This is a genomic window from Diaminobutyricimonas sp. LJ205 (genome assembly GCF_009755725.1).
Classification (GTDB): Bacteria; Actinomycetota; Actinomycetes; order Actinomycetales; family Microbacteriaceae; genus Ruicaihuangia.
Genome location: NZ_CP046619.1, coordinates 3,073,249 through 3,186,734 on the forward strand (window position 1 = coordinate 3,073,249; position 113,486 = coordinate 3,186,734).

At 64.4% G+C, this 113,486-nt stretch carries 111 protein-coding genes and 1 tRNA gene (2 of these 112 only partly in view); 51 read left to right on the forward strand and 61 right to left on the reverse strand.

Annotation, left to right across the window (positions count from 1 at the left end):
* Positions 1-54, forward strand: the final stretch of a protein-coding gene (locus tag GO591_RS14970) for an LLM class F420-dependent oxidoreductase (protein ID WP_157157552.1). 939 nt of this gene lie to the left of the window's left edge; the window shows 54 of its 993 coding nt (coding positions 940-993); its start codon lies beyond the left edge, outside the window; it ends in the stop codon at positions 52-54.
* Positions 55-58: 4 nt separating this feature from the next.
* On the opposite strand, the gene GO591_RS14975 is transcribed toward GO591_RS14970, so the two are convergent.
* The 7 genes from GO591_RS14975 to dnaK form a co-directional block, all read right to left on the reverse strand.
* Positions 59-1,207: a class I SAM-dependent methyltransferase gene (locus GO591_RS14975; RefSeq protein ID WP_157157553.1), complete on the reverse strand. Its 1,149-nt coding sequence runs from the start codon at positions 1,205-1,207 to the stop codon at positions 59-61.
* On the reverse strand, positions 1,204-2,202 hold the full coding sequence (locus GO591_RS14980; RefSeq protein WP_157157554.1) for an MBL fold metallo-hydrolase: 999 nt from the start codon (positions 2,200-2,202) through the stop codon (positions 1,204-1,206). Before GO591_RS14980 ends, GO591_RS14975 begins: the two co-directional genes overlap by 4 nt.
* Positions 2,203-2,319: 117 nt before the next feature.
* Positions 2,320-3,324 carry a LacI family DNA-binding transcriptional regulator gene (locus tag GO591_RS14985; RefSeq protein WP_157157555.1) on the reverse strand — a complete coding sequence of 335 codons (1,005 nt, stop codon included), beginning with the start codon at positions 3,322-3,324 and terminating at the stop codon, positions 2,320-2,322.
* Positions 3,325-3,390: 66 nt separating this feature from the next.
* On the reverse strand, positions 3,391-3,807 hold the full coding sequence (locus tag GO591_RS14990; protein ID WP_157157556.1) for a heat shock protein transcriptional repressor HspR: 417 nt from the start codon (positions 3,805-3,807) through the stop codon (positions 3,391-3,393).
* Positions 3,808-3,815: 8 nt separating this feature from the next.
* Positions 3,816-4,790 carry a DnaJ C-terminal domain-containing protein gene (locus tag GO591_RS14995; protein ID WP_157157557.1) on the reverse strand — a complete coding sequence of 325 codons (975 nt, stop codon included), beginning with the start codon at positions 4,788-4,790 and terminating at the stop codon, positions 3,816-3,818.
* 91 nt (positions 4,791-4,881) lie between these two features.
* A complete protein-coding gene (locus tag GO591_RS15000) occupies positions 4,882-5,460 on the reverse strand; it encodes a nucleotide exchange factor GrpE (protein WP_232466205.1) in 579 nt (192 codons plus the stop codon).
* Positions 5,460-7,316 (reverse strand): molecular chaperone DnaK, encoded by a 1,857-nt coding sequence (gene dnaK / locus GO591_RS15005; RefSeq protein WP_157157558.1) that lies wholly within the window; start codon positions 7,314-7,316, stop codon positions 5,460-5,462. Before dnaK ends, GO591_RS15000 begins: the two co-directional genes overlap by 1 nt.
* A gap of 218 nt (positions 7,317-7,534) precedes the next feature.
* On the opposite strand from dnaK, the gene GO591_RS15010 reads away from it, so the two are divergent.
* The 5 genes from GO591_RS15010 to GO591_RS15030 all read left to right on the forward strand — a co-directional run bounded on the left by GO591_RS15010 (position 7,535) and on the right by GO591_RS15030 (position 12,401).
* A complete protein-coding gene (locus GO591_RS15010; RefSeq protein WP_157157559.1) occupies positions 7,535-8,254 on the forward strand; it encodes a hypothetical protein in 720 nt (239 codons plus the stop codon).
* A gap of 106 nt (positions 8,255-8,360) precedes the next feature.
* Positions 8,361-9,770 carry an MFS transporter gene (locus GO591_RS15015; protein ID WP_157157560.1) on the forward strand — a complete coding sequence of 470 codons (1,410 nt, stop codon included), beginning with the start codon at positions 8,361-8,363 and terminating at the stop codon, positions 9,768-9,770.
* 46 nt (positions 9,771-9,816) lie between these two features.
* Positions 9,817-10,293 carry a MarR family winged helix-turn-helix transcriptional regulator gene (locus GO591_RS15020; RefSeq protein WP_157157561.1) on the forward strand — a complete coding sequence of 159 codons (477 nt, stop codon included), beginning with the start codon at positions 9,817-9,819 and terminating at the stop codon, positions 10,291-10,293.
* 10 nt (positions 10,294-10,303) lie between these two features.
* On the forward strand, positions 10,304-11,719 hold the full coding sequence (locus GO591_RS15025; RefSeq protein ID WP_157157562.1) for an amidase: 1,416 nt from the start codon (positions 10,304-10,306) through the stop codon (positions 11,717-11,719).
* Positions 11,720-11,858: 139 nt separating this feature from the next.
* Positions 11,859-12,401, forward strand: a complete 543-nt coding sequence (locus tag GO591_RS15030) for a PQ-loop repeat-containing protein (RefSeq protein WP_157157563.1) — start codon at positions 11,859-11,861, stop codon at positions 12,399-12,401.
* 56 nt (positions 12,402-12,457) lie between these two features.
* Here the strand turns inward: GO591_RS15030 and GO591_RS15035 are convergent, their stop codons facing one another.
* Positions 12,458-13,102: a TetR/AcrR family transcriptional regulator gene (locus GO591_RS15035; RefSeq protein WP_157157564.1), complete on the reverse strand. Its 645-nt coding sequence runs from the start codon at positions 13,100-13,102 to the stop codon at positions 12,458-12,460.
* A gap of 77 nt (positions 13,103-13,179) precedes the next feature.
* Between GO591_RS15035 and GO591_RS15040 the strand changes: the two genes are divergently transcribed.
* Complete coding sequence (locus GO591_RS15040; RefSeq protein WP_157157565.1) at positions 13,180-14,040, forward strand: alpha/beta fold hydrolase; 861 nt, start codon at positions 13,180-13,182, stop codon at positions 14,038-14,040.
* A gap of 51 nt (positions 14,041-14,091) precedes the next feature.
* Here GO591_RS15040 and GO591_RS15045 read toward each other — a convergent pair whose 3' ends face one another.
* The 3 genes from GO591_RS15045 to GO591_RS15055 all read right to left on the reverse strand — a co-directional run bounded on the left by GO591_RS15045 (position 14,092) and on the right by GO591_RS15055 (position 16,007).
* Positions 14,092-14,565 (reverse strand): succinate dehydrogenase/fumarate reductase transmembrane subunit, encoded by a 474-nt coding sequence (locus GO591_RS15045; RefSeq protein WP_157157566.1) that lies wholly within the window; start codon positions 14,563-14,565, stop codon positions 14,092-14,094.
* Positions 14,566-14,578: 13 nt separating this feature from the next.
* Entirely contained in the window at positions 14,579-15,184 is a 606-nt protein-coding gene (gene dcd / locus GO591_RS15050) for a dCTP deaminase (protein WP_157157567.1), read from the reverse strand.
* A 67-nt stretch (positions 15,185-15,251) separates the two neighbouring features.
* Positions 15,252-16,007 carry an SDR family NAD(P)-dependent oxidoreductase gene (locus GO591_RS15055; protein ID WP_157157568.1) on the reverse strand — a complete coding sequence of 252 codons (756 nt, stop codon included), beginning with the start codon at positions 16,005-16,007 and terminating at the stop codon, positions 15,252-15,254.
* Positions 16,008-16,193: 186 nt separating this feature from the next.
* On the opposite strand from GO591_RS15055, the gene GO591_RS15060 reads away from it, so the two are divergent.
* Positions 16,194-16,267 (forward strand) — tRNA-Gly (locus GO591_RS15060).
* A gap of 483 nt (positions 16,268-16,750) precedes the next feature.
* Entirely contained in the window at positions 16,751-17,620 is an 870-nt protein-coding gene (locus GO591_RS15065; protein ID WP_157157569.1) for a DUF6602 domain-containing protein, read from the forward strand.
* On the opposite strand, the gene GO591_RS15070 is transcribed toward GO591_RS15065, so the two are convergent.
* The 4 genes from GO591_RS15070 to GO591_RS15085 form a co-directional block, all read right to left on the reverse strand.
* Positions 17,598-18,047: a hypothetical protein gene (locus GO591_RS15070; protein WP_157157570.1), complete on the reverse strand. Its 450-nt coding sequence runs from the start codon at positions 18,045-18,047 to the stop codon at positions 17,598-17,600. The two genes, GO591_RS15065 and GO591_RS15070, sit on opposite strands and share 23 nt — an antisense overlap.
* A gap of 31 nt (positions 18,048-18,078) precedes the next feature.
* Positions 18,079-19,209, reverse strand: a complete 1,131-nt coding sequence (locus GO591_RS15075; protein WP_157157571.1) for an XRE family transcriptional regulator — start codon at positions 19,207-19,209, stop codon at positions 18,079-18,081.
* A 122-nt stretch (positions 19,210-19,331) separates the two neighbouring features.
* Positions 19,332-20,087 carry a caspase family protein gene (locus GO591_RS15080; RefSeq protein WP_157157572.1) on the reverse strand — a complete coding sequence of 252 codons (756 nt, stop codon included), beginning with the start codon at positions 20,085-20,087 and terminating at the stop codon, positions 19,332-19,334.
* A 26-nt stretch (positions 20,088-20,113) separates the two neighbouring features.
* Complete coding sequence (locus tag GO591_RS15085; RefSeq protein ID WP_157157573.1) at positions 20,114-21,037, reverse strand: hypothetical protein; 924 nt, start codon at positions 21,035-21,037, stop codon at positions 20,114-20,116.
* A 630-nt stretch (positions 21,038-21,667) separates the two neighbouring features.
* Here GO591_RS15085 and GO591_RS15090 point away from each other — a divergent pair.
* A complete protein-coding gene (locus tag GO591_RS15090; RefSeq protein ID WP_157157574.1) occupies positions 21,668-21,967 on the forward strand; it encodes a hypothetical protein in 300 nt (99 codons plus the stop codon).
* A gap of 670 nt (positions 21,968-22,637) precedes the next feature.
* Here GO591_RS15090 and GO591_RS15095 read toward each other — a convergent pair.
* The 3 genes from GO591_RS15095 to GO591_RS15105 form a co-directional block, all read right to left on the reverse strand.
* On the reverse strand, positions 22,638-23,357 hold the full coding sequence (locus tag GO591_RS15095; RefSeq protein WP_232466422.1) for an SGNH/GDSL hydrolase family protein: 720 nt from the start codon (positions 23,355-23,357) through the stop codon (positions 22,638-22,640).
* A gap of 128 nt (positions 23,358-23,485) precedes the next feature.
* Positions 23,486-24,508 carry a COG1361 family protein gene (locus GO591_RS15100; protein ID WP_157157576.1) on the reverse strand — a complete coding sequence of 341 codons (1,023 nt, stop codon included), beginning with the start codon at positions 24,506-24,508 and terminating at the stop codon, positions 23,486-23,488.
* Between the two features lie 103 nt (positions 24,509-24,611).
* Complete coding sequence (locus tag GO591_RS15105; protein WP_157157577.1) at positions 24,612-25,145, reverse strand: hypothetical protein; 534 nt, start codon at positions 25,143-25,145, stop codon at positions 24,612-24,614.
* A gap of 2,454 nt (positions 25,146-27,599) precedes the next feature.
* Here GO591_RS15105 and GO591_RS15115 point away from each other — a divergent pair.
* Positions 27,600-27,986, forward strand: a complete 387-nt coding sequence (locus GO591_RS15115; protein WP_157157578.1) for a hypothetical protein — start codon at positions 27,600-27,602, stop codon at positions 27,984-27,986.
* Between the two features lie 267 nt (positions 27,987-28,253).
* Here GO591_RS15115 and GO591_RS15120 read toward each other — a convergent pair whose 3' ends face one another.
* Entirely contained in the window at positions 28,254-28,487 is a 234-nt protein-coding gene (locus GO591_RS15120) for a hypothetical protein (protein ID WP_157157579.1), read from the reverse strand.
* Positions 28,484-29,398, reverse strand: coding sequence for a GAF domain-containing protein (locus tag GO591_RS15125; RefSeq protein ID WP_157157580.1), 915 nt, complete (start codon positions 29,396-29,398; stop codon positions 28,484-28,486). The genes GO591_RS15120 and GO591_RS15125 overlap by 4 nt, the downstream gene beginning before the upstream one ends.
* A gap of 384 nt (positions 29,399-29,782) precedes the next feature.
* Between GO591_RS15125 and GO591_RS15130 the strand changes: the two genes are divergently transcribed.
* Entirely contained in the window at positions 29,783-30,376 is a 594-nt protein-coding gene (locus GO591_RS15130; protein WP_157157581.1) for a hypothetical protein, read from the forward strand.
* 81 nt (positions 30,377-30,457) lie between these two features.
* Here the strand turns inward: GO591_RS15130 and GO591_RS15135 are convergent, their stop codons facing one another.
* Entirely contained in the window at positions 30,458-31,219 is a 762-nt protein-coding gene (locus GO591_RS15135; RefSeq protein WP_157157582.1) for a hypothetical protein, read from the reverse strand.
* Positions 31,220-31,510: 291 nt separating this feature from the next.
* Between GO591_RS15135 and GO591_RS15140 the strand changes: the two genes are divergently transcribed.
* Positions 31,511-36,331: a DEAD/DEAH box helicase gene (locus GO591_RS15140; protein WP_232466206.1), complete on the forward strand. Its 4,821-nt coding sequence runs from the start codon at positions 31,511-31,513 to the stop codon at positions 36,329-36,331.
* 603 nt (positions 36,332-36,934) lie between these two features.
* Here the strand turns inward: GO591_RS15140 and GO591_RS15145 are convergent.
* The 3 genes from GO591_RS15145 to GO591_RS15155 are packed head-to-tail and all read right to left on the reverse strand — an operon-like array spanning position 36,935 to position 40,141.
* The gene (locus GO591_RS15145; RefSeq protein ID WP_157157584.1) at positions 36,935-37,798 is read right to left on the reverse strand and encodes an isocitrate lyase/PEP mutase family protein; all 864 of its coding nucleotides are present in this window, start codon (positions 37,796-37,798) and stop codon (positions 36,935-36,937) included.
* The gene (locus GO591_RS15150; protein ID WP_157157585.1) at positions 37,798-38,856 is read right to left on the reverse strand and encodes a zinc-dependent alcohol dehydrogenase; all 1,059 of its coding nucleotides are present in this window, start codon (positions 38,854-38,856) and stop codon (positions 37,798-37,800) included. The genes GO591_RS15145 and GO591_RS15150 overlap by 1 nt, the downstream gene beginning before the upstream one ends.
* Complete coding sequence (locus GO591_RS15155) at positions 38,849-40,141, reverse strand: MFS transporter (RefSeq protein ID WP_157157586.1); 1,293 nt, start codon at positions 40,139-40,141, stop codon at positions 38,849-38,851. The genes GO591_RS15150 and GO591_RS15155 overlap by 8 nt, the downstream gene beginning before the upstream one ends.
* A gap of 219 nt (positions 40,142-40,360) precedes the next feature.
* Here GO591_RS15155 and GO591_RS15160 point away from each other — a divergent pair, with 219 nt between their 5' ends.
* Positions 40,361-40,966, forward strand: coding sequence for a TetR/AcrR family transcriptional regulator (locus GO591_RS15160; protein WP_198295494.1), 606 nt, complete (start codon positions 40,361-40,363; stop codon positions 40,964-40,966).
* Positions 40,967-41,372: 406 nt separating this feature from the next.
* On the opposite strand, the gene GO591_RS15165 is transcribed toward GO591_RS15160, so the two are convergent.
* On the reverse strand, positions 41,373-42,038 hold the full coding sequence (locus tag GO591_RS15165; protein ID WP_157157588.1) for a hypothetical protein: 666 nt from the start codon (positions 42,036-42,038) through the stop codon (positions 41,373-41,375).
* A gap of 407 nt (positions 42,039-42,445) precedes the next feature.
* Between GO591_RS15165 and GO591_RS15170 the strand changes: the two genes are divergently transcribed.
* Entirely contained in the window at positions 42,446-43,267 is an 822-nt protein-coding gene (locus GO591_RS15170; RefSeq protein WP_157157589.1) for a hypothetical protein, read from the forward strand.
* On the opposite strand, the gene GO591_RS15175 is transcribed toward GO591_RS15170, so the two are convergent.
* From GO591_RS15175 to GO591_RS15190, 4 genes are all read right to left on the reverse strand, one after another.
* On the reverse strand, positions 43,264-43,698 hold the full coding sequence (locus GO591_RS15175) for a DUF488 domain-containing protein (protein WP_198295495.1): 435 nt from the start codon (positions 43,696-43,698) through the stop codon (positions 43,264-43,266). The two genes, GO591_RS15170 and GO591_RS15175, sit on opposite strands and share 4 nt — an antisense overlap.
* A 270-nt stretch (positions 43,699-43,968) precedes the next feature.
* Positions 43,969-45,363, reverse strand: a complete 1,395-nt coding sequence (locus GO591_RS15180) for an MFS transporter (protein ID WP_157157591.1) — start codon at positions 45,361-45,363, stop codon at positions 43,969-43,971.
* Positions 45,364-45,397: 34 nt separating this feature from the next.
* Positions 45,398-46,306, reverse strand: a complete 909-nt coding sequence (locus GO591_RS15185) for an SDR family NAD(P)-dependent oxidoreductase (protein ID WP_157157592.1) — start codon at positions 46,304-46,306, stop codon at positions 45,398-45,400.
* A gap of 23 nt (positions 46,307-46,329) precedes the next feature.
* On the reverse strand, positions 46,330-47,280 hold the full coding sequence (locus GO591_RS15190; protein WP_157157593.1) for an isocitrate lyase/PEP mutase family protein: 951 nt from the start codon (positions 47,278-47,280) through the stop codon (positions 46,330-46,332).
* Positions 47,281-47,349: 69 nt separating this feature from the next.
* Between GO591_RS15190 and GO591_RS15195 the strand changes: the two genes are divergently transcribed.
* On the forward strand, positions 47,350-48,297 hold the full coding sequence (locus GO591_RS15195; RefSeq protein WP_157157594.1) for a LysR family transcriptional regulator: 948 nt from the start codon (positions 47,350-47,352) through the stop codon (positions 48,295-48,297).
* A gap of 264 nt (positions 48,298-48,561) precedes the next feature.
* Here GO591_RS15195 and GO591_RS15200 read toward each other — a convergent pair whose 3' ends face one another.
* The 3 genes from GO591_RS15200 to GO591_RS15210 form a co-directional block, all read right to left on the reverse strand.
* Entirely contained in the window at positions 48,562-48,939 is a 378-nt protein-coding gene (locus tag GO591_RS15200) for a hypothetical protein (protein WP_157157595.1), read from the reverse strand.
* Complete coding sequence (locus GO591_RS15205) at positions 48,939-49,838, reverse strand: metallophosphoesterase family protein (protein ID WP_157157596.1); 900 nt, start codon at positions 49,836-49,838, stop codon at positions 48,939-48,941. The genes GO591_RS15200 and GO591_RS15205 overlap by 1 nt, the downstream gene beginning before the upstream one ends.
* Before the next feature lie 228 nt (positions 49,839-50,066).
* A complete protein-coding gene (locus GO591_RS15210) occupies positions 50,067-50,669 on the reverse strand; it encodes a helicase associated domain-containing protein (RefSeq protein WP_157157597.1) in 603 nt (200 codons plus the stop codon).
* Between the two features lie 160 nt (positions 50,670-50,829).
* On the opposite strand from GO591_RS15210, the gene GO591_RS15825 reads away from it, so the two are divergent.
* Positions 50,830-51,147 (forward strand): hypothetical protein, encoded by a 318-nt coding sequence (locus GO591_RS15825; protein WP_198295496.1) that lies wholly within the window; start codon positions 50,830-50,832, stop codon positions 51,145-51,147.
* Positions 51,140-51,772 carry a hypothetical protein gene (locus GO591_RS15220; protein ID WP_157157599.1) on the forward strand — a complete coding sequence of 211 codons (633 nt, stop codon included), beginning with the start codon at positions 51,140-51,142 and terminating at the stop codon, positions 51,770-51,772. Before GO591_RS15825 ends, GO591_RS15220 begins: the two co-directional genes overlap by 8 nt.
* A gap of 52 nt (positions 51,773-51,824) precedes the next feature.
* Here GO591_RS15220 and GO591_RS15225 read toward each other — a convergent pair whose 3' ends face one another.
* Positions 51,825-52,220, reverse strand: coding sequence for a hypothetical protein (locus GO591_RS15225; RefSeq protein WP_157157600.1), 396 nt, complete (start codon positions 52,218-52,220; stop codon positions 51,825-51,827).
* 100 nt (positions 52,221-52,320) lie between these two features.
* Here GO591_RS15225 and GO591_RS15230 point away from each other — a divergent pair, with 100 nt between their 5' ends.
* From GO591_RS15230 to GO591_RS15245, 4 genes are read left to right on the forward strand one after another with little or no spacing between them, the layout of a single operon-like run.
* Positions 52,321-53,076 carry a TnsA-like heteromeric transposase endonuclease subunit gene (locus tag GO591_RS15230; protein WP_157157601.1) on the forward strand — a complete coding sequence of 252 codons (756 nt, stop codon included), beginning with the start codon at positions 52,321-52,323 and terminating at the stop codon, positions 53,074-53,076.
* Positions 53,063-54,982: a DDE-type integrase/transposase/recombinase gene (locus GO591_RS15235; RefSeq protein ID WP_157157602.1), complete on the forward strand. Its 1,920-nt coding sequence runs from the start codon at positions 53,063-53,065 to the stop codon at positions 54,980-54,982. The genes GO591_RS15230 and GO591_RS15235 overlap by 14 nt, the downstream gene beginning before the upstream one ends.
* A complete protein-coding gene (locus GO591_RS15240; protein ID WP_157157603.1) occupies positions 54,972-56,069 on the forward strand; it encodes an ATP-binding protein in 1,098 nt (365 codons plus the stop codon). The genes GO591_RS15235 and GO591_RS15240 overlap by 11 nt, the downstream gene beginning before the upstream one ends.
* Entirely contained in the window at positions 56,066-58,027 is a 1,962-nt protein-coding gene (locus GO591_RS15245) for a zinc-ribbon domain-containing protein (RefSeq protein WP_157157604.1), read from the forward strand. Before GO591_RS15240 ends, GO591_RS15245 begins: the two co-directional genes overlap by 4 nt.
* A gap of 613 nt (positions 58,028-58,640) precedes the next feature.
* Here the strand turns inward: GO591_RS15245 and GO591_RS15250 are convergent.
* From GO591_RS15250 to GO591_RS15280, 7 genes are all read right to left on the reverse strand, one after another.
* Positions 58,641-58,988, reverse strand: coding sequence for a hypothetical protein (locus GO591_RS15250; protein WP_157157605.1), 348 nt, complete (start codon positions 58,986-58,988; stop codon positions 58,641-58,643).
* Positions 58,989-59,258: 270 nt separating this feature from the next.
* Positions 59,259-59,957: an ABC transporter ATP-binding protein gene (locus tag GO591_RS15255; RefSeq protein WP_157157606.1), complete on the reverse strand. Its 699-nt coding sequence runs from the start codon at positions 59,955-59,957 to the stop codon at positions 59,259-59,261.
* Positions 59,954-62,875: an FtsX-like permease family protein gene (locus GO591_RS15260; RefSeq protein WP_157157607.1), complete on the reverse strand. Its 2,922-nt coding sequence runs from the start codon at positions 62,873-62,875 to the stop codon at positions 59,954-59,956. The genes GO591_RS15255 and GO591_RS15260 overlap by 4 nt, the downstream gene beginning before the upstream one ends.
* A 399-nt stretch (positions 62,876-63,274) precedes the next feature.
* Positions 63,275-63,790, reverse strand: a complete 516-nt coding sequence (locus tag GO591_RS15265; RefSeq protein ID WP_157157608.1) for an RNA polymerase sigma factor — start codon at positions 63,788-63,790, stop codon at positions 63,275-63,277.
* Positions 63,790-64,389, reverse strand: a complete 600-nt coding sequence (locus GO591_RS15270) for a hypothetical protein (RefSeq protein ID WP_157157609.1) — start codon at positions 64,387-64,389, stop codon at positions 63,790-63,792. The genes GO591_RS15265 and GO591_RS15270 overlap by 1 nt, the downstream gene beginning before the upstream one ends.
* Positions 64,390-65,630: 1,241 nt before the next feature.
* Entirely contained in the window at positions 65,631-66,449 is an 819-nt protein-coding gene (locus GO591_RS15275; RefSeq protein WP_157157610.1) for a DUF1206 domain-containing protein, read from the reverse strand.
* 187 nt (positions 66,450-66,636) lie between these two features.
* Positions 66,637-67,056 carry a hypothetical protein gene (locus tag GO591_RS15280; protein ID WP_157157611.1) on the reverse strand — a complete coding sequence of 140 codons (420 nt, stop codon included), beginning with the start codon at positions 67,054-67,056 and terminating at the stop codon, positions 66,637-66,639.
* A gap of 484 nt (positions 67,057-67,540) precedes the next feature.
* On the opposite strand from GO591_RS15280, the gene GO591_RS15285 reads away from it, so the two are divergent.
* The 6 genes from GO591_RS15285 to GO591_RS15310 all read left to right on the forward strand — a co-directional run bounded on the left by GO591_RS15285 (position 67,541) and on the right by GO591_RS15310 (position 75,123).
* Entirely contained in the window at positions 67,541-67,990 is a 450-nt protein-coding gene (locus GO591_RS15285) for a hypothetical protein (protein ID WP_157157612.1), read from the forward strand.
* Positions 67,991-68,024: 34 nt separating this feature from the next.
* On the forward strand, positions 68,025-68,702 hold the full coding sequence (locus tag GO591_RS15290) for a DUF2306 domain-containing protein (protein WP_157157613.1): 678 nt from the start codon (positions 68,025-68,027) through the stop codon (positions 68,700-68,702).
* A 157-nt stretch (positions 68,703-68,859) separates the two neighbouring features.
* Positions 68,860-69,432, forward strand: a complete 573-nt coding sequence (locus GO591_RS15295; RefSeq protein WP_157157614.1) for a hypothetical protein — start codon at positions 68,860-68,862, stop codon at positions 69,430-69,432.
* 1,607 nt (positions 69,433-71,039) lie between these two features.
* Positions 71,040-73,130 carry a hypothetical protein gene (locus tag GO591_RS15300; RefSeq protein ID WP_157157615.1) on the forward strand — a complete coding sequence of 697 codons (2,091 nt, stop codon included), beginning with the start codon at positions 71,040-71,042 and terminating at the stop codon, positions 73,128-73,130.
* Between the two features lie 211 nt (positions 73,131-73,341).
* Positions 73,342-74,160 (forward strand): alpha/beta hydrolase, encoded by an 819-nt coding sequence (locus tag GO591_RS15305; protein WP_157157616.1) that lies wholly within the window; start codon positions 73,342-73,344, stop codon positions 74,158-74,160.
* Positions 74,161-74,199: 39 nt separating this feature from the next.
* Complete coding sequence (locus GO591_RS15310) at positions 74,200-75,123, forward strand: TIR domain-containing protein (RefSeq protein ID WP_157157617.1); 924 nt, start codon at positions 74,200-74,202, stop codon at positions 75,121-75,123.
* A 210-nt stretch (positions 75,124-75,333) separates the two neighbouring features.
* Here GO591_RS15310 and GO591_RS15315 read toward each other — a convergent pair whose 3' ends face one another.
* Positions 75,334-76,269 carry a zinc-binding dehydrogenase gene (locus GO591_RS15315; protein WP_157157618.1) on the reverse strand — a complete coding sequence of 312 codons (936 nt, stop codon included), beginning with the start codon at positions 76,267-76,269 and terminating at the stop codon, positions 75,334-75,336.
* A gap of 151 nt (positions 76,270-76,420) precedes the next feature.
* Here GO591_RS15315 and GO591_RS16170 point away from each other — a divergent pair, with 151 nt between their 5' ends.
* Entirely contained in the window at positions 76,421-77,149 is a 729-nt protein-coding gene (locus GO591_RS16170; protein WP_370455305.1) for an SRPBCC family protein, read from the forward strand.
* Here GO591_RS16170 and GO591_RS15325 read toward each other — a convergent pair.
* The gene (locus GO591_RS15325; protein WP_157157620.1) at positions 77,061-77,300 is read right to left on the reverse strand and encodes a ferrous iron transport protein A; all 240 of its coding nucleotides are present in this window, start codon (positions 77,298-77,300) and stop codon (positions 77,061-77,063) included. The two genes, GO591_RS16170 and GO591_RS15325, sit on opposite strands and share 89 nt — an antisense overlap.
* Positions 77,301-78,030: 730 nt before the next feature.
* Here GO591_RS15325 and GO591_RS15330 point away from each other — a divergent pair.
* A complete protein-coding gene (locus GO591_RS15330; RefSeq protein WP_157157621.1) occupies positions 78,031-78,390 on the forward strand; it encodes a PRC-barrel domain-containing protein in 360 nt (119 codons plus the stop codon).
* A 176-nt stretch (positions 78,391-78,566) separates the two neighbouring features.
* On the opposite strand, the gene GO591_RS15335 is transcribed toward GO591_RS15330, so the two are convergent.
* Positions 78,567-79,736: a PucR family transcriptional regulator gene (locus GO591_RS15335; RefSeq protein ID WP_157157622.1), complete on the reverse strand. Its 1,170-nt coding sequence runs from the start codon at positions 79,734-79,736 to the stop codon at positions 78,567-78,569.
* A gap of 291 nt (positions 79,737-80,027) precedes the next feature.
* Here GO591_RS15335 and GO591_RS15340 point away from each other — a divergent pair, with 291 nt between their 5' ends.
* The 3 genes from GO591_RS15340 to GO591_RS15350 all read left to right on the forward strand — a co-directional run bounded on the left by GO591_RS15340 (position 80,028) and on the right by GO591_RS15350 (position 82,585).
* On the forward strand, positions 80,028-80,633 hold the full coding sequence (locus GO591_RS15340; RefSeq protein ID WP_157157623.1) for a DUF1269 domain-containing protein: 606 nt from the start codon (positions 80,028-80,030) through the stop codon (positions 80,631-80,633).
* Positions 80,634-80,768: 135 nt separating this feature from the next.
* A complete protein-coding gene (locus GO591_RS15345; RefSeq protein WP_157157624.1) occupies positions 80,769-81,338 on the forward strand; it encodes a hypothetical protein in 570 nt (189 codons plus the stop codon).
* Between the two features lie 29 nt (positions 81,339-81,367).
* A complete protein-coding gene (locus tag GO591_RS15350) occupies positions 81,368-82,585 on the forward strand; it encodes an AI-2E family transporter (protein ID WP_157157625.1) in 1,218 nt (405 codons plus the stop codon).
* A 115-nt stretch (positions 82,586-82,700) separates the two neighbouring features.
* Here the strand turns inward: GO591_RS15350 and GO591_RS15355 are convergent, their stop codons facing one another.
* A complete protein-coding gene (locus GO591_RS15355; protein WP_370455307.1) occupies positions 82,701-83,351 on the reverse strand; it encodes a GNAT family N-acetyltransferase in 651 nt (216 codons plus the stop codon).
* On the opposite strand from GO591_RS15355, the gene GO591_RS15360 reads away from it, so the two are divergent.
* The gene (locus GO591_RS15360; protein ID WP_157157626.1) at positions 83,350-84,045 is read left to right on the forward strand and encodes a hypothetical protein; all 696 of its coding nucleotides are present in this window, start codon (positions 83,350-83,352) and stop codon (positions 84,043-84,045) included. The two genes, GO591_RS15355 and GO591_RS15360, sit on opposite strands and share 2 nt — an antisense overlap.
* A gap of 40 nt (positions 84,046-84,085) precedes the next feature.
* Here the strand turns inward: GO591_RS15360 and GO591_RS15365 are convergent, their stop codons facing one another.
* Together GO591_RS15365 and GO591_RS15370 are read right to left on the reverse strand one after the other, a co-directional pair.
* Positions 84,086-84,580: an SRPBCC family protein gene (locus tag GO591_RS15365; protein ID WP_157157627.1), complete on the reverse strand. Its 495-nt coding sequence runs from the start codon at positions 84,578-84,580 to the stop codon at positions 84,086-84,088.
* Position 84,581: 1 nt separating this feature from the next.
* Positions 84,582-84,926 (reverse strand): ArsR/SmtB family transcription factor, encoded by a 345-nt coding sequence (locus GO591_RS15370; protein ID WP_157157628.1) that lies wholly within the window; start codon positions 84,924-84,926, stop codon positions 84,582-84,584.
* Positions 84,927-85,068: 142 nt separating this feature from the next.
* On the opposite strand from GO591_RS15370, the gene GO591_RS15375 reads away from it, so the two are divergent.
* The 3 genes from GO591_RS15375 (at position 85,069) to GO591_RS15385 (ending at position 89,066) form a co-directional block, all read left to right on the forward strand.
* Positions 85,069-87,672, forward strand: coding sequence for an AMP-binding protein (locus tag GO591_RS15375; RefSeq protein ID WP_157157629.1), 2,604 nt, complete (start codon positions 85,069-85,071; stop codon positions 87,670-87,672).
* Between the two features lie 80 nt (positions 87,673-87,752).
* On the forward strand, positions 87,753-88,022 hold the full coding sequence (locus GO591_RS15380) for a hypothetical protein (protein WP_157157630.1): 270 nt from the start codon (positions 87,753-87,755) through the stop codon (positions 88,020-88,022).
* A 99-nt stretch (positions 88,023-88,121) separates the two neighbouring features.
* Positions 88,122-89,066, forward strand: coding sequence for an agmatinase family protein (locus GO591_RS15385; protein ID WP_157157970.1), 945 nt, complete (start codon positions 88,122-88,124; stop codon positions 89,064-89,066).
* Here the strand turns inward: GO591_RS15385 and hutI are convergent.
* From hutI to hutH, 3 genes are read right to left on the reverse strand one after another with little or no spacing between them, the layout of a single operon-like run.
* Positions 89,063-90,235, reverse strand: coding sequence for an imidazolonepropionase (gene hutI, locus GO591_RS15390; protein ID WP_157157631.1), 1,173 nt, complete (start codon positions 90,233-90,235; stop codon positions 89,063-89,065). The genes GO591_RS15385 and hutI overlap by 4 nt on opposite strands.
* Before the next feature lie 2 nt (positions 90,236-90,237).
* Complete coding sequence (hutU, locus tag GO591_RS15395) at positions 90,238-91,926, reverse strand: urocanate hydratase (protein WP_157157632.1); 1,689 nt, start codon at positions 91,924-91,926, stop codon at positions 90,238-90,240.
* Positions 91,913-93,496 carry a histidine ammonia-lyase gene (gene hutH, locus GO591_RS15400; protein ID WP_157157971.1) on the reverse strand — a complete coding sequence of 528 codons (1,584 nt, stop codon included), beginning with the start codon at positions 93,494-93,496 and terminating at the stop codon, positions 91,913-91,915. The genes hutU and hutH overlap by 14 nt, the downstream gene beginning before the upstream one ends.
* 131 nt (positions 93,497-93,627) lie before the next feature.
* On the opposite strand from hutH, the gene GO591_RS15405 reads away from it, so the two are divergent.
* The 3 genes from GO591_RS15405 (at position 93,628) to GO591_RS15415 (ending at position 95,662) form a co-directional block, all read left to right on the forward strand.
* Positions 93,628-94,380: an IclR family transcriptional regulator gene (locus GO591_RS15405; RefSeq protein ID WP_157157633.1), complete on the forward strand. Its 753-nt coding sequence runs from the start codon at positions 93,628-93,630 to the stop codon at positions 94,378-94,380.
* Between the two features lie 159 nt (positions 94,381-94,539).
* Complete coding sequence (locus GO591_RS15410) at positions 94,540-95,187, forward strand: hypothetical protein (RefSeq protein ID WP_157157634.1); 648 nt, start codon at positions 94,540-94,542, stop codon at positions 95,185-95,187.
* 76 nt (positions 95,188-95,263) lie between these two features.
* On the forward strand, positions 95,264-95,662 hold the full coding sequence (locus GO591_RS15415) for a VOC family protein (protein WP_157157635.1): 399 nt from the start codon (positions 95,264-95,266) through the stop codon (positions 95,660-95,662).
* 69 nt (positions 95,663-95,731) lie between these two features.
* On the opposite strand, the gene GO591_RS15420 is transcribed toward GO591_RS15415, so the two are convergent.
* Positions 95,732-96,184: a VOC family protein gene (locus GO591_RS15420; RefSeq protein ID WP_157157636.1), complete on the reverse strand. Its 453-nt coding sequence runs from the start codon at positions 96,182-96,184 to the stop codon at positions 95,732-95,734.
* A 50-nt stretch (positions 96,185-96,234) separates the two neighbouring features.
* Between GO591_RS15420 and GO591_RS15425 the strand changes: the two genes are divergently transcribed.
* The gene (locus GO591_RS15425; protein WP_157157637.1) at positions 96,235-96,816 is read left to right on the forward strand and encodes a YdeI/OmpD-associated family protein; all 582 of its coding nucleotides are present in this window, start codon (positions 96,235-96,237) and stop codon (positions 96,814-96,816) included.
* 62 nt (positions 96,817-96,878) lie between these two features.
* Positions 96,879-97,127, forward strand: a complete 249-nt coding sequence (locus GO591_RS15430; protein ID WP_157157972.1) for an SCO4226 family nickel-binding protein — start codon at positions 96,879-96,881, stop codon at positions 97,125-97,127.
* A 6-nt stretch (positions 97,128-97,133) separates the two neighbouring features.
* Here GO591_RS15430 and GO591_RS15435 read toward each other — a convergent pair whose 3' ends face one another.
* The gene (locus tag GO591_RS15435; protein ID WP_157157638.1) at positions 97,134-97,703 is read right to left on the reverse strand and encodes an HhH-GPD-type base excision DNA repair protein; all 570 of its coding nucleotides are present in this window, start codon (positions 97,701-97,703) and stop codon (positions 97,134-97,136) included.
* A 50-nt stretch (positions 97,704-97,753) separates the two neighbouring features.
* Here GO591_RS15435 and GO591_RS15440 point away from each other — a divergent pair, with 50 nt between their 5' ends.
* Genes GO591_RS15440 through GO591_RS15455 form a run of 4 tightly spaced genes read left to right on the forward strand, consistent with a single transcriptional unit; the run spans position 97,754 to position 101,429 of the window.
* Entirely contained in the window at positions 97,754-98,836 is a 1,083-nt protein-coding gene (locus tag GO591_RS15440) for a DUF4232 domain-containing protein (RefSeq protein ID WP_198295498.1), read from the forward strand.
* Between the two features lie 31 nt (positions 98,837-98,867).
* Entirely contained in the window at positions 98,868-99,638 is a 771-nt protein-coding gene (locus GO591_RS15445; RefSeq protein ID WP_232466207.1) for an alpha/beta fold hydrolase, read from the forward strand.
* 10 nt (positions 99,639-99,648) lie between these two features.
* A complete protein-coding gene (locus tag GO591_RS15450) occupies positions 99,649-100,620 on the forward strand; it encodes an ATP-binding cassette domain-containing protein (protein WP_157157640.1) in 972 nt (323 codons plus the stop codon).
* Positions 100,617-101,429 (forward strand): ABC transporter permease, encoded by an 813-nt coding sequence (locus GO591_RS15455; protein ID WP_157157641.1) that lies wholly within the window; start codon positions 100,617-100,619, stop codon positions 101,427-101,429. The genes GO591_RS15450 and GO591_RS15455 overlap by 4 nt, the downstream gene beginning before the upstream one ends.
* Before the next feature lie 19 nt (positions 101,430-101,448).
* Here the strand turns inward: GO591_RS15455 and GO591_RS15460 are convergent, their stop codons facing one another.
* Positions 101,449-101,967, reverse strand: coding sequence for a DinB family protein (locus GO591_RS15460; RefSeq protein ID WP_157157642.1), 519 nt, complete (start codon positions 101,965-101,967; stop codon positions 101,449-101,451).
* A gap of 87 nt (positions 101,968-102,054) precedes the next feature.
* Here GO591_RS15460 and GO591_RS15465 point away from each other — a divergent pair, with 87 nt between their 5' ends.
* Positions 102,055-102,465, forward strand: a complete 411-nt coding sequence (locus GO591_RS15465; RefSeq protein ID WP_157157643.1) for a DUF4383 domain-containing protein — start codon at positions 102,055-102,057, stop codon at positions 102,463-102,465.
* Between the two features lie 138 nt (positions 102,466-102,603).
* Here GO591_RS15465 and GO591_RS15470 read toward each other — a convergent pair whose 3' ends face one another.
* The gene (locus GO591_RS15470) at positions 102,604-103,107 is read right to left on the reverse strand and encodes a YbaK/EbsC family protein (RefSeq protein ID WP_157157644.1); all 504 of its coding nucleotides are present in this window, start codon (positions 103,105-103,107) and stop codon (positions 102,604-102,606) included.
* Between the two features lie 93 nt (positions 103,108-103,200).
* Positions 103,201-104,499, reverse strand: a complete 1,299-nt coding sequence (locus tag GO591_RS15475) for an ATP-dependent DNA helicase (protein WP_157157645.1) — start codon at positions 104,497-104,499, stop codon at positions 103,201-103,203.
* A gap of 60 nt (positions 104,500-104,559) precedes the next feature.
* Here GO591_RS15475 and GO591_RS15480 point away from each other — a divergent pair, with 60 nt between their 5' ends.
* Positions 104,560-105,513: a hypothetical protein gene (locus GO591_RS15480; protein ID WP_157157646.1), complete on the forward strand. Its 954-nt coding sequence runs from the start codon at positions 104,560-104,562 to the stop codon at positions 105,511-105,513.
* Here the strand turns inward: GO591_RS15480 and GO591_RS15485 are convergent.
* The 5 genes from GO591_RS15485 to rpmB all read right to left on the reverse strand — a co-directional run bounded on the left by GO591_RS15485 (position 105,500) and on the right by rpmB (position 108,772).
* Positions 105,500-107,494, reverse strand: coding sequence for a bifunctional copper resistance protein CopD/cytochrome c oxidase assembly protein (locus tag GO591_RS15485; RefSeq protein ID WP_198295499.1), 1,995 nt, complete (start codon positions 107,492-107,494; stop codon positions 105,500-105,502). The two genes, GO591_RS15480 and GO591_RS15485, sit on opposite strands and share 14 nt — an antisense overlap.
* 94 nt (positions 107,495-107,588) lie before the next feature.
* Positions 107,589-107,873: an HU family DNA-binding protein gene (locus tag GO591_RS15490; RefSeq protein WP_157157647.1), complete on the reverse strand. Its 285-nt coding sequence runs from the start codon at positions 107,871-107,873 to the stop codon at positions 107,589-107,591.
* Positions 107,874-108,059: 186 nt separating this feature from the next.
* Positions 108,060-108,365 carry a 30S ribosomal protein S14 gene (gene rpsN / locus GO591_RS15495; protein WP_157157648.1) on the reverse strand — a complete coding sequence of 102 codons (306 nt, stop codon included), beginning with the start codon at positions 108,363-108,365 and terminating at the stop codon, positions 108,060-108,062.
* Positions 108,366-108,368: 3 nt separating this feature from the next.
* A complete protein-coding gene (gene rpmG, locus GO591_RS15500; protein WP_104095703.1) occupies positions 108,369-108,536 on the reverse strand; it encodes a 50S ribosomal protein L33 in 168 nt (55 codons plus the stop codon).
* Complete coding sequence (gene rpmB / locus GO591_RS15505; protein ID WP_157157649.1) at positions 108,536-108,772, reverse strand: 50S ribosomal protein L28; 237 nt, start codon at positions 108,770-108,772, stop codon at positions 108,536-108,538. The genes rpmG and rpmB overlap by 1 nt, the downstream gene beginning before the upstream one ends.
* A gap of 174 nt (positions 108,773-108,946) precedes the next feature.
* Between rpmB and GO591_RS15510 the strand changes: the two genes are divergently transcribed.
* From GO591_RS15510 to GO591_RS15520, 3 genes are all read left to right on the forward strand, one after another.
* The gene (locus GO591_RS15510; protein ID WP_198295500.1) at positions 108,947-109,135 is read left to right on the forward strand and encodes a hypothetical protein; all 189 of its coding nucleotides are present in this window, start codon (positions 108,947-108,949) and stop codon (positions 109,133-109,135) included.
* Between the two features lie 137 nt (positions 109,136-109,272).
* Positions 109,273-111,345: an acyl-CoA dehydrogenase family protein gene (locus GO591_RS15515; RefSeq protein ID WP_157157651.1), complete on the forward strand. Its 2,073-nt coding sequence runs from the start codon at positions 109,273-109,275 to the stop codon at positions 111,343-111,345.
* A gap of 2 nt (positions 111,346-111,347) precedes the next feature.
* Positions 111,348-112,382 (forward strand): LLM class F420-dependent oxidoreductase, encoded by a 1,035-nt coding sequence (locus tag GO591_RS15520; RefSeq protein WP_157157652.1) that lies wholly within the window; start codon positions 111,348-111,350, stop codon positions 112,380-112,382.
* 69 nt (positions 112,383-112,451) lie between these two features.
* On the opposite strand, the gene GO591_RS15525 is transcribed toward GO591_RS15520, so the two are convergent.
* Complete coding sequence (locus tag GO591_RS15525; RefSeq protein WP_157157653.1) at positions 112,452-112,832, reverse strand: Fur family transcriptional regulator; 381 nt, start codon at positions 112,830-112,832, stop codon at positions 112,452-112,454.
* Positions 112,829-113,486 carry the 3' portion of a metal ABC transporter permease gene (locus tag GO591_RS15530; protein WP_157157654.1) on the reverse strand. 158 nt of this gene lie beyond the right edge of the window, so the window shows 658 of its 816 coding nt (coding positions 159-816); its start codon lies beyond the right edge, outside the window; it ends in the stop codon at positions 112,829-112,831. The genes GO591_RS15525 and GO591_RS15530 overlap by 4 nt, the downstream gene beginning before the upstream one ends.

Sequence of the window (113,486 nt, forward strand, 5' to 3'; positions counted from 1 at the left end):
GACCGCTCGGGCATCGAGCTGTTCGAGCGCGAGGTCATGCCCGCGCTGCGCTGACCCCTCAGTGCTTGGTTGAGACGGTCACCGTGAACTTCGGGTTGCGGGCCACCTCGCGGGTCGGGCCGACCAGACGTTGCAGCGCCGGCTTGTAGCGCAGGTGCGAGTTCCACACTGCCCAGAGCCAGCCGCCGGGGGCGAGCACCCGGCCGGCATCCTCGAACAGCTTGTGCGCGATGCCGGCGTGCACCGTCGACCCGATGTGGAACGGCGGATTCAGCACGATCAGCGAGGCCGAGGCATCCGGCTGCCGGCTCAGGGCGTCATCGCGCACCACGGTGACCCGGTCGGCGACGCCGTTGGCCTCGGCCGTGAGCCGCGCCGAGGCGACCGCGGCCGCCGACTGATCGGTGGCCAGCACCCGCAGGCCGCGGCGCGCCAGCCACACCGCGATCACGCCGGTGCCGCAGCCGAGGTCGATGGCGTCGGATGCCTCGAGGCTTTCTTTCTCGAGCACTTCGAGCAGGAATCGGGTGCCGACATCCACTCGGCCGCTCGCGAACGCCGCACCGTGCGCGACGACGGTGATGCCGAGGGCGGTGTCGTGGGAGCGGCGCGGCCACGAAACCAACTGATTTCGAGACGCGTCCGACTCCGTCGGGCGCTCCTCAATCAGCGGGTGTGGCGTCCTCGCTGCCAGCACCCGCGCCTTCTGCCGCGCGCGGCTGACGTCGATCCGACCGAAGTAGCGGCCGATCACCTCGTTCATGGCGAGGGTCATGTGCTTGAGCATCCCGCCGAAGAAGACCACGGCCTCCGGTGCCGCGGAGCCGGCGACCACCGCGGCGATCTCATCGAGAGCGTCCAGACTGCGCGGCAGCCGCACCAGCACGACGCGCGCGCCGGCGACGAGAGAGGCATCCAGCGGATGGTTCACGAACTGGGCATCGAGCCCGCGAGCGTTCGCCGCAAGAGCCATCTCGCCGCTGAGCGCGTCCTGGTGCACGCGCGCCGACCGGGCACCGTGCAGCTCGAGCGCACCCAGCGTCAGCGCGCCGTACTGGTCGCCGATGACGACGACGTCGACACCGCGCAGGAACACGGATGCCTCATCGAGCAGTAGCCGGTCGGCAGCGTCGACCGCGAACAGGTTGTCGGCCTCGACATCCGGCCAGCGTCGCAGCGCGTCGAGCGAGAACTCGGCTGGGGTCACCGCGCGACACGCCCCGATCGGACGAACTCGATGTGCATGGCGGTCTGCGCGAGCGCGGACTGCAGTTCGAATCCGTGCAGGTTCGGCCAGCCCGCGGTCCAGTGCACGCCCGAGGCTATCTGCCAGACGCTCAAATCCTCAGACCCGGCGAGCAGCGCGGCGACCTCACGCGAGCGCCGCAGGTGGTGCTCGGCGGTCTGCTCGCGGCGGGCACGCAGACCAGTGAACCGGTAACCGTGCCCGGGGCAGACCTCGTACTCGTCGTAGGGCGCGAGCCGCTCGAGCGCGTCCAGGTAGTCGCCGATCGGGCTGCTCTCGGTCGGCCCGCCGAGACCGACGCCGGGGAACATGTTCGGCAGCAGGTGATCGCCGGTGAACAGCAGCCGATCGCCGCTGTCGACGAAGCTGAGGTGCCCGGGCGTGTGGCCCGGGGTGTGCAGCGCGGTCAAGGCACGGCCGGGGATGCCGAGGTCGTCGCCGTCCTCGAGCAGGGTGTCGGCACGGAACGGCGCGAGGGCGGGGCGTTTCAGCTGCGCGAGTTCAGCCTGGGCTGACGCCGGGACGCCCCACTCGTCGAGCCGGCCGGTGTGGTCGGCGACATCCCGCCCGGCGAGCGCGTCGATCGCCTCCTGTTCCCTGCGGGCGAGCGCAACACGTGCTCCCGACGCCGAGCGAAGCCGATCGGCCATGCCGAGGTGGTCACTGTGAAGGTGAGAGACCGTGATGCTGGCGACATCCGCCGGCCGCTTGCCGATGGTGGCAAGCCCCTGTTCGAGACGCACCCAGTTGGCATCGTCATCCCAGCCCGGGTCCAGCACGTGGACATCGTCCGCGGAATCGACGATCAGGTAGCCGAGGGTGTACGGCGGCGCGACTGCCGGCAGCGGCATCGGCAGGGTGCGGATCCCGTCGCGGACGGCCTCCGCCTGCGGAAGCGTCCCCCCTCCGGATGCGGCGAACTCCTGAGTACTGACCGGCTCCATGATGCTCCTCATCCCCACGCCATGCCGCCCCACCCGTGAGTTGGCCGAAAATGCTAGTCCGGAGGCCCCCGGGACTAGCATTTTCGGCTAACTCACGAAGGGAGTCGCAGGTTCGAGCTTAGGCGCGGGTTAGGCCGAGTCGCGCGCGATGAGGCGGTGCTCGAGCGGCTCAGGCGCGGATCGGACGCCGCGGATCGCGTCATCCAGGGCCTGCACGAGTTGCTCGCCGTAGTCGGTCGCCTCGACGCCCACCGAGGTGATCCCCGGGCTCACGAATCCGGCCAGCGGCACGTCTTCACAGACGACGATGGCGACATCGTCGGGAACCCGCAGACCGCGAGATTCCAGCGCCTGCGCCGCGCCGAGCGCCATCGGCAGCGTGGCCACCACGAGGCCGTCGAGCGGCTTGCCGGCATCCAGGTGTCTGAGCACCGCGTGTTCCGCCTCGGCGAACTTGTACTTCCCGTCGAGCACGACCGGCTCCCTCCCGCTCGTGCTCGCGAAGCCGAGCCGTAGCTGCCGGGAGTGATAGCCCTCCTCGATCCCGACGAGCAGCGCAAGCTGGCGACATCCGCGCTCGATCAGCCGGTCGGCCGCGACCCGCGCGATGGCCTCGAAATTCGCGTGCAGGGTCACCAATTCGGGCATGTCATGCTCACCAACGGTGACCACCATCGGGACGCCCATCTCGATCGCCTCGCGCAGCGCCGCGCGGGCGGCCGGTGGCGCGAATCCGACCTCGGTGGCGATGATGATCCCGTCGATCCCCTGCCGGGGCAGCCTGCCCAGCTGCTCGACCAGGCGGCGGCCACTGCGATCGAGGTCGCTCAGCACGAGGCTCATCGCCCTCGCCTCGGCCGACAGGGCGACCGCCTTGGCCAGTCCGCCGTGGAACGGCTGCGCGATGTCACCAGAGAGCAAGGCGATAGTTCCCGACCGTCCACTGCGCAGGCTGCGCGCCGCCGTGCTCGGAATGTAGCGCAGCTCGTCGGCGGCCTCGCGGACGCGACGCAGGGTGTCCTCTGAGACACGGTCCGGGTAGTTCAGGACGCGACTGACGGTGGTCCGTGAGACTCCCGCGCGGCGGGCGACGTCGAGAATTGTGGCAGGTGAGACGGATTCGGGGTCGGGCACTTCGTCATCGTGTCATGTCCGCTCTGGGCACGAGTGCCGACAATTGCCGGGGCACTATTTCGGGTGCTAGCCCCGCTGAATCGGCCGCCAGACCACGACTTGCGTATTCCGCGGCGTGCGCGTGCCTGCCCGCAGGCTGATGACGTCGCCTTCGGTGCCGGCGGCGAACACCCGTCTGCCGGGCCGGCTGAGCAGCTCATCGGCGAGCGCGGCCTCCAGTTCGCGCACCCGGGCGGTCAGTGCGCTCACCTGATTCTCGAGGTCGAGGAAGCGCCGGATGCCTTCGAGGTTCAGTCCCTCGGCCGAGAGCCGCGACACCTCGCGCAACTGCATGATGTCGCGCATCGAATAGCGCCGCGACTGGCCGGCGGTTCGGGTTGGCGAGACGATTCCGAGCCGGTCGTACTGGCGCAGGGTCTGCGGATGCATGCCGGAGAGTTCCGCGGCGGCCGCGATCGCGAAGATCGGTGCGGACTCGTCCATCTCGCCTCCTAGTGCGCCTTCGACAGCAGGTCGAGCCGCGGGTTCTCATTCGGCATCGACGCCGCGAACGCCTCGAGCTTCTCACGGGCGTCGCCGGGCAGGTGGCTCGGCACGGCCACTTGCACGGTCGCGAGCAGATCGCCGGTGCCCTTGGCGGTGACGACGCCGCGGCCCTTGACCCGCAGCACGCGGCCGCTGGGAGTGCCGGGAGCCACCTTGAGCTTGACCGGCCCGCCGTCGAGGGTCGGCACCTCGATCGTGGCGCCGAGGGTGGCTTCAACGAAGGTGACCGGCACGTCGACGCGCAGGTTCAGCCCGTCGCGTTCGAACACCGGATGCGGCCGGACCGAGACCGCGAGCACCAGGTCGCCGGCCTCGCCGCCGTCCGGGCTGGGCTCACCCTTGCCCTTGAGCCGGATCTTCTGCCCGTCGGCGACTCCGGCGGGAATGCGCACCTTGAGCGGCTTGCCGCTGGCGGCCTGCAGTTCCACGGTGTCGCCGTGGATGGCGGTGATGAAGTCCAGCGTCGCCGAAGCCGAGACATCCCTGCCTCGCGTCGGCCCGCCGAAGCCGCGGTACCCGCCGGTCGACGTGCCGAAGGCTCCGCCGGGACCCCCGAACATGCTGCCGAAGATGTCGTCGAAGTTCCCCTGCCGAGTGCGCCCGCCACCCTGGCCGAACATTCCGCCGAAGACGTCCTCAAAGCCACCGGCCTGGCCGGCGCCGCCCGCGGTGAACCGGGCGCCGGATCCCATTGCGCGCACCTGGTCGTACTCGCGGCGCATCTCCGCGTCGGAGAGCACCGAATAGGCTTCGCTGATCTCCTTGAACTTGGCCTCGGCAGCGACATCGCCCGGGTTGGAGTCCGGATGATATTGCCGGGCCAGCTTGCGGTAGACCTTCTTCAGTTCAGCATCGGTGACATTCTTCGAGACGCCGAGAACGGCGTAGAAGTCCTTGTCGAACCAGTCCTGGCTCGCCATCGGCGTCTCCTTTCTTCTGGCCGTCGATCGAGCTTGCCGAGATCCTCAGGCGAGGTCTCGGCAAGCTCGATCCACGGATGCGTGGATGTTCTTACTCGGCGGGGACCGCGACGGCGACCTTCGCCGCCCGGATCAGCCGGTCGCCGAGCGCGTACCCGATCTCGATCACGTCGGCGACGGTCTGGCCCTCGGCTCCTGGTGTCGGCACCTGCACGAGCGCCTCGTGCCAGTTCGGGTCGAATGCCTCGCCCTGTTCACCGACCTTGCGTAGCCCGTACTTCTCAAACCCGCCGCGCAGCTTCTGCGCGATGAGCAGGAGCGGGCTGCCCTCGGTGAGGTCGCCGTGCTTCTCGGCCCGGTCGAGGTCGTCGATCACCGGCAGGAACGACCGGATCACCTCGGCGATGACCGCCTCGCGGTTCGCCTGACGGTCACGTTCGACCCGCGTGCGGAAGTTGACCAGTTCAGCCTGGGCGCGCAGCATGTCGTTGCGCATCTCGGCGACCAGGTCGCGTTCGGCCTCGTCGAGCAGTGCCTGATCCTCGTCGGACAGCCCCTCGGGCTCCTGGTCCGAGACCTCGAGGTCCGGTCCTTCGGCTTCGATCAGCTCTTCATTCGAGCTGGTGTCGCCGTCGTCGGAGTGGGGTTCTGGCGTCTTGTCGTCAACCATTACGCCTTCTTCTCATCCTCGTCGTCGACGAGCTCCGCGTCGACGATGTCCTCATCGTCGGCCTTGTTCTCCGTCGGTTCGGACTGCGGGGCGGATGCCTCGGCCTGGCTCGCGGAGTAGATGGCCTCGCCCAGCTTGGTCTGGCTCTCGTTCAGCTTGTCGAAGGCGGTCTTCACGGCCGCCTCGTCGTCGCCGGCGAGCGCCGCCTTGAGCGCGTCGACGTCCGCCTGCACGTCGGTCTTGACATCCGCGGGCAGCTTGTCCTCGTTGTCCTTGATCAGCTTGTCGATCGAGTAGGCGAGCTGCTCGGCGTTGTTGCGCACCTCGGCCGACTCACGGCGAGCCTTGTCCTCCGCGGCGTGCTCCTCGGCCTCGCGCACCATGCGCTCGATGTCCTCCTTGGGCAGCGACGAGCCACCGGTGATGGTCATCGACTGCTCCTTGCCGGTGCCCTTGTCCTTCGCCGAGACGTGCACGATTCCGTTGGCGTCGATGTCGAAGGTGACCTCGACCTGCGGGATTCCGCGGGGCGCCGGGGCGATGCCGGTCAGCTCGAAGGTGCCGAGCGGCTTGTTGTCGCGGGTGAACTCGCGCTCGCCCTGGAAGACCTGGATGGCCACCGACGGCTGGTTGTCATCGGCGGTGGTGAAGGTCTCGCTGCGCTTGGTCGGGATAGCGGTGTTGCGCTCGATCAGCTTGGTCATGATGCCGCCCTTGGTCTCGATACCGAGCGAGAGCGGGGTGACGTCGATGAGCAGAACGTCCTTGCGCTCACCCTTCAGCACACCGGCCTGCAGAGCGGCACCAACGGCGACAACCTCATCGGGGTTGACGCCCTTGTTCGGCTCCTGGCCGCCGGTCTCTTCCTTCACCAGCGCGCTGACCGCGGGCATACGGGTCGATCCGCCGACGAGCACCACGTGGGCGATGTCGGAGACCTTGATGCCGGCTTCCTTGATCACATCGACGAACGGCTTCTTGGTGCGGTCGAGCAGGTCACTGGTCATCTGCTCGAACTGGGCGCGGGTGAGCGTCTCGTCGAGGTTGGCCGGGCCGTTCTCGGTGAGCGAGAGGTAGGGCAGCTGGATGCTCGTCGACATCGAGCTGGACAGCTCCTTCTTGGCCTGCTCGGCGGCTTCCTTGAGACGCTGCTTGGCGATCTTGTCGTTCGAGACATCCACGCCGGTGCTGTCCTTGAACCGCTTGATCAGGTGGTCGACGACGCGCTGGTCCCAGTCGTCGCCGCCCAGCCGGTTGTCACCAGCGGTCGCGCGCACCTGGATGGTGGAGAAGTCCTCGTCCTTGCCCACTTCGAGCAGCGAGACGTCGAAGGTTCCGCCACCGAGGTCGAAGACCAGGATGAGCTCGTCTTCCTTGCCCTTGTCGAGGCCGTAGGCGAGCGCCGCGGCGGTCGGCTCGTTGATGATGCGCAGCACGTTGAGGCCCGCGATCTCACCGGCCTCCTTGGTGGCCTGACGCTCGGCGTCGTTGAAGTAGGCGGGGACGGTGATGACCGCGTCGGTCACCGGCTCGCCCAGGTACTGCTCGGCGTCACGCTTGAGCTTGCCGAGGATGCGCGCCGAGATCTCCTGCGCGGTGTACTTCTTGTCGTCGATCGACGTGCTCCAGTCGGTGCCCATGTGGCGCTTCACGCTGGCGATGGTGCGGTCGACGTTGGTGACGGCCTGGCGCTTCGCGGTCTCGCCGACCAGCACCTCGCCATCCTTGGTGAAGGCGACGACCGATGGGGTCGTCCGGAAACCTTCTGCGTTGGCGATGACCTTCGGCTCGCCACCCTCGAGAACCGACACAACCGAGTTGGTGGTTCCGAGGTCAATTCCTACTGCTCGCGCCATGAGGCCGATCTCCTTACATCAGAACTTGAGTCTTGAGATATCAAGTTTGGAACTCAACTTTTTCGATGTCAAGTCGAGCAGCTGAAAGTTGAGCGTGATTGGCTCAAGTTTAGGACATGTCCAGCCTGCACGTCTGGCCGATGACTGTTCGCGAATCTGTTTCGGGAGTAGGGTGCCGCCGAAGCCGACGATGCATCGAAAGGTGGTCGAGTCTTCCTATGGGCAGCACCGGAGACCGGGGACAGAAGGTAAGTGGGCGCGCCGAGACCCTCGACCGCCGGTTGGTTGCGGCGGCGAGCGCACTGGCAGGATGCCTTGGGACCGCCGCGCTCTTCGTCTCCTGGCAGGTGCTCGATCCGGGCCGGGCCGGCGCAGACCCGCAACCGCGGCTAACTCGGCGATCGCTCGGGCAGACGTTGGCTCTGACCGACGAGCCCATGCTGAACCTGAGCGGGTACGCCATGGCGGCCGCCTCGATCCTGATCCTGGTCTTCGCCATCCAATTGGCCGCGCGGCTGGGCACCCGCAGGGACGCCGCTTCCACCTGGTCCGCCTTCACCATCGGAGTCGGATCGCTGATCGCGATGCTCCTGGTTATCGAGTTCGGTCTAGCGGTCGGACTCGGTGAGAGCGCGCTCACCGCCGACCTGTACGGGACACTGCTCGCGTACTTCATGTGGGAATGGTGGGTGGCTAAGTTCCTGGGCATCGCGTTCGCCTGCCTCATGACCACCGTCGCAATTCGAGGCGTTCACGACATCGCCTTCCCAAGCACCGCGCGCTGGGCAACCATCGTGACCCTGATCGTCATCGTCTCCGTGACTGTGATGGGGTTCGGCGGCCTGACGTTACTGATCGGCGGGGTCTGGGTGGCGGGCATGTCGGTCGGGATGGCGCTCCACGCGTTGCTCCGCCGCGATGTCGCCCCCGTGAGTTAGCCGAAAATGCTAGTGCAACGCCCGGACGACTAGCATTTTCGGATAACTCACCGAATGTGGACGCGAGATCTCCTCTTGTTCACCGGTTACCACTAGCTTTGGCCTCATGAATGAAGGCCGCAGCCCCGAGGCATCCATCCCGAGCACCCCGCCCGTCATCGACGATGCGGTGCTGACCGACGACCGCCGGATCCCGCGGCGGCAGGTCACCGCGTGGGCTCTCTGGGACTGGGGCTCCGCCTCGTTCAACGCCGTGGTGACCACGTTCGTCTTCAGCACCTATCTCGCCAGCCGACTGTTCGTCGACAGCGACGTGCTGGACTCGGGCAATGATGCGGCGATCAACAGGGTCCTTGCTGACAACGCCAGCCTGGTCGGCTGGGCACTCGCTGCGGCCGGCATCCTGGTGGCGCTGCTCGCACCGGTGATGGGGCAGCGCACCGACGGATCGGGCCGACGCAAGCTGTGGCTCGGCATCAACACCGGCCTGGTCGTCGCCGCGATGTCCGCGATGTTCTTCGTCGAGGGTGCGCCCGCATATTTCGTGCTTGGTGCCACGCTGCTCGCGGTCGGCAATGTTTTCTTCGAGTTCGCCAGCGTCAACTACAACGCGATGCTGGTGCAGGTGTCGAACCGGCACAACATCGGCAAGGTTTCGGGCTTCGGCTGGGGCCTCGGTTACGTCGGCGGCATCGTGCTGCTCGTGGTGCTGTTGCTGCTGTTCATCCAGAGCTTCGGCGTCGAAGGGCAGACCGGCCTGCTCGGCATCAGCACCGACGGCGGTCTGAACATCCGCGTCGCGGTGTTCGCATCGGCGGTGTGGTTCGCGATCTTCGCGATCCCGGTGCTGGTCGCGGTGCCCGAGATCCCGGCGCGACGGCGCGCGAACCGGGTCAGCCTGTTCGCGTCGTACGGCATCCTGTTCCGCACCATTGGGCGCCTGGCCAAGAACAGCCCGCAGGTGCTGCTGTTCCTGGTGGCCAGCGCCGTCTTCCGTGACGGGCTCGCGGGTGTGTTCACCTTCGGCGCGATCATCGCCGCGCAGGCGTTCGGGTTCAGCAGCAGCGAGGTGCTCTACTTCGCCGTGGCCGCGAATGTCGTGGCCGGGATCGGCACCTTCCTAGGCGGCTGGCTCGATGACAAGGTCGGCGCGAAGAGCGTCATCGTTGGCGGGCTCGTCGGCCTGATCGTGGCGGCCACGACGGTGCTCTTCATCGGCGACGCAAAGCTCGGCTTCTGGATCGCGGCTCTGTTCCTCTGCCTCTTCGTCGGACCGGTGCAGGCCTCCAGCCGCAGCTTCCTCGCCCGGATCACCCCACCCGGACGCGAGGGCGAGATCTTCGGCCTGTACGCCACCACCGGCCGTGCGGTGAGCTTCCTTGCGCCGGTGCTGTTCGCACTGTTCGTCGGCATCTCGGGTGACACCCGGCTCGGCATCCTCGGCATCGTCCTGGTGCTGCTGGCCGGCCTGCTGCTGATGCTGCCGGTGAAGGTCAAGCAGGCGCAGATCGACTGACGCGTCGCTCTCGACCCTCTCCCCGACACGCCGGTACAGTCGGCTTATGGCAGAGCAGCCCCGCCCGATCGGATTCTGGCTCAGGCTCGTCGACCGACTCCTCGAGGAGCGGTTCGCCGAGGTGCTCGAGGAGCACGGCGTCACCCGCCGGCAGTGGCAACTGCTGAGCGTGCTGGCGGGCGGCGAGGCATCGGTCGAGCAACTGGATGCCGCGGTCGCGCCGTTCCGCAGCGAAGGCGACGAGGACTCCGCGGTCGAGCACCTGACCGAGTTGATTGAAAGCGGCTGGGTGGCCGCCACGGCCGTGGGCTACGAGCTCACTCCGCGCGGGCTTCTCGCCTTTGAGAAGCTCAGTGAAGTCGTCAGCGAGTTGCGCGGCAGCGTGGGCGCCGGGGTCAGCGGCGACGAGTACGCGCAGACGCTCGAGATTCTGGAACGGATGGCCAGGAACCTCGGCTGGCAAGAAGAGGCACAGGCGCAGGACGAGGCGGGAGACGAGGCTCAGGCGCAGGACGAGGCCTAGGCTCGGTGGGGTGAGCGACCTCCACGACCTGACCGCCCAGGAGCAGTGGACGCTGCTGCAACGCGCCGAGGTCAGCCCGACCCAGCTCGCCGAGCACTACCTCGCCCGCATCGACCGCCTCGACGCGGAGCTCGGCGCCTTCATCACGGTCACCCCGGAGCGCGCGCTCGACCGTGCCCGTGAGGTGGAGACATCGGTCGCCCACTCCGCCCCGCTCTGGGGCCTGCCGTTCGCCGACAAAGACCTCACCGCCCGCGCCGGCGTGCGCACCACGTACGGGTCGCGGTTGTTCGCCGAGTTTGTTCCGGATGTCTCGGACCCGATGGCCCTGGCGATGGACGCCGCCGGTGGGATCAGCCTCGGCAAGACCAACACCCCCGAGTTCGGCCTGACCGGCTATACCGAATCGCTGGCCGCGCCACCCGCCCGCAACCCGTACGACCTGACGCTCGGCGCCGGCGGGTCCAGTGGCGGGGCAGCCACCGCGGTTGCCGCTGGACTGCTGCCGTTCGCGCCCGCCTCCGACGGTGGCGGCTCGATCCGCATCCCGGCCGCGTCCACCGGGCTGGTCGGCATCAAGCCGACGCGCGGGCTGGTTCCCGCGGCATCCGGTGTCGACAAGGTCGCCGGCCTCGCCGTGGGTGGTCCGATCGCCCGTACCGTCGCTGACGCGGCGATGCTGCTCGACGCGATGGTTGCGGCCGGGCCGTACCCGTTCACGCTGCGCTTCCCCGCACCGGACGGGCCGCTGCTGGCGGCGGCAGTGCGCGGCGAGGGGCGGTTCCAGCTCGGCGTGATGACGACCTCACCCTGGGACGACTCGCTCGATATTCACCTCGATCCCGCCGTGCTGGAAGCAATGGCGCTGACCGCCGGTGAACTCGACGAGCTCGGTCACGGGCTGGAGAGCATCGCGCTGGAACCGGTCGACTATGCCGGGTTCTTCACGACCCTCTGGCAGGCCAGTGCCGCCAGCATCCCGGCCGATGGCGCCGAGCTCGACCTGCTCGAACCGCTCAGCCGCTGGCTGGTCGAACGCGGCCGTTCGCTGCCCGTCCGCCAGTTGCTCGAGGCGCTGAGCGCGGCGACCGCCTTCGAGCGCTCGGTGATCCGGCAGTTCGCATCCTTCGACGCGGTGCTGACGCCGACGCTGGCGCTGCTGCCGCGTCCACTCGGCTGGTTCGATCAGGCGGATGCCGAGCACAACTTCGTCCAGCAGTGTGAGGCGGCCCCGTTCACGAGCTTCGTGAACGTGTCCGGACTGCCCGCGATCACGCTTCCGGTGCACAGGACGGACAACGGTCTTCCGGTCGGCGTGCAGCTGATCGGCCGCCCCGGTGGGGAGGCAACGCTGCTCTCGATCGGCGCGCAACTGGAGCGCAGGCTGCGCTGGCAGCACCGGCATCCGCCCGCCTGGAACGCGTAACCAGCAGACCCCCACCTTCGGGTGAATTTGCACGTCACACAAAGTACGTATGATGTGCGAGGCGCCGCCGACGCCCTAGCAACAATTTGTCCATTCGGGGCTCTCCCAGGACCGTTCGAAAGTGCACTACTCCCTCTTCATGGACAGCACCTCTCTCGCCATCAACCTGCTCGGATTCGTCGCCACCGCCGGCAGCATTTTTCTATGGATCCCGCAGGCGCGGATCACCTGGCGGAACCGGAATGACGCCGCTCGGCTGGCCGGGATCTCCTCCAGCACCCAGTGGCTGGTCGTCATCTCGGGGCTGTTCTGGATCGCCTACGGCATACTGGCCGATTCGTTCTGGGTGATGGCACCGTGCTTCCTCAGCGTCCCGCTCGGACTGGCCACCGTCTTCGTGATCCGACGCGGCCGCAAGCTGCCGCCGCCGACCATCTCGGTGCCGATCATCGACTCGTCGGAGTTCCTCGACTCCGCCGTCGCCGACACCGCGTTCCTCGACACCACCGAGATCGTCGCTGAGAACACCCAGACCAGCTCGATCCCGATCGTGGTGACCGGTGAGTCCGCCGACGTCGGTGTGCCGATCATGGCCACGGCGGAGTCGGCCGACGTCGACACGAGTTCGGCGGCCCCCGACGGCGCGTACTCCTCGACCGGCTCGATCCCGGTCCTCAGCTAACTCACCCCGCGGGTCACGCCTCCCGCTGGTCGAGCTTGCCGAGACCCGAATACGGCCTAAGCCAGCCCGCCCTGCTCGAGCACGACCGGATCAGCGCCGAGCATCTGCAGTCGGGCGGCCATGGCCGCACGGGCACGGGCGTACGGGACGTCCGAATCCTGCAGCAGGGACCGCGAATTCGCCTCGGCCGCAAGGGCACGCAACTCGAAGGTCAACTGTTCCGGGTCCTTCAGGCCAGGCAACTCCCCCAGCTCAATCGCAAACCGGATCGACGCGGTCAGGTAGCCGTCCCACTCGGCGAGCGCGGCGGCCACCGCGTCACGCAGAAGCCCCGGCTTGGAGTCGTACTCGGCTGCGGCGGCCAGGAAGAAGCATCCGCCCGGGAACGTGCGCCCCGACGAGTAGTCGAGCCACAGCTGCACCAGTGCGGTCAGGCGCCGGATGCCTCGGGGTTGCACCCGTGCCGGCTCAATCACGGTTGCCATGAAGATCTCACGGGCGGCAGCCACCACGGCCAGTTGCAGTTGCTCCTTGGAGCCGAACAGCGCGGCGACTCCGCTCTTGCTGGCGCCGATCGTGCCGGCGAGGCCGCCGATGGAGAGGCCCTCAAGCCCGCTCACCGACGCCAGGTCTACCGCGCTCGCCAGCGCGACGCGGCGGGACTCGTCTCCCCGCGCTCGGCGTCCATCGACCTGTTGCATGCCACCAGTTTAGTAGTACGATCGTCCGTATTGTTAGTAGTACGACCGTTCGTATTGTTCTGAATCTGGAGACCTCGATGCCTGCCGCACTGACCACCACCCGCGCCGCGATCGCCGCGGCATCCGCGATTTCCCCGCGCCTCGGCGCAGAACTCGCCTTCCCGCTGTTCATGCGGGTCGGCCCCAGGCTGCCGGTGCATGCCCGCGACCGGGCCACGCACGAAGCCGCCCGGCGCAGCAGCATCACGGTGCACGGCAAGCGGGTCGAGGTCTACGCGTGGGGCCACGGCACCGACGTGGTGTTGCTGGTGCACGGCTGGCGCGGACGCGCATCGCAGTACGCGACCCTGGTTCGCGAACTGGTCGCCGAGGGCTTCACCGTGGTGAGCTTCGACGCGCCGGCGAACGGCGACTCCGCCGGCCGCGGTACCTACATCTTCGAGTACGTCGACGCGATGCGGCAGCTCGAGCGGCAGTACGGCGGCTTCCACACCGTGGTCGCGCACTCGTTCGGTCTGCTCGCCGCGCTCAGCGCGATCGATGACGGGATGACCGCCGGCCGACTGGTCGGCGTTGCCGGAGTCGCCGAGGCGAACAACCTGATCGAGGGCTTCGCGTCGGTCATGCGCCTGACACCGGCGACCACCGGTGCACTGCGGGAAGTGTTCCAGCGCCGGGTCTTCCCCGGCCAGCCGGATCTGTTCAAGCGGTTCTCCGGGCTGGAGCATCCGGTGGCGGTGCCGCTGCTCCTGCTGCACGACCGCGGCGACCGGATGGTGCCGGCCACCCAGTCCGAGGCGCTTGCCGGCGTGCACGAGGGTTCCCGGCTGGTCGTCACCGAGGGGCTCGGGCACAACCGCATCCTCGCTGCCGATCAGACCCTCGACGCGGTGCTCGAGTTCGTCACCGCCCGGGAGCGCGCTGGGGTGTCTCCGTAAGTCGAGCTTGTCGAGACCGGTCTCGGCCGGCTCGACCAACGGAACAGCTGATCAGGCTCGCCAGCGCCGCGCGGCGCGTACCAGCCTCAGCGCCCGCCACTGCCAGAACACCCAGAGCGACAGCCAGACGAACGGGATCGCCAAAGCCGGTGCGGTGAACTCCACCCGATCGCGGTAGAGCGTGCCGCCGTCCGATGCGGGTGAGATCGCGATCCGGTGTCGCCACGAGCGAATCAGGCTGAGCGGGCCGGACAGCGGTCGACCACTGTCGGTCATCATGCGCACCCCGTCCGGTCGCCAGGTGAAGGCAACATCGATGGTCTGTTCGCCGACCGGGATCACGCCGAATGCGCGCACGGCGACGGCGTGCGGACGTCCCGCTCCCCAGCTGGCCGGAAAGCCACCGTCCAGCGAGCTGAACGTGGTCAGCGGCGCAGACACCGAGCGGAACACTGCCGGCCGCGCGATCGCCCGCCACGCGGCATCCGGTTCACAGTCCAACCGGAGCCGCAGACCGAGCCACATCAGCGTCGCCGGATCAGGCCCCGGGCCGGCCGGCCTCGGTGACCGAGACATCCGTGCGGTGGAAGTTCTGGAACGACCGCGACGCGGTCGGCCCGCGCTGGCCGTGGTACCGCGAGCCGTAGATGTCGGAACCGTACGGATGCTCGGCCGCCGAGCTCAGCCGGAAGAAGCACAGCTGCCCGATTTTCATGCCCGGCCAGAGCTTGATCGGCAGGGTGGCGACGTTCGACAGTTCGAGCGTGACATGGCCGCTGAAGCCCGGGTCGATGAAGCCGGCCGTGGAGTGGGTGAGCAGGCCGAGCCTGCCGAGCGAGCTCTTTCCTTCGAGCCGGGCGGCGACGTCGTCGGGCAGGGTGACCTGCTCGAACGTGGCACCGAGCACGAACTCGCCCGGGTGCAGGATGAACGCCTCGTCGGGCGTCGTCTCGACCATGTGCGTGAGCTCGGGCTGATCCTCGGCAGGGTCGATGTAGGGGTACTTGTGGTTGTCGAACAACCGGAAGAAGCGGTCCAGGCGCACGTCGACGCTGGACGGCTGCACCATCGACAGCTCCAGGGGATCCAGGCCGATTCGGCCCGCGTCGAGTTCCGCCTTGATGTCTCGATCCGATAGCAGCACGGTCCTAAGCCTAGAACGACGAAGGGCACCGGATGCCGCCATCCGGTGCCCTTCGGTTCTGATGCGACTAGAGCGTGGTGTAACCGCCGTCGACCAGCACGTACGAGCCGGTCATGAAGCTCGCCTTGTCGGAGAGGAGGAAGGTCGCCACGTTGGCGATTTCCTCGGGCTGGCCCAGGCGGCCGAGCGGGTGCTTGGCCTCCAGTCCGTTCAGGACCTCCTTGGCTGCGGTCTTCAGCAGCGGGGTCTCGATGTAGCCGGGGCCGATCGCGTTGATGCGCAGGCCCTCGGCGCCATACTCGGACGCGGCGTTCTTGGTGAGGCCGACAACCGCGTGCTTGGTCGCGGTATACGCCGAGTTGCCATTGACCGCCACGGTGCCGTGGATCGATGCCATGTTGACGATGGCGCCTTCGGATGCCCCCGCCTTGAGGATCTCGGGGATCTGGTAGCGCATTCCGTAGAGCACTCCGTTGAGGTTGATGCTGACGACGCGGTCCCAGTCCTCAAGGTCGACTTCACCGGTCGGGGCGCTGGCGCCGCCAATACCGGCGTTGTTGACCGCGTAATTCAGGGCGCCGTAGGTCTCGACCGCGAACTCGACAGCCTTCTTGCTGTCCTCGGCGACTGCCGTATTGGCCTGGAACGGAGCCGCGGTGCCGCCGGCTGCCTTGATCTCGTCGGCGACGCGGGTTGCCGCGTCCAGGTTGATGTCGGTGATGACGACCTTCACACCGTTCTTCGCGAGGTCCTTGCTGATTGCCTCGCCGAGTCCGGAACCGCCGCCGGTGACCAGTGCCGTCTTGCCTTCGAAGTTGCTCATTGTGTTTCCTCCTGCGCGGGATCGTGTCCTGCAGATATCTAACGAACGACCCGGCTTCGGGTCGTTATCTATGTCCAACGATCGCCGCGGCACTTCTATTCCATAGATATGCATATAAATAGCTGCTGGCGAACGGTCGGGAGGGCCGCGCTAGGATGGGGCAGTCGCCATCTTCGGATGCCGCATGGGGATGTAGTTCAATGGCAGAACTTCAGCTTCCCAAGCTGATAGCGCGGGTTCGATTCCCGTCATCCCCTCCAGTTGTCAATTCTCACGGTATGTGACACTTCTCGCACTGAAAGTGGCACCACCGTCACATTTGGGCCTCCACCTTGGCAGAAGAAGCGGGTGTAGCTGAAGGGCAACTTCATGGCTTCCAAAGCTACAAGCGCCTCTGGGCTGCCTTCTCCGCACTCGGTCTCGTTTCTTGTTGTCGTTTCGGCGTCGCATTCCGGACTCCTCTCACCAAATCCCGGACCTTCCTGTTCGTATCTGGAATACCCAGACTCGTGTCAGCCAAATCGGAGCGGCTCGCCTGCGGAGTCGGTGTGGAGTTGCTGCCTCGCTAGTCCACGCCGCGTCGTGCGACGATTGGACTCTATTGACGCTTCGGCGGCGGCTATCTTGAACCAGCCCGTCCCGCGGCGCGTAGGGATAGTCGACCATTCGGCTCAGCCGCGCCTCTCGACCGCGAGCACACGCGCGCTAGGCGACCACTGAACAAAAGCATCGGGGCGATTCATATGGGGGCGTTGGAGCAATATTGGACCGGCATAGGTCAGTGGCTGCAAATCCAGGCTGAGTCATTCAACAGTCTCATCAGCCATCAGGGCGAGAAGGGTCGCGCTAACGAGTTGACCGTCGCAGAGTTCTTAGGTCGGCTTCTACCTCCGAACCTGGGAATCGGGAGCGGCCTCATCATCGGTGCCGACGGCTCTCAATCTCGCCAATGCGACATGATCGTGCACGATATCCACAAACATCCGCAACTCTTCTCGCAAACGACGCAGTTCGTGCATCCGGCGGAAACCGTTGTAATGACTGTCGAGGTTAAGACGACACTCGATGCCGAAGAGGTCCAGCGGATTGGTAGAAACACAACCTCAGTGCGCTCATCTCGGCCAGCATCGAAGGATGCGCCCGCGCCGCTCGTGTGCGTGTTTGCATTCTCTACCTCTGCCTCGGCGACGACGACCTTGAAATGGTTCGAGAACTTGTCGCCAGAGTCACGACCGGATCTTGTCTGTGTTGTGAACCCCGGGCTTGTCCTCGTATCAGCTGGCGAAATCATGCAGTGTCACTGTGTGCTTCTTCACGAAACAACTGAGCTTGGCGAACGTCTCTCGAAGTCGTGGATCTCGCCTGCGTCTCCTGGAAGCGCTGCGCTGGTGGGGGGTTCGACGTACCCTGTTGCGAAAGTGAAATCGACCGAGATTGACGGCATGCGCGTATTCGATCCAGGGCGCGCATTGCTTCTCTTCAGCGTCAAGGCGTTGTCCGGCCTCGGAGACCGCGGCCAGCTTGGCAGCTCCTGGTGGGAGGAGTACTTGGACTCGACCACACGTGAAACGGTGGAAGTCGGAACTGGTGCTACAGCCGACGCTCGCGGATAAACTCGCCCATCGAGAGGCACGTCATCCCAATAACTGTTGCGGCTTCCGCAAGCGACATGCGAAAGGGATGAGGCCCAGACTCCTCAGTCACGAGACGCACCGCCTGGCCCTGCTGATGGAAGTAGTAAGCATAGGCAAGCAGCTCAACTGCTGGCTGCTCTTCCTCGTCGCTCCCCAGGTCCAGCAGGTCAGGGCAAACTGCGAGCACGTCCGTCTGAAAACTATGCGGCACGGATCTGGTCTTTAGCGTGGCGTGGACCGGAGCCGCCCACGATCCCGCGTAGTTCGAATCATCGAATTCGTGACATCTCGCAGGTACGCACGCCGGAAAGCCCAGTTCGTCGGTGCGGGCGAGGCCCCACATGTCATTAAAGACTGCGGATACCCGGGGTTCATGGCGGTCGCAAAGCTCAGTCACCGCAAGCAAGCTCGATGTATCAATTATGAACAGGACTAACTCACCCTGCCCCAGATGTCAGTTGCCAGAGCGAGGACAACTGTCGGGCGTTTGCCCTGAGTAGTCTGCCGGCCTCCAGCTCGCTGAGCCGCGAGTCGAAAACGGCCTTACGGACTGACTGAATGTACGCCGTTCCAAACTCTTCCGCGCGCAGCACCGGCGTGCTTCGGTCAATGCCGGGGATGGGTGTGGATGGGTCCCGTTCCACGTCATAGTTCTGACGAATGAACTCCACCAGTTCCTGTTCGGCTAGCCCGAATTCGGTTAGTCGAATTGCGATCGCGTACCAGCTGGCCTTGAAGTACCGTGACGCCGCTTCGATGATGCTCGTATCACTGCTCGATACGAAAGAGACACCTTTTCGCTCGACGTAGGCGAGGAAATCCTGGCGCGGAAGCAAGAATTCAGTGGCTACCTGATTGCACCAGCGCTCATCCGCATCGGAGTCGTAATAGCAGGTCTTGCCCCCCGTACCCCTCCCGAGGTGCGCTAGTTCATGTAGGAGCGTGAAGGTTCGTAGTGCAGCACCGCTGTAGTCCTTGTTGACATATATAAGGGGCGGATCCTGTTGAAGCGAGAACCCCCGAAATCCTTTTTTTCCCGCGCTTTGTAGAAGCACGAGAACACCTTGCTGCTCGATCCGGAGCCGTAGCGCTTTGAAGACTGCGGATTTTGAGGTAGCTCTGCGTTGATCCGCGATGGTCCATCCGAGGTGCTGCTGAAGTCGCGCCGCGTACCGAGCGGGGGTCTCTTGCACGTGTGTGACCAGCAAATCGGACCGGTCAGCAGAGCCATCCTCAACCCACTGAACCAAGGCTTGAGCCCGCTGAGCTGATCTAAGGGCCCCAGCCTCTTTCTCTGGTTCCGGTGTGTCATTGTGCATCGATCGCCTGAATCGAACGTCCGCAGTATGAGATTCGGGGGGTTGCGGAAGCATGAAAAACTGGATCGAGCGACCCAGCCTCTTCGCCAAGGTCCGCAATTGGGTTGTGTTGGGCTGGGACTCCCCGTTCAGCCAACTCTCGACCAAATGAATATCGAAACCGCACTTCGACGCAAACTCCGCTTGACGGACGTTTGAATCGTCCAGGGCCCACCGCAGCACGTCCGCGTTGATCCTGATCGACACCATGGCCTCATGCTATGGCCGGTCCGCGCGATCGCTTGTTTGCCATCCCGGAGAATCCTTCATCTCGGCTGAGACTTTCGCGAGAACCCCCCTTCTCCCAAACGAGAAGCCAGAGCGTAAGCCGATCAAACGGAAAACGGCGGGCGGTTAACGACCGATGAGAGTTCCGGACCGGTGAAACGCGCCCGCGTCGTCTGGCGCCGGTCGTAGTAGGCCGCCAATTGTTGGGCGTACCCGAAGAGCGTCGCGTACGACTCGCGCGATCCTTCGGTTAATGACCAGACATCGGCGAGTGCCGCCGACAGCACTCCCCGCCGCTGGCCAGCCGCATCTGTCTCGTATGCATCCTGCTCTTGGAGGGAAGCCGAGAAGAAGAATCGGGGTGCGCCGTCGCGGGTGCGAATGGTCACGGGAAGTGCTGGTTTTGAGAGGTGCTTGGCAGGATGGTCGAGCCAATTGCCGCTGGTATCGGCAAAGCAGGTATCGACTAGGCCGATGATCGTCACATCCCTGGGGGTCTTCGCCCAACGCGCGGCGAACTCGTCGTCAAGTATTGGCTCGCCTGTGGAAGATATGAAGACCTCATCCCAGCCATCTCCGTCGTCGCTGTCGACATCGGGCGTGTGATACCCGTGGCCGTCGAGCATCAGTATGAAGGTGTCACCAGGCTCCAGCTTTCCGACGCACCTATCGAGCTGGTCGTTGATATTTGCTGCAGTCGTGTCACGCGGCTCTATCAACGTAATGATCGACATGGCGTCAAGAGGGTGAACGGCCTGGAGCAGCATGGACCGCACGGCGGCGAGATCATTCTCCACCCCATGCAGTTCAGGCCACTCGACCGTGCGGCCGGCAATCTTCGACGGCTTCGGCTTCGGCACTCCGATGAGTAAGGCGGCACTTGTCATTAGCGCGCCCGGGTTGGCGTGGCCTCGGCGGGGGCTGGCTCGCCGTTCTCACTAGACTGCTGCACGGCTTCGCCTGTCTGTGAGGGAACGGGTGTGGGGGTGCCCGCTGTCATCGCGTTCATGCCCCACATGGAGATCGCCAGGATAAAGAAGCCAGACAGCACGACGGCAATCGATCCGCGCAGTCGCCGGGCAGCGTCCATGATCTTCGCGATCGCTTCGAGCTCGTCCTTCGCGAGTCCTTCACTTGCGCCCTTCGTGGCGGCGCCCTTAATCGGTGCGCGCAGTCGCCCGCGGGTCTCGATGGCAGCCAGCCACGCACCAATCGTGATCACAATCCCACCGAAGCCAGCTCCAATGACGAGCACAATGGACGCCATGCGCTGACCGAAGGACCCATCAACTAACTCATCCTCTGCTACTAGCGCTCCGGCCGAAGGAAGCAGCACCCGTGAGATGACCGACCAGACGGTGATTCCTACGGCTGCGGACAGCAGCACCACAAAAGCGAGCGTGACATAGGCGAATGGGCGATCGAGTTCCCCGATCTCTAATTCCGACGGCTTGCTCTCCGTCGTACTCGCCGGTCCCGATGGCATCGTTTCGGACGGGCTAACCAGCTTTACGCCATTTGTGGCGTTCATCTGCGCTTCGCCGACTTTGGCCGACGCGACGAATGTGCCCTGCGCGGCTGTCACCGTGTAGGTTGCAGTGGCGGTTTTCCTGTCGGCAGCTAACTCGATGTCGCCGACCTCGCTGTTGTCCTCCTGACGTCTGATGACGGGGGAGTCGATAACTTCGCCCTCGCCATCGAGCTTGAATATTACGTCAGTGTTCTCGGCGGCCGTCAGCTGAAGAATGCTGGGGTCGTCACCCGGCTTAGACTCGCCACCAGGATTGAATGCGCTGAACTTGAGCGCCATCGGGTCTCCTGACATTCGGATCCGCATCCACGGTCGCGGAGTTGGCACAACTCTGGCCTCGGCAGAAGGGCGCCGCAAGACCCCAGTCTTGTAAAGCCAGCCCCTCTACCGGATTCGAACCAGCCACCGCTCAACTCTGAGGAAATGACACTCAAGTCGTTGACGGCAAGCACAGGAAGGTGCCCGCTGAACGTCACTCTTACGTCACTGGGTGACGACGATCGAAAAGCGGTCGCATCGACTAGCACGCGTCAAGCGAATGCGTGCGCCGCGCTGTGGCGACGGCTAGGGCTCACAGTCGGGCTCGCTCGGCTGCCTGCGACGCTCCCGAGGTCAATACGGCCACCGCGCTTCGACTGAGCCAGCGGCGTACTCCGCTGCCGTCACACTGCTTACAGCGACATGCGCCCGCCGAGTCCTATTGTTTCGCGGATCCGCCTCCTCGCGTACCGACCCACCCGGGAATCGGAGCGCCCGAGTAATCCACCCAGAACGGGGGTACAAAATGGTCCGACAAATGGGGTACAGATGGCAATCCGCGGTTATACAGCGTATGAGCCCCCTTCGACAGCTTCGCCCGCCGGAAACCACAGTGGCGGCTGCGCTAAGCCCCACTCTGTACGGACTCTCATGCCTGCCCTTGTTCACCCGGTGCTCCTCGTCGGAGTCATCACGGCGGTCGCCGGCGACGCCGACTCCAGGGGCTTGCTCACCGGCGGCCGCAATGTCGAAATCACCACCGACCTCGGTCCTGTCGATGTCTTTGTCGATCCAGAGCACGGCGCCGAGCAATTCGTGCTGAACTCTCCAGCAGCGCTACCGGCTCTATTCCTGGATACCCCTTCCTGTGGGACGCAGTTCCGCTTCGATCCCGACGGCTACGTGGCTCGGCTGCACGCTCTGCAGGCTTCCCGCGCAACCGTCATGTAGCAAGGCCTCCGGCTGGTTGACCTGACGTTCGAATCGACATGTCGTCACCCCAGTCGGCCGACGGGCCTGTCGGAGAACAGGATGATCGATTATCTTGTCCTGTTCTTGCGCTAATGCGAGACTCCGTGAATGTCCTTATCGTGAGCACCCTCCCGTGCTCTGCTCCGAGTGCGGGAGGCAACTGGACCCTGGGGCTCTTGAAACCGGCATGAGCGTACAGATCGTCTACGCATGTGACGATCGCGGAGTCGCGTCGATCGTCAATCCATTCCAGCAGTGAACGCCGGCCGGAAGAACTACCCAGCGAAGGCCCCTCGTGTGGCCGCTCCGTCACGCTGCCGGTGGGATTACCACGGGGACCGCTCGTTCCTCATGGTCTGAGATTGACACCGCATAGGGATCGACTCGGGTGGCCCGACAACGTTGTTACGAGCTTGTGGGAGTCTCGGGAAGTACCATTTCGCACCGTTTACAACTTCCTGTGTCAATCGTCTGACCGAACCGCGTGCGCTGCCGATAGTGTTCCGCGACGGCACCCGTGCGCCTTTTCCCCGTGAGGCGCGTACGTGCATATCGTCCGACGGCGGCGCTGCCGGCTTGCCCCCAACCCTGAGCCTGCGGCGCCGCTGTCCAGGGGATCATGCCTGATGGCACGACAACGCCCGTGCGGTCACAGCAGATGCGACGGCACTGGTACGTAGGAATCCTTGGCGGGAAGGGCGTCTAGGGTGCCGGTAGCCGTCTCGCAGGTGAGTTCGTTCACCAGCGCTCTTGCCCAGGACCGAAACGCCTCAGGTGAGCGGTGCCTATCGCTTGCCGCTTCTCCACGCTCGAACTGCGCGTACGCAACGTTCGGTAGTGCAGCGCACATCTGGCGGGTGATGACGTTCAGCATCCGGGCATGCTTGTCGGCGACAGATCCGAATACCGAGTCGTAGGTGGGTATAGATCGAAGCGGTTGCATCCCAGCCACCACTATGCGGGTACTTGGTGACGTGCGCTCTCTGATCTCACCGATCAAGTGTCGCGTGAATTGCCTCCACTTCGCCGGGCGAATCAGCGACAGCGCGTCGTTGATCCCAAGGGTGATGACGATTGCGTCGTATCGGTCGAGCCCTACGGGAAGCGATGCTGTGGCTGACTCCACGGTCATGGTCCGACTGGCGTGCACATCTACGGTGGCGCCTCGGCCGGTAGACCTTGCCAATTCCCGTGCAACGAAACCTGGAAGTGCGAGCTCGTGTGTCCTGACACCCCATCCCACGGCCGGTCCGCTACCAAACAGCAGAACCTTATGAGGAAGTGGTCCCGCAGCTTCGGCCCGCGGGGTGCCGGTCGGACGCGGAACGACATCCAACTTCGCAGCCGCGAACAGCCGCCAGACTCGCATGGTCGGTGCCAGCACAGGCCACAGCAGTGATCCGAGAGCACGAACTGTTCGCGATGCAGCTTCGAAGGACGGAACTCTGAAGGAACGGTCTTCGATTCTGCCGGCCTCGGGGTATCGAAGGCTCACGGTCACGGCAGGACTCCCGTTTCGCTCGCCGCATTCTTCTGACGCCGACGCTTGATCAGATACAAGGTCCAGCCGCCCACTCCCGCCATAGACACGATTCCGAGGGCCCACGCCAGCCAGACGAGGTCGACTGGCTTGTTCGTCTGTGCGCCCCCACCTTCGCCAGCCTCAGGGAAGGTGATCTTCGCCGCAATCTCGTGAACGAGAAGACCGCTAGACAGTTCCGCCTTCCCATTCCATGGACCCGCGGGAATCCCGTCTGCCAACGTGAAAGTGACCTGGCTCGTGTTCCCGGGCGCAATCGTCGTGGTTCGGTCGAGGCTGAACGGCCCGGCGGAAAGGCCGCTGGGGCCTTCACTTAGAGATAGCTGGCCGGTCACGTCGAGCGCCCGACCGCCGGTGTTGGTGACGGTGGCGGTCACCTGGGGGATGCCGTCCGGGGTTCGATGACCTGAGAGGTCGTTGATCTCGAACGCGGCTGCGGGACCGTTTCCGGGGGCGACAGAAAGATAGACGCGGATCCCGACTCGGGTGGCGCTGACAACGTTTGCGGTTGATGACGAACGAACTTCTGCCCAGATCGCCGCATACTGCTCGCCCTCGGCAGCGTCATCGGGCACGGCGATGGTGACCATGACGTTCGAACTCTCGCCAGCAGCCAGCTGCAAGGACGGTTCCTCAACCCCTATCCAGGTCGTCAGCTCATTCTCCTTTGCGCCGTCCTCGCCGACGAAGGAGTCCCCCTCGATGCGCGCCGCGCCCGCGTAGACGCGGACGTCCTGATCCGTGGCTGTGTTGTTTTGGATCTGAACTCGGCGCTGGATGGCCGTGCCGGGCGCGACATTGTCGACGATGTATGAGCGAGCGCGGGGGTCCGTTTGAGTGGCGACTGGGATGTCGAGCAGTCTGATGCCGATTCCGGCAGAGTCATCGGGTCGGCTGTCGTCCGTTGCGGCTAGTGCGGGGGCTGCCGAAGTTCCTAAGAGCAGGGTCAGGCCGAGGATGGCCAACAGTGATCGCGGCACGAGAATCATCCTTACAGTGTCGAGTCAACGGGCTGCGGTCAGGGTTGGGCCTGACAACGACTGTAAGGGGCGACGCTGGACTCGGCACCCCCTACAGCGTCGATTAGAGGACGGAGTGCGTCAGCGTTGCGGTGTAGTCAGCCGCCGCCAGTGCATCCGAGGGGACCGTGACGGTAATGGTTCCGCCCCAAGTTGCGGTGTTGTTGCCGGTCACAGCAGTCGCAGTCTGAATGACACCCGTGCCGTTGGAAGCAGTGGCCTCGGTAACCGTAGCCGTTCCGTCAACTATCGCAACGGTCGGCGTGTAAGTCACGTTTGACGCAGCGATCGTCCCCGCTGGCACCAGCACAGACGAGAACTCGCCGATGGTGTACGAAGTCGTCCAGCCGAGCGTGTCAGCGGTGAGATCCGTGACGACAACGTCGGTCGACTGGAAGGTTCCCGTGGCGCTTCCGCCGGGCGTGACGCTCGAAAGCGCAAGCGAGGCGGGAGCCGAGATACTGAGGGCGCCGGCCGTGACCTCCACAGTGGTTGTAGTGGTGTCCTCGACCGGTGCAGCCGATGCGGGCATGGCGATGACGGTGGTGATGGCAGCTGCCGACGCAATGGCGAGGGCAACCTGAGTAATACTGCGCATAGTTTCTTCCTTGGTTTTGATTTTGCGCCGGCAAAGCCGGCGCGACAGAACGCTCCCTGGCGCTCGTCAATGGGCACGGCGCAGAGCCCGTGGGCACGTCAACAGGCGCGCACGGGAGCTCGACATCGTTGTGAGGGTGATCCAGCGTTGCGAGCGCGTCAAACTGATTCCGCTCGGAGCGTCATAGCTCGCGGCTTTGCGACGTGGATTTGTTGGCAACTGCCAGCGCTACTCGGGAAGTCGACCGCATCGCGGTCGAAGAAGTGGGGCTGTTGCCGGCCTGCGGCATAAAGCTCGACGCAGACGACAGACCCATACTGCCTCGCATCTGCCTAGCGTTATAGCCCCCTTTATGGGGTATGGGGTACAAGTGTTCTTCCTCACCTGCCGACAATCTGGTTGGTTCGCGTCCACAAGAGCGCAAGAACCCCCTTACTTGCTTGAGTTTACTCAAGAGATTGGCCCCCGTTGTGGGCGTTCCGGCCTCGTTGACCGGGTGACAAAATGGGGACAGCCCCTGTTGGCTTTACGTCCCCGCCGGTGACAGTCCTGGCCCGCGCCGTTCAGCCGCATTCGCGTCTCCCCCCAATGAAGCCCATACGCTGCCGATCGCGGTGGCATCCTCAGGAATCGGGTCCGTGTTCGTCCACCGCTCGCACCATCTCTCCCTGCACACCGCGTCGCAGCGTCACCGCGTGCTCACGCTTCAACCGCGGTTCAACCGGTTGACGTCGCCGCCGCAGTGGCCGCTCCTGTCACGCGCGGCCGGCAATAAGGTCATGGCGTGAGCGACTTCGTACCTAAGAAAGTCGTCACTGTCAGAGCGGCATTTCCATGCCCGCTCTGTGGCAAGCGAACACGCACGACCACGAACCCGTATTACGGGACCGGGTTGTCCGTTCACCGTTGGGTCGTACATTGCTTGTCCTGTGACTGGGCCAGGCTGGTCAAGGAAAGCGACGAGCAACGACGCGCGAGGCTACCCGAGGAAGAACCGGCTGAGCCGTCGGACGAAACCGTCGCATCATCGGAGCGGCGCCACCGCCGCAGCATCTTCGGATGGCATTCCCGAAGCGAGAAGGCGCGATCCGCCTGAAGCTGAGCGCATGCGCCTCACCCGCATGCGGGTAGAACGCCCGGTAAGCTCCCACCATGGGCGTCGCTTCGAGGCTGTTACACGTTCCGTTCCGCGGAGGGTCGCTGGATGGGCTCAATCGCCCCGTTGTTCAGTACGGAGATGGATCGTTACAGCCGGGAGTCACTCATCAGTGCCCACGTGGCCGTGAGCTGTACGTTCTGCGGTGGACCTCGTCGACACTTGGGAATGGGCTTGGGAACGACGTTCCCTATTACGAACTTCAGCGCTAGCGTGAGCGGCCGAGGGGTTCGCCCGCTGCACTGCGGGACACGCCTAGAGGGCAGGGCCATCACCGCCCAGCGTACTTAGAAGCGAAATCGCGCAGAACGCGCAGTACAGATAGGTGACGATTTCCGACACCTCTGAGAGGTGCGCAGTTCGGGAAGGATGCCGGTTTCGATTACCCGGGTCCGCGCCGAGGCGGCGGATAAGCCAGAACCCCGTATCTCCTCACCGACCGGAGCAGGGGTATCAGTGCGGCGCCAGGCAATAATGACACCAGCCCCGCACGGGAAGTTCCGAGATGCTTCGCCTCCGAGGGTACAAACCCGTATGTGCCCCCGGAGGCAAAGCGAGCGCCGCCCAGGGACCTCTACCCGAAGGCTGGGCGGAATTGCGCTCAACGTCCGCCTACCCGGGCGAACATCCAGATCAGCTTACCGGGGGACATCTGACAGCGAGAATGCATCAATCACCACGCCTGCGTTCAGTCCCCTAATGACAGTGGCGGGGTACAGATCCACACCGCGTCAGTTCCAGTCGCTTGGCAGCAGTGGAAACTTCTGCCCGTGAACGCGAGTCAGGGCGGTCTGACGGTCGGCCTTCATGATCTAGTTCGAGACTCGACACCTCATCCGGCAATAATGCGCTAGAGGTCGGGCTCGCGGGCACGGCAAGTTCATGAAACTGTCCGGGTTGGTCCCGCGCTGCATGAGATTCCCTATTGTCGTAAGGCGCCTCAATGGCCCGCGGGGAGCTCACGGCCAAGAAGACGCCCTCCGAGCATCCCAGCTGAGTCCATCCTTGGTGAGGCCGTGCAGCAGTTCGACACGCTGTCGGCGCTGCGCCGGTCGAGGCTCGCGGTCGGTTCATCGACCATCAGGACTCGGGACTGAGCAGCAGGCTGCGAGCGAAGGCCACCCCGCTGACGTTCGCCGCCGCTCAGTTGCTCCGGCCGGTGACGTGCGCGAGTACCGACGCCGAGCCGGTCCAGCAGGTCCTGTGGGTTGCCGCGAAGCGGCGAACGTGACCTTTTCCCTTACGCCTATCAGCGTTCAAGAGGAACCTTTCGTGAGGTCTCCTGCAAGAATGCGGGCATGGCACCCTGGCCGCAGGTACTCGTCGTCTTCGTCGTCGCGCTCAGTGTCACCGCGTGCACGCAGGTCTACACCGAACGCTCTAGTGACGTGCCACCAGAGCTCTACGGCATCGCTGACCCCAACGACATGATGCCCGGGGTCAGTTGGGCTGACGGGGACACGGATGAATGGTTGCTGCTCACCTGCGGGAGCTCCTCATGCCCTTGGGAGCCGAAAGAGATCCGCAAGATCGACGACGCCACCTACGAGATTCGGCCTGAGAAGACGGGCGGCTGGCCGTTCTGCACCGCCGACCTGACTCCAATGGTCTATCGCCTCCCGGCGCCCGTGACTCAGGGCACCCCGGTGACCGTGCACCTCGGTTCAAGAACGGTAGAACTCTAGACAGAGAGCGGGACGGCCTTCGAGTGAACGATGGACGCAGATCCGCCGCATCGCTAGGTTCGGGCGCATCATTACTCACAGCCCCCCGAGAACCACTCAAACAGGCAGGCGCCCCAGCCTCATCTCGTTCCGTCCCGATGACGACGTCGTGATCCGGAACGGTTCCCATTGCTGGCCTGTTTAAACGGCACAATCGCCCTACGCATGCTGCAGCCGCCGACCGTCGTGAGTAATCAGCGACGTGCACGCTGCATTTCAGGACTACGCCTAAATCGGTTGTCTTGATTTGACGGGTTCTGAATCAAGAACGGCTGCATTCACTGAAAGCCAGCGCAGGAGGTTCCTGCGCTGGACGGTCTGCACATCCGCGGGGAGTGATTTTTCTCGTTCAACGATTCTCAGAGCTTCGAGCGCGAGTTCTTCGAACTCAACTGAATACTCGGAATCAGCAGCGTGGCGGAGGCTTGTGCCTTCCGCGGCTATTCTCACCATCTGCATCACGCTCCTGCTTCACCACTCGCGTTGATCGTAACGGCTTCCTGTGACACTTCACCAGATCCTGCTCGCGAGTTCATCGCTTGATTCACTTGCTGCGGTCCCATGGCCAGTACTTCAGCCGCCGCCAAGAGTCGTGCGAGTACCCGCATGGATGCGCGGTCGATCTCGCGTAAGTCGCCAGGTTCTGGCGAATTGATTGTTAGGAGTCCCAGAGGTATGCCTTTCGCGCGCACACCGACCGTGATGTAAGTCCGATAAGCACGCGGCTTCGATCGGTCGAAGCCGTCGGGCGCGTCCGTCTGGGTGTCGAGAACGAATCGATCGCCACCAGATTCGAGAAGCTCCCAAACATCTTGATCGCTATCCCCGTTCTCAATGAACACTGAGGTCGGCTCGTCCAGTCGGTTGCGCTTCGCGGACCGCTCATGCTCAAGGCGTCGAGGCACGGCTCCATCCACAAGCCTGAAGTAGGACGCCCTAGGCGCATCGGATTTCACCAAATCGCAAGCGTGCTGGACAATGTCGCGTCGAATACCATCTATCTTCGCGCGACGATCGAGAGGGCTTAGCGGCGCAAGTTCGACCATGTCGCCGGCGGCCGACGCCAACGCTCCTTGGGTTGTGGTGAGTGTCCTCACGCGCTCGGCGTCAAGTTCATCTTGAACGGCCTTGGTTTGCTGTCGAAGCTGGTCCTTCGCTCGGCTCTCCGAACGAAGCTTCACAAATGAGAGCACGGTGACGCTCAGCCCGCCGGCCGCAATCATGTACCGACACAGCACTGCAAACCATTCCACTTGCCCTGGCAACGTTGCAATGAGCGTCGAAATGATTGTTACGGCCGAGGCGGCAGCGATCCACCCACCCAAAACAGTGGGCCCGTCATGCGGCGTCTTGCCGCGGCCTTTTTCGTCCACGGCCAAAAGAATGCCAGAAGGGAGGCATCACGTGCTGCGGCTGCGCGGGACACATACAGGTGGGCTTAGGGAACGGGGTTAACTTCTGGTCGCGCACTCAGCCCAGGAAGTTGCCGGTAAGCGCGAGATGACACTGCCGACCACGCCATACGGCCTGCGTCTCGGCGACAGTTCGACGATCACTGACCCCACGCGCCTGAGACCAGCCTTCGCCACTCGACCCGTTCGCCGCCGCAAGCAGAGCCTCGGTCTCTTGGGACGCTTGGTCCCCCGTTAGACCCCACAGGTGCCTGACGGCGAGGACGAAGCGCTTCGCTGGCTGATCGCCGAACAATCTCGGTCTTTGCTCTCAACACCGCCGCTATCGCGGGATACATTTCGCCGATGAGCCCGGAGGCCTTCACGTCGTACGCCCGCGACCGCCTCGCCGAAGGCGTTGTGTCTGCTCCGAAGATGCGCCAGCTGGCACCGCGCATCGACAAATACATTGCGGGTCTGCTGGCCGCAGCGAAGGCACCGGCCCTCTTGCGTACCCAAGCAATCGGCGCCTTTGAGCCGACACCGCCGGAATTCTCTGACTCATTGGCTGAATTGGCCCTGCGCATCAAACGCTCGCCGCAGGGTCATCAATTGGCGCGGCAGGTGGAGTACGTGATCCACGAACGACTAGTTCGGCAACGGGAACCATCCGAATCGGCTCTGATCCGCCTAGGCGCTAACTTGCAGACAGCAATTCCTTCGGTGGCAGCCTTCTTGCGCACATACGCTGGGCTTCCTCCTGACTTGAGCGCCGCGTTGGTGGGAGCGGACGGCACAAGACCTGTTGCTTCAGATAGCCCGGTTACTTCTCACGAGCCGCTCGCAGACTTGGAAATGGACCTTGACGCCGTTTCTGCCCTGGAAGCGCTAGCTAGGCAGGACTACGAGGCGCTCTTTGAGTTTGACGAGCCACGGGAAGAAGGCTCAGCACTCACTTAGGTCGGCTACGCCACGCACCGGACCGCCATGTCCGTGTGGAACCAGCTTTCAGAAGCTGAGCCGTCGAGTTGCCGATGAACATCATTGCTCGCTCAGCGGTACCGACGTTTGCCACAGCGCTTCGTAGTGCCGACGCAACGCGTCCGATGTGTCTGGGCCCACCGACGTGATTACCGAGAGCCGGCGAGTGATTGAGTTCAGGCTCGTGCTCAGCATCAACGCTGAGCCCACCGCAGGAATCACAACTCGATCATGGAGTTCGCCGCCTTCGAGAACCCGGACGTTCGGGCCGGGTCGGCGCGCAGCGAGAACGGCAAGCATCTCAGTACGCCTCGTCTCGCGATCGGTTGCATTGCGGGTGGGCAGGGATGTGAGAACGCGCGAGAGACGCGGTAGCCGCGTCAGCCACATCAGTTGATCGGGATCGATATACGGGTCAATCAAGAGGGAGTCAGCGAGCCGACCGACGTGACTGATGAGCCTCGCGTATGCGAAAGCGTCGGAAGGATCAACCACCGCCTCTATCGCCGCACTGTCTTCCGTGGTGTCGCCTTTCGGCGCTGCGGCGAGGGTGGCTCGACCCGCCGGTGTCAGGGAGACGCCGTTCCCTTCCGCGGCGATCCAGCCCAGCCGATGCAGGTATGACGAGTACTCCTCCGACTGTTCACGCTCTGATTGCAGCAAGTCCAGAAACAGGCCGGGTTCGATATACCCATCACCACGGAGCCTGTCCGGGGCAAGCCCGTACTCGTCCACCTCGACGAGAGACGGCTGGTAGCCGCGCTCGTTCAAGCTCGCAATGTATGCGAGCACTCGTTGCACATCACTCTCGATGATGTTCATAGCAATACGACAGCTCCGCCCGTGATCGCGGCTCAGCGTGATATCGGTGACGCTCGTCCGCCAGTACGTCCGCAGTGTATTGCTACGCACAGACATTCGTTCTGCGTTGGCGGGAGCTGCGCCGGCCGGCCCTGTGTCGATAGCTCGGCGACTTGCCCGTCAGGCAGGGGATGCCGGTCGTTCGGCTGCAATAGCCTTTCCCTAGCGTTGCCGTCATTGGTAACGCAACGGGGACCGAGCTGCGGAGCGAGTATGACTACGATCCATGACCTTCTTGACGAGTACGCCTCGATGGCCAGGGACACCCGGGAGAAAGGCTTTCTCTTCGAACGTCTCGTGCGAGCTTTCCTCCTCACAGATCCGGTCTACGCCGCTCAGTACGACGAAGTGTGGCTATGGCAGGACTGGCCGGGGCGGGCAGGGAAAGCTGACACGGGCATCGACCTGGTCGCTCGCGAGCGATACACGGGTGAACTGTGCGCGATCCAGTGCAAGTTCTATGCAGCCGACTACCACCTTCAGAAATCCGACATCGATTCGTTCTTTACCGCATCTGGCAAGCATCCGTTCAGCAGCCGAATGGTGTTCTCGACGACAAACCACTGGTCCAAGCACGCCACGGACGCGCTCGATAACCAGCAGATTCCGACCTGGCGGCTCGGCGTCGATGACCTCGCTGAGTCCGACATCGACTGGTCGCAGTACTCGTTAGCGAAACCCGACGACCTGAAACGTGCGCCGCTGAAGGTTCTCCGTCCCCACCAGCAGGAGGCGCTGTCAAATGTGACGGCGGGCTTCCAAGACGCTGCGCGAGGCAAGCTCCTCATGGCCTGCGGCACCGGCAAGACCTTCACCAGCCTGCGAATCGCGGAGACCATCGCCGGACCGGGCTCGAACGTCCTGTTCCTGGTCCCCTCGATCGCACTGTTGTCTCAGACGCTGAAGGAATGGTCGGCCGAGAGCGAGCTGCCCATTAGAGCGTTCGCGATCTGCTCCGACAGCAAGGTCGGAAAGAACAACGAGGACTACTCCGTCTCGGACCTTGCCTTTCCGGCCACGACGAGCACACCGCAGCTCCTCAACGAGGTAGCCAAGGCCACGCTGGCCGACGGCATGACCGTCTTCTTCTCCACGTATCAGTCGATCGATGTGGTTTCCCGCGCCCAGGCGGAAGGATTGCCAGCGTTCGATCTGGTGATCTGTGACGAGGCTCACCGGACTGCCGGTTTCACCTTGGCCAACAAGGACGAGTCCGCGTTCCTGCGGGTGCATGATGAGGCGGCAATCCAGGCGAAGAAGCGCCTTTACATGACGGCGACTCCGAAGATCTATACCGACGCCGTGCGCACCAAGGCCAGCGAGAAGGACGCCGTGCTGGTCAGTATGGACGACGAGAACACCTTCGGACCCGTGTTCCACCGTCTCGGATTTGGCGAAGCCGTCGAACGCACCCTGCTCGCTGACTACCGGGTACTCGTGCTCGCAGTCGACGAAGGCACCATCGGCGCGAACTTCCAAGAGCAATGGGCAATTGACGGCGAGCTGAACATTCCCGACGCGGCCCGCATCGTCGGCATATACAACGGCTTGGCCAAGCGTGGAGTCGACGGTCTCGGTGCGAGCGCGGCTGAGCGGGCTCCGATGCGCAGGGCGGTGGCGTTCAGCCGCTCCATCAAGGACAGCCAGAAGGTGCAGTCGATGGTGAGCGGCTACGACGGCCAGTTCACCCGTCCCGCCGGCGTCTCCTTCGAAGATCCGGAGGATGAGGCATTCGAAGCGTCCGCCGAGAGACCCCTCCGGCTAGAGGCGAAGCACGTCGACGGAACAATGAACGTCCTCCGACGCAACGAACTCCTCGACTGGCTCAAAGAAGAGACGGACCAGAACGATAACGTCTGCCGCATCCTCACCAATGCCCGCTGCCTGAGCGAAGGCGTCGACGTGCCGGCCCTCGACGCCGTCATCTTCCTCAACTCACGCGACAGCCAAGTCGACGTCGTGCAGTCCGTGGGCCGAGTCATGCGCAAGGCCGACGGCAAGGACTACGGCTACATCATCCTGCCGATCGCGGTCTCGGCCGACAAAACACCGGAGCAGGCCCTCAACGACAACGTCAAGTACAAGGTCGTCTGGGACGTCCTCCGCGCCCTGCGAGCCCACGACGAACGGTTCGAGGCGAAGATCGAGCAGATCGACCTCAACGGGCGCAGCGACGACCAGATTCAAGTCATCGACGTGCGCGACCGCTGGGACGGCGAACGGCCCGAGGGGGCGACATCCGACGGTCCCGACTCGGTGTCCGTGCCGATGGACTGGACGCAGATCGGCGCAGACTGGCGCGAAGCCATTTACGCCAAGATCGTCGAAAAGGTCGGCGAGCGTGACTACTGGGAGAACTGGGCGAAGGACGTCGCAGACATCGCCTCCCGCCAACAACTGCGCATCGAAGCTTTGGTCACTGGAGCACACGCGACCTTGCGCGAGGAGTTCGAGCGTTTCCTCGGAGGTCTGCGCGACAACCTCAATCCCAGCATCAGCAAAGCCGACGCGATCGAGACCCTTAGCCAACACCTGATCACCCAACCGGTGTTTGAGGCGCTCTTCGATGGCTACTCGTTCAGCGCCCACAACCCGGTTAGCCAGGTCATGCAACGTATGGTCGACGCGCTGGAGAACAGCAAGCTCGACACCGAGACGGAGAGCCTCGAAGATTTTTATGCGAGCGTCCGGCGCAGCGTCACCGGCATTAAGGATGCGGGCGCTAAGCAGACCACGATCAAGCGGCTCTATGAGAAGTTCTTCTCCGGCGCCTTCCGCAACACCAGCGAACGGCTCGGCATCGTCTACACCCCGAATGAGATCGTCGACTTCATCCTTCGCAGCGCCGACGACGTGCTACGCAAGGAATTTGGCGCGACGCTCTCGGATGAGGGCGTGCATGTGCTCGACCCATTCACTGGAACCGGCACGTTCATCGTGCGGCTGCTGCAGTCCGGGCTAATCAAGCCAGCAGACCTCGAACGGAAATACCGGAGCGAGCTGCACGCGAACGAGATTGTCCTATTGGCGTACTACGTCGCCGCGATCAACATCGAAGAGACCTACCACGGGCTCAACGGCGGCAGTTACGAGCCTTTTCCTGGCATCGTTCTCACCGACACATTCCAAACGTCGGAGGACGACGACCGCTACGACGACCGGGGCATCTTCGGCGACAACAACGAACGCGTGAAGGCGCAGAACGCACTCGACATCCGAGTCATAGTCGGCAATCCTCCGTACTCGGCCGGCCAGGACTCCGCTAACGACAACAACCAAAACCTCAAGTATCCGTCTCTCGACGCGCGAATCGCTTCCACCTATGCGGCTCGGTCGACCGCCCAGAACAAGAACAGCCTGTATGACTCCTACATTCGGGCGATCCGCTGGGCGAGCGACCGGATCAAGGACAAGGGTGTCGTCGCATTCGTCTCCAACGGCGGTTTCCTCGATGGCAACACGGCTGATGGTTTGCGCAAGAGTCTTGTCGACGAGTTCAGTTCGCTCTATGTATTCAACCTGCGCGGAAATGCTCGCACGTCCGGCGAGCAGCGCCGCAGAGAAAAAGACAATGTGTTTGACTCAGGCAGCAGGGCAACCGTCGCTATCTCGCTGCTCGTGAAGAACCCAGATGCCGGAAAGCATGGGCGTCTGTATTACCGGGACATCGGCGACTATCTCACTCGCAGCGAGAAGCTTGCACTTATTGCCGAGTACGCAGGCGTTAGCGGTGTGCCGTGGGAACGCCTCAACCCGAATGAATCGGGCGATTGGGTTAATCAACGGAACGAGACATTCAGCGCTTTTACGCCTATCGGCGATAAAGAGTCTCCGCGAAACGCCGTCCTGTCTTCGTACTCGGGCGGACTAAAGACCAACCGAGATTCTTGGGTCTACGGCTCATCGAAGGTTCAGGTCGAAGCGAATGTGCGGAGAATGATCGCCTTCTACAACAGCCAAGTCGATGCATTCGCGAACGCGCCTTCCGCACCGGTCGACGATGTCATCGAGTTCGATGCGACCAAGATCAGCTGGAATCGAGCGGACAAGTTACGTCTTTCGCGAGGCGTGCGCTATAGATCGCGCGGCGACGCAGTGCGCACCAGCATCTACCGCCCCTTCAATAAGCAACATGTCTATTTTGATCGCGAGCTTAACGACATGGTCTACAAACTTGAGACAGTTTTCCCGAATGCTACTGAGGTGAATCTGGGTTTCTACTATGTGGGAATGGGCTCAGCGGTGCCCTTCTCGGTATTGATGCTCGACAGCTTGCCCGATCTTCATGTAACAGGGGCAGGTAGCGGTGGCCAGTTCTTCCCGCGTTACACATACGAGCCTCGGACGGCAGAGGGTGAGCTCGACATCTTCGATGACGGGAGCGAGTACCGTCGCATCGACAACGTGACCGACGAGATCCATGCAGAGTATCGCCAGCTCTACGGCGGCGACGTCACCAAAGACGACATCTTCTACTTCGTTTACGGACTCCTGCACAGTCCCGACTATCGGGATCGGTATGCAGCTGACCTAAAGAAAATGTTGCCGCGTGTTCCAAAACTGAGCAGCGCTGGTGACTTCTGGCTTTTCGCAGAGGCTGGTCGTGAGCTTTCGAAGCTTCACATCGACTACGAGAGCGTGGATCAATTCCCACTGGAGGAGGCTTGGGGCGATTCAGTCGCTAATCGCGGAAATACCGCCAGGCCCGAGCACCTTCACGTCAATAAAATGAAGTTCGGCGGCAAGGCAGGCTCATGGGACAAGTCCACCCTGGTCTACAACGAGCATTTGACACTGCGAGGAATTCCCGCTGAAGCACACGAGTATGTGCTCGGTTCTCGCTCCGCAATCGAGTGGATCATCGAGCGTTACCAAGTCAAGACCGATAAAGCGAGCGGCATCGTCAATGATCCCAACGCTTGGGGAGAAGAGCATGGCAACCCGCGCTACATCGTCGAGCTCCTGAAGAGCATCGTCACGGTAAGCGTCGAGACGGTGCGAATTGTGAAATCGCTACCCGTCTTGGCGATCGCGAGCGAGGGTTTCACGACCGCCGACGAGCGCGTTGCCTAGGTCGATGGAAGACGGTGCGCACCGCTACGACCGCGGTGCGCACTACTTGGCTAGCCCTTTCCGACGGTGCTGCCGGCCTTTGACTTGGCCAGCTTAGAAGTTCCCTTGGTCGCAAGAGTCTTCCCAGCCTTCGAGAGTGCGGACTTTGACGGCTTCGCCATAAGGTTTCCTCTCTTAAGCGGCAACATGTGCTGCCGCGGTTAGGGTAGGCCGCACGGACGACATGCAACGACGTGCCCACGGAAACGTGAGGTCTCCGCTGTTTGAGCGACCTTCGAATCGACGAAACTTACCCCAAGTCGGCCGAAGGCATTTCGAGGAGCATGAGCGATCCCTTACGTCTTGTCCTGTTATCGCGCCGATGCCAGACTCCGGGGATGACCTTTCGTGAGCACTCGCCCGTGCACTGCTCCGAGTGTGGAGACAACTAGACCCCGAGGCTCTGGGACCGGAATGAGCGTACAGCTGGTCTATGCATGTGATGACCACGGAGTCGAGTCGATCGTCAACCCATTCCAGCAGGTGCCGTGCCGGTAGCCGGCTTACTGAATGTCACGCGCAACTTCGCACCAGCGCAAGCGAGCTTGCGCTGGTGCGAAGCATTCAAAGCAGGTCGAAAGCTACAGCCAGTTCATGAACCTGTTCAATACCGAAGAACTCGTCCGACTCTCGCATTGTCGGCAGGCCGGCTGACTCCAGGTCAGTGAGCGACTGAGCCTCCCGAAGAGTGGCCAAGGTTCGGATCGCTGCCTGCTGGGCGGCGAACTGCGTCGTTCCCCAGTAGAGCACCGCATCCACACCGAACGCGCCGAGCTTTTTGGCCGTGTATCCATCGCGATTGATTGTGATGAGCGGTGTCCCAAGCTGCTGTCTGCGATTGATCCAGGTTTCGTCGGCCTCCGCCGCAATGAAGACAGCGTCCGCCCCGACGCTTTCAAAGGCAGCGGCCCGGTCGAAGGCCTCATCAACGCCCAGCGAGCCCGCCGAATCTGTTCGGCCGATGATGAGCGTATCCTCCGACTCGCGGGCATCGAGAGCGGCTTTGAGCTTGTCAAGCATGGTGTTCAAGGGGGTCACCCGGGGCGCGTTGATGATGTGCTTCCCGAAGTCATGGTCCTCGATATGGATAGCGTTCGCCCCGGCTCGTTCGAGCTCTCGGATTGTTCGGCCGACATGCAGAGGATTGCCGAATCCGCCCTCCCCATCGACGATAAGGGGAGCGTCGATAAGCGGAACTAGCCGGGAGACGACGCTCACCATGTCCTGCAAACCCAAATAGCCGGTGTCCGGGATGCCATACAGGGTTGTCGTCGCACCATAGCTGCCGATGTAGAGCGCGTCGAACCCGATCATGCTCGCTGCCCGGGCCGTTATTCCGTCATATATTCCAGGGACAACCAGGGGCTCAGGATGGGCAAGGAGATCCCGAAGCGACCGCGATGTTTGTGATTCAGTCTGCTTCGCCATCAGATCAATTCCCCAGGGCAGATAGCAACCTTTAGGACATCCATGCTTGTGTCAACTTCTTGGAAAGCGGTCTCCCAGTCTTCGAGGGGGTAGGCCTTACTGACCAGCGGTTCGAGATTCAGTTTCCCGGCGGCCGCCATCTTTGCTGTGAGTTCCCAAGTGGACCAAGTGTGCGCGTAGGTCGACTGGATCTTCAGTTCCTTGAGGAGCAGCGTCACCCAGTTCACCGTCGATTCCTTGGTCGAGCCACCGATCATGGCAATCGTTCCCTGTGAGGCTGCGAGGTCGAGGGCCAGGGACATGGCGTTTTGGCCACCGCTCCCCTCAACCACCAGAGGGAACCCGTTCGGGAAGCGGTGTGCGAGTTGCTCCTTGAAGTCCGGGGCGTCGACGATCAAATGCTCGGTCACGCCCACCGAGCTGGCGATCTCGAAGCGCTCGACGTCTCGCTGCATACCGAACAGCACCGGCGTGGCACCGCTTGCCTTGACCACTTGGGCAGCGATGTTACCGATTGGGCCCGGACCGATCACTGCCACATGACCGGACGCTGGGATCCCAACTACCTCGACCAGGTTCCGAACGACGACCGCCGCCATTTCAAAAAGAGTCGCGGCACGCCATGAGACGTTGTCGGGTATCGCGTGCACGAATCGCTCGTGCACGGCGAAGTACTCCGCGAACGCGCCGTCGACGTTCCGGCCGATGTCCCAGCGTTCCTCCTGGAAGAGATAGGCGGCGTCCGAAGAGCCCTTGCCACCGCCGTCCTTCCCGACCACCACTTCGGAGACCACCCGGTCGCCGACGTGCCAGTCGGCTACCGCCTCGCCGACCGCGGCGACCTCTCCGCAGTTCTCAGCCCCGACCACCACTGGGATCTTGAATCGCATGGCCGGGTCAGATTTCCAGATGTACAGGTCGCCTCCCCGGTCCACCCCGCAGGCCTTCACGCGGATGAGGACCTCGTGGGGACCGGGTTTGGGGATGGGCAGATCGCGGATTTCCATGTGCCCAGGGGAAGAATCAAACTTGACTAGGGCCTTCATCGTTTCAGTCATTGCTCGCTCCGATCTTGGTTTCGACGTTGACGTTGTTGGTTCGTTTCGCGGTGCGCACGGTCAGGACCAGGAGAGCTGAGGTCAACGCAAACAGCGCGAGGAACAGGATGGCGAAGTCATAAGAACCCGTTGCGTCTCTGACCAGGCCGAATACGATTGGGCTTACCGCCCCACCAAGGGTCCCCAGCGAGTTGGCGACTGCCACTCCAGCCGGCCGTAGCGCGGGCGCCAGTACGATCGTCGGGATCGGCCAGAACGCAACCAGCGCACCCGACAAGCAGACTTGGCCGAGCACTACCGCAACTATCAGCCAGACCGGACCGTCGAGCACAACCATCCCAATCAGGCAGACGGTCAGGCCGATAAAGCCGACGCTCGCTACCCGCTCTCGTCGGCTGGACTTATCCGAGATGCGGCTCCAGATCAGCATCGTCATGAGCGCAGCGAGGGGCGGAAGCGCCATGATCCAGCCGGTCATCGAGGCGGAGAATCCGAAGTCCGCAACGATAGTAGGCAGGAAGAACGCGATCGCGTATGCGGAGAGCGTGAGGCCAAAGTAGACGCCGGACAGTTTGAGCACAGTCTTGTTGCTGAACGTGAGCTTGAGGAGCTCTCCAACCCGAGCGTGAGGGAGCGTGGGCTGGTCCTTCTCATCTTCAGCGAGCCTCGCGGTCAGCGCGGTGAGCTCGTCACTCGTCAGCCACCGTGCGTCGCTGGGCTTGTCGCGGAGGAACATGAGGAACAGCACGCCGAGGATAACGGCGGGGAGCCCCTCAAGGATGAACATCCATTGCCAGCCGCCGAGGTCCGAGACTCCGTTGAATGCGTCCAAGATCCAGCCTGAAACGGGGGCCCCGAGGAGTACCGCGAATGACTGCGCCATGAGGAACAGCCCCAATGCGAGGCCGCGGTGTGAACGCGGGATCCACAGTGCGATCAACACAATTGCGCCGGGCGAGTAACCAGCTTCCATCGCGCCCAGGACGAAGCGGATGATGAACAGTGACACATCGTTGAACGCGAATGCGGTCAGCGCCGAGACGATGCCCCAGGTGATCAGGATGCGCGCGAGCCACACTCGCGAGCCCACCTTCTGAAGGATCAGGTTGCTCGGCACCTCGAATATGCAATACGCGATGACACCAAGGGACGCTGCGATACCGAACGCCGTCGCCGTGAGGGCGAGCGCCTCGTTCATCTGCAGAGCGGCAAAACCGAGATTGACCCGATCCAGGTAGTTGATCATGGAGCCGAGCATCAGCAACGGCAGAATCCTGAACAGCACCTTTCGTATTGCGGACTTCTCCGCGGAGGACTGCGTTGTCCCAATTGTCGTCATTGACTTTCCCGTTTCTATGAGGGCATCGAATGTGGCCGCCGGAAGCGATGCTCCGTTGCAAGGCGATGTTTGTGGCCGCGAGCGCAATTATGGACAATGTTTGTACGAAAATGCAAGTGGGTCGGTGAACCGCCTTGGGACGAGGTGATGTGAGAGCCTGTGGGGGTGTCGAAGGATCAAGTAAATGACTCGTCATCGAGACGTGGCAGGCCGCGTGATCCGGCCATCCAATCGAAGGTGCTCGCCGCAGCCGTTGAGGTTTACGGTGAGTTCGGCTGGAGCGGGTTCACGCTCGACGCGGTGTCGAGTCGGGCGCTTGTCGGGCGCCCAGCCGTGTATCGGCGCTGGGAAAGCAAAGAGGCACTCTTGGTCGATGCGCTCCGTGAGCACACGCCCGGGTTGACGGAGGAGGACCACGGGTCGCTCCACGCAGATTTGATGGCAATCGCCGAGAACTATGCGAGTGTCTCCCTGGGTACACGCGGCCTCGCAACACTTCGAACCATGATCGATCGACAGGCCGCCCCGGAGGTGTTTGCCGCAATCAGCAGCGCCATCACCGAGCGGCGGTATGAACTCATCCGCTCCGCACTAAGAAGGGCAAGCGCGCGTGGGGAAATCGACGTTCATGTGCATTTCGACGCGATCGCCAACATGCTGCTCGGCGGGGTGCTTTTCTCCGTCTTCGGCGACAAATCGGAGGAGGCTCCCGAATCATGGCGACAAGTGCTTACGGAGCTAGTGGACATCATCGTTCTGTCGCTCCGTTGATCGAAATCGAGCGAACGACGCCCGTCTAATGGGTTAGCCGGCACCGACGGCTGCGCGTTCTGTACTTCCTTGTGGACTCCCGGCGCCGATGTCAGACTCCGGGGATGACCTTTCGTGAGCACCCAGCCGTGCACTGCTCCGAGTGTGGGAGGCGGCTGGATCCCGAGACTCTAGAGACCGGTGTGACCGTTCAGATTGTTTTCGCGTGCGAGGAGCACGGAATCGAGTCGATCGTCAATCCGTTCCAACGGTGAGCGTCCGCGGAGCGCCGACGCTCGTCACCCGGAAGCGGGTTGCGCGGAGGCGATGGGCGCGTGCAGTCGGGCTGGATTCTGAAGCGACACCTCTCGAAATGATGTTGTTTTTACGCATCCCCAAGTTAGCCAGCACCGATAACGTAGTTTCGTTACTTTCGGCGCCCACTAGAAGCGCTCTGGTCGATCCTTGGATCCCCGTGCTCAGGCAACGAGTAAACGGCGACATCGCCGAGTGCGGCAAGCTCCTGAGGTATCTTGATGCGAACGGCGCTCAGCCGCCTTTCTAGCGCACGGGCATGCCGCTCGCACAAGGCTAGAAATGCCTCAGCAGATTTGCGGTCCATCCGGCTCAGCGAGGTGTGAACGTGACCAATACCCGTGATCGCGCGTTCTAGATGCGGTGACGCGGTAAGGAATGCGATTGCCTCGACCTGCTCAAACCCATTGACCGAATGGGCGAGGTACTTGTTGCGAACATCGAGGATGTATTGGTGCAGACGCGCCTCGTCGGGGGAGATTCGGTTGAGATCTGGCCCACGCGTGGCGCGAACTCCTTTGGAGAAAGCGCGCGAGTAAAGGAGGATCGATGTCATCCACAGCGCATCAAGGGGCGACGCATACTCTTTATCGCCCTCAATATTGCCCGCGAGATAGTGGCGCAAGTAGCCAGCCGCGAGTTCAAGATCCCGCGCGTAGCTAGCGAGATCGCGAAGCTCGGTTGCCGACTTTGTATCGATGACGACCGTCCGCTCATGAGGTCCCGCCTGCTCGCGATGACCGCGAAGGTCCAACAGCGGTTTCGTGCGCCCGTTCACATCAGGACTGTAGCGCAGGGGTGCCTGGGCGAGACGCGGACTTTGTGTGCGCTGAGCGACAGGTAAGCGGCGCAATAAGCGGTGACAGCAGCTACTGAGCCGTACGCACTTCGCCCGTTCGGGCATCACGCATTGGCGCAGGGTCGTGGGCGTGAAAATTTCACAATGGCGAGGGGAACGACTTCACGAGCACGCCGAAATTGGTCTTTGATGTCCGCCCATGGATCAGGATTCGCTTCGGAGGCGTCGGCGTCTGACCAGAGGTGCTCGGACTGCGCGAGGATGCGATCCAGGCCAGGGACCCCGAGGGGAGCATCGTGAGCGAGTAAGACGTCTGCATGCTCAGTAGGTGTCGGAGCGGCAATTCCTACCGAGGATTCATAAACTCCTGTTGTCGAGGAGGCTTCATGGTCAGTGAACGAGCCCGCGTTCTTATTACCGTCAAGGCGTCGCCCGAGCCGTCGAAGACGTATGGCGACACAGTATGTGTCGCCGGAGTAAAGCTGAGCGGGGATGATCAGGCTGAGTGGGTACGGATCTATCCGGTTGCGTTCCGGCATCTGCAGAGTGAACAGCAATTCAACAAGTATGAGGTCGTTGACGTTCACCTCAATCCGTCCCCGACCGACTCGCGGAAAGAGAGCCGCCGCCCGGTCTGGGACTCTCTGAAGAGGGACCCACGTGGGCCTATACCGCTCAGAGCCCGCGGACCGATTCTGGAGAAGTTGATTGGCCTGACGATGTGTGACCTGCGGACAGGCGTTGAGAAGGACCTCACCGCGCAGTCTCTAGGACTGGTTGAGGTACGCGAGTTGAAGCCTCTGGTGTTCGAGGACCACGGTCAGTGGACTGAGGCCCAGATCGCGAGCATGACTGCAGCCATGAATCAGCCGGATCTGTTTGGCGAATCCGATGACGCACCTTTACTCATCGCACCCCGATTCAAGGTCAAGTACCGGTATCAGTGCGCGTCACTAGGTTGCGCGGGTCATGAACAGCGGATCTTGGATTGGGAATTGAATGCCCTGCAGTTCCACAATCGCCGGATGAGTGACAATGACTTGCGCGAACTGATCACAACGAAGTTTTTCGACGAGATGTGGAACGACAGCGTCCGTACTTACTTCTTTGTTGGCAACTTCGCCGCCATCGTGAAGCGAAAGAGCTTTTCGGTGCTCGGGGTATACAAACCGCCCCGTGAATCTAGCTGGGGAGCGACTCTGTTCTAGATATTTGCGGTATCGCTTTGATGCAATGCGGCCAACACGAGCTCTCGGTGACAAGACTGCTCATCCGCCTCAAAACAAAGCAGCGCAACGCCGCCCTTGCGGGCGAGAGTACGGACGCGTTCGAGGCTCTCCTTCGCAGCAGTCGATTCCAGAATTTGCTCGAAACGAGTTCTTGCTGCGCGCCCTGCCTCGCCGCGCGTATCAGCGAAGCCCTCACGATTGTCTCGCGGATTCCCCAGGGCCGGGAGATGCTCATAGTCGATGCCAGCCGCCCGGAGCCGGGCAGCAAGCGCCGTTTTTGACAACCCGCGCTTCCGCGAAATTGGACTGAGCCGGACGTCCACGACTGTGGCGACGCCGCGAAGGCTGAGGCGCGAGAGGAGGCCGTCCTGATCAAGGCCCTCATAGCCGATCCCGATCACGTCACTCACCACAGTTACTAGTCTCGCATCCGCACGTCGTCAGCCTGCTCACAGCACCTGCCGGACCTCGTGCAACGCGACGCGGAATCCGCTCACGGACTCAGCGTCGTCCCAAACAGTTTGATGCCGACTCGGTTGTTCTTGAGGGGGCTCGGTCGCAAGGTTCAAGCCACGGCGGACGACGGACTCCCTTCGGTACCCCGCGCGCCGCGCGCCGGAGTCAGCTGCGAAGCGGCGATGACATCGAACATAATGCCATCGCCGCTTCGCCAATTCGGATTAGCCCTGGAGGACTTCGTCACCCGGAGCGGCAGCCGCTGAGAGAGCCGCGCGCTTTCGGATACGGTCCGCGTAGCGGTCGATCAAGAACATTGCTGAACCGCCCAGCACAAGCAGAGCCGCGATCAGGATGAACGGCAATGTCTCGCTCCCGGATGCCGTGATGATCGCGCCGGTCAGGTACGGTCCCGCGAATCCGCCGAGGCTGCAGATCGAGTTCACCAGCGCGATCGCCGTCGCGGCAGCGGCGACGGCGAACAGCTTCGGCACGATGCTGAACAAGGCTGCCGCGACGGACGATGTGCACACCGCGAGCATGCACAGGCCAGCAAGCATCATGAATGGCGAGTTCGAGAATGTCACGATCAGTGCACCGAGGGCTCCGAACGACGTGAGTCCGAGCGCCCAGGCGCCATAGCGGAGCGAGCGGCCGATCAAACGGGAGGTAACGAGAGCGGCGGTGACGCCCGCAACGGCGGGGATTGCCACGATCCATGCGACTTGCACCGGATCGAGGCTGAATCCGTATTGCACGTTGAAATTCGTCACCATGGTGGGGAGGAAGAACGTTGTCGTGTACGCGGCGTAAGGCACCGTGAAATACGCGAAGCCCAAGACCCAGGTGCGCCAGTCCTTCAGCCCCTGTGCGATGCTGCTGTGTTCACCGCCAGGGATTTCGCTCTGTTCCTTTGCCAGGTCTGCCTCGACAAGTTCCGCTTCGGAGTTCGAAAGCCAGGTTGCGCGCCTCGGGTTATCCGGGAGCAGGAACAGGACCATGATGCCGAGAACGATCGGGACAATTCCAGTGACGAGGAACATGAAGCGCCAACCAGAGAGGCCGAGGACCTGTGTGGCTTCGCCCCACTGGATGAGGGCGGACATCACCGGTCCACCGAAGATTGCCATGCTTCCCGCACTCGCGAAGAATATGCCGTAGGCCCAGGCCCGCGTTCTTGCAGGAAGCCAAAGCGTGAGGTAGAACAACACACCCGGCGCGAACCCCGCCTCGCAGATGCCCAGCAGGACGCGGAAGATGCCCAGCGTCCATTCGTTGGGTGCCCACGCGGAAATCGCCTGGACGATCCCCCAGGTGATGATGATCCGCGAGATCCAGCGTCGTGCGCCGAACTTCTGCAGGAGCATGCTGCTGGGCACTTCAAAGAACACGTAGCCGATGAAGAACACACCGGAGACGATTCCAAAGGCTGCGGCCGTGAGCGCTAGTTCCTGGTTCATGCCGGCGGGGCCCGCATAGGCGAGGGCCGCGCGATCTGCATTGGCGATGAAGTACAGCACGCACAGGAACGGCATTAGCCGCCACAGGATCTTGGTGTAGACGGCCTTCTGGGCGGGGGATTGCTCCCCTGCGCGCTTGTCGAGGGAAACGGTATTCATGGTTTCTCTTCTCTTCTTTGAGCTGAGCGGCGGGTTACGCCAGGGAGGAAACGAGGTTCGCCGGACGATACGACCGGGCAAGTTCCTCGGCGTGCCGAGAAACGGATTCCGGGGTTGGGTGGGTGATTACGTAGGGGTGGTTGTTCAGGACCGCATCGAGCACCATCGGCCCGACCCAGTCCGGGTCGATTGCCTGGGAGAAATAGGTAACCTCGGCCTGGTCGGTGACGATCTCCTTGCCTTCGGCGCCTGCCATTAGCCCGGCGTTCTGGGTGTAGGTTTCCCACGGGATTACATGGCGTGTTGCCGCTTGTTCTGCCTTGGGACGCAGCCGTTCGCTTGTGGAGATGCGGGTTTTCACCGAGCCCGGATACAGGACGGAAACCCCGATGTTGAAACCGGCGGCCTCGTATTCAGCGCGGGTTGCCAGTGATAGCCCGTCAACCGCGGCTTTAGCTGCGGTGTAGGCGGCGTGCCCGGGTGACGCGTGCAGGGTCGCCAACGACGAGGTGTTGATGATGTGCTTAGGCGCGGTGACCTGACGCATCCGCGGGACGAATGCCCGGTGGCCGTTCAGGACGCCCCAGAAGTTGACGTTCATCATCCACTCGAAGTCTTCGATGCTGGCGTCCCAGCTGGCGCGGAACGGACGCCAGGTGACACCGGCGTTGTTCGCGAGCACCGCGATGTCGCCGAACTCGTCGTAGGCGGTGGCGGCGAGCGCCTCGACTTGGTCGAGCTTCGAAACATCCGTTGGTACGGCGATGCTCCGGACTCCGAGGGCTTCGGCTTCCGCGCTCACCTTCGCTGCGGCCTCCGGGTCGATGTCGGCGATGACGACGTTCACGCCGTTCTTGGCGAGGGTGAGCGCAATTGAGCGGCCCATGCCGCCGCCGGAGCCGGTGATTACCGCGCCGCGGCCTTGGAGTTCCTCTAGTTTCATGTCAGGGTCCTTTCCTTTCGCCGTCAGGCGTTGACGTTGTTGACGTAGTCGCGTTGCTGTTCCTCAGGGAGGAATGCCTCTTCCATGCGCCGTACGTCGGCGTAGGAGGGGCGCGCGAATCCGTCGCCCCAGCCGACTCCGTACTCGGTTCCTTGGGCGGCGGCGATCTTCTTGATGTAGTCATCCATCGGCTCGTAGGTGCCCGCCTTCTTGACATCCAGAAGCAACCGCCAGGCTTCATGCACTCCGGGGAGGATGAACGGGACGATCTCTATCGACTGACCCATCGCAGAGAGTTCCGCCATCGGGGGACGCGGTTCGATGCTGGGGGAGGGAATCGCGTAGGCGGGTCCGGGCGTCTCGGAGAGCGCGAGGCGAATTTGGTCCCAGGTGTGAAAGCCTTCGTAGAAGATGACGTCGACGCCGGTCTCCTCCCGGTATAGCTGGCCGCGTCGGATGGCCTCTTCGACGCTTCCACCGGCGGCACCGTAGCCGTCGGTGCGGGCGACAAGGACAAAGTCGGGGTCATACTTGTCCCGTGCTTCGACGGCCGCGTTGAGCCTGCCGATCGCTTCCGCGTCGGACACCAACGCAATTCCAGGCTGGCCGCCGGCTTTCTTGGGCTCCTTTTGGTCCTCGATGTGAATGCCGGCGACACCGGCGTCGATGAACTCCCGAACCGTTCGGACAACGTTGACCGGAGCGCCGTATCCCGTGTCTGCGTCGCAGTAGACCGGGATGTCGACCGAGCGTGCGACGCGACGCGCGTGATCAACCACCTCGGTGAGCGTGACGTAGCCGACATCGGCAACGCCATGCTCCCACCATGCTGAGATTCCGCCTGAAACCTCGAATGCCTCGAAACCGGCGGCCTCCGCCATCTGAGCGTGGATAGGCAGCACTCCGAACGGCACGAGAGTGGTTTGAGAATCTTGGAACAACGCTCTCAGTCGAGCGCCCTTGGTCTGGGTCATATTGCCATCGCCTCCTTCTGACTGGATGTGAATCTACGGGGGCAGTTCCGTTGTGTCCAATGCATTCTCATGGCGGATGTGATGCAATTGACTCATGAGGACGCCATGCTGGACCTGAATAAGCTCAATCACTTCGCGGTGCTCGCTCGCACACTGAACTACACGCATGCCGCCGACGAGCTGGCCCTGTCCCAATCGGCACTCACGCGCAGCATCCAATCGTTAGAGAAGTCGCTGAGCCTTCGCCTGCTTGACCGGTCCCGGTCAGGCGTCACATTGACATCGGCAGGGGTGGATGCCCTTCGAATTGCTGATGAATTACTTGCCCGGGGGAAGGCAGCCGAGGACTCAATGCGGGCAACGGCCAAGGGCTCCGGAGGTCGGGTCGCCTTCGGCATCGGCCCAATCGCGGCCATGCACATCCTGCCGAAAATGATGGCTGAGTTCGAGACGGAACTCTTGGGGATGTCGGTCGATGTCCGCACCGAGATTCCTCAGATCCTGGAACGTCAGTTACTCACCGGTGAGATTGACTTCTTCCTAGCAAGGTTCCCAGAGGGAGGCGTATCTCCGGGCATCGAAGTGGACTGGCTGGACAAGACCATCCCAAACGCGATCGTGCGCCGCGAGCACCCACTCGCCGGTAGCGCCGAACTCGATCCATTCGAGCTCAAACACTTCCCCAAGGTGGCTGGCCATGGGTTCAAAGAGACGATCAGCCGTGTTCCAGACACTGCTCGACGGGCCTGCTACCAGCCGAACATCGAGTACGACGTGCTCGGAATGTTCTACGAGTCCGCTGCAAAATCCGACCTCGTTCTGTTCGGAGCGTTCCAAACCGCAACTGATGTCTTCGTGAATCTTGAGATTCCGGCCATTGACGCGGCCTACATGGTCAACGACGTCGCGATATTTCGCATGGAGGGAAGGACCCTGAGCCGTACGACGGTGAAGGTTCAGGAGTTTGTCCGGCAAAATTACGCTCGGATCGCCAGGCCGGCTTCTACGGTCCGCTGATACCTTGCCCTATGTCTCGGGCATCGTAAGTACGCGGTCGGGATTCCCGGAGCGGAGTAGTTCCACCGGTGCGTGACCGTCGAGAACCTCGCTTGGGGTTACGAGCCATTGGGCGACTGTCCACGCGAATCGGCGTTCCGGGTCGATCAGTGTGAGCACCTCGGCTAGATGCGGAAGCGGTTCGCCGCTCGGACTGAATTGGAACACCGCGCTGGGCAGCCGCGGATAGCTCAGGTCCTCGGGTTAGTACCTCATGGCCTCGGGTTAGTACCTCATGGCCTCGGCGATAAGGGCCGACTCCTGCAGGACTACTGCCACGTGGCCGCTGCGCATGAGTTCCGCGGGCGATGAGCCATTGAAGATATCGTGCTTGGAAACGAGCCATGCGGCGATGGTCCAGCTATCCAAGCGAGCTGGATCGAGGGTGTCGAGTACGGCACTGAGCTCGGGGAGAGGGGTTTCCTCGAACTGGAAGCTTGGGTACACCAGGTGGCCATCCGCGAGTGGGACCGCGAGGAGATCCCGGCTCTTTGTATGTGTGATGACGTCTTCAACCGAGGTGTGGAGCAGTCGCGCGACTCCCCCGGTCGTATAGAACGGGCCAACTTTCCTGTCCCAGAACTGGGCCGGCGTCTCGTACATTAATCAGCCCCCGACCCTGACGGAGTTGAGTCGGAAATACGCACGGCGTGGCCGTTGAGGTTCAGGATCTGGACGTCGAGTGTGGCCACGTCGAGGATGGCCTGACTAGCGGAGCGTGAGTCACCGGCCGCCATGTCGAGAACCACGACACGGCAGCTGAACTTCGGGTCCGCGTCATATGTCACCGTTTCGTCCACCGGGTAGTGGTAGTGCCCACTCAGACTGACGCGTGGACGTACGCGGAGGAATCCTTCATGGAATTTCCTCCGGCCGGCGGCCGCGTATGCCCGCCCTTCGGGGCTCCAGTAGCGGTCGGTGCGGGCAAGCATGGCGTCCAACGCGGGCACATGCAGGGGCGCATCGTGTGCGATGAGAACATCGGCGGAATCTGTTCCGAGAACGTCGAGGTCCACGTCGGTGATTGATTCCTCCGGCCACCAGCTCGCGGCGTTGGCGTGTCTGCCTGCGGCAGCGGGCGATACGCGGTGCTCGCGGTCGATCGAGTTCGCGCCACCCAGGGCGGCCAAGGTGCTGCCGGAGGCAAGGCGCACCCTGTAACCGCGGGGGACGTAGCCGACGTTGCTTCGGACCCAACGGATGCCATCCTCGCCTTGATCGAACTCGCGCAAGCGCGGGTGCCAGTCGTGATTTCCATCGACGAAGAACAGCGTCTGCTGCTGGTCGGCGAGGCGTCTCTCCAGCTTGTCGAGGTCACGCCCCCAATCAACGCCAGGCCAGACGAAACCGAAGTCGCCGAGCACCGTGACGACCGCGATGCCATGAGATTTGAACAGGCGGGAGGCCGCAAGCAGGTGTCCGAGGTTGCCGTGGGTATCGCCGACGAAACCAATTCTTGGGACAGTCCCAAACGTTTGCATCGCGTACGGCATGGATGTCATGAATTCCTCCGGCGACTCGTCTGACCTGCGGATCGTTCCGGTAACGACCGACCGCGGGACTGCGTGTCACGCTAGTTGGATGTCGCGTTATGTCGCGCCCCGTGCAGGAAGACATTCGTTGAGAAGAGAGATGCTGCGGTATGAATCGGTGGGATGGGCGTCTCACGCGGCCTGTAGCGCTGAAAGCTACCGGCCGCGTGAGACGCCCACTACCCGTGCGGGAAGACGCTATTGGGTCGGCGGCCGGCTGCCCCAGGTCCAAGTTGGTAGTTGCTCAAGGCTCCTGACGCGACGATCGGGCAGGGTCTTCTTCCAGTAGTACATGCGCTGCTTGTCCGCCCACGCCGCGAGACTCCGCTCAGCTTGATCGATGCTGCGGTAAGCGGGCGCATGCCCGCGCGTGACGGTGAAGTCGCGGTAGGTGTCGCGCCTCGCGTTCCATCGTTCGTCGAGTGGAGAGTGGCTATATCCGGGGACGCAATCGAGCCGTTCAATCTGGTACGAAACGAGCTGCTGAAGCCCGATGGCTTTCCGCTGGTCGCGCACCCAGGCTGCCGCGCGACGTTCAGCGACCGAGATATGCGCACGAGGAAGCCTGTTGTTCTCGCGGGGCATCCGCCCCGCGCGGGCAACGAAGGCATCGAGCTCCCGGATCCGCCGCACCCATAGGGCAGGGCCAGACCCCGATTCCATCGAGCTTTGCTCCGGGGTGATGTCGGCCCGGTAGTAGAGGAGCGATCGTCGGTCATCCGGGGTGAGATCGCGATCGTCTCGAAGACTGATCTCGGCATACTTGGCGTGCAGACGGCCCAGCGGCGTGGTGCCGGACATCGTGTTCCCTTCCGACGCGCGCACCGTGCGCAGCGTCGAACGGTCTATGCGCGGCACGATTCGCGTCGGATCTGTCTTCCTGCACGGGAAGACAGCACGAGCTCTCATCGCTACGGTCGGAGGCCCCGGATCCCGCCCGGCGAACTGTCAGGGAGGAATCATGGGCACTTCACGATCAACGGGCAACGGCGAGGTCGCAGAACTTACAGGCGGCGAAGGCGGCCGATGGCGGGTCGTCACACTGCATTCTGAGTATCACTTCGATCTCGACATGGCCACGGTTGAGCGGGTTCCGGGACCGAATGCGGCGCCCACGGTCAATGACGTCAAACGACCGATTCGCAGCATCGGCGCCTGCCAGGTGGGCGAACGAGGCAGGTGGACGATGCACCCGGACGATTTCGAAATCGACTACTACTGGCAGATCTCCGGCGAGATCCAGCAGATCGAGCGCATCAGCGAGCGCGCTCATGACTAACGCCAGCGGCATCTTCTATCGGATCGGCGCCGGTGACCCCGAGCCGCTGGCCTCCTGGGCACAAGCCGCCGAGCTGATCACCACCACGGGGGTGGCGGCAGTGACATTCCTCCGCCAAAGCGACCCGCTGAACCTTCGGCGCGAGGTGATCGTTACACGCGAGAAGGATGGGTACGCCGCAGCCTTCACCTCCGTCGTCGGCGACATGCCAATGCCGTCCATCCGGGTTCGCACGGGCGTGCCCGACGATCAGCTGTTCCGCGGAATCGAGGCGTTTCTCGCGCCGGTTCGCCGTCCGAGTGAACCTGATGACGAGCCAACCGAACCCGCACGCCGCCGGGGCTCGGTGCGAGTGCACACCGTCAGCGGCTCCCGCTACGAGATTGACTTCGACGCCATGCGCCTCCGGCGCCTTCCATCCGAGCCGTCACCTCAAGGACCTGATGCGCCGGAGTCCGCATGCCTTCGACGCGACTTCGAATGGGTGAAGATGTTGCGGGTCATCCGCCTAGTCGTGGGCGAGTCGGCCGTGTTCAGGCTGGAACCGCTGGGGCACCCGCGTGCTGTCGCCTTCACGACTCGTGCGACCACCCGTGTGCTGATGATCGAGCCGCTCGCGGAATAGATCGGGCGGTCATCGCATGCCAAGACGGCGCATCTCCGAAGCTGACACGTCCCTAGCCCGGCGCGGCGCGTCCGTCGAGGCGGGTAAGCGAGTTAGTCCCCACCCACGTGGTTGGGGGCGGCAGCACCTTGAGTTCGACGCCGGTGATGTCTCCGAGTACGGACTCCGCGCGGGCAATGTCTTCCAGTCGCATTACGGCGGTTCCGCGCAGAACTCTGGATACTCGGTTGACCGAGTCGCCGACCGCAGCGGCGTATGCCCGAACAGAGCCGAATCTCAGGATCGCGGCCCGCCTGATGCGGGTCGCGTAAAGGTGTTGCAACTGGGCAGCGCGGATCAGGACGGCCTCCCCGGGGTAGGCGGGCGTCTTCCAGTGGAGCGCTTCGCTGGATCCGAAGGTGAAGTCATCGAAGGCGTAGTCGCGGGGTCTATAGCGGGGAGTGGACATGCTTCGAGCAATTCTACGAGAAATTGGGGCTAATTGCTCCTTTAGTGGAGCTAAAAGCTCCGTTCTGCAGCGGCAGCACTCTGTCGCCCACAGGTAGAGCATGAACAACTCACTTACACAGGCCGCAGAGGCCGCCGCACGCTCCGCATCCCTGCAATGGAAATCCCCCGTCACGGGTCTGAGAGCGAAAGCAGCCAGCCCCGCGCTCCTGCTTGACGAGCTCTATCTCGCTTCTCCGATTCGGACCGGGAACAGGTACCCGCGCCAACGGAACTACCACGGGCACCACTACTTCGCTCAGACCGGGGCGCTTGTCGAGCACGAGTCGCTGCTTGAGGCCACGACGTTGGCGTGGCTCGATATGCATTGCGACATCGTCGCCATCGCAGCGCAGCCAATGAAGATGACGTTCGCTGATGGCTCGGTCCACTTCCCCGACTTCTTCGCCCTGCATGGCGACTACAGCCAGGTCGTCTACGACGTGAAACCGAAAGAGCTCATCACCGAGAAAGTCCAACTGCAGTTCGCGAAGACGCGCGCTTTGTGCGCCCGTATCGGCTGGGAGTACGAAGTCCACTCGGAACTGCCGAATCAGGTCCGCGTGAACCTGAACTGGATTAGCGCGTTCAAACACCATGGCTACCACCCCGGAGCCGAGCGAACCGCGCAGCTGACCGCGGCTCTGACCGAGCCGCTTCCGTTGAAGGCAGCGGCCGAGCTGCTCCAACAGGCACGGCTACCCGACGCGCGTGCCGCTCTTTACCACCTCGTGTGGAACCGCGAACTTCGGCTCGACCTCACCCAACGACTCTCCGACCGCACCCTGATTGAACGGAACACTAATGCCCACGCTTAACACCGCCGAAGTCATCCAGCTCACCGATGGCGACCACCAGTACGTTGACCGCCGCGACAACATCGTGCGGTTGCGTCGCCTCGCCGACAACCAGTACATCGACATGGACACGGCCGAACTGTCGCGTCGCGTCGTCGGACTCACTCCAGCACTGCCCAAGCCCCTGCACCTGTACGCCGAGGTCACGGACAAGCAGGTCGACGCCGGCAACACCTGGGCCATCCACCTCCGCGAGCTCACCACCGGCATCCATCCCATCACCAACGAACGGCGACCCGAGTACGACATCGACAAGCGCACACAGGATGAACGCATCGCCGAGAAGGTCCTCGAACTGCAACGGGCCAACATCAAGGCGTCTCGCCGCACGGTGATGCGCAAGCTGCAGAAGTTCCGTCAGCTCGGGGACGTCGGTGTCATCGACGGCCGCGCGCTTCGCGACCACGGCACCCTCGGCAATTTGGACCCTCGGGTGCGCGACGCACTTTGCGTGAGCATCGAGCGCCAGACCAACCGCTCAACCGGAACGCAGTCCCGAATCATCGCGGAGGCCAAGGGCGAGCTTCGCCACCGGTTCGGAGCGGACGAAGCCGACGCGATGCTCCCGCACGATTCCACCCTGTATCGCCATCTCACCGCTCTCACAGCGGGGAAGTACACCACCGGGAGCGCCAAGACGCGGCGCTCCACCGCCAACCGACCGAGAAGGACCATGACCACTCAAACCGAAATCCTCCCAGGAGCCCAAATGCAAATCGACTCAACCGTGCTGGACGTGCTGGTCCGCACCAGCAACCCTGAAAAGCCAGCGCGACCGACGCTGACCATCATGATGGACGTCGCGACCCGCAGCATCGTCGCCTACACGATGCGGTTGAAGGCAGCAAAGGGCGTTGACCACGTCACCCTGCTCGCACAAGCGCTGACCCCTGCCCAGAATCGACCCGACAAGTCACTGTTCCGTCAGGCCCTCCAAGCGGCGAACAGCCAGTGCAGCCTGATGAGCCCGGAGGAACGCGCAGCGTTGGACCGTCAGCGGCCGTACATCCACCCGCGTCGAATCATGATGGACAACGGTAAGGACTTCCTCAGCGAGGTCTTCAAAGCCGCAACGCGGAAGTACGGCGTGTCCACGGTCCTGTCCGCTCCTCACACCCCAACGGACAAGGGCATCGTTGAGCGGACCTTCGGCTCCATCAACACGCTGTTCTCGCAGTACCGCCCGGGATACGTCGGTCGTTCCCCGGAACACCGCGGATTCAAGGTCGAAAAAGAGAACCTGCTCGACCTGCACACACTGTTCGAGCTGTTCGACGACTGGGTGGTCCGCGATTGGCAGAACCGTCCACACAGTTCATTGCGCGACCAGCGCAACCCCAGCATCAAGCTGTCCCCGAATCAGGCATTCGCCCAGGCCGCGGCGGTCACCGGCAACCTTCATATTCCCATCGCCGCGGACGACTACATCGACCTGCTGCCGACCAAGTACGTCCGCATTCAGAGCGTGGGCGTTCAGGTGAACAGTCTCAAGTACGACTCGGTCGAAATCCATCCCTTGCGCGGAACGAAGTCGAACCTGACCGCACACAAGGGGAAGTGGGCCGTCAAATATGACCCCTACAACCGGCAGACCGTGTGGGTCGCCGGACCCGACAACACCTGGATTGCCTGCCCGCTCCGCGATATGGAGCTGATGGCCCAGCCAGCCGGATTCGACGACGAACCCGACAATCCCAGCGTCGCCTCCGAGCGCGACGACGTCGCTGTAGTCAACGCCGTCACGAACGGCACCCCGATGCACAACCCAGCAGCGGCTACGTCTGAAAGCGACGAACCAACTGCGGCGGACATCCCAATCGTCCGCATTACCAACATCGATATCGAGGAGAGCCCCTATGCCTATTAAATTCCACACCGACAACCGTCCCGGCCGCATCGACCGCCTGGAGCCGCTGACCAACTACCTCAAGTCAGCTGAGCCGGTCATGCCTGAAGCTCTGAGTGATAGCGCGTACAGGAAGTTGAGCGATGCAGCTCGCAACGAGTATGACGACGCCCGCGCCGCCTACCTCTCCGGCGGCATCTTCCTGAGGACCGGGTACTACTCCGAGGCGCGCCGTATGCTCTTCGACTGCTTCGAGAACAACCATGCGAACAACACGGGCAACACCGGCACCATGCTCAGCGGAGAGGGCACGGTGGGCAAGACCACCATCGCTAAGAAGCTTATGAAGTGGGTTTATGCCGACTACAAGCGGGTGTTCCCGGACTTCGAGCGGCACAACCGAATCCCAGTCGTCTACGTCGAAGTTCCCACCTCGTCGACGGGGAAAGCATTGATGGTCGGGTTCGCCGACTTCTTGGGGCTCACCTATCGTCCAGGCGATTCGATGACGAGCCTGCGGGGCCGTGTGACCCAAGCGCTGAACGACGCTGGCACCCAACTGGTCGTTGTTGATGAACTCCATAACCTGTCCCGAAGTACCGTCGCCACGGGCGAGACGGTGCAGATTCTGAAGGAACTCCACGACGACCTGCCCGCCACCTTCATGTACGCGGGCGTGAAGCTGACGACCGAGGGAAAGCTTCTCGACGGACCGCTCGGCCAACAGGTGGCCGGTCGGTTCTCCATCCTCGAAATGCACAGGTACAGCATCGGGAACCCCCAGAGCAAAGCAGTGTGGAACGGAGTTGTCGAAGGCTTCGCCCGCAATCTCACCCTCCGCCATCAAGAGCCGGACGCGTTGTTGGAGATGGCGACGTATCTGTGGGAACGAACCAACGGAAACATCAGCAGCCTGTCGAGCCTGCTGACCGGGACCGCCCAACATGTCATCCGAAACCCTCACATAACGGAGGAGCGCCTCGACAAAGCACTTCTAGACACACGCGTGCTCGACTTCGCCGCCGAAACAGCTCGCCGGGCACGCATCAAGCGGAAAGCAGACCCAATGTCGGTCGAGAACATCACGAAGGGGCTGGCGTACGCATGAACATCCTCGAACGGCTCTATCCATTCGACGTTCGCCCCCGCCACCGGGAAACGGTCGAGAGCTACACGCAGCGACTCCTCCGCGCCAACTTCGACACGCCAGAACACCGGACCTACTTGACCGGACTAGTCACGACATCGATGAAGCGGGCCGAGCGGGCGGAAGCCTGGTTGGAAGTACTTCGGATGAAGACCAAGCGCGCGGTGCGTTACTTGGTCGGCGACCGCACTGCATGGCTCACCCATTCAGATGGCGAAAACTGCGAACAGTGTTCCGCTGGTCTGACGAACCGCTGGATGTGCACTCTGTGCTCACAGGGGGAGCCCATCGAGCAGCACCCGCACTTCGACGAGCTCGTGTGTGTTCGCCACTCCCGCTGGGTCGGTTTGGATACCGACGTTGAAGCACAGCACTCGGTGGGACAGGGGCACGTCGAGGCTGCGTTGCAGTTCCGAAAACTCCGGCGCAGGCGCCTCTTGGACGTCCGTCTGTTCAAGATGCTGACTGCCACCGTGTCGACTGCAATGTCAACGCCGGACTCGCCTGCGACCGATTCCTCGACCTTTCCGACAGTCATCGCGCTGGCACGAGTAATCACCGGTGAGTCGTTCGCTAAGCGGTTCTTCGACCCGGCCGTGCCGTTCGCAGACGCGTACCAGCGGCTCGGCGAAGTGGTGGCCGACGCGCTGGGGTTCGCTTCTGCTTCGGTGACGCGGGCAGTGTGGCTTCATGCGCGTCCCACGGTGTTCGCCGTTCGCCACAGCATCATCAGCGGCGAACCATTCACGCTCGCGTGGCCGCATGACCTTCCCCTGCACAGGCACATCGTCGAAGGGTTCAGCGCTCGCGTGGCGGACCTTGAACCGTTCGCGAACTACCTCGCCGCCAGCGGTGACACTGACCTGAGTGCAGTGCTGTTCGGCATCGAAACCGGACAACGAGTCACTCTCGGCCCCGCAATGCGGACGGTCCGACGGCGTGCGGCCCTCGCCATCTGCACCATGGGTCACCAATTCGAAACCGACTCGACCGGCCCCTACCAAGTGACGCCGCAAGAAGCGCCGCGGTGCCCGGTCTGCAACAACCGAATAGTTCAGCCGGGCTACAACGACCTCGCAACGACGCATAGCGATGTCGGACGGGAGCTCGCGGTCGACCAGAATGGCGGCCTAACCGCCGAAGACGTCACCGCCAGCTCGAAAACGCAATACATATGGCGTTGCCCCTCCGCCGGTCATCTCTACCCTGCGACCCCATCGAATCGAACCGCTGGACGTTCGAAGTGTCCCGTGTGCCTCGGGAGACTAATCATCCCCGGCGTCAACGACATCACCAGTACCCATCCAGAACTGGTAGCGGAATGGCACCCGAGCTGGCTCGCGCTGATTCCGCCGACATCGGTTGGAGCGGGGAGTGACAAGCAGGTGCTGTGGCTCTGCAAGGAGCAGCACATCTTCCTCATGAAGATATGGGACAGGACCCACGGACACGGGTGCGACAGCTGCGCGAGAGCACGGACGAGAGCCTCCAAGACAAACCTGGCAGTGACTCATCCTGAGCTGGCGGCCGAGTGGCATCCGACTTGGAACGGTGCCCACACGCCGGCTGACTACTCGCGCGGTTCCCGAGACGAGATGGCTTGGCTTTGTCCCTTCGGGCACGGATACCGCATGCGCATTGAGCGGAGAGTAGCCGGATACAAGTGCAAGGTTTGCTCCCGACGGGAGCTCGTCCCAAACGTGAACGACCTCGGCACAACAGACCCTGTTCTGTCCGAGGAATGGCACCCCTACCTGAATGGGCTCAAAGAGCCGGGCCGTCTCATCGCTGGAACAACCAAGTACTGGTGGCGCTGCCTCACCAACCGGCATGAGGAACAGCAAAGCGTTCCGCACCGGCGCAAGTCCAACGGTTGCATCAAGTGCTCTCCCGCGGAGCGCATCTTGAACCGAACGTAGTACTCAAACCACATCTAACGCCGATGGGACTTCATGTCCCGTCGGCGTTCTTTGCATTCCCGCGCAAACAAGTGCCACATTGTTTGAGAGAAAAGATGCCGCGGGCGATAGATGGCACTTCAGTGTTTACGCGGATTTCGACGGTACAGAAGTGTCACTCTGGCAAATAATTCACACCAGTTGTCGTTCGCCAAGTGTTTGTTCCTTCTCTCTCATAGCTGGACTTGTCTCACGCAAAGTCGGACTAAGTGAGCAAAAACGGTGGTTTACACGCACGTTTACCCGTCGTGTTGATCGCAAACCTAGATTTCGGAACGCAAGGATAGCTTTCGTAACGCAGGATAGTTTCCGTTGAGCGTTCAACAGCCCCGCCCCCGGCGCGTCGCGGTTGAGGCTCGTCAACCGGGCATTTCAGCGGGCGGGTCTTGCGGGATTGTCGGTGAGGTCGGGCTTTCCTACAGCCTTGGTTGCACTCGTGCACTCGTGCCGTCTCTGCTCGCCAAGCAATGAAGATCGCCCTATCGGACCACCATGGTGCGTGTATCGACGGCCACGGACCGCCCGCTAACGGTCCGTCACTCGGTCACGCTCAGCCGCTCCGGACCCGCGAGACCTACGCGCTTTCGCGGGCAGAAGCGTCGTTGCGTCGGTCCGCTAACCGCCGGCCTTCCCGCAAGCGCGCCGCTGCCGCGACGATGAAAAGGCACGCGGATGCCGTGATCCATACAGCCCCGTGATCGTGGGAGACGATCACGTGCGTCGGGCTGGCGGGGTCCCCGACCGGATAGCTGCAAATAAGTTGCGGCGGCAGCAATGTCACTTCGCCCGTAACGGCCAATTCCGCGCTCTCGCTGATGATGGTGCCTTCTGGCAGCGGGTAGCGTTCACACGTTGACGAACCGTCCCGCTCCGAGAACGCCAGCTGCCACACGACCGGGATCAGACATAAGACGGCAGCCAAGACGGCGACCCTGCTTAACCGGCGGAGATTCGGCTTTCTATGCATCTCGTCCCTTGATCCGTGGCTAGATCGCCGCCTCGCGCCCAATAATCCACTTGGCTGTCGTCCGAGTGCAGTCTGATCTGAGCTGGCCTAACCAGTCAAGGTCGAAGCACTATGCGTGACGGGGCCCATCGAGCAGCAACCAACCGCTTTGTTCCGCCTTCCCTCGCGTGTCCGTTGAGGGTCCCCGCTGAGTCACCTCATTTCGGAGTCTCGCGCCGGTTGGCGTCAGCTGAGCATGGTTCTGCTGTCGGCCACCTCGATGAGGTTCTGATCGTGCGCAGAGACGAGCACCGCGATCCCATCTTTGGTGAGTCCGCGCAGCAGTTCGATCACGCTGTCGGCACTGCGACGATCGAGGCTCGCGGTCGGTTCATCGACGATCAGGACTCGGGGACTGAGCAGCAGGCTGCGGGCGAAGGCCACCCGCTGACGTTCGCCCCCGCTCAGCTGTTCCGGCCGGTGACGCGCGCGGCCGCCGACGCCGAGCCGGTCCAGCAGGTCCTGGGCGACGGGTGCAAGTTGTTTGGTGCGCCGCGCTGGCACGGCCGGCAGCAGCACGTTCTCGATCGCAGTCAGCCCCGCAATTAGAGTGCCGCCTTGGTCGAGGTAGCCGACGAAGTCGCGCCGCAAGCCGGTGATGCGGGCATCCGACAGGCGTGCGATGCTCTCGCCCGCCCAGCGGACGTCGCCAGATGTCGGGGCGGCAAGGCCCGCAGCAACCCGCAGGATGCTCGTCTTGCCCGACCCGCTGCGCCCGGCCAGGCAGTGCATCTGCCCCGCGCCGAGCGCCAGGTCGTAGTCGGAGACGATGTCAAGTGTGTGCCCGTTCGCTCCGACGTAGCGGATTGTGACGTCCTCCAGTTGCACAACTGTCGAAGTCTGCGACGTCACCGCCGACTCGGTCGACGTCTCGTTGAGTGTCATCGGTTCTGCTTCCACCGTGTCTCCCTCCAGCCAGTCAGCACAACCGTGACCACCAGTAGGCCAGCCGCGCTGAGCGCGACCGGGATCGTCTGCTCAGCGAGTTCGGGCGTTGCCCAGTTCAGATACAGCCAGGACAGTCCGCCGGCAGCGGCCACCGACGGTACGCCGATCATGAGGCCCTCGATCATTTGGACGCCACGCACCCCTCCGGCGCTCCATCCCATCGCCCGCATGAGCCGCCACTGCTCGCTTCGCCGGTCGAGGTCGATGCGGCGCGCGATAACGGCAAGCACGACGCCGGCGATGAGCGCGATCGCGCCGAGCGCGAGCTGTGCTATCAGCGCCTGATCGGCGGCAACCGCGCCGAGGATGGTGGGGCCGACGGCTGCCTGCCCCTCGATGACCGTCACGGTCACCGCGGATGCTGCGACCGCCACGACGGCGGTGGCGATGAACTGGACGATTGCGTTCGTTCTGTGCACGACCAGTTGGCGAGCGGCGAACCGCAAGGAGGAAGTGACCCAGGCGGTGACGCGAGCAGCGCTGTGCCGGGTGCGTCCGCCGGATGCGGTCGTGGTGCGAGGTGGCCGCGCTCCGAGCGTGACGGCGAGAGCGGATGTGGCGATCAGGGCGGCCAGTGATACCGCGACAATGCCGCCGACGATGCTGCGGGAGCTGGCGAGCGCCAGCGCAGCGGTCCCGGCGAGGGCAACGACTGTCAGGGAGACGGTTTCCTCTGCCGCCATCCAGCGGACGATCCGTCGTCGGCGCCAGCCGATGGTGCGCAGCACGGCGGCCTGTGCCCGTCTGCCGGGCACCGATGCGAACTGCACCGCCGCGAGCAGCAGGGCGGATGCCGCGAGCGCGACCGCGAGCACCGACAAGCTAGTGCCGGACACAGTCAGATCCACTTGGGCTGCGGCACCGAGAGACGACCAGCTCTGATTCACATACCCAAGGTCACCGACCGTTTGGGTGCCGTTCGGGTCCAGTGTGCCGAAGGCCCAGTCCCGCACCAACACACTCACGTCCTGCGGGCTGGACCCGGCAACCACCGTAGCGACATAACCCAGTTCTTCGATCTGCTGCGCAACGGCCGCGACGCGGGCCACAGTATCCGGGGTGTACGCCTCGATCCCGCCGACGCGGACCCTGATTGCCGACACTGGCAAGGTAGAACCGAACTCCGGTGCACGGGTGATGTCGGCGATCGCGCTGGTGTTCGCATTGACCAGGCCGAAGCCGCTCAGCGACGGCGCCAGTTCGACCGGATCCACTGGTTTGCCGTCAGGATCGGCGACGAGTGTGGAGGCGGGAATCTCGTATGCGCCGAGCGGAACGTGTCCGAGTTCGGTCTGCGGCGGCACGATCTCTTCAGGGTTGAATGAGCCGATCGGGACGCCCGCGGGGTATCCGCTCTGCTGAGCAGGCGTCGCCGGTGTGAAGTACACCGATTCCAGTCCGGTGGCGGTCCCATCCGAGACCACCTTGCCGAATGTACCGCTCGACATGTCGACCGGCGCCGGGGAGATGAAACCAGCTGCGGTCAGCTCGGCAACCCGCTTGCCATCCTCGCCGGCTTCTCGGAGCGTAATCTGCGGCGCAGCGGCACCCGCCATTCCAGGCAGATGGGACATCGTAGGGATGGGTGCACTATCGATCACCAATCCACTGCCCGCCCACGGTACGTAAACGGACTGGCTGGTGAACGGTGTGAGCAGAGGGCTGGGGTCTGCGGTCACCTCACCCACGGGCACGCCCGGCTGCCCAGCCAGGAGCGCATCCGGGAGAGGCACAATCCCCGGGGGGCCGTGGGGGTCAAAAGCGACCGGGCCGAATCCCTCAAGCGCGAGTGTGAGCTTCAGCGGAACCATCTTCTGCTCAGCAACAAGCACCGGAACCGTTGCCAGGGCGTCGAAGGAGTCTGCGTCGGGAGCATTGATCTCCAGCCCGAGCCGTTCGTACTCGGCTTTGAGTGCTTCGTCCAGTTCGGAATCACGCATGCCGTTCGTGTAGGCATCCGCTGCTTCCGAGTAGGAAGGCAGGGCATTCGCCTTCATCCACGTGCGGAGCGGTCCCAGGGACGCTCCGGTTTCGCCGCGCACGTCGACCAGTGGCGACAGGAAATCTCCCGCCGCACCGAGTAGTGCTCGCTCCGCCTCGGGATCGATCAAAGTGATGCGCGAGGCCAACACGGGCGTCCCGGGCAGCGTGATAACGACACTGCCCTCGATCTCGTCGACCCGGGAGTTACCAATCCCCGACCCGTCGGATAGCGAGACGAATGATTTCTCGAAGTGACGGGTTCTGCAGAGGTAGGACTCATTGGCCGAGACGGATGCAACCTTGCCGGAAGCATCTTGGAATTCGCAGGTCCAGTTCTCCATCTCGGGCGATGGATCCAGCACGATTGACGACGGCGAATTCGTCGCGTCCACCCACAGATTCAGCTGGTTCCTAGCGACGATCCGTTCACCCAGGCCGTCGTCGGTGACGAAAGTCATCGTTGCCCGGTACGCCTGCCGGTCCGGCTCGGTGCGGGCCATGTCCAGCGGGATAACGAAGCGCACCCGATCGCTGGTCGACATCGGATAGGACACCGAGCCGATCGGAGCGGCAACCTCGACACCGTCGATCCCGCGAACTTCATCGATCGCGCTGAGCGGCAGACCCCGAATGTCTGAGGAGACAAGTGCTGTCGGCGTCAGTACGCCGTCGAACATCTCCGAGACATCCGACTTCGTGACCAGGATGTCATAGGCGCCGCGCCAGTTCTCGTCGAGCAAAGCCTGCAGCCGCTCCGCAGCCGTACCGTTGACTCCCGCTGCCGCGATACTGACGAGCGCGAGCAGCGCTACAGCAACGGTGCGGGGTCGGTCGCGAAGAACGCGACGCACTGCTCTCGGAACAACCGCCACGCGCCCCCCTTAGACCCGAGTAGGTTTCATTACACTATCGACGATGGTGAGTCCGCGCTAGAGCCGCGCGACTGGGTGGAAGCAGACCACGCACTCAAGACAGGAAGTCCGGTTCTAGCGTCTTGGATCGCTGCAGTTCTGCAGCCGGTGGAGCATTCAGCGGATGATGCTTGCACTTAGTTCGAACGGCTGCCCGTTCAGCGTGCGGGCAACCCGGGCCGTTCGCTCACCAAGCATGCGATGGGCCTCCAACACGGATCGTGAGAGGCAACGCGATCACCAAGGTCTTATCAACAGGGAGGGGCTCAACCGTCTCGTTCCCGAGCGCTGTCGATTGAATCTCAACCGAGGTGGTGCATGGCAGGTCAATGGCTGCTGGATCGATCGGGTGAAGACCAATCATCGGACGACCTCGCTGAGCGGGCCGAGAACTTTGGCCAACTCTTGTTTCGCGCGGTGATAGCGGCTGCGGACCGTCGACGCGGGAAACCCAAGGTACTGGCTGATCTCTGCGAGGGTGAACCCATCCCAGTGCACCGCACGTACTATCTCGGCGAGATCGGGATGGAGGCGTTGGATCGCGTCCTGGACGTCTAGACCTGTCGAGGCGTCGTTCTCCCGAGGAACTGTCCCGGCGGACTCGCTGATCCGGTCGGCCAGACGTGAACGGCGCAGCTCGCCACGTGAGTGGTTGAGGACGATGTTGCGCGCGATCCCGAAGAGCCACATTCGCGCCTCGACGTCATTGGCTGGAAGTCGCGTTGCTCCCTTCCATGCGGCGATCATGGTCTCCGACAGGGCGTCCGGTGCGTCGTTGGTTCCGACACGGCGCTCAAGGTAACGGAGCAGATCCCTCGCGTTCTCGTCGAGGGCGGCGGTAAGGCGTTGGTCCCGCTTCCGATTCAGCGCGGCCATCAGTTCGCGCCCTGGCAGGAGATGACTCCCTCGAATGCCGGGCGCTCGGTGACGTCAAACCCCTGCCGGTGAAGCTCCGCGTCCAGTTCGTCGCCGATCACCCCCACCACACCCAGCGCGTAGCGATCGTCGCGCGCGGAAACTGGGGATTCCGCGAGGGTCTCGCCGTGGACCGCAACGATGCGCGCGTCGACCTGCTCGCGAGTTGGAACCGAGGCGGAGGCCATGAACGCGCGAGCTGCATCCGTGATGCTCGGGTCGGCGCCACCGAGGCCACCGATCAGGTATTCGCACTGCGTCCCACTGGGAAGGGTGATCTTGAGTGTCGCGTCGGGTTGCTGTGCCCACAGCGGCCACTGGTTGGTGGTTGCCGCGACCGCGACGCCCGCTCCGCCAAGAACCAGCGCGATCGCCGCCCCGGTCACAACAAGTCGCGGCGCCCGCTGACGCCTAACATCGCGAGCAGCCTCAAGCCGTGTGGCGCGCACTGCCTCGTGCAATGCGTCGTCTGTCACAAGCGCAGAGAGCGGCGCATCGGCCGCGGATCGGTCGAGCAGGTCATACAGTGGCTCGTCGCGTGAACTCAACAGCGTATCCATCAAGATCTCCTCCCATCGGTATCGTGCGTACACCCTGAACATGTCCGCCTAGTACCGAAATGACGATGTCCCTCGCAACTCGTTAGGTTCGAGCAGTTGGGCCGCAGCAGGGAAGGCATCGCGCGCGGTTGGGTATCGGCCGACGTGGGCTGCCTAGCTAGTGCCCGAGCCTGCGCCCGTTCAAGGTCGGTCGAACGCGTACGCTGAGCTCGTGATGACCCTGGCGAGTCCCCCCTGTTTCATTTGGGGTCGTGCCGTGGGCTGGTCCGTGCTTGCCGGCGTATTTGTTGGCCTACTCACCGCCACGGCCCTCATTGCTCAGATCACCTTGAGCCAATCAAATTTCGTGCCGTTGTCATTTTTGTGGTCGGCGTGGTATCTCGGCCCCTATGGCTTTGTCCTAGGTCTAACGACAGGTGCCACCATGGGACTCGCGGTCGGCGTTCTGTCCCGGCCAATCGCCGCGATCCCATCGAGACCCGCGCGGGTACTGGTCTACGCGAGCGCGTTAGCCTTCGGAACCGTTGCACTTTTCGCGGCGTTCGCGTCTTTAGGGATGGCGTGGACAGTCGTTCCGACAGGAATCGTAAGTGTGCTCATCACTCTTGGTGTTGGTGCTGCAATCGGGAACTTCGCAGTGTTCGCGAGCCCCGCGCCCTCGGCGCGTATCGCGCGTCGCTGATGCGCATCCTCGCGTTGAATCAGCGCAACGTCGCCGCCATGACCGTAGTTCTGCCCGCTGAACTATTTTGCTGAAGTATCGTTACGAGGATCAGTCGAAACCGGAGAATTTTCACGGAGGGCTCTTGTGCGTCAATGCAACGTCGCATTGATGGTTCTGAGTGCACTTCTGGTCCTCTCTCTGGCGGCGTGTACCGATGATCCGCTCGCGCAGCAGTACCGCGAGGGAACAGAGAAGGGTTACGTGGCCGGCTACGGCAACGTCATCACAACTCCTCCGGCGGAACGCGGCGATCCAATAGCTTTCGACGCGAAGCTCAGCGATGGCACCTCGATATCACTGGATACGTATGCGGGCAGAGTCGTGGTTGTTAACTTCTGGTGGGCGCTATGCGTTGTCATCAGGTCTGGTCTCGGGCAGAACCGGACTTGTCTCACGCGTTACTGGGCTAATTACTCGAATTCGCTTCTCGTCATGTTGCGTTTGTGGCACCCTGACGGGGCATATCACCGGGCGGCCACCGCGAGCGGAACGGCCGGGCGAATCGACCCGACGGAGGCTACAGCCGCGCGTACTTTGCGCGGGCGAAGCAGTACACGCCGTATGCCATGAGTCCGAGAGCGACGACCGTGAGGATCACCGGGCCGAGCGGCAGTTCGACGAGGGTCTTGAGCGCGCCGTCGAGTCCGGTGGCTTCGCTGGGGGCGGAGGTGATCGCTGCGGCACAGAAGAGGATGCCGACGACAGAGATCGCGACGCCCTTGGCGATGTATCCGATGCGACCGAGTGTTGTGATCGAGCGGCCGGTCTTGCCATCTGGGGCGGAGATGTCCTGCAGGAACTTCTTCTTCACACCCTTGACGATGAAGTACACACCAATGGCAAGTACGCCGAGGCCGAGGAGAACGACGAGGAACACACCACCGGGCGTGGAGAGCAGTGTCGCCGTGATGCCCTGCGTCTGGCCCGAGCTGCCGCTTCCGCTGCCCATGGCAACAGTTGCCGCGGAGAACCCGATGGCGAGGTAGGCGATCGCCTTGCCGCCCTCCTTGGCCCGGTCGGCCCAGGCATCCTTGTCGGTGCCGCGAACGAGGAATGCCTCGAGCACCTGGAACAGCCCGAGCGCGAACAGCCCGATGGCGACGACCCAGAGCACGAAGACACCGCCGGGGCTCGACGCGAGTCCGCTCAACGCACCACCCTGATCGGCTTCCCCGCCGGAGCCGAAGGCAACGCCGAGCGCGATTCCACCGATGAGCAGGTGGAGCAGGCCGTTGACTGCGAACCCCGTGCGGGCGGCGAGCTGGAACGCGTGGTTGTCCTGCAGTCGTGACGCGGCAGAGCGAGCGGACGCCGCCGAGGAAGAAGAGCGAGACATGGTTTCACCCTAAGCCGGTCGCTGGGAACATCGGTGCCCCTGGCACTCCCGGCCAACGGTTGGTCTCGTTTGGTCAGTCCGTGCCGAGGAACGCAAGCGCAGCGCGCCGAGAGTCCTTCGACGTCGGCGCGTTGAAGTGGTTCCGCCCGGTTTGGTGCCGGAACTCGACGTCGGTTCTGATTGGCCCCTAACGCGGCGCCGACACACCAAACAGCTCCAGCGATCCTTCGCAATCGGCGTCACCGAAGGTTCCCTCGTCGAAGTACTGCGCGTAGGCACGGGCGAAATGGACCGGCTCTTCGAAGCGGTACGCCTGGCCGTCCTCGGCCCGCACCGAGTCGGCCGTCACCTCCACGTCCGGTGGGACTACAACTCGATACAGACCAGTCGGGCCATCCACAACTTCGACATACAGGCAGTTATCATCACCGACGATAAGGACCCCCTCGTAGTGAACGTCGTCGATGGCGGTTTCTGCGCCGGTGTCGCGAACAAATGTGATGCCGGCGCTCGTCTCCACCACCAACAAATCACGCGGCTCCGTGCTGCACGAGGCAAGCGCGGGTGCAAGCAGGGAAGCTAGCAGCACAGAAATTGCCGCTTTCACCGAGCGTTGCCTCGACCAATGACCCGCCAACTTACTGACCACCTTCGGTTCCCCAGCGATAGCGAGCCTGTTCCGTATCGGCGCCGTACGGTTTCGCCAAAGCCTCGCCGATACTCGGCGATCCGACAACTGGCTTGCGCACTTCCGTCGATTGAGGCGCATCGAAGGCGGCGTTCACATGAGCCGTGGCGCACCACGGCCGACAAGACGATCGCTGTCGCATTGGCGTCCGCCATCCGTCCGTGGGCTGTCGCTTCTCAATGCCGGTGCAATTGTGGTTGAACGGTTGATACACGGTGGATTGTGCCACGTAGAACAGCTCGGCTAGTTCCGTCGTCGTGTGGGTGCCTGCGTTGTATACCTCTCGTCGTTTTATCGGCGCGGCATACTCATCGCCCTGTAATGTTCGAGCCGAGGACAGAAGTTCGTCCCCAGATCGCACCCGATAGCCCTATCCGCTAGCTCGATATTTCTGGAGGACCTCATGGTCACTAACGACACTGCCCGAGCGCCTAAACTCACCGGCGCCACCGGCCCGGAACTTCCGCTGTACCGGCTGCACATACTCAGGTTCGGCTACGCCTTCATGACGGTCGGCCTCATCATCGTGAAATGGCCTCTGTTCTTCAACCACATTGAGCGCATGCCGGTCTTCGAAGGCGTTGTTGCCTGCATCCTGACCGCGATGTCTCTGCTGACACTACTCGGCTTGCGGTATCCGATTCGGATGCTGCCGGTGCTGCTTCTGGAGGTGCTGTGGAAGGTGATCTGGCTGGCGGCCGTTGCCTTGCCGACTGCGCTGGCGGGCGAAATGGGCGGGGCGATGGGGGCAGTGGTGTCCAGCTGCGCTGTGGTTGTCGTGATCGCTGCTGTGGTGCCGTGGGATCAGGTGTGGCGGCAGTACGTCACCGCGAAGGGCGAACGCTGGCGGTGACAGGTCAGAACCTGCACACACCCCAACGACAGAAATGAGCAGCCCGACCGGGCGCAGACCTTCCCCGTGGCTTGCGCCCACCGGGTTGATCCTGCTCAGCCTCTTCCCGATCGTGGGCGGGGCGATGCGTCTCACGGAGTTGACGGCCGGTGCGGAGATCACACCGGACAACGAGCGATTCTTTGGTGCACCTGTCCCGGTGTTTCTTCACATTATCAGTGTCACCGTATTTTGCCTGCTCGGCGCCATCCAGTTCATTCCCTCGCTGCGTGCTCGACGCTGGCACCGGGTCGCCGGCCGCGTGCTCGTGCCTGCTGGTCTCATGGCAGCCTTCTCCGGCCTGTGGTTAGCGCTCCTCTACTTCCTGGCGATTGACGGCGCCATACTGCTTATCCTGCGGTTGACCATCGGCATATCAATGGTGCTGAGCATCAGCCTCGGACTGTTCTACATGATTCGGTTCCGGGACATCGTTCGGCACAGTGCGTGGATGACCCGTTCTTACGCAATAGGTGCAGCCGCCGGCACTGAGGCTCTCCTCATCATCGGACCCGAAATCCTTGACAGCCCACCGGATAGCGCAGGCCAGGTTGTGTTCACCAGCGCGGCGTGGATCATCAACCTCGCCGTGGCCGAGTACGTCATCCGCCGTCGGGCTCGCGTGGCTGCCCCGGACGTTCCAAGCGTCCGTGCGATCACCGCCGTCGACTGAGTCTGCAGCCGTTCAGCGTCGGCGCAACGGGCGGCGAGCTCTTGATCGGTCATGTCGACCCCACCGGGTGCCGCGACATCGGCCCAACGTTTTCCGACGCCAGCTCGTCTTAGAGCGTGAGGGGTATGTCGGCTAGGTCGGGATGGAGGCGGGAGCCATGAGCAGGACGGGCGCACCGCGACGACGCACGGGCCTGGCCGCCGTGGCGGCCGTTGCGGGGCTTGTGGTCAGCGGCTGCGCGCAGAACGCGCCGTTGCTCCCCGAGGCTGAGCTCCATGATGCCATCGACTGCCGTTCGGAGCCGACTTCGCTGATACCGAACGTGGGAGAGCCAAGGGTCGACCCGTCGATTCCCGTGCCTGGTAGGGTACCGGCCGGATTCGAAGCCACCACCGCTGCCGTTCGCTGCTCCCTGACGTTCAGCAAACTTGGGCCGGTCGGTGGGGCTGGCGCGGACATTTTCTGGCGGGTCGAACGATTCGAGGGCGACCTCGGGCCATTGCTGACTGCCCTTGCCGCGTCGGATGACGTGCCACCCGACGGGCTCGTTTGCTCCCTCGACATGGAGGTGGTGCCGGCGCTCTGGCTTGAGACGCGAGCCGGAGGCTTGGCACCTGTGCGTTATCCGCGCGACGGCTGCGGTAAGACGAAGCCGGCGGTGCGGAATGCGCTCGACGGGTTGCAAGTCACGATGGTCGAGCGTATCGAGTGGGACTCGTTCGACGAATGAGTGCACCGCGCCGCCTGACGGTCGATGGCTAGGTTTTCATGGTCAACAAGGCGTCTTACATGTCTCCGGATGTGGCACATCCGCCCCGCGTCCTGATCACACATGTTGCTGTGGATGCGCAGCAACGCCATCGATAGCATCAAGCGACGCCAGTGGCGGATCGAAGGGGATCTGTTGTTCCCAGCCCTGTCGTTCGTTCCGGCTCCCATGAATGTCAGCTTCATGGCCTGGTTTATCGCGATTGGTGTGTGGGCAACTTCTTCGGCGGCCTCAACACATCGACGAACTCGAACCGCAAGACAAGCACGACGCGGACGTCGTACAAGGATCGAGCTTCGCGACCACGAGGGTGTCCGCCTGCAGGCCAATCGGTTCTCTGGCGTGTCGTCTTCTGCAGCACGCACACTGGCGGCATGCAACCCGAATCGCGACCCTGCCCGACCTGTGGGCGTTCCCTTTTGATCGGCGGGCCGCCGGGCCACAACTACTTGTACTGCACGCGCTGCGGAATCTCACTCCTCAACGTCAGGTGAGACGTAGGGAGCAGCCGGATGCCGCGTAGCATCAAAGCCGGTTCGGCACCGCGTCGGCCCATAACTCATGGTGTGTGCAACGATGCGGTGCCGAGCTCTCACATCTGAACGTGCTGACGGTTCCGCGATCTCGACCGCGTGCGCCGAGTCACGCGGGGTCCGTTTTGTCCCGGACAAGCGCTTGAGCTCGTAATAGGGAACGTCGTTCCCAGTGCCGGTCCCCAGGGTCGACGAGGTAAAACGACTACCAGCCTGACAGCGACCCCCGTGATCAGACCCGACCGAGCGGTCTGCCCCCATCAGGGTGGGTTCGCGCACGAGGCGGACGGAACGCCATTCCCGTCGAGTTACCTCCGGCGAAAGATGGATGCCCAGGAACGTTTGCGGGTGGCCGACTGCACCTGGAGCGGTTCCGTCTCTGCTGCACCGGGGACGAACGTGACCCGCTTGCAAGTGGGGCAATCGATTATGAATTCGTGGACTGATAATCCGGTGCCGAAGAAGGGATTGACGACCTTTCTTGCCAGAGCCTTACAAGCAGGGCACCGAGTCACCATGGAACTGTACCCCGTATTGGCGCGGTACCCCTCGAAAGCGGGAATGAGTCCAAGCCGCTTGTACCCCTAGGCTTGGCCGTCGTTCGCCTTTTCCCCGAGAGGTTCCCCCAACCCTTGCGCGGTCCCGAAGGCGGACGGGTAGTTGGCTTCGTCCCGCGTCTTGTCGGTGCATTCGGGTTGCCCGCGACGCGGGACGAAGCCCCACAGCGCTACCCCGAGGCAACGCGTCGAGAAGGCCGCACTGGACTCCACTCCCTAGAGCGAAGCGGCTCGGGCGCCTAGGGCAAGGCCACAGTTTCCGGCCACGTAACTCTCCCTTGACTCACCGCGGAGCGAGGGTGACACTGGCGGCCCGACCTGTTGCGAGGCCCCGTGTGAGCCATGAGAAACCGCGGGTCGGCGCCGTGACGGAGGAGCCATGACTTACGCGGAGCCAGGCGTTGGACGGCAGTCTCTGAGCCTCCGAGAGCCACTGAGCAGATCCCGAGTCGCCATCGGTCTTATGGCGTGTGTCGCCGTGGCGGCGCCCGCGGCCGTGGTCGCGATGGGCGGTATGCGGGCGGAGGTCGTCGCACGGTATCCGGGGCACGCAACACAGGGCGTTCCGGGTTCAGCAGAGATCCATGTGCAGTTAGGGCTTGGATGGCTCCACGCCCACAAGGACTACGACATTGAAGTCACCGGGTCAGACGGGCAGATCGTCGAGGGACACAGTGACCTGGACGAGAACGGAGTGTTGTCCTTCACTCCCGAACACCCCCTGCACGCGGGGCAGTTTGCGGTAGAGGTCCACCAGCACGAATCACCGTCGTCCGAGAGGAACATCCTCGATTCCTGGACTATCACCGTGGAGCCCGCGCCGAGTCTCTCCGACGGCTCCGGAGGCAGCATCCTGCTGGTTGCGCGAGAAGGGACCAGGGATGCCTATGTCGCCGAGATCCTGCGGGCCGAGGGATTCACCGGTTTCGTCACGGTGACGCCCGAGCAGGTGTCAAGCGACCTGCTGGCGGGGCATGCAGTCGTCATCCTCGGCGCCATGAGTTCCACAGGACAGCACCTTCCCGACGTGGAGTCCTGGGTGCTGGCCGGCGGTGAGCTGATCACCATGAAGCCGGAAGGGCGACTGGCCGAGCTGGCTGGGCTGGAGCCGAACGCCGAGACGCTCGAGGACGCCTATCTGGAGATCGACACCACACAGACCCCGGGAGACGGTCTCACGGCCGAGCGCATGCAGATCCATGGAGACGCGTTGCTGTACACCCGCGGGCCGGAAAGCCAAATCGTCGCGACCCTGTGGTCTGGTCAGGAGCGCTCCAGCCGGGACCCCGCGCTAACGCTGACAGAAGTCGGTGCCGCCGGCGGGCATATAGCCGTCTTCAGCTACGACCTGGCGACCTCGGTCATGTATACCAGGCAGGGGAACCCGGCCGCCGCAGGGAAAGAGCGTGACGGGTCGGCCCCCATCCGGCCGAATGACCTCTTCATGGGATCAGACGGTGAACCCGACTACCTCGATCTGTCCAATATCGGCATTCCCCAGGCTGACGAGCAGATGCGGCTGCTGAGCAACGTGCTGGTGGAACTGCACGGAGACACGTCCCCGCTGCCGCGGTTCTGGTATCTGCCCAATGGTGAGAAGGCGGCATTGGTGATGACTGCAGACGACCACGGGACCGAGGGCGGGACCCGCCAGTCCTTCGATCGAATGCTCTCCCTGGCCAAGCCCGGATGTGATGTCGAGCGGTGGGAGTGCCCGCGAGCAACTTCTTGGATGTCCTTATCGACGCCAGTCACCGCAGCAGAGGCGAAGCATTACACCGATCTCGGATTCGATCTGGGGGTGCACGTCTCCACGGGGTGTGCGGACTGGACCGAGGAGTCACTCGGCGCGGCGTTCGCGACTTCCATGCTGGAATTCCGCAGAAGGTATCCCGCCCTTCCCGGCCAGACGGGCCACCGCCTGCACTGTATCGCCTACAGCGATTGGTTGGGCCTGCCGATTGAGGAACAGCAGTGGGGTATGCGCCTCGATATGAACTACTACAACTGGCCACCGGACTGGATCCAGGACCGGCCCGGATACATGACCGGTTCGGCAATGCCCATGCGGTTCAGCGACGAGAACGGCCGAATGCTCGATGTCTTCCAGCAGGAGACACATCTGGTGAATGAGACCTGGAAGGGATCCACTCTCGCCATCGAGGAGTTGATCAATGCAGCCGAGGACGAACGCGGCTACTACGGGGTGTTCGGCACCCACTACGACTTCAGCGATGACTTTGATCAGAAGCTGATGAACGTCGCTATCCGGAGGGATGTGCCGATGATCTCCGCGCAACAGCTGCTCGACTTCACCGAGGGGCGCCATGCGTCATCGTTTATGAACGTGAAGCAGACCGGTGTCGGCGACGTGACGTTCGACGTCGACGTGGATCCGCGGGCCGACGACCTGCTCACCGGCATGCTGCCGGTGCACTCTGGCGACAGGGTCTTGACGTCGCTCACGGCACACGGGGAACCGGTTGATTACGACGTCAAACGCATCAAGGGGATCCGCTACGCCTTCTTCGAGGTGGATGACCTCCGCTATGAGGTCGGATATCGCTGAGCGCCAAACACACGGACGACGCCCATGGCTGCCCGTTCAACGTCCGTCATCCGGGAGTGGCCCCCATCCTGACTTTCGCCCTCGTTTCCGGAGTTGCTGTTTGAGCCGGTGCTGACCGACCCTGTCCAGATCACATTCAGCCGGCGGACTCGCTACTTCCACGAGCCACGGGAGGGGGTGTACAAAGGAGAGTGGAGCGAAGGAGCGCGATATGGCGACATCGGCATCAGGCGCCGCTCCCAACACGATCCTGCTGATCCACGGCTTTTGGGTCACGCCTCGCAGCTGGGAGCATTGGAAGCGGCACTTCGAGGCTAGGGGCTACACGGTGCTGACGCCCGCGTATCCAGGCTTCGAGGTTGAGGTCGAGGCGCTCCGCGCAGATCCGACTCCGATCGAGCAGCTCGAGGTGCCAGAGATCATTGGCATGCTCGAGAAGATGATCGGGAAACTCGACCGCCCGCCCATCATCATGGGCCATTCCGCTGGTGGGGCTTTCACTCAAATCCTGCTCGACCACGGGTTCGGCGCGGCCGGGGTGGCGATTAACTCGGCGCCGACCGAGGGCGTGAAGGTAGTCCCGCTCTCTCAGATCAAGTCCTCGTTCCCCATTCTGAAGAACCCTGCGAACCGGCATCGAGCGGTCGGCCTGACTCCGGAGCAGTGGTACTACGTGTTCGCGAACACGTTCAGCGAGGAGGAGTCGCTGGCACTGTACGAGCGGTACCACATTCCTGCCTCGGGCAAACTCTTCTGGGGGAGCGCGCTCGCGAACATCCATCCTGGGAAGGATGACACCTACGTCGACTACCACAACGACGCTCGGCCGCCCCTCCTGTTCATCTCGGGGAAGCAGGATCCTCTGTTCCCGCCGAAGGTGGGCCACTCGAACGTCAAGCACTACGAGTCGAACACGGTGACCGAGATCGTCGAGTTTGACGGACCACATCTGTTGCCTGCAGTTCCAGAGTGGGAGGCCGTCGCAGACTTCGCGCTCGACTGGGCCGTGAAGCACGCGACGACTCGTTAAGCAATCGCCACCTGCGCAGCGAGCTTGTTGGGAGGGCACGTGGACAAGCCGCGCATCTTCATAGGGTCCTCGGGAGGGCAAGCGAAGCTCGTCCAAGCCCTGACTCGGGGCCTCGGCGATGTCGCACAGGTGGATCCGTGGACGACATCCTTCGATCTCGGAAGTACCGCGATCGAACGGCTCGTCGAACTCACCCGTGAGGTCGACTTCGCCGCATTCGTTTTCGCCGGCGACGACTGGACGAAAACCAGCACGACAACTCCGGCGACCGCAGCCGGCCAGCCCTCTCCGCGGGACAACGTCGTCTTCGAAGCGGGCCTGTTTGGAGGGGTTCTGGGCATGCGCCGGACTTTCATTCTTCATGCGAGGGCCGCGAAGCTACCGTCCGACCTGCTCGGCCTGACGTCCCTGCGGTATGAGGACGCGACGGGCACCGCAGAAGTGAAAGGCATGGTCAAGAAGCTTCGTGACGCGATCGAGAGCCAAGGCCGCGCAGCCCGCATCGAAGGCTGGTGGTGGCAGTTCGCGCTGACGGAGCGCAGCCGCGAACCGTCCGCGGTGAGCCTTCTCCGAATCTCGCGCGATCGTTCCGGGGCGTTGCAACTTGCCGGTCGGGCCTGGCGCGAGGACGGCGGCCTGTCGGCCCGGTATTGGAGTGAGGCGACGAAGGAGCGAACGGACGTGCCCGGCATCTTCTTCTACTTCAGGGGTGAACGCCCGCGCGATCCTGACGCGCCGACAATCGAAGGCACCGGACAATTCCTGTTGGAGTCAGCCGATCGTGGTGCGGGATACTTCACCACGCGCTCCGACCTTCACCCGGATGTGGAATCACGCACATCCGGCGTCGTCGTCCGCGCGGACAGCCAAGATGCGGACATCCTGGACTCGGGCGACAACGCGTCGCGCGCCGCGCTTCTTGCGGAGAGACTGGGCCGCTGGAAAGAGATCCTCGACTTCTGAGTCGATACTGGACAGCCGCGCATCTCGACGCTTCTCAACCTTGGGTCGGGGCGGCACGGCCGCTGCGCCACTGCTGCCCGCTCAGGGTCCGGCATCCGGTCCCTGACCTCGCTCTATTCGGCGACGTCGTGTGAACTGGATTGCTAAGCGCTCGAACGAGGGACACCCCGAGCAAAGCTGCTCGGGGTGTCCCTCGTTCATCGATGGGCATTAGCCAAGAAGTGCGACTGCCCGTCCGGTGAGTTCGCCGCGCTCCAAGCGGGCCATGGCGTCCCCGATTTCATCAAACGTGACCGTCGTGACGTTCGACTTCACCTTGCCGGCCGCGATCAGGTCGAGCACATCCGCAACGTCCTCTGGGGTTCCACCCAGGGAGCCGAGGTAGCGAACCTGCTTCAGGACCACGGCCTGCGATGAGATCGTTGCGTGTTCGCGGCCCAGGCCGATCTGGACGACTGTCCCACGATCGCCGATCACGTCGATAGCTTCGGCCGTGGTTGTGCCGAATCCCGCGTAGTCAACGATCACTTCAAGGTTCTTGTCGGCGAATTCAGTGATCGAAGTAGCGACCTGCACGTCGCCGTAGCCGCGGATGGTGTCGTGCACCTTCTCGTTGACCTCGGCGACATAGACCTCCGCACCCATTCCAACCGCGAACTGGATGGCAAGCGACCCAAGGCCACCAGCACCGATGATGCCGAGCCTGGTCCCTTCCTTGACGCCGCCGACCTTCAGCGCATGAATCGAAGTCATCCCTGCATCGGTTGCCGGCGCAGCCTGCTCCCACGGAACTCCGTCGGGGAGCGGCACGATGAGTTCCGCTGGAACCATCACCTGTGAGGCAAATCCACCGTGGTACCGGGTTCCAGGGCCGTCCTGGTGACCTGCGGCCGCAACCTTCTGGCCGGGTGAGAACTCGGTGACGCCCTCGCCAACGCTGGCAATGGTTCCCGCGATTTCATGGCCGAGGGTGATCGGCCGGTATCCGACGTAGTGGGTCAGGGTTCCGTCGAGGTAGCTGACGTCGGTGTGGCAAAGCCCGGCGGCTTTCACGTTGATCACTACCTGGCCGGGGCCGGCAGTCGGCGCCTCGACATCCTTCAGAGTAAGTGGCTGTTTCGCTTCAATCAGCTGCCATGCCTTCATTTCAGAACCTACCTTTTACGCTCGAGATCCCGAGGAATTGCGACGTCGCGGCGAAGTCCGACCGTGACGTTTGCTCCTTCTGGACCTGCACCGGATTGCCCCGACGCCGATTATGTGACGGAATGGTTCGCCGTCACATATATGCAACCGTATGAAGTCGGTTCTATTCCAAACCAGTCCCCGAACGGCTCGAAGAACCCTGCCGACCTCGCTACTTGAACGGACCACCACCGGCCGTCATACCTGTCTGGCCGTGCCTGTCGGTCAGATCTGGTGGGGCCTCACCGACCCTGAGGCGCTGCCATGCTGGCTGGGCAAGCTGACTTCCGGCACCTTCGTTGTCCACCATTCCGTGACAATTCAGCACGCTGAAGGGTATCTCTGCAGAAGCCTCATTCAGGAGTGTGAGCCGAAACGACTTCTCAGCATGACGTGGGAGTTACCGGACGAACCACCCTCCCAGGTGAGGATTGTGCTGACTCCGGCCGGCGAGTCAACGCACGTTGCGCTGAAACACGACGGTCTCGGGGACAACGCTGCTGGCTACCTGCCCGGCTGGCACACACACCTTCTCTACCTTGAAGCGCTGCTCCTGGGCCAGCCCCGCTCCATGGTCCACTTCTGGTCCACATATGACGGACTCACCGACTCAAAAGGTTTGGTGAGCGCCGGCCACGGCCGACTGTGTGTTTGTGGGGTGACGCTGACGCCGACACAATCCCGCCGTTCCACATTGAGCGGGGCCTTCGCAGAATTGCGGGCACACGTCGCACTGCAGGCGAAAGGGCCGGTCAGCCCAGCTGCGGATTCCGCGGCGCGCGACGGTGCGGAGGGAGCGGCACCGCTTTCGCCGCGGTCACATCGTCCAGCCGGATGGTGACTAGCCCGCGCCGCGTTTCCACCACACATTCATTGTCGCGGCACTCCCGCAGATAGACGACGGCGTCGGTGAAGCCGCCGGGAATCTGCTTGCGCACGGTCATCCGTGTTCCCAGAGATGCATTGCGGATGAACTCGATGGCGCCAGACATGGCCCCAGCCTAAACGCGTCCTCGCGCTCGGCTAAGGGCGCTTCAGCACGGCTCGACCTCGACCCACTCGTCGCCGATCGGCACGGCACCTCGACCATCGTCAACGGCCCCTTGAGTGCCCGTGCAGCTGCTCGTGGTGCGATTTCCGGTTCGTCAATGCTGGCTCTGCCGATGATTGATCCGCAGTCCGGCCCGTTCTCGAAATGGGCTGCCAAGTGTCGATTAATCAGCCACATCGGAGGAGGATTAAAGGACGTCCACCGTAAGGAGGCTGGTGATGTGCTACTCGTGGCATGAGGATGTCGAGAAGAGTGTGCAGAACGATGTTGCTCAGGAAGATCTCCGGAGGACAGCGCCTGAAACGCGCCCGGAGACCCGGGTCCGGTCAGAACTTCTGAGATTCTGGACCGTCCGAGTTGGTCGGCGCGACCGCACGACCGAAGAGGCGACAGCGGACCGCATCCTCGAGAAGATTTAGCGACAGGAGACAGGTAGGCCTCGCCCACGGGCGAGGCCTACCTGCACTATGCGCAGCCAATGTTCGACGATGCGGACCCCTAGCCAAACCTGGTGAAGCTGGTGAAGCGGCGTATGCCCAAGGGAAGGAGATCATCACGGTTTTTGCTCGCGAGATCCCCGTCGCCGGGCGCAACGTGGCCGGTCATTCAGCCGGCAGCCCGACGGTCGAGGATCTACAACGGCCGTAGTGAATGATGACAAAGGAGCAGAGATGACTACCGCATGGGAACCATGGTCCTACCGCAAGACGGCCGCTCGTACGCCCGGGGCCGCCAGCCTGGTCGGCTACCACGTGCACGCCACCGACGGCGACATCGGCAAGATCGACGAGGCCACGGACGAGGTCGGCAGCAGCCGTATCGTCGTTGATACCGGCCCGTGGATCTTCGGCCGGAAGGTAATCCTTCCTGCCGGGACAATCGAACGCGTCGATGACGCGGACGAGAAGGTCTACGTTGACCTGACCAAGGACCAGATCAAGGACTCTCCAGAGTTGGATGAGGCCGCCACCTTCGACGACGCCACCTACCGAGAGCGCCTCGGGACGTATTACGGCGGGTTCTACAGGTAACCCCCTTAGCGGTCCCGGCTCCCGGCCGGGCACCGCGGGGCTTGGTCCCGTTAGCCGCCGTTGCCGTACCTGGTCCTCACCCTTGGGGCCAGACCTCGCCAACCTTCCTCCGGAGCCCGGCCCGCGAGTCCGTCAGAGGCCCGCTAGTCCGTCAGGCTTGACCGAGATCCTGCCGGTTAGGCACCGAACTCGTCCCGCCCGGCAGCTGGATCGTCGGGACGTCGTGCGAAGAGCTCAGCAAGCACGAGCGCTGCCTGAGTCTCGGCCGGGCGCTCGGCGACACCGTGTCCGAGTGCGGCCTGAATCCGGTCGAGCCGGTTGATCAACGTGTTTCGATGCAGAAAGAGACGGTCAGCTGCGGGAGCGATGCGCATCCGCGTGTCGAAAAATGTCCGGAGGGTGTTGCGCATGTCGGCCATTTCTGGGTTGTCAGCGGCGAGATCACGAAGCTCATGCTCGACGAACCAGCGGGCGCGTTCCTCGTCCCGGCTAAGTACGATCGCTAACGCAGCGTCGCCGTAGGAGACTCCGCCGTTGGCGCGCAGACGGGCGGCCAGCCGCAGCGCATCGGACGCTTCCAGAAAGGTGCGCCGAAATCCGTCGGCTCCCGGGTGTGGTTCGCCAATGCCAACGAGCAGCGGTGCCGGCACGCGTAGATCCTCGACTCGGGGTGTGCGCCCAGGGCGATCTGTGGTCACCCAGAGGTGAATCGTCCCAGCACTCGTTTCGTATCGCAGCATTTGTTCGCTGCCGACTACGCGAGCGAACAAGTGAACGGGGCCATCCAGGACTCGCCGTTCGACCGTGCCTCCCGGAGGTACTCCGATGGCACAACTTATATGCCAGCCGATCAGCGGGATCCGCAGCAACTGTGTGGCCGCCTCGACATCCACGGGCTCTGCCTTCACCAGCGATTCAATCGCGCTCCGAATGCGAACCTGCTCAGCCAGGTAGACACGCCGGCGCTCCTCGATGATCGCATCGGTTGCTGCGCCGATCCACGCATCCACGGTTCCGGTAACAGAGGTCGCCAAGGCCGGGACGACGCTGATGCCGTCTGGACGCACGCCAACGGCGGCATCGATCAGGAGCGACAGCCACTCATGCTGGATGCGACGCATTGTTTGGGTGATATCCGTCAAAGGGATGTCCCGCGCAACGATGTCTTCGGCGAGATCACGATCGATCGCCCCCGTGTCGACCGGCGGGCTGTCCTCGTCAGCGAGGTGAAGCAAGGTCGCGGTGAGAACATGCTGGGCAAACGTTCGAATGAGCGGCCACGGTGCGAGCGAGTCGTGAATCTCCTCTTGCAATGCGGCGAGGGATTGTTCCACGGCGCCGGCCACCCACCGGGTCGCGCCGTCTCCCAGTCTCGACCGTAGTTTCTCGGCCTCATGTCCCGGCAGCGAAACCGGTCCGAGGTCACCGTCCCAATCGAGCGTGGCAATGACCTTCGCCATCGAGTCTGCGGTCGACACGCGGTCAGTTTAAGCCCCGGAGTGCAGAGTGCACATCGTTGCGTCGAGGGCAGCGACAGAGCGCACGATGACCCGACTGCCAATCCACGGGAGGGTTGATGAGTCGCGGACAAAGCCGCGCAAATTCAAACAAAGAATCAACGTGATCTGGAGGTCACTATGTCCGAACACAACGTAATCGCCGTCCCCTTCGAGGACCGGAGCAACGCGTACCAGGCGCTCAGCGAGCTCAGGGGCGCCGGGCTGGAGGGGCGAGTCGAGGTGCTCGCCGCGAGCATCGTCACCCGTGACGAGCAGGGCCGACTCGACGCCCCGGAGGGAGGCGACACCGTGGGTGGCGCCGCCACTTTGGGAGGCAGCCTGATTGGCAGCATGATCGGCGTCATCGGCGGCCCGATCGGGATGCTGTTCGGGTGGACCGGAGGCCTGCTGGTTGGAGGGGCCTTCGACATCCGTCGCGCAGATCACTCCGACAGCGTGCTCGGCGAGATCAGCGGCTACATCCCCGTGGGCGGCACGGCCGTTGTCGCGGAGGTCAACGAGTACGCCGCCGAGGTCGTGGACAAGCTGATGACTGAGCTGGACGGGACTGTGTACCGGCGTTCCGCCGAGGTGGTGCTCGCCGAGCTTGAGGCGGCAGAGGACGCCTATCTGAAGGCGCAGGAGGAAGCCGACCGAGCGGCGCACGAACAGCGGAAGGCTGACCGCCGCCAGAGGGTCGAGGAGTTCAAGGCGACCCTCAAGGAGAAGCTCGACATCCACTGAGTCGCCCGGCCGATCGGGGCACCGAGCGCGTTCCGACGCGCACGGCTGCCCCGATCGCCGTGACTCCTGGGGGAATCGGCGAGCAGGTGCTCTGTTGGCCACGCAACCGAAACCAAAGCGAACGGATGGCAAATCATGGAGACCGAACGAGAAGTGCTCGTCACCGGCCGCGATCGCGGCGAGGCGGTACCAGAGGAGTTCGCACCCGAAGGACACGGCCTACGACCGGCGCGGATGACGCAGGAAGTCCGGGAGGCGCTATATGCGTCCATCACTGGCGTCGCCACCCTCTTGGTCATGATCCCGCTGTCTGAGGCGTTCACCGGGCGATCCGCCGCGAGCAGCCTCCTCGGCACTATGGGAGGACTGTTCGCCGCAAGCCTTGTCGCCGAAACGATCGCACACGCCAGCGAGCGTGGAGGAGCAACGCGGCGCAGCACGATGCGCCGGATCCTTGGAGTGTCGCTCCGCGCTCTCGAAATCACCGTCGTGCCCGCCGTTCTGCTGCTGCTCAGCGACACCGGCATCTGGAGCCTGAGGACGGGGCTGACTCTCGCGATTGCGGCGCTCACCATCTCCCAGCTTCTGCTCGTTCTCTGGGGTTTGCGCGGGAGCGCGACCTCGAAGCGGCAGAAAGCGCGGTACCTACTGCTCCAGTTGGCAGCAGTCGGCGGAGTCGTCCTGCTCAAAGTCGTCGTCCATTAGCCCACCCATCCTGCAAACGAAGGAGCAGCATGCGATCCCGAACTAGGTACCTGGACCGACTCACGACCGAAATCGCCCGAAGCGGACAGCAGGATCACGCGAACCTGGAGACTGCGGGCTCCGCGCCTGCCAACACACCCCGGGCATCCCTTTCGCAACTTTGGAGCGATGGTCTTGGGCGCGCCGGGACCCGCGGAGCGCAGATACTCCTCATCGGCGCGCTCCTCGCGGCACTGGTCTGGCTGCTCACCCGCCTGTCGATCGTCACGATCCCTCTTGTGCTCGCGCTTATCTTGGCAGCGGCGTTCACCCCGTGGATGACCTGGACGCGACGACACGGTGTCCCGCCCGCCGTTGGCGCCGCGCTCGCACTCTTGTCCCTCCTCGCGGTGATCACCGTCGCTCTCGTCTTCGTCGGGGGATCCGTCAGCGACGAATGGCGCGAGCTCGCGATCAAGGCGGAGGATGGCTTCCAGCGCGTTGTGGCCTGCTTGCAGACTCTGCCGTTTTCACCGGACCAGCGTCAGCTAGATGACTTCAAGGAGCAGATCAGCGGTTGGGTCACGAGCGCCGAGTTCGGATCCGGCGCGCTGGGCGGAATCGGCGCCGTTGGCGAAGTGGGCGCGAGCCTCGGAATGATGGCGATCATCCTCTTCTTTTTGCTCAAAGACGGTCCGCAGATGTGGGAGTTCCTCGTCCGACCCTTCGAGGGAATCGCCTACGCTCGCGCAGAGCGCATCAGGCGGAAGACCGTCGCAGTCTTCGGTGGCTACATCCGTAGCACCGCCGCCGCTGCACTATTCGACGCCGTGGGAATCCTCATCGGTCTGCTCATTCTGCAGGTCCCCCTCGCGGTACCGCTGGCGATTCTCACGCTCCTCCTCGCCTTCATCCCGATCATTGGCGCTGTGAGCGGGGGTGCGGTCGCCGCCCTGGTTGCCCTCGTCAGCAACGGACCGCTCAACGCGGCACTGGTCGTGATCGTCGTGATCATCGTCAATCAGCTCGAAGGGAACGTCCTGAAGCCGATCCTGATGGGCAAGACGGTCAGCCTCCATGCATTGGTCGTGCTCGTCGTCATCGCCGCGGGCACGGCGGTCGGCGGAATCACAGGAGCCCTCCTCGCCGTCCCTCTTACTGCCGCAGCCTGGGGCGTCGTACAAGTGTGGGACGGCGACAACCTGCCCGCTCGTTGGGCGCGCCCGAAGGCGCGTGATCGGCGAACACTCCGCTCGGGTGAAACGTAATGGACGCTCGTTCTCGCGACGATCGCAGTTCCGATCGTGATCTACGGCCTCATGCCAACCCTGCAAAGGTGCGGCGAAGTAGACCCGACCTCGCACGAGGGTGCACTTGCGCCGCTTACTCGATTCGCAGCTTGAATCCCCGGTGCGACCCGACAAACCCCAGCCGCTCGTAAAAGCGATGGGCATCTTTCCGGGCTTCGTCGGACGTGAGCTGCACAAGCGAGGCGCCGACCGCGGGCGCTGCTGCGTCAATGACCCAGCGCATCATGGCGGATCCGATCCCTGCCGACCGGCGGCTACTCGCGACCCGCACAGCTTCGATCAGGAGACGAGTGGCGCCACGCCTGGCCATGCCTGGGATGCGAGTGAGTTGCATGGTGGCCAGGATCTCCTGAGTCTCGCCGATGACCACGAGGAGCTCGTTGGATTGGTCCTCGATGAGCTCGACAAGAGCGGCGCGGTAGGCCGCCGTATCGGACTCCATTGCACGGTCGCCCCTCGCAGCGCTGATCGGGTCATCGGAAAGAAGAACCATCAGCGGGCCTAGATCGTCCGCGGTGGCACGGCGGAGGATGAAGTCTCCCGCCCTGGTGCTGAGCACGGTGGGGAGGGTTACGGACCTAATCACGATTTCGAATTCCTGAGGTCTGTCATTGAAACTCCTAAGCGCATTCGCTCGAACTAGAGCAGCTTTCAATTCAGCATGGTGAGCGGCTAGGGTGTCGCTCAGCGCCACCCGACAACGCGACTTCAACAAGGATTTCATGCCCAGCTCGCGCGCACGCCTTGGCTTCGCAGTCACGATCCTGGCCGCGTTCGCCGTCGCCGGCTGCGCCACAGACCCGGAACCGGTTCCGGCTCCGGCTTCGGCACCGAGCGAGACGCCCGCGCCACTCGCCGTATCGGTGCCGATGCCGGACCTTGGTCCACCCCCACCTCGGCCTGAGCTCACCGACGAGCAACGCGAAACCCTTCGCTTGGAACGACTGGACTCCGCCTGGGAACGCGTGGTGACCCATCACCCCGGCGCAGTGCGCCCTGACCTCGTGTTCGCCGGCTATCTGGAGCCCGAGGATCGGACGAACGCGCTGACCACCTGCTTCACCGAGAAGGGCGTTCAGTTCGGCCTCGGCCCCGACGCTGAAGGCAAGGTAACCATCGAGGAGGTGTCCACTAGCACGGAGGAGGAGGCGGTTGGCGCCTACCTCTGCGAGGGCCGGTATCCGGTCCGCACCCTGGGCCCGCCGAGCGATGCACAACTCTCCTGGATGTACGACTACCTGACCCAGTTCCTGGTGCCGTGCTACGAAGCCAACGGGATCGAGAACCCTCCGGCGCCTCCACGGGCAGACTTCATCGCCAGCTGGGGGAGATTGATCTGGTTCCCCGACATGCGCAGCCTGCCGATGGATTCGCCGGAGGCCATCGCGATTAGGGAAGCGTGCCCGCCTCCGGCGTGACAGAAGCGGTGATCTCCGCTGAGCGGAGCTAGTCCTGAGTTCACGCAGTAGCTCTCGTGAGGAAATCGTCGATCTGGTTGATGGACTCGCGCGAGCCCTCCTCAACGCCCATGTCGAGCACCTTTTGCAGGTCCTCGGCGGAGTCGTATGTGGAGACAAAGGTCGCGCGGGTGCCACCGGCCACCGGGGCGAAGGAGTAGACGTTGTGCGAGACCGGCAGGTCGGGGTTCGGTGTGAGGTCGGCCTCGGCGAAGCCGTCGTCGAAACTGAAACTGTGCGGCTCGTCGACCGCGGTGATCTGCCACCATCCGCCGTACTTTTCGCCTTCAGGACTGGTCATGTAGTAGGTGCATCGGCCACCTGGGGTCAGGTCGTGGTCAACGAAGGTCGCCGGGTAGGTCGGCGGCCCCCAGACCTTCTCGAGCTGACGCGGGTCGGCGTAAAGCGCCCACACCCGGTCGACCGGCGCTGCGAATTCTGCGGTGATGGTGAGGGTGCGGTTGTCGACGTCCTTGGCGATGTCGATGACAGGCATGTTAGTTCTCCTCTTTGAGTGCTTGGTCGGCAAACAGGTCGTCGATCCGGTCGATGCGTCCGCGCCAGATTGCCTCGAACTCGCCGAGCAACGACGCGACCGACCGGATCGCCTCCACGTCTCCGCTGGCGAGCTGTTCGCGCCCGCTGCGTCGCTTGACCAGCAGGCTCGCGCGCTCAAGTACGGCGACGTGTTTCTGTACCGCGGCGAAACTCATGTCGTACTTCGCCGCGAGGTTTGTGACCGAGTGCTCTCCGGCCAGCACCCGCCGCAGGATGTCGCGGCGGGTCCGATCGGACAGCGCGTGGAAGAAGGCGTCCGCCCGCTCCTCGGTGTCCTCAATCACAGATTCATTGTACAACCGAAAGGTTGTAGGTTGTCAAGCGGGTGTCATCCATACGTCAGGGCCCCGACGCCTACGACGTAGAGCGGGTGCCTTTTAGGCTACCCTTACCTTCTTTAGCTCCTGTCGTCCGGAGGCATCCACCGTGCTCACCACGCTGCCTGCACCACTTCTTACCTTGCGTGGTGGCGCCGACGAAGACGTCGCGCTTGTCACCGACGCGGGCACGCTGAGCTACGCCGAACTTGCCGACCGAGTCACGGAAAGACGCCACGAGCTCGGGACAACCCGTCGACTGGTGATGCTCCAGGGCTCGAACGCCATTCAACCGGTGGTCACCTACCTTGCAGCTCTGGAGGGCGGGCACCCTGTGCTGCTGGTCGCACCGGGTGACGACGAAGCCTCGGTCCGTCACCGTGCGGCGCTGGCCGAGCGATTCGATCCCGATGTCATCGCGGCTGGGTCCGGCGACGGTCCTGCGCTTCATGAAGTGCGTGTCGGCAGCGCGCATGAGTTCGGGCCAGACCTGGCGCTGCTGATCAGCACCTCCGGCTCGACCGGGTCACCGAAGCTGGTCCGGCTGTCGCGGGACAACGTGCTGAGTAACGCCCGGGCCATCGCCGAGTACCTGCGGCTCAGCCCGGCAGACCGGGCAGCAACCACGCTGCCGATGCACTACTGCTACGGCCTGTCGGTGATCAACAGCCACCTGGTCGCCGGCGCCAGCATCGCGCTCACGGAGCGCTCGGTGACCGACCCGGCATTCTGGGATGACGCGTCCGCCAACCAGATCACGTCCTTCGCCGGCGTTCCGTACACCTTTGAACTGCTCGAGACCGGCGGGTTCCTGGACCGGCTGCCGGCCGGGATCAGGTACCTCACCCAGGCCGGCGGCCGTCTCGCGCCCGAAGCCGTGCGTCGCTTCGCCCGCCTCGGCGACCGCCGCGGATTCGAGTTCTTCGTTATGTACGGCCAGACCGAAGCGACCGCGCGCATGGCCTACGTTCCCGCGGAACTTGCCGAACAGGCGGCAGGCAGCATCGGCAGGCCGATTCCGGGCGGCCGATTCCGCATCGATTCGGAGCCCGGCGCCGAGATCGGCGAGCTGGTCTACGAAGGCCCGAACGTGATGCTCGGCTACGCCATGTCCCCATCTGACTTCGCCCTCGGCCGCACCGTTCATGAGCTGCGCACCGGCGACCTCGCCAGGCAGCGCAGCGACGGCCTGTTCGAGGTCGTGGGCCGGCTGAACCGGTTCGTGAAGGTGTACGGGTTGCGGGTCGATCTCGACGAGGTCCAACGACTGCTCGCTGAGGAGGGCATCGAGACTCGAACGGCCAGTGCCGGCGAGAGGCTGCTGGTGTTCGTTCGCGCCGAACGGCAGGTCGAGGCCGCCCGCACGCGTGCTGCGGCCCTCCTCGGTATCCCCGCCCATTCGGTTCGCGCGTATCCGATCACCGAGTTCCCGTGCACCGCCAGCGGCAAGCCTGACTTCGGGGCACTGGTTCAATACGCGAGCCTGCTCGATGAGCCAGCGATGCCGGGCACTGCAGACCAGACGGTCACGGCCGAGACGATCCGGGCACTGTTCATCGAGCTGCTCGGCCGCTCCGACGCATCCGTTGACGACAGCTTCGCCGGACTCGGCGGAGACTCCCTGAGTTACGTCGAAGTCTCGCTGCGGCTCGAAGAGCTGCTCGGCAAGCTGCCCCGGGACTGGCCATCCCGGTCGGCCAAAGAATTAGCTGCAGGCGCAGCATCCGCCCGTGAAGAAGCCGGCGAACCGCATCGAACCGCCGAAGACCCAGAGCGTCAGCTGAGGCGAGCGAAGGTGCGTCGACGCTTTCCCCACGTCGAAACCCCGGCGGCTCTCCGCGCCATCGCGATCATGCTGATCGTCGCCACTCATGCCGACCTGATCAGCCTCCAGGGCGGCGCCCACCTGCTGCTGGCCGTCGCCGGGTACAACCTCGCGCGCTTCCAGCTCGCCGACGTGGCGGGCGCCACCCGCGTACGCCGCCTGATGCGGAGCGCGGCTCAGATCGCGATACCCGCCGTGCTCTGGATCGGCGCGGTCGCACTGCTGAGCGGCAAGTACACCTGGACGACCGCGTTGCTGGTGAACAACGTGGTCACCGGAGGTGGCCGGTGGAACGAGCAATGGCAGTTCTGGTTCCTCGAAGCGGCCGTGTGGGCACTGCTCGGCCTCGCGCTACTCTTTGCGGTGCGCCCGATCGACCGGCTCGAACGCCGGTACCCGTGGGCCTTCGCGGTGGTCTTCCTCGGCGCTGCCCTCGCCGCTCGGTTGGCGCTGACGGGTGTCGAAGCAGATGGGATCGAGCGATATACGGTCGCCATCGTGCTGTGGTGCCTTGCGCTCGGCTGGGTCATCGCCCGCGCCGACACAGCAGGGAAGCGCGTCGCTGTGTCAGCCGCCGTCATCGCCGCCACCACCGGCTTCTTCGGCGACCCGGTGCGGGAAGCGGTCGTGATCGTGGGGCTGCTGCTATTGATCTGGGTGCCGCGGTTGCGCTTGCCGCGATCGATCGTTCCCGTCGTTCGACTGCTCGCCGGCGCGTCCCTGTTCATCTACCTGACGCACTGGGTGGTGTATCCGGCGTGGGAAGAGAGCGCGCCGTGGATCGGGACCGCGCTGTCGATGATCGTCGGCGTCGCCGCCTGGTACTGCTATCGGCTGGTCAACGGATGTCTCGGCGCGCTGCGCACGCGGCTTCGGCTCCTCCGATGACGTGACGTTCATCCGCCGATGATCGAGCACAGGCGTCACTTGCCTTCACGACTCGGCACCGTCGGCGTACCGTAGCCGCCATGTCGAGCATCGAGAACATTCAGACGCCGTCATCGGGCAAGGCGTGGTTCATCGCCGGGGCCGTTTCCCTCGTTCTCGGCGTGGCAGCGATCATCGCCCTCATTGTGATCGGCACCAGCACGCCTGTCGAGCAGGAAGGCGACACCACGGGGCAATTGCAGGGCCTGACAATTGTCGCCGCGGCAGTGTTCACGGGGTTGGGCCTGCTGTTGATAGCGGTCGGTGCGCTCAAGCGGCGTCGCGCACGAGTCGAGCGCGACGAGCAGTAGTAGCGCCTCGATGGTCTTGTATGTGGGACACGTCGAAGTCGGACATCCACCCGCGCCACGCGTCCGTTCGCTAGCGTCGGGAACGTGAGCGATTCAGCGATGGCGCCAGACTCCAGCAGCCCCGCGCTGTCCGTCGATCCACGCTGGCCGCGCGCCGGTAGTTGGCCGACTCAGCTCGAGCCGCACCCCGGCCGGGCCCGGCTCGACGCGGCGATCGTTGGAGTCCCCACCTGGCGCACCTCGCTCTCCCCCTCCGCCGCGCACACCACGCCGGCGGCGATCCGTGACGCACTTCGCCGCTACAGCACGTTCCGGGCGGAGTCCCAGGACCACCCGGCGCGGGATCTTCGGGATCTGCGCATCGTCGACCTCGGGGATGCCGAGGAACCAGACGGCTCAGCCGGAGAGGCCCGCGCCACCGAACTGGTCGCGCAAGCAGCGCGACTAGCCGAACTCGTAATCGTGCTGGGCGGTGACAACGCCGCGACCGTCCCGGCCGCCCTGGGCGCCTGGGGGACGAGCATGGGCACCGCTGGTCTCATCACGCTCGACGCCCACCATGATCTGCGCGACGGCGTCAGCAACGGCTCCCCGGTGCGCCGCCTGATTGAGGCCGGGCTGGCCGCGCAACGCGTGGTGCAGATCGGCATTGCAGACTTCGCGAACTCCGCCGAGTACGCGGCGCGCGCCGCCGATCTGGAGATCACGGTGGTGCACCGCGACCTCCTGCATCGCCGGCCCATCGACGACGTGATGGCTGAAGCCCTCGAGATCGCGGGAGTCGGCGGTGGACCCATCCATCTCGACATCGACGTCGACGTGTGCGACCGCTCGGTCGCACCAGGCTGCCCCGCGTCGGTGCCGGGCGGGCTGTCCGCCTGGGAGTTGCGGTCCGCGGTGCGCACCGCCGCCGGCGATCCGCGGCTGCGGTCAATGGATATCACCGAGGTCGATGCGTCCGCGGATGCCCCGGATGGCCGTACTGTGCGTCTCGCCGCGCTGTGCGTGCTTGAGGCTCTCGCCGCTCGGCCGATCTCGGCCTAGCGCGCCCGCCGACCCCCCTTCCACACCTCACCGACGAGCGGAACCCCCGGTCGGTAGGCGAGGTGCACGTGCGATGGGGCAACGAGTTGCACCAGATCCGCGCGCGCACCGACGACGATCCGACCGACATCCGACCGGCGCAGTGCCGCCGCTCCCCCGGCGGTCGCCGCCCAGAGGGCCTCGGCGGGAGTCATCCCCATTTCTCGCACGGCCACCGCAATGCAGAACGCCATCGATGAGGTGAAGCTCGATCCCGGGTTGCAGTCACTGGCGACGGCGACGGTGACGCCCGCGTCGAGCAGGCGCCGCGCATCCGGATAGGGCTGCCGGGTCGAGAACTCAACCCCGGGCAACAGGGTGAGCACCGTGGCCGACCCGGCAAGCGCGTCGATGTCGGCGTCGGTCAGATAGGTGCCGTGATCGATGCTTGCGGCATCCAGTTCGACGGCCAAGCGGACTCCATCGCCGGGACCGAGCTGGCTCGCGTGCAGCCGTAACCCAAGGCCGGCGTCCCGGCCGGCTTCGAGAATCCGGCGACTCTGCTCGACGCTGAATGCCCCGGTCTCGCAGAACACGTCGATCCACCGGCTGAACGGCGCGCACGCGGCGAGCATCGGGCCGACGACCAGGTCGACGTAGTCCTCCGGCCGTTCCTGATACTCCGCGGGCACGACATGGGCGCCGAGGAAGGTCACCTCATCGGTCACCTCCGCTGCGAGCCGGACGAGGCGAGCCTCTGCGTCGACACTGAGCCCATAGCCGCTCTTCACCTCGAAGGTGGTGGTGCCCTGCGCGGTCAGCTCCTCGACGAAGTGGCGCAGCCGCTGCCGCAATTCCTCATCGCTGGCGGCGCGCGTGGCCGCGACCGTGCTCCGTATGCCGCCCGCGGCATATGCCTCGCCGGCCATGCGCGCTTCGAACTCTGCGGCGCGGTCGCCGCCGAAAACCAGGTGCGTGTGGCTGTCCACGAAACCGGGGATCACTGCGGTGCCGTCGACATCGGTCACCACATCCGCCAAGGGGGCGGAGGCCGCCGGGCCGATCCAGACAATCCGCCCCTCATCGATCAGCACGGCCGCATCCATCAATCGGCCCAGGACGTCGCCTGAGGCGCCAATGTCCGGGTCATTGGTGACGAGTTCCGCGATGCCAGTGATGAGTTCCGACATCCTTACTCCCACATCGGAACGCGCAGCCCGCGCTCCCGGGCCACCTCGGCCGCGCGGGCGTATCCGGCGTCCACGTGCCGCATGACGCCGGTGCCGGGGTCATTGACCAGCACGCGTTCGATCTTCTGGGCGGCGAGCTCGGTGCCATCGGCGACCACCACCTGACCGGCGTGGATTGATCGGCCGATGCCCACGCCGCCGCCGTGGTGCAGCGACACCCAGGTGGCACCGGATGCCGTGTTCAGCAGGGCATTCAGGATCGGCCAGTCGGCGATCGCGTCGGAGCCGTCGGCCATGCCCTCGGTCTCCCGGTAGGGCGAGGCGACCGATCCCGAGTCCAGGTGGTCGCGGCCGATGACGACCGGCGCGGTCAGCTCACCCGAGGCCACCATCTCGTTGAACCGCAGGCCGGCGAGGTGACGTTCCCGGTAGCCGAGCCAGCAGATTCGCGCGGGGAGCCCCTCGAAGTGGACCTTCTCGGCCGCCTGGGTGATCCATCGGCGCAGGTGCTCATCGTCGGGGAACAGTTCCAGGATGGCGCGGTCGGTCGCCGCGATGTCGGCGGGGTCACCGGAAAGCGCAGCCCACCGGAACGGCCCCTTGCCTTCTTCGAACAATGGGCGGATGTATGCAGGCACGAAGCCCGGGAACTCGAACGCGCGATCGAAGCCGCCGAGCTGAGCCTCGGCCCGGATCGAGTTGCCGTAGTCGAAGACTTCGGCTCCGGCGTCCTGAAAGCCAACCATGGCGCGCACCTGCTTGGCAATGCTCGTCCGCGCCCGCTCGGTGAACCCCTCAGGGTCCTCGGCGGCGGCCGTGCGCCACTCGCCGACCGAGGTGCCCTCCGGGAGGTACGCGAGCGGGTCGTGGGCGCTGGTCTGGTCGGTGACGATGTCAATCGGCACGGCGCGTTCCAGAAGCTGCGTGAACACGGTGGCGGCGTTGCCGACCAGCCCGACCGAGAGCGGTCGGCTCTCGGCTTTCGCGGCGAGCACGCGCTCGATCGCGTCGTCGAGGTTCGGCGCGAGCTCGTCGAGGTAGCCGCGGTCGACACGGCGCTGCAGGCGCGACTCGTCGACATCCACGATCAGCACGACGCCGCCGTTCATCGTGACCGCGAGCGGCTGGGCGCCGCCCATCCCCCCGCAGCCGCCGGTGAGAGTGAGCGTGCCGGCCAGGGTCGCGCCGGCGCTGTGCTCATCGCCGCGGCGTTCGGCCAGCTTGCGGGCGACCGCGGCGAACGTCTCATAAGTGCCCTGCAGGATGCCCTGCGTGCCGATGTAGATCCAGGAGCCAGCGGTCATCTGCCCGTACATGGTCAGCCCGAGCTGCTCGAGGCGCCGGAACTCGGGCCAGGTGGCCCAGTCGCCGACGAGGTTCGAGTTGGCGATCAGCACCCGCGGCGCCCACTCGTGGGTGCGGAAGACGCCGACCGGCTTGCCGGACTGCACCAGCAGGGTCTCGTCGGCTTCCAGGCTTTCGAGGGTGCGCACGATCGCGTCGTACGCTTCCCAGTTGCGGGCGGCCTTGCCGGTGCCGCCGTAGACGACCAGGTCGTCGGGATGCTCGGCAACCTCAGCGTCGAGGTTGTTCATCAGCATCCGCAGCGGGGCTTCGGTCTGCCAGCTCTTCGCGGTCAGCGTCGTGCCCCGAGCGGCGCGCACCGACCGGGTGGTGTTAGCGGAGCTCACCGGTCACCTCCATAGCTGCCGCGACGATGCGGCCGGATTGAACGAGTTCGACCACGGACTCGATCTCGGGGGAGAGGAAGCGATCGGGTCCGGGACCATCGACGACGCCGCGCACCAACCGGTGCACCGCGCCGGTTGCCGCAGCGGGGAGCAGCGGCCCGCGCAGGTCGATGGCGCGCGTGGCGGTGACGATCTCGATCGCCAGCACTCGGCTGAGCCCGTCGATCGCCTTGCGCAGTTTGCGGGCGGCGGCCCAGCCCATTGAGACGTGGTCTTCCTGCATCGCCGAGGACGGGATGGAATCAACGGATGCCGGCGCTGCCAGTCGCTTCAGCTCGCTGACAATGCCGGCGGCGGTGTACTGGGCGATCATTAGCCCGGAGTCGACGCCGACCTCGTGGGCGAGGAACGGCGGCAGTCCCTGGTTGCGGCTGGGGTCGAGGAAGCGGTCGGTGCGCCGTTCCGACATGGATGCCACGTCGGCGACCGCGATCGCCAGGAAATCGAGCACGTAGCCGATCGGCGCTCCATGGAAGTTTCCGTTCGATTCCACGCGGCCGTCCAGGGTGAGCACCGGGTTGTCGATGGCACTCGCGAGCTCCCGTGAGGCAATGACGGCCGCGTGGTCGATGGTGTCGCGCGCGGCGCCATGGACCTGCGGGGCGCAGCGCAGGGAGTAGGCATCCTGCACCCTGGTGCACTCCGGCCCGCGGTGGCTGGCGACGATCGGCGATTCGTGCAGGATGGCCCGGAGATTGGCAGCGCTGTCGGCCTGCCCGGCCTGTGGCCGGAGCGCCTGCAGGTCGGCGGCGAAGACCGCGTCGGTGCCGAGCAGCGACTCCACGCTGAGCCCGGCGGCGATGTCGGCGGTGGTCAGCAGCATCCGCAGATCGTGGATCGCGAGCGCGAGCATCCCGAGCATGCCGTCGGTGCCGTTGATCAGCGCGAGTCCCTCCTTCTCGGCGAGCCGGACCGGGGTGATGCCCGCGGCGGCGAGGGCCTCGGCTGCGGGGCGGATGACGCCGTCGCGATCCGCCACCTCGCCTTCGCCCATGGCGGCAAGCGCGCAGTGGGCGAGCGGGGCAAGGTCGCCCGAACAGCCGAGCGAGCCGTACTCGCGCACCACGGGAGTGCTGCCGGCGTTCAGCATCGCGGCGTAGGTCTCCACCGTGCCGACCTGGACTCCGGTTCGGCCGGTGATCAGGGTCGACAGCCGCAGCAGCATGAGCGCGCGGACGACTTCCCGCTCCACGACCGCACCGCTGCCCGCGGCGTGCGACCTGATCAGGCTCACCTGAAGCTGGGCGCGGCGGTCCTCGTTGATGAAGGTAGTGGCCAGGGCCCCGAACCCGGTCGAGATCCCGTAGTGCGGCTCAGGGTCGGTCGCGAGTGCTTCGACGATCTCGCGGGAGGCCGCCACGTCATCCAGCGCGGCGGGATCGAGAACCACTGGGGCGTCCCAGCGGGCGACGCTGACGACCTCCCCAATCGAAACCGGGCCGGCGCCGATGGTGACGGCGGGCACCGCAGCGCCCGGCGGCGCGCTCCGGACTGCACTGGAGGTACGCATCGAGCTCATGGGTCGATCACACACCCTGCGAGCCGTCGATGGTGGGGGCGCCGGCGGATCGTAGTCTGGGATCCCAGACTCTGATCCGACGAGCGTCGGACGAGCCGAAGCACTGGACGATGGAGAACGCCATGAGCCAGGTCCCTGCCGCCGATGCGACCCTGCGCGTGCTCACCTACCTCGCCTCGCAACGCGGCCCGGTGCCGGCCGCCGTGATCGGCAGCGCCCTCGACCTGCCACGGTCAACGGTGTACCACCTGCTCGCGGTGCTGCAGGAGCACGGCTTCGTCGTGCACTTTCCCGAGGCGCAACGGTACGGCCTGGGCGCGGCGGCGTTCGAACTGTCCGGCGGGTACGCGCGCCAGCAGCCACTCAGCCTGCTCGGAAGGCCACTGCTCGCCGACCTGGTCGACCGGCTGGGGGAGAGCGCCCACCTGGCGGTGCTGCACGGTCGCGACGTACTCTACATCGTCGAGGAACGGGCCCCCCGCCGGGTCCACCTCGTCACCGACGTCGGCGTACGCCTGCCCGCGCATCTGACGGCGAGCGGATGCGCCATCCTGTCGGCGCTGCCGAAACACCAGGTCCGCGCCCTGTACCCCGATGCCGGGTCGTTCGTGAACCGCACCGGACTCGGCCCGCAGGGATACGCCGAGCTGAGGCGCACCCTCGAACGCGCCACGGTCGATGGCTTCGCGAGCGAGGAAGGCGGCGTCACAGTGGGGCTCTCGTCGATCGGAGTCGCGGTGCGGGACCACGCTGGCTGGCCGGCGGCGGCGATCGCGGTGACCTTTGCGACGGATTCCGATCTCGACCGGGCCGTGCTCGTCGGGGAGGTCACCAAGTCCGCGGAGGAGCTGTCGCGGCGCATTCGCGGGCGGTGACCGGATCGGAATGCCGCCACTACTTGTGAGGGCAGTTCATCAACGCTAGGTTGAGCCCAACCAGGGAGGGCCGCTGCGATGAGAGACGACGACAGGAATCCCTTCATTCCGCGAGTTCGCTCCCGCATTCCGCGAGTTCGCTCTCGCCGCAGTGTCGGCGTGGTGATCGGCGTTGCCCTCGTCGGCGTGGTCGCAGCGACCGTCATCGTCACAGCGGCGGTCGCCGGTTCCGGTCCTGGTTCTGGTTCTGGTCCTCAGGGGTGGCCGGACCCAGCACCCGACGGTCTGGCGACTCCTTACCCTGACGTGGTCGCCCCGGAGATGATCACCCCGGACGGATTCACGGAGGAATTGGCCCTGCCACCAATCAGCGCCGGAACCTTCGACTGGCTGAACCGGCTGCAGCTGACGATGAGTAACGACCCCCGCTTCGGCACGGTGGCGATCTCGGAGGATCGCGCGACCGTCACGATCACCTGGCATGGCGAACAAAGCCCCGAACTGTCCGCCTTGATCGGCGAGGCTCCGGACGGCCTGGCGGTTGCCATTCAGCAGGCGGCGTTCCCGCCCGGCGAGCTGAATGCCCTCGTCCAACGTTCCATCGGTCTTCTCCCGAACATCCAGGTGGCGATGGCGAGCATGGAGAACGACGGATCCGGTATCTGGATCGGAATCGTCGAACTCCCGAACGGGCTCACTCTCGAGGATGTCGGCACGGCGTTTGCCGAAGCCTTGGGACGGCCCGATGTTCCTGTCCGCGTCGAACTGTCGGCCGGGGTCATGCCCATTTCCGGCAAAGCACCTTGACGGTACCCGGGCGCGGGCATACCTTTCCGCACGACCACTTACACGACTGGGGCGCATGCCCCGCGGAGGTTCAACCATGTCAGCTCGTGTCGTGCACTTTGAGATCCAGGCCGACGACCTCGACCGCGCCAAGGCGTTCTATGAAGCCGCGCTGGGTTGGCGGTTCGACGACTACAGCCAGGTCCTCGGCTCGCCCTACTACGGCGTGCTCACGGGCAGCGATGACGAGCCCGGTATCAACGGCGGCTTGCTGCCGCGGCCGGCTCCTGCCCCGGCCGCGGAGCAAGGCACGAACGGTTACGTCTGCACCGTTCAAGTGACCGACTACGACGAGATCGAGCGCAAGGTCCTCGACGCCGGCGGAAAAGTCGCGCTGCCGAAGTTCGCGATGCCCGGCGTGGCCTGGCAGGGCTACTACCTGGACACCGAGGGCAACACCTTCGGCATCCACCAGCCCGATACGAACGCTGCCTGACCCTCCGCTGGTCGAGCTTGCCGAGGCCGCGAGATTTCGAGACCTCAAAAGGCTCGATCCGCGCCCGCGCTACCGCGTTTCCGAGGTGCCGAACCCCTCGCGTTGGGCACGCTCTTCCGAGCCCTCGAGTTCCTCGAAGATGGTGATCTGCTGGCCTTCCGGAGCCTCGAGCCGTGAGTTCAGCGAGCGCCACGGCGTTTCGCGCGGCTCACCGACAACGGTGGCGCCGGCAGCGGCGAGCCGGGCGGTGACCGTGCGGCCATCCGATACCTCGAAGGCGAGCCGGATGCCGGGGCCTTGCCGTGCCCCGGTCTCGAGCCGATCGATCATGTCCTTCTGTGCCGGGTTGGCGATCTCGAGCGTTGCCCGTCCGGCCTCGAGGATCGCCACGCGGGCGTCGCCCTCGCCCTCGAATGCGAGCTGTTCGTCAAGTCCGAGGGTGTCGCGATAGAACGCGAGCACCTGCTCGAAGTCGTCCGCCTCGATGATCACGCGCAGTTGCAGAACGCCGTTGGTCGTCATAGCGCCACCCTACGATGCACCTCTGACGAGCCCGGGCGTAGTCTCCCCGCATGGGCAGCCGCGACGAAGCCGAACGCTTCCACGCCGAGACCGTCGACCAATGGCGAGACTGGCTCGAGGCGAACCATGATCGGGTCGGCGGCGTCTGGCTGGTGAGCTGGCGCAGCGGCACCGGCACCGGCAAGCCCAGTGTCGATTATGAGGCTTCAGTCATCGAAGCGCTCGTCTTCGGCTGGGTCGACGGTCAGGCGAAGGTGCTCGACGACGAGCGGTCGATGCTCTGGTTCACTCCACGGCGGCCGAACAGTCCGTGGGCGGCGACCAACAAGCGCCGGGTTCAGCGCCTCGAAGCGGAAGGCAGGATGCATCCGGCCGGCCGGCGCGCGATCGAGGCGGCCAAGCAGAACGGAATGTGGACCGTGCTCGACGGTCCCGAGAACTTGATCGAGCCGCCCGAACTGACCGCGGCCCTCGACGCGAACTCGGCCGCCCGCGCCAACTGGGACGCCTTCCCGGCCTCGGTTCGCAAGTTCGCCCTGTCGTCGATAGCGCTGGCGAAACAGGCGGAAACCCGCGCGACGCGGATCGCCACGATCGTCGAGAAGTCTGCTCGCGGCGAGCGCCCGCAGTGACTTGACAGTGCTGCCGGGCAGGCTTACGTTCGCCGCAGAAGCGCAAGAAAGCGAGGGTGATCATGCCCGAGTTCATGGACGTCCACCGCAACATGGTCGGCATCACGGCAGACGAACTGAAAGCAGCCCACGACGCTGACCTGGCCATCCAGGACGATGAGAAGGTGAACTTCAAGCAGGCCTGGGCCGACCCGGAAAGCGGCATGGTCTACTGCTTGTCGGAGGCCCCGGATGCTGAAGCCGTGCGTAAAATTCACGAGCGCACCGGGCACCCTGCTGACGAAGTGCACGCGGTTCCGCTCGTCGTCTGAGCCGCGTTACTGCGCCTTCGCGGCCGCTTTCGCCGCCTTCTTCGCGGCGCGCACCTTGGTGAGCGAGTCGGCGTCGACGATGTCGGCGACCGACCGGTGTGAGCCGTGCTCGCCGTAGGGGGCGCAGGCTTCCTCCCAGCCCTCGACCTCCAGTCCACGCCGCTTGCCGAGCAGCGCCAGGAAGATCTTCGCCTTCTGGTCACCGAAGCCGGGCAGCGCCTTCAGCCGACGCAGGATCTCCGCGGCATCCGGTTCACCGCGCTTCCAGATCGCGCCCGCGTCGCCGTCCCACTCGTCCCGCACCGCCGCGCACAGCGCCTGCACCCGTCCGGCCATCGACCCGGGGAACCGGTGCACCGCGGGCGTCTGCTTGAACAGTTCGACGAACGCGTCCGGCTCCTGGTCGGCGATGGTGGAGGCGTCGATCGCGCCGAGCCGGTCCCGGATCTTCGCAGGCCCCGCGAACGCGGTCTCCATCGGCACCTGCTGGTCGAGCAGCATGCCGATCAGCAGGGCAAGGTCGTCGTCGGCCAGCAGTTGATCGGCCGCGGCATCTCCGGTGAGGTAGAGGGTCATGCGTCCATCCTTCCACCGGTGGTCGACGCCGTGCCCTCTAGTCTGGGAGTGTGAGGAGCATTCGCAAAGGGGTGACTGCCGCCGCCGTAACGGCGGGACTGGGGTGGTTCGTCAGTGGCGCGCTGTCTGCCGCCCTTACGAACTTTGTGCCGATCCTTCCTTCATCCGTGATTCAGCTCGTCTTCCCGCCAACCGTCCCGAGAGCTTCCTGGTACCTGGATGCACCCTGGCACGTGCTGCTCCCGTTGCTGTCGACCGTGACCTTCGTCGGCTTGCTGGTGCTGTTGATCGACCGTGTCCTCGCCCGCCCCGTGGGCGATTCGGGGATCGCCTTCTTCGCGCTCTGGCTCTGCTCGGTGCTCGCCACGTTCATCACATCGCTGCTCTGGGCGCTGGGCGTACTGATCGTTAGCTGGCCACCGATTCGCATCGCATTCCTGCTGGAAGATTTCGGAGCGACCCTGCTGGCTGGCAGCTATTGGGGAATCATCTGGGGATGGCTGCCGGCGCTCATGGCGGTGCGTGCACTGCACGACCCTCAGAGAACGGTGCGGCCGATCGCCTTGCCGCTCATGGCGACCGCTGCCATCGCCGTCATGTTCGTCGGCTCAGCTCCAGCGACGCTGGACACGCAGATCGCACAGCCTGCCCCGGCGCCGACCGAGGAGCCGGTCGTGTACGGCTCGCCACCGACTGCGGACATATCCGAGAGTGTCGGTGCGGACTGGTGCCGCGACGACCAACTGAGGATCAAGCCCGGCACGCCGGACTCAGCAACCGGCCACCGCGTGCTCGTCGTGACCGTCCTGAACACGAGCGGAGCCCCCTGCGTGATCGACTTCTACCCTGACATCGCATTTGATGACGCCACCGGCTGGGCGATGGATGTCTTCCCGGTGCGCGGTGGGTCATTCCTGACCGAGGATGCCGGCCGGTCTGCCTTCACGCTGCAACCAGGTGGTGCGGCAACATCGGCCATCGGGTGGAACGCGATGGCAACCTCCCAAAGCAGCCCCGCCGGAACGCTGCTGGTCGCACCGTACGCTGGGGCGACCCGGCAGTCCTTCCCGGTCGAACTCGACATCATCACCGGTAGCAGCGTGTCGGTCACAGCGTGGCAACCTCTCGGGTGACGAAAGCGCTGCCGCCGTTCACAATGAGCGTGTGACGAATCCTGCGTCGGAACCCGAGCTACCCGCGCCCATCATCCTTGTGCACGGGCTGCGCACGTCGGCGACGGTGTGGCGGCAGCAGCTGGAGCACCTGGCCGAGCGCGGCATCCCGGCGGTCGCCATCGACCTGCCAGGACATGGTCGGCGCATCGGCGAGCGCTTCGACCTGGACGGCGCGCTGGCGGCGATCGATGAGGCGGTGACGGATGCCTCGGCCTCAGGACGCCGGCCCTACCTCGTCGGCGAGTCCCTGGGCGGCTATCTCGCGATCGAGTGGGCCGGAGGCCACAGCAACCGCATCAGCGGGCTGCTCGCCGCCAGCTGCGGCACCGTGCCGAACCGGCTGGTGCTGGACGGCTGGCGGGTCCTCGCCCGCGGGATCCACACATTCCCCGACCGCGGGCTCGGCCTGCACACCTTCGTAGTGAAGACCTTCGTGCCCGCACCGGGCGCCGCCGACATCAACGCCGGCGGGGTCGCGCTCGAGGTGATGGACGATGTACTCCGCGAACTGCGGCCGCTGCATCCGGTGACCAGCCTTTCCCGCGTCGAGGTGCCGGTGCTGTTCGTCAACGGTCGGCTCGACCATTTCCGGCTGCACGAGAAGCGGCTGCTCGCCGCGGCGCGGGACGCCCGCCTGGTGACCATCCCGGGCGCGAATCACATGGTCAACGTCGTGCGGCCGGCGCAGTTCACGGCAGCGCTGGTCGAGGAATACGAACGCGTGCAAAAGGCTCTTTCGGGCGGCGAGCTCGCGTCGTAAGGTCGGGAGGGTGACGTTCGCCATTGAGGCGGAAGGCCTCGTCAAGCACTACAAGGCAGTCACCGCCCTCGACGGTGTCGACTTCACTGTGCCCACCGGCACCGTGCTCGGCTTGCTGGGACCGAACGGCGCTGGCAAGACCACCGTTGTGCGCATCCTGACCACCCTGCTGCAGCCGGATGCCGGATCCGCCCGCGTCGCCGGCGTCGACGTTCTGAAGCATCCGGCCGACGTACGCAAGCAGATCGGCCTGTCCGGACAGTTCTCCGCGGTTGATGAGTACCTCACCGGCTTCGAGAATCTCGCGATGATCGGCGGCCTCTACCATCTGGGGCGCAGTCGCAGTCGGCAGCGGGCGCGGGAGCTGCTCGAGCAGTTCGACCTCGTCGACGCCGCGGATCGTCCGGCGAAGACCTACTCGGGCGGCCTGCAGCGCCGGCTCGACCTCGCGGGGGCGCTGATCGCGAATCCGCCCGTACTGTTCCTCGATGAGCCGACCACAGGACTCGACCCGAAGAGCCGCACCGACATGTGGGGGATCATCCAGAACCTGGTGGCTCAGGGCACCACGCTGCTCCTCACCACCCAGTACCTCGAAGAGGCTGACCTGCTCGCGGATGACATCATCGTGCTCAACCACGGGAAGATCATCGCGCAGGGCACCGCCGATGAACTGAAGGCGCAGGTCGGCGGTGAGCGCCTCGAGGTGACCGTGACCGACCCGTTGCGGATCGAGGAAGCCGTCGAACTGCTGGCACCGCTCGGCGTCGGCGAACCACGACTCGACCAGCAGCGGCGGTCGATCCTGGTGCCGATCTCGGGCGGTGCCGACGTGCTCACCGCAGCTCTGCGCGAGCTGGACGGTGCCGCCGTCCATGTCGACGACGTCGGGGTCCGCCGACCGACGTTGGACGATGTGTTCCTGACCCTGACCGGTCACGCCGCCGAGGAGGAACCCGTTCCGCAGGAGGTGAAGAAGTGAGCGTCGCCACCGTGATCACCGACAGCGCCATCATCGCCAAGCGCAACCTGATCAAGATCAAGCGGATCCCCGACCTGTTAGTGTTCACCACGCTGCAGCCGATCATGTTCGTGGTGCTGTTCGCCTACGTCTTCGGCGGGGCAATCGACCCGGCAGGCGGTGGTGAGGCGTACCGGGAATTCCTCATCGCCGGCATTTTTGCGCAGACCGTGATCTTCGGCGCCACGATCACGGGCTACGGGCTGGCGGAGGACGTGCGCAAAGGCATCATCGACCGGTTCCGGTCATTGCCGATGGCACCATCCGCGGTGCTGATCGGTCGCACGTTCTCGGACGTCGTGAACAACGTGCTGGTGTTGGTCGTGATGGCGCTCACCGGGCTGGTCGTCGGTTGGCGCATCAACACGTCTTTCGCGGACGCGATGATCGGGTTCCTGCTGCTGCTCGTGTTCGCCTACGCGGTGTCGTGGGTATTCGCCTGGGTGGGACTGCTCGTGCCCAGCCCGGAGGTCGTCAACAACGCCTCGTTCATCATCATCTTCCCGGTGACCTTCATAGCGAACACGTTCGTGCCGCTGGACACACTTCCCGCGCCGTTACAGACGTTCGCCGAGTGGAACCCGGTCTCCTCGGTTACCCAGGCGGCCCGCGAACGATTCGGCAATCCGGATCCGAATCCCCTCGCCGAGGAGCCGTCGTCGTGGGCGCTGCAGAACCCCGAGCTGTACACCATGATCTGGGTGGTGATCCTGCTGGTGGTCTTCATCCCCCTGGCCAGCATGCTGTACCGCCGGGCGGGCAGCCGCTAACGGAGGCTATGCGCCGACGCTAGGCGCCGACGTCCCAGCCGTGGTGCACCACGTCGTGCAGGTAGTACCGCGCGAAGCTCTGCACCGTGAAGTTGGCACCATCGCTACGGCGTCCCGGCCGGTCCCACTGCGTGTCGGTGACCGTATCGAGTTTCGCGGCGAAGGATTCCGCGGCATCCAGAATCTCGGCGGCGACGACCGCCGGGTCCTGCTCGTTGTACCGCTCCGCCACGGCAGTGTCGTCCTGATTCCAGTTGGGGAATTCGGGGTCGTCGTTCTCCAGCATCAGCGCGACCCGGTATTCACCGAGGCGCAGCACGTCACGCACGTGCGCACCGTACTCGAGCGGCGACCACGTCTCATCGTTCGGGCGCACGCGGGCGTCCGGGCGCGCGAGCACTCCCGGCCAGCGGGCGGCCTGGTCGCGCAGCGCGGCGGAGACATCCGTTCGGGCGATCGTGCTGGCGTCATATCCGCAGTCCGGGCAGCGGCGGCTGAGCACCCAGGTCCAGTCCTTGGTGTCGCGGGTTATCGGCATGGTCCCATCGTCGCGGACCCCGGCCGCCGGTACCGTAGATTTCATGCCAACCTGCACGTCGCGCGTTTCGGCGGGACGTGACGCCACATGAGCGCCGGACGCCCGTCGCCGAACCGGCTGGTCGGCGGCATCGTCGGGGGCGTGTTCCTGCTGCTCGGTCTGGGCGGCTTCCTGGTCACGCTCGAGCTCGGGTTCTTCGAAGCACCCGGTGCGCAACTGTTCGGCCTGCTCGAGGTGAACCCGGCGCACAACCTGCTGCACGTCGTCATCGGCGGCGTGCTGGCCGGGGCGGCGGCGATCGGGGTTACGGCGTCGCGCACCGTGAATGCGGTTGTCGGCGCGGTGCTGTTGATCAGCGGACTGGCCGGGTTGTTCCTGGTCGGATCCCCGGCGAACATCCTCGCCGTCAACGCGACCGGGAACGCGCTGCACTTCGCCGCCGCGGTGCTGCTGCTGGCCGCCGGGCTCGGCACCGAGCAGCCGAAGCGCACGCACTAGCCCCCGCTGCCAGCGCGCCAGCACCTGCTGTCAGCGCGTCCGTGCCCGCTGGGTACGTGCGTGCCCGCTCGAGCAGGCACAGACGTACCAGTGGGGCACGAACACTTGGCCGGCCGCGGCGGGATGCCGCCGGCGGACTCAGTCGGCCGGCGCCTCCACCGGCATGACCTGCCCGCCGGTGATTGCGACCAGCTGATCGAAGCTGAGCGGGAACACCGTGCGCGCATGTCCGGCAGCCGCCCAGATCTCGCCGTAGCGGGCGAGGTCAGCATCGACGATGGTGCGCAGGGGAGCCGGATGCCCCACCGGCGCAACCCCGCCGATCACCTGGCTCGTGGCCGACTGCACGGCATCCGGTTTCGCGCGGTGAATGGTTCCGCCCAGTTGCTCTCCCAGCCAGCGGGTGTCGACCCGGTGCGCGCCGGAGGTCATCACCAGCAGCGGCTGCCCGTCCAGCTCGAAGACGAGCGAGTTCGCGATCGCACCGACCTCGATGCCGAGTAACCGGGCAGCGTCGACGGCGGTCGTGGCGTGCTCGTCGAGCCAGCGCACCCGCGGTTCGACGCCGGCGGCGGTCAGAGCCGCTTCGACCCGGTCAACGGCGGCGTGCGAGGGGCTTGTGGTGGTGTCATCCGTGCTCACGCGAGCACGCTACCAAACCCGCCCACCCTCGTGAGATAGCCGAAAATGCTAGTCCGCGGGCGGGAACACTAGCATTTTCGGCTAACTCACGGGTCAGGGGACCGGAGTAGCGGCGATCGCCGGCACCGCGGTGGCCTGCGCCATGAACCGCCGCACGTTCTCATCGACGATGATGTCGCTCGGCCGCAGCGGCCGGGTCAGGTACAGGCCGTCGAGCGTGCTGATTCGGCTCAGTGCGACGTAGGTCTGGCCCGGCGCGAAGGACCGTTGGCCGAGGTCGACGATCGCCTTCTCATAGGTCTTGCCCTGCGACTTGTGGATGGTGACCGCCCACGCCAGCCGCAGCGGGAACTGGGTGAACTCGGCGACCACGTCCTTGCGCAGCTCCCTGGTGGCCTGGTTGTAGCTGTACTTGTACTTCTCCCAGACCGTCGGCTGCACCTCGTGCTCCTCGCCGTCGATGTCGACGAACACGGTGGAGCCGATCCTGGTGACCGTGCCGATGCTGCCGTTCACCCAGCGCTGGTCGGAGTCGTTCCGCAAGAACATCACCTGCGCGCCGACCTTGAGCTGCAGAGACTCGTCGGCGGGGTAGGAGCGCCCGCCGAAATCGCCGTTCACCTCGGCGCGCGCGGTCTTCGCCGTGCCGGTCAGCCGGCCGAGGGCGGCGGCGTTGATCCGGTTCACCGTCGCGTTGGTGGTGGCGAGCGTGATCGCGCCCTCGCGGGGCGCGGGACGGGCGCCGGTGTCGTTCAGCCGCTTGGCCATCTCGGCGGTGACCTGGCCGTGACGCACGCCGTTCAGCAGGTACTTGAACTCGGCTTCGTGCTGCCGGTGGATCGTGGTCAGCTCGAAGATCCGCAGGTGGGCGTCGTTCCACACCCTGGCGTCGAAGAACCAGATCGAGGCGTAGTGGTCGCGGAAGTACGCGCGCTCGTCGCCGTCGCCCGGCACTGGCGCGAGTTGGTACGGGTCACCGAACAGCACCACCTGCACGCCACCGAACGGCTCGTTCTTGCGCTGCCGGGCCTGCCGCAGGCTGCGGTCGATCGCGTCGAGCAGGTCGGCGTTCACCATGGACACCTCGTCGATGACGAGGGTGTCGGTGGCGTTCAGCAGCTTGCGCACCTCGGCGGATTGCTCGATCTCGCTGCCCGCGATCACACCGATCGGCAGCCGGAACAGCGAGTGAATGGTCTGCCCGCCGACATTCAGCGCCGCGACCCCGGTCGGCGCGCAGATCAGCACCTGCTTGGAGGTGTTCCAGGCCAGGTGGTTCAGCAGCGTCGATTTACCGGTGCCGGCGCGACCGGTGACGAAAATGTGCTCACGCGTCTTCTCGATGGCGTCGAAGACGGCAGCCTGCTCGGGGGAGAGGGGCAGCGCGGTCACGGCATCCAAGCCTACCGTCGCTGCCCGAACGCGACTTGTGCGCGATCTAGGATGTGGAGGGTGCGCCGGTCTGTCATCATCTGGTCGGTCATCTTCGGTGTTTTCGTTGTGGCATTCACCGGCACGGTGATCGCCCTCAACTCCACCCTCTTCAGCGCGGGTGGCTTCGTTCGCGTGTACCTGGATTCGCTCGCCCGGCAGGATGTGGAGGGCGCCATGGAGCTGCCAGGCGTCACGGTTCCGGATGCCGCGGCCACCGACCTGCTGACCGCCGACGCCATGGCGGGCCTGAACAACATCGAACTAATCTCGGACACCCCACTCGAAGACGGCCGGCACGCGGTCACCTACGGCTACACGATTGCCCGCACCGAGTCGCAAACCACCTTCGTCGTGGAGCCGGCCGGTACCGTGTTCGGGCTGTTCGGTGCGTGGCGCTTCGCCGAGACCCCGGTGACCACGCTGAACGTCGCCGTGCTGCACGACACCCGGTACAGCGCGAACGGCGTGGACGTCGTCGCGGATCCGGAGCATCCGGCCGCCGTGTTGACCCCCGGCCTGTACGTGCTCGACCACGCCACCGAGTTGCTCGAGGCCGACGCGGTTCCGCTGATGGTCTCCACACCAAATCAGCCCGCCGGCGCCACGGTGGTGACGCGCGCGACCGGCGAGTTCGTCGCGCAAGTGCAGGAGGAACTGAACGGCTACCTGGACGACTGCGCCACGCAGAGGGTGCTGATGCCCAGCGGATGCCCGTTCGGCCAGCAGATCAGCGGCCGACTGGAGAGCGAGCCGCAGTGGTCGATCGTCGCCTACCCGGCGGTGACGATCGTGCCGGGCCCGGCGGTGGGAAGCTGGCAGGTGCCGAAGACGGATGCCACCGCCCATCTCACTGTCGATGTGCGCCGGCTGTTCGATGGCACCCTGTCAACCTATGACGAGAACGTGCCGTTCTCGGTGCAGTACCTGATCACGTTCGAATCCGACGGCGACCTGCTGATCACCGCGCAGTAGTGTCCCGCTCCGCCTGCGCCGCGAGCATCGCGTTGTAGGCCGCGAGCTCGGCGTCGCCCGATCGGTCCTCCTGGCGGTCCTTGCGCTTGGACTCCTTGGCGTCGCTGCGGCTCCACATGATCGCAACGATGATCGCCAGCGCCACCGTCGGGATCTCCCCGACGCTCCAGGCGATTCCGCCGCCGACGCGCTGGTCGGCGAGGGCATCCGTTCCCCAGCCCATCGCGCCGTACCAATCGGCGAGCAGCAGGCCCTCGCTGGACATGATCGCGAGCCCGAAGAACGCGTGGAACGCCATGGTCGCCAGCAGCACCATAAGCCGTGCGGGATAGGGCGCCCGATACGGGATGGGGTCGGTTCCGATCAGCACCAGCGCGAACAGGTAGCCGCTCGCGAGGAAGTGCACGAGCATCCAGTAGTGCCCGACATGGTCGGTCACCGCCCAGCTGAACAGCGGGGTGAAGTAGAAGAGCCACAGCGAGCCGGCGAAGATGATCGCTGCCACGATCGGGTTGGTCAGCACGCGCATGTACCGCGAGTGCACGGCGAGCATGATCCATTCGCGGGCACCACGACTGCCGTCGGTGCGGCGCTCGATCGTCCGCAGCGCCAGGGTGACCGGGGCGCCGGGCACGAGCAGCACCGGGATCAGCATCGTCAGCATCATGTGCGCGAGCATGTGCACGCTGAACAGGTAGTCCTGGTACACGTTCATCGGCCCGCAAGTCACGTAGAACAGCACGGCGACGCCGACAAGCCAGAGCACGGTGCGGTAGACCGGCCAGCGGTCGCCGCGACGTCGCAGCCGCCAGACGCCCGCCAGGTAGAAGAAGGCCAGGAAGCCGCAGACCAGGCTCCAGAGTGGATCCAGGTTCCACGCGGTGAACCAGGTCGACGGCTCGATCGGCGCGGGCAGCGGCTTTCCGGTGAGCAGTTCCGCGGGAGTCGGCGCGGCAGTTTCGGCGACGACGATCTCCGCCTGTGGGGGAGCGGTCCGACCGAGCGCGGCCGCGACACCGGAGGCCACGCCCATGAAGGCGAGTTCGGCCGTGACCATCCACCAGAACAGACCACGCCCGGGCTCGGCTGACGCGCTCATCCGGCGGATCAGGAACTGGCGCTGGAACGCCCCGAACGCGCCGAGCGCGACGAGCGCCGCGACCTTGGCCAACACGAGGAGGCCGTAGGGGGTGGCCAGGTTCTCCAGCTGGCCGACCCGGATTTCGGCGCTGACATAACCGGATGCCGCAACCACCACGAAGCACACCAGGGCCAGACTGGAATACCGCTCGAGCACCACCAGCAACCGCGTGTGGCCCAGGTTCTTCTTCAGTAAGACGATGGTGAGCAGGCCACCCAGCCAGACCGCTGCGCCGACCATGTGCATCCACAGCGCAGTGACCGCGGCGTCGTGGTCGGCGGTGCCGCCGGCGTGCCCCTGCGATGACAGTTGGACGACCCCGGCCATCGCGAGTGCCGTGACGAACAGCAGCACGGTGCGGTTGCGCACCGCGAAGCAGAGCACGGTGACTACCGCGGCGATGAGTACCGCCCACAGCCAGGACTTGCCCAGCTCGGTGGTGGTGAGGAACCGGGCGAGCAACTGGCCGAACCGGTCGTCGAAGGTGATCGGCTCCAGATAGATGGTCATGAAGGTGAAGAACGCCGACGTTGCCGCGGCGACGGTCCACACGGCCGCTGATCCGGCGGCGATGTCGAGCGCGCGGTCGAACTCTCCGGCCGCGCCGCGGCGAGGGCTGGGGGAGAGGGCGAAGGCGGCAAGCGCGAGCGCCCCGAGCGTGCCGGCGACCGACAGGTTGAGGAGCACGGTGACCACCGGCAGGCCCCAGCGGACGGTGTCGCCGGGGTCGGCGATGGGCTGCTCAGCCGCCCCGCCGCCGACGAGAAGGCCGACCGTGAGGGCTGCGAGCGCGGTTGCGATCAGCACCGCAGGCGCAACGATCCGGGTAAAGCGTGCCACCTGTCCAGCCTAGGCGAGGGTGCTTGGAGGGAAGCACAAAGGGGATGCCGACCGCGTTAGCGGCGGGCATCCCCTTTGTCGAGTCTTGAGTGACTTACTTGGCAGCAGCCTTGAGCTTCGAGCCAGCGCTGATCTTCACGCCGTTGCTCGCGGCGATCTGGATGGCCTCGCCGGTCTGCGGGTTGCGGCCGGTGCGGGCGGCGCGTGCGGTGCGCTCGACCGAGATCCAGCCCGGGACGGTGACCTTGGTGCCATCGCCGACAGCCTTGGCGAGGGTGGCAAACAGGGCGTCGAAAACGCCGTTGACAGCAGCCTGGCTCAGGCCAGTCTCGCCGGCAACAGCTGCAACGAGCTCGGTGCGGTTCAGTGTGTCAGCCATATGAATGTCCTCCTCGGACGTTGTGCAGTTGAATGTAGTTCCGCCACGCCCGAGGCCCGGCAGAACCGCGTTCAAACTAACAGAGATCCGCGTAAACACGCGGATTTCCGGGGATTTTCAGCGCTCAATCACACAAAAGGGGGCGAAGACCGTGGTCTCCGCCCCCTTTTTGAGGTGTTTTAGTGCTTACCAGCTCGACTTGGTGATGCCGGGCAGCTCGCCACGGTGCGCCATGTCGCGGAAACGCACACGCGAAACGCCGTACTTGCTGAGGACACCACGGGGGCGGCCGTCGATCGAGTCGCGGTTGCGCAGGCGAACCGGCGACGCGTTGCGCGGCAGCTTCTGCAGGCCGACGCGGGCGGCCTCGCGGGTCTCGTCGGTGCCGTTCGGGTCGACGAGCGCCTTCTTCAGCTCGAGACGCTTCGCGGCGTAGCGCTCGACGATGACCTCGCGCTGCTTGTTACGGGCGATCTTGCTCTTCTTAGCCATGTCTTAGCGCTCCTCGCGGAATTCGACGTGCTTGCGCACAACGGGGTCGTACTTCTTGAGCACGAGGCGGTCGGGGTTGTTGCGACGGTTCTTGCGAGTCACGTAGGTGTACCCGGTACCGGCGGTGGAGCGGAGCTTGATGATCGGACGGACGTCCTGCTGCTTGGCCATTAGATCTTCTCCCCACGCGCGAGCAGGTCCTTGACAACCGACTCGATGCCACGAGCGTCAATCACCTTGATGCCCTTGGCGCTGAGCGTCAGGGTCACGTTGCGGCGAAGCGACGGCACGAAATACGTCTTCTTCTGCACGTTCGGGTCGAAGCGGCGCTTCGTCCGACGGTGCGAGTGCGAAATGTTGTGCCCAAAGCCGGGAGTGGCTCCGGTCACCTGGCAGACTGCTGCCATTGGTTTCCTCCATTGCTACCGCAGGGCGATGAATCGCCCTGCCCAAGGTCACTTGTCGGCGCACGACACCCGCCTGCTTCGAAAAACCGGTGGGATTATGCACAAGGTGAGCGCAGACCGCGCCCAACCAACGTTCAACCTTACTTGACCGTGCCTAACCCTGCAAATTCGCTCGTGGGCGCTGTCATCCCGCTGATCGAGCTTGCCGAGATCTCCCCGTGGGCGCTGTCGGCTTGGGTCCATGGGCTGCGCCCATGGACGCCCGTACGCCACACCCCAGCTCCAGGCACCCAAGCCGACAGCCAGTTGATCGGAAGGGACGACGCTCGCCTGATGAGCGGCTCGCCGCGCCTCACCCACTAAGGGACGGGCCTGACGATTGCCACAATGCACACGCACGGGCCTCGATTGTTGTTTGTAGTGAACAAACGGAACGCTTCCTCAGGGCGCGTGCTGCCTCTTACGGTGACATCAATCCCCTGAGAACAAAGGACAGTTCAATGGTTGACACGTCGCCCCGCCCCGACATCGCCGAGCCTGCGGTAAGCACCGGACCGATTGCCGTTCCTTCGGCTCGCGTCAACGTGGAGGCCCTCGGCCGACAACTCCTCGGTACCTGGGCGGATGTCCGACTCCGCGCCCGGGAACTCGCTGGCCGACCCGAGATGCAGCGCATCGAGGGTCAGTCGATGGCGGAACACCGCGAGCGCACGCTCGGTCAGTTGCGGGTCCTGGTCGAGAACGGCCAGCTCAACCGGGCGTTGCCGAAGTCGCTGGGCGGACTCGACGACCACGGCGGCAACATCGCCGGGTTCGAGGAGCTCGTGATCGCGGATCCCAGCCTGCAGATCAAGTCCGGCGTGCAGTGGGGACTGTTCGCCGCGGCCGTCCTGCACCTGGGCACCACGCGGCACCACGAGGCCCTGCTCCCCGACATCATGAACCTCACCGTTCCCGGCGCCTTCGCGATGACCGAGACCGGCCACGGGTCGGATGTCGCCTCGATTGCGACGACCGCGACGTGGGACCAGGCATCCGACAGCTTCATTCTGAACACCCCGTTCCGCGGCGCCTGGAAGGACTATCTGGGCAACGCGGCGCTTCACGGCCGTGCCGCCGTGGTGTTCGCCCAGCTCATCACCAAGGGCGTGAATCACGGTGTGCACGCATTCTATGTGCCGATCCGTGATGAGGACGGCGCCCACCTGCCCGGTGTCGGAGGCGAGGATGACGGCCTCAAGGGGGGCCTGAACGGCATCGACAACGGCCGGCTTCATTTCAGCCACGTCTCGGTGCCACGCGAGATGCTGCTTGACCGGTACGGGTCCGTCGACGAGAACGGGGACTACTCCTCGCCAATCGAAAGCCCTGGACGCCGCTTCTTCACCATGCTCGGCACCCTGGTGCAGGGACGGGTATCGCTCGACGGTTCGGCCACCGCGGCATCCGCCATGGGCCTCGCGATCGCCATCACCTACGGCAACCAGCGTCGCCAGTTCACCGCCTCCAGTGACACCGAGGAAGAAGTGCTGCTCGACTACCAGCGGCACCAGCGCCGGCTGATCCCCCGGCTCGCCACCACGTACGCGCAGACCTTCGCGCACGATGAGTTTTTGGTGAAGTTCGACTCCGTGTTCAGTGGTCGAACCGACACCGACGACGACCGGCAGGATCTCGAGACCCTGGCGGCCGCGCTCAAACCGCTGTCAACCTGGCATGCACTCGAGACCCTGCAGGAAGCCCGGGAGGCCTGCGGCGGAGCCGGCTTCCTCGCCGAGAACCGGATCACCGGACTGCGCGCAGACCTGGACATCTGGGTCACCTTCGAGGGCGACAACAACGTGTTGCTGCAGTTGGTGGCGAAGCGGTTGCTCACCGACTTCAGCCGCAAGTTCGCCAAGGCGGATGCCGGCGCGATGGCCCGGTACGTGGTCGTCGAGGCCGCGGACCGGGCCTATCACGGCACCGGCCTGCGTCGTCTGGGGCAGACGATCGCCGACTTCGGGTCGACCGCCCGTTCGGTCGGCCAGCTGCGGGAGACCAACATCCAGCGGCAACTGCTCACCGACCGGGTGGAGACCATGATCGGCGGGGTGGCGCACGCCCTGCGCAACGCGCGCCGGCTCCCGACGGCCGAGGCCGCCGCCCTGTTCAACTCCCAGCAGAACGAGCTGATCGAGGCAGCGCGCGCCCACGGAGAGCTGCTGCAGTGGGAGGCCTTCACCCGCGCCGTGGCGAACACGACCGACCCGGGGACCAAGCAGGTGCTGACCTGGCTGCACGACCTGTTCGGGCTCGGCCTGATCGAGAAGCACCTGGCCTGGTACCTGATGTACGGCAGGCTGTCGCCGCAGCGCGCCCAGTCGGTCAGCGCGTACATCGATCGGCTGGTGGCGCGGCTGCGTCCGCACGCGCAGGACCTGGTCGACGCGTTCGGCTATGGGCCCGAACACCTGCGCGCCAAGATCGCCACCGGCGCCGAGGCTGAACGGCAGGACGAGGCCCGCGCGTACTACGCGAAGCAGGCGGCATCCGGAACCGCGCCGGTGCCCGAGAAGTCGTTGAAGAAGTAACCGTGCGAATCGGTTACTCGGTCGGGTACTGGCGGCAGGGGCCTCCCGCGGGCGCGCTCGAAGCGATCCTCGAGGCGGAACGGCTGGGCTTCGAGTCGGTGTGGACCTCGGAAGCGTACGGTTCAGACGCGTTCACCCCGCTGGCCTGGTGGGGGTCGCAGACCTCACGGATCAAGCTCGGCACCGCGATCGCGCAACTGTCGGCGCGCACCCCGACCGCCGCCGCGATGGCGGCGCTCACCCTGGATCATCTCTCCGGCGGGCGGGTGATCCTCGGGCTCGGGGTATCCGGACCGCAGGTGGTCGAGGGTTGGTACGGCCAGCCGTTTCCCAAGCCGCTCGCCCGGACGCGGGAGTACGTCGGGATCATCCGTGACGTGCTCGACCGGCGGGGGCCGGTCACCGCGCCGGGCGAGCATTACCCGCTGCCGTACCAGGGGTCGGATGCCTCGGGCCTCGGTAAACCGCTGCAGTCGACCGTGCACCCGCTGCGCTCGGAGCTTCCGGTCTATCTCGCGGCTGAGGGTCCGAAGAACGTCGCCCTGGCCGCCGAGATCGCCGACGGCTGGCTGCCGTTCCTGATCTCGCCGCGCAACAACGCGGAGTACGCGGGCTACCTGGCCGAGGGCTTCAACCAGCGTTCGAGCGAACGGTCGCCGGTGGCGGCATTCGAGGTGGCCGCGCCGGTCGCGGTGGTGCCGAATGCCGACATCGAGGCGGCCGCCGACGCGGTGCGCCCGATGATCGCCTTATATGTCGGCGGGATGGGCGCGAAGGGGGCGAACTTCCATCGCAACGTGATCGACCGGCTCGGCTACACCGCGGAGTGCGACCGCATACAGGAACTGTTCCTCGCGGGACGCAAGGACGAGGCGATCGCCGCGGTGCCGACTCGACTGGTGGAGGAGATCGCCCTGATCGGGCCGCCGGAGAAGATCCGCGATGACCTCGCGGCGTGGGAGGAGTCGGTGGTCACCACCCTGCTGGTGCAGGGCGATGCATCCGCGCTCCGCACCATCGCCGACCTGCTCAGCTGACCGGGCCAACCGCTGGTCGAGCTTGCCGAGACCCATAACGGATCTCGGCAAGCTCGATCGGCGGGAGGACTAGCGGCGGGAGCACTCCGCGCAGAGACCGAAGACATCGACGACGTGCGAGGGTTCGGTGAAACCGTGCTCCGCCGCGACCTGGCGCGCCCAGGCTTCAATCGGGTCGGCCTCGATCTCAACGGTGATCCCGCAGTTGCGGCAGATCAGGTGATGGTGGTGGCCCGAGGTGCAGGCGCGGTACAGGCTCTCGCCATCCTGCTGCAGGCTGTCCGCCTCACCCGCCCCGGCGAGACTCGCCAGCGCCCGGTAGACGGTGGCCAGCCCGATCGGCGACCCGGTTTCGCGCAGCGTCGAGTGCAGGGCCTGCGCGCTGACGAACCCTTCGGCGTCGCCGAGGGCCTCACGCACGGCTTCCCGCTGCCAGGTGTTGCGCTTCATGCCACCCACCGTACCTTCGGCCGCACGGAGTCCACGAGCCGGCGCAGGCCGAGGCTGAGCACGAATACCAGCGCCGCGAACAGCGTGATCGCACCGCCGGCGCTGAGGTCGAACGCGGCGCCGACGAGCAGGCCGACCACCGCCACGGCGGCACCGACGAGCGGTGCGGCCAGCGTCATCCCGGCGATCGAGCGCGTCCACAGGCGGACCGATGCCGCGGGGCCGACGATCAGCGCGATGGCGAGAATGCTGCCCACCGCCGGCATCGCCACCACGACCGTTCCGGCGATCAGGATCAGGCTGATGGTCTCGGGCAGCCACGGTCGCCGTCCGCTGGCGCGGTACCCGTTCACGTCGAAACTGGAGAACAGCAGCTCCTTGCCGGCGACGCCGAGCACGAGCAGCGTGAGCAGCAGCATCCCGAAGGTCAACCAGACGTCACCGGCGCTCACGGTGAGGATCGAACCCACCAGGAACGACTCGATCTGAATCGGCAATTCCGGATTGGCGGCCTGCAGCAACGCGCCGAGTGCGAAGCCGGAGGTCAGCACGATGCCGGAGGCGACCTGGCCGCCGAGCCGCCGGATCGCGGCGAGGGCAGACATCACACCGACCAGCACCAGGCTGAACACTGCGGCGCCGAACGCGGGGGCA

Excerpts from the sequence above, each read along its gene's own strand:
- GO591_RS14980 (WP_157157554.1), bottom strand. The coding sequence starts at position 2,202 with ATGAGGAGCATCATGGAGCCGGTCAGTACTCAGGAGTTCGCCGCATCC.
- GO591_RS14990 (WP_157157556.1), bottom strand. The coding sequence starts at position 3,807 with ATGGACGAGTCCGCACCGATCTTCGCGATCGCGGCCGCCGCGGAACTC.
- GO591_RS14995 (WP_157157557.1), bottom strand. The coding sequence starts at position 4,790 with ATGGCGAGCCAGGACTGGTTCGACAAGGACTTCTACGCCGTTCTCGGC.
- GO591_RS15000 (WP_232466205.1), bottom strand. The coding sequence starts at position 5,460 with ATGGTTGACGACAAGACGCCAGAACCCCACTCCGACGACGGCGACACC.
- dnaK (WP_157157558.1), bottom strand. The coding sequence starts at position 7,316 with ATGGCGCGAGCAGTAGGAATTGACCTCGGAACCACCAACTCGGTTGTG.
- GO591_RS15010 (WP_157157559.1), top strand. The coding sequence starts at position 7,535 with ATGGGCAGCACCGGAGACCGGGGACAGAAGGTAAGTGGGCGCGCCGAG.
- GO591_RS15015 (WP_157157560.1), top strand. The coding sequence starts at position 8,361 with ATGAATGAAGGCCGCAGCCCCGAGGCATCCATCCCGAGCACCCCGCCC.
- GO591_RS15020 (WP_157157561.1), top strand. The coding sequence starts at position 9,817 with ATGGCAGAGCAGCCCCGCCCGATCGGATTCTGGCTCAGGCTCGTCGAC.
- GO591_RS15030 (WP_157157563.1), top strand. The coding sequence starts at position 11,859 with ATGGACAGCACCTCTCTCGCCATCAACCTGCTCGGATTCGTCGCCACC.
- GO591_RS15035 (WP_157157564.1), bottom strand. The coding sequence starts at position 13,102 with ATGCAACAGGTCGATGGACGCCGAGCGCGGGGAGACGAGTCCCGCCGC.
- GO591_RS15040 (WP_157157565.1), top strand. The coding sequence starts at position 13,180 with ATGCCTGCCGCACTGACCACCACCCGCGCCGCGATCGCCGCGGCATCC.
- GO591_RS15045 (WP_157157566.1), bottom strand. The coding sequence starts at position 14,565 with ATGTGGCTCGGTCTGCGGCTCCGGTTGGACTGTGAACCGGATGCCGCG.
- GO591_RS15055 (WP_157157568.1), bottom strand. The coding sequence starts at position 16,007 with ATGAGCAACTTCGAAGGCAAGACGGCACTGGTCACCGGCGGCGGTTCC.
- GO591_RS15065 (WP_157157569.1), top strand. The coding sequence starts at position 16,751 with ATGGGGGCGTTGGAGCAATATTGGACCGGCATAGGTCAGTGGCTGCAA.
- GO591_RS15075 (WP_157157571.1), bottom strand. The coding sequence starts at position 19,209 with ATGGTGTCGATCAGGATCAACGCGGACGTGCTGCGGTGGGCCCTGGAC.
- GO591_RS15085 (WP_157157573.1), bottom strand. The coding sequence starts at position 21,037 with ATGGCGCTCAAGTTCAGCGCATTCAATCCTGGTGGCGAGTCTAAGCCG.
- GO591_RS15090 (WP_157157574.1), top strand. The coding sequence starts at position 21,668 with ATGCCTGCCCTTGTTCACCCGGTGCTCCTCGTCGGAGTCATCACGGCG.
- GO591_RS15095 (WP_232466422.1), bottom strand. The coding sequence starts at position 23,357 with ATGCGAGTCTGGCGGCTGTTCGCGGCTGCGAAGTTGGATGTCGTTCCG.
- GO591_RS15105 (WP_157157577.1), bottom strand. The coding sequence starts at position 25,145 with ATGCGCAGTATTACTCAGGTTGCCCTCGCCATTGCGTCGGCAGCTGCC.
- GO591_RS15115 (WP_157157578.1), top strand. The coding sequence starts at position 27,600 with ATGGCACCCTGGCCGCAGGTACTCGTCGTCTTCGTCGTCGCGCTCAGT.
- GO591_RS15130 (WP_157157581.1), top strand. The coding sequence starts at position 29,783 with ATGAGCCCGGAGGCCTTCACGTCGTACGCCCGCGACCGCCTCGCCGAA.
- GO591_RS15135 (WP_157157582.1), bottom strand. The coding sequence starts at position 31,219 with ATGAACATCATCGAGAGTGATGTGCAACGAGTGCTCGCATACATTGCG.
- GO591_RS15140 (WP_232466206.1), top strand. The coding sequence starts at position 31,511 with ATGGCCAGGGACACCCGGGAGAAAGGCTTTCTCTTCGAACGTCTCGTG.
- GO591_RS15145 (WP_157157584.1), bottom strand. The coding sequence starts at position 37,798 with ATGGCGAAGCAGACTGAATCACAAACATCGCGGTCGCTTCGGGATCTC.
- GO591_RS15150 (WP_157157585.1), bottom strand. The coding sequence starts at position 38,856 with ATGACTGAAACGATGAAGGCCCTAGTCAAGTTTGATTCTTCCCCTGGG.
- GO591_RS15170 (WP_157157589.1), top strand. The coding sequence starts at position 42,446 with ATGGTCAGTGAACGAGCCCGCGTTCTTATTACCGTCAAGGCGTCGCCC.
- GO591_RS15180 (WP_157157591.1), bottom strand. The coding sequence starts at position 45,363 with ATGAATACCGTTTCCCTCGACAAGCGCGCAGGGGAGCAATCCCCCGCC.
- GO591_RS15185 (WP_157157592.1), bottom strand. The coding sequence starts at position 46,306 with ATGAAACTAGAGGAACTCCAAGGCCGCGGCGCGGTAATCACCGGCTCC.
- GO591_RS15190 (WP_157157593.1), bottom strand. The coding sequence starts at position 47,280 with ATGACCCAGACCAAGGGCGCTCGACTGAGAGCGTTGTTCCAAGATTCT.
- GO591_RS15195 (WP_157157594.1), top strand. The coding sequence starts at position 47,350 with ATGGCGGATGTGATGCAATTGACTCATGAGGACGCCATGCTGGACCTG.
- GO591_RS15200 (WP_157157595.1), bottom strand. The coding sequence starts at position 48,939 with ATGTACGAGACGCCGGCCCAGTTCTGGGACAGGAAAGTTGGCCCGTTC.
- GO591_RS15205 (WP_157157596.1), bottom strand. The coding sequence starts at position 49,838 with ATGACATCCATGCCGTACGCGATGCAAACGTTTGGGACTGTCCCAAGA.
- GO591_RS15210 (WP_157157597.1), bottom strand. The coding sequence starts at position 50,669 with ATGTCCGGCACCACGCCGCTGGGCCGTCTGCACGCCAAGTATGCCGAG.
- GO591_RS15825 (WP_198295496.1), top strand. The coding sequence starts at position 50,830 with ATGGGCACTTCACGATCAACGGGCAACGGCGAGGTCGCAGAACTTACA.
- GO591_RS15220 (WP_157157599.1), top strand. The coding sequence starts at position 51,140 with ATGACTAACGCCAGCGGCATCTTCTATCGGATCGGCGCCGGTGACCCC.
- GO591_RS15225 (WP_157157600.1), bottom strand. The coding sequence starts at position 52,220 with ATGTCCACTCCCCGCTATAGACCCCGCGACTACGCCTTCGATGACTTC.
- GO591_RS15230 (WP_157157601.1), top strand. The coding sequence starts at position 52,321 with ATGAACAACTCACTTACACAGGCCGCAGAGGCCGCCGCACGCTCCGCA.
- GO591_RS15235 (WP_157157602.1), top strand. The coding sequence starts at position 53,063 with ATGCCCACGCTTAACACCGCCGAAGTCATCCAGCTCACCGATGGCGAC.
- GO591_RS15240 (WP_157157603.1), top strand. The coding sequence starts at position 54,972 with ATGCCTATTAAATTCCACACCGACAACCGTCCCGGCCGCATCGACCGC.
- GO591_RS15245 (WP_157157604.1), top strand. The coding sequence starts at position 56,066 with ATGAACATCCTCGAACGGCTCTATCCATTCGACGTTCGCCCCCGCCAC.
- GO591_RS15255 (WP_157157606.1), bottom strand. The coding sequence starts at position 59,957 with ATGACACTCAACGAGACGTCGACCGAGTCGGCGGTGACGTCGCAGACT.
- GO591_RS15265 (WP_157157608.1), bottom strand. The coding sequence starts at position 63,790 with ATGGCCGCGCTGAATCGGAAGCGGGACCAACGCCTTACCGCCGCCCTC.
- GO591_RS15270 (WP_157157609.1), bottom strand. The coding sequence starts at position 64,389 with ATGGATACGCTGTTGAGTTCACGCGACGAGCCACTGTATGACCTGCTC.
- GO591_RS15275 (WP_157157610.1), bottom strand. The coding sequence starts at position 66,449 with ATGTCTCGCTCTTCTTCCTCGGCGGCGTCCGCTCGCTCTGCCGCGTCA.
- GO591_RS15285 (WP_157157612.1), top strand. The coding sequence starts at position 67,541 with ATGGTCACTAACGACACTGCCCGAGCGCCTAAACTCACCGGCGCCACC.
- GO591_RS15290 (WP_157157613.1), top strand. The coding sequence starts at position 68,025 with ATGAGCAGCCCGACCGGGCGCAGACCTTCCCCGTGGCTTGCGCCCACC.
- GO591_RS15295 (WP_157157614.1), top strand. The coding sequence starts at position 68,860 with ATGAGCAGGACGGGCGCACCGCGACGACGCACGGGCCTGGCCGCCGTG.
- GO591_RS15305 (WP_157157616.1), top strand. The coding sequence starts at position 73,342 with ATGGCGACATCGGCATCAGGCGCCGCTCCCAACACGATCCTGCTGATC.
- GO591_RS15315 (WP_157157618.1), bottom strand. The coding sequence starts at position 76,269 with ATGAAGGCATGGCAGCTGATTGAAGCGAAACAGCCACTTACTCTGAAG.
- GO591_RS16170 (WP_370455305.1), top strand. The coding sequence starts at position 76,421 with ATGAAGTCGGTTCTATTCCAAACCAGTCCCCGAACGGCTCGAAGAACC.
- GO591_RS15325 (WP_157157620.1), bottom strand. The coding sequence starts at position 77,300 with ATGTCTGGCGCCATCGAGTTCATCCGCAATGCATCTCTGGGAACACGG.
- GO591_RS15330 (WP_157157621.1), top strand. The coding sequence starts at position 78,031 with ATGACTACCGCATGGGAACCATGGTCCTACCGCAAGACGGCCGCTCGT.
- GO591_RS15340 (WP_157157623.1), top strand. The coding sequence starts at position 80,028 with ATGTCCGAACACAACGTAATCGCCGTCCCCTTCGAGGACCGGAGCAAC.
- GO591_RS15345 (WP_157157624.1), top strand. The coding sequence starts at position 80,769 with ATGGAGACCGAACGAGAAGTGCTCGTCACCGGCCGCGATCGCGGCGAG.
- GO591_RS15350 (WP_157157625.1), top strand. The coding sequence starts at position 81,368 with ATGCGATCCCGAACTAGGTACCTGGACCGACTCACGACCGAAATCGCC.
- GO591_RS15360 (WP_157157626.1), top strand. The coding sequence starts at position 83,350 with ATGCCCAGCTCGCGCGCACGCCTTGGCTTCGCAGTCACGATCCTGGCC.
- GO591_RS15355 (WP_370455307.1), bottom strand. The coding sequence starts at position 83,351 with ATGAAATCCTTGTTGAAGTCGCGTTGTCGGGTGGCGCTGAGCGACACC.
- GO591_RS15365 (WP_157157627.1), bottom strand. The coding sequence starts at position 84,580 with ATGCCTGTCATCGACATCGCCAAGGACGTCGACAACCGCACCCTCACC.
- GO591_RS15380 (WP_157157630.1), top strand. The coding sequence starts at position 87,753 with ATGTCGAGCATCGAGAACATTCAGACGCCGTCATCGGGCAAGGCGTGG.
- GO591_RS15385 (WP_157157970.1), top strand. The coding sequence starts at position 88,122 with ATGGCGCCAGACTCCAGCAGCCCCGCGCTGTCCGTCGATCCACGCTGG.
- hutI (WP_157157631.1), bottom strand. The coding sequence starts at position 90,235 with ATGTCGGAACTCATCACTGGCATCGCGGAACTCGTCACCAATGACCCG.
- hutH (WP_157157971.1), bottom strand. The coding sequence starts at position 93,496 with ATGCGTACCTCCAGTGCAGTCCGGAGCGCGCCGCCGGGCGCTGCGGTG.
- GO591_RS15405 (WP_157157633.1), top strand. The coding sequence starts at position 93,628 with ATGAGCCAGGTCCCTGCCGCCGATGCGACCCTGCGCGTGCTCACCTAC.
- GO591_RS15415 (WP_157157635.1), top strand. The coding sequence starts at position 95,264 with ATGTCAGCTCGTGTCGTGCACTTTGAGATCCAGGCCGACGACCTCGAC.
- GO591_RS15420 (WP_157157636.1), bottom strand. The coding sequence starts at position 96,184 with ATGACGACCAACGGCGTTCTGCAACTGCGCGTGATCATCGAGGCGGAC.
- GO591_RS15425 (WP_157157637.1), top strand. The coding sequence starts at position 96,235 with ATGGGCAGCCGCGACGAAGCCGAACGCTTCCACGCCGAGACCGTCGAC.
- GO591_RS15430 (WP_157157972.1), top strand. The coding sequence starts at position 96,879 with ATGCCCGAGTTCATGGACGTCCACCGCAACATGGTCGGCATCACGGCA.
- GO591_RS15435 (WP_157157638.1), bottom strand. The coding sequence starts at position 97,703 with ATGACCCTCTACCTCACCGGAGATGCCGCGGCCGATCAACTGCTGGCC.
- GO591_RS15460 (WP_157157642.1), bottom strand. The coding sequence starts at position 101,967 with ATGCCGATAACCCGCGACACCAAGGACTGGACCTGGGTGCTCAGCCGC.
- GO591_RS15465 (WP_157157643.1), top strand. The coding sequence starts at position 102,055 with ATGAGCGCCGGACGCCCGTCGCCGAACCGGCTGGTCGGCGGCATCGTC.
- GO591_RS15490 (WP_157157647.1), bottom strand. The coding sequence starts at position 107,873 with ATGGCTGACACACTGAACCGCACCGAGCTCGTTGCAGCTGTTGCCGGC.
- rpsN (WP_157157648.1), bottom strand. The coding sequence starts at position 108,365 with ATGGCTAAGAAGAGCAAGATCGCCCGTAACAAGCAGCGCGAGGTCATC.
- rpmG (WP_104095703.1), bottom strand. The coding sequence starts at position 108,536 with ATGGCCAAGCAGCAGGACGTCCGTCCGATCATCAAGCTCCGCTCCACC.
- rpmB (WP_157157649.1), bottom strand. The coding sequence starts at position 108,772 with ATGGCAGCAGTCTGCCAGGTGACCGGAGCCACTCCCGGCTTTGGGCAC.
- GO591_RS15515 (WP_157157651.1), top strand. The coding sequence starts at position 109,273 with ATGGTTGACACGTCGCCCCGCCCCGACATCGCCGAGCCTGCGGTAAGC.
- GO591_RS15525 (WP_157157653.1), bottom strand. The coding sequence starts at position 112,832 with ATGAAGCGCAACACCTGGCAGCGGGAAGCCGTGCGTGAGGCCCTCGGC.